The organism is Flavobacterium sp. N2550, assembly GCF_025947265.1.
GTDB lineage: Bacteria > Bacteroidota > Bacteroidia > Flavobacteriales > Flavobacteriaceae > Flavobacterium > Flavobacterium endophyticum.
Window position 1 is genome coordinate 1,729,413 of sequence record NZ_CP110007.1, and the last position, 115,343, is coordinate 1,844,755.

104 protein-coding genes, 1 tRNA gene and 1 other RNA gene (2 of these 106 cut by a window edge) are annotated in these 115,343 nt (G+C 39.5%); 44 read left to right on the forward strand and 62 right to left on the reverse strand.

The genetic code is table 11. The features are described 5' to 3' along the window. The 7 genes from arr to OLM56_RS07595 form a co-directional block, all read right to left on the reverse strand. Nucleotides 1-76, reverse strand: partial view of an NAD(+)--rifampin ADP-ribosyltransferase gene (gene arr, locus OLM56_RS07565; RefSeq protein ID WP_264528869.1) — the beginning only. Its footprint begins 335 nt before the window's first position; the window shows 76 of its 411 coding nt (coding positions 1-76); the start codon lies at nucleotides 74-76; its stop codon lies off the left edge, out of view. Between the two features lie 62 nt (nucleotides 77-138). Continuing rightward, nucleotides 139-1,179, reverse strand: a complete 1,041-nt coding sequence (locus OLM56_RS07570) for a tetratricopeptide repeat protein (RefSeq protein ID WP_264528870.1) — start codon at nucleotides 1,177-1,179, stop codon at nucleotides 139-141. Nucleotides 1,180-1,276: 97 nt separating this feature from the next. Beyond that, the gene (locus OLM56_RS07575) at nucleotides 1,277-1,576 is read right to left on the reverse strand and encodes a hypothetical protein (RefSeq protein ID WP_264528871.1); all 300 of its coding nucleotides are present in this window, start codon (nucleotides 1,574-1,576) and stop codon (nucleotides 1,277-1,279) included. After that, on the reverse strand, nucleotides 1,573-2,310 hold the full coding sequence (locus OLM56_RS07580) for a DoxX family protein (RefSeq protein ID WP_264528872.1): 738 nt from the start codon (nucleotides 2,308-2,310) through the stop codon (nucleotides 1,573-1,575). The genes OLM56_RS07575 and OLM56_RS07580 overlap by 4 nt, the downstream gene beginning before the upstream one ends. A gap of 11 nt (nucleotides 2,311-2,321) precedes the next feature. After that, nucleotides 2,322-2,651 (reverse strand): potassium transporter KefB, encoded by a 330-nt coding sequence (locus tag OLM56_RS07585; RefSeq protein WP_264528873.1) that lies wholly within the window; start codon nucleotides 2,649-2,651, stop codon nucleotides 2,322-2,324. Nucleotides 2,652-2,799: 148 nt separating this feature from the next. Continuing rightward, nucleotides 2,800-3,354, reverse strand: a complete 555-nt coding sequence (locus OLM56_RS07590) for a YdeI/OmpD-associated family protein (RefSeq protein WP_264528874.1) — start codon at nucleotides 3,352-3,354, stop codon at nucleotides 2,800-2,802. Between the two features lie 19 nt (nucleotides 3,355-3,373). Further along, nucleotides 3,374-3,736: a winged helix-turn-helix transcriptional regulator gene (locus OLM56_RS07595; protein ID WP_264528875.1), complete on the reverse strand. Its 363-nt coding sequence runs from the start codon at nucleotides 3,734-3,736 to the stop codon at nucleotides 3,374-3,376. A gap of 97 nt (nucleotides 3,737-3,833) precedes the next feature. Between OLM56_RS07595 and OLM56_RS07600 the strand changes: the two genes are divergently transcribed. Beyond that, nucleotides 3,834-4,364 carry an NAD(P)H-dependent oxidoreductase gene (locus tag OLM56_RS07600; RefSeq protein ID WP_264528876.1) on the forward strand — a complete coding sequence of 177 codons (531 nt, stop codon included), beginning with the start codon at nucleotides 3,834-3,836 and terminating at the stop codon, nucleotides 4,362-4,364. Nucleotides 4,365-4,367: 3 nt separating this feature from the next. Here OLM56_RS07600 and OLM56_RS07605 read toward each other — a convergent pair whose 3' ends face one another. From OLM56_RS07605 to OLM56_RS07655, 11 genes are all read right to left on the reverse strand, one after another. Continuing rightward, the gene (locus OLM56_RS07605) at nucleotides 4,368-4,757 is read right to left on the reverse strand and encodes a DUF1398 domain-containing protein (protein WP_264528877.1); all 390 of its coding nucleotides are present in this window, start codon (nucleotides 4,755-4,757) and stop codon (nucleotides 4,368-4,370) included. Nucleotides 4,758-4,775: 18 nt separating this feature from the next. Next, nucleotides 4,776-5,339, reverse strand: coding sequence for a DUF4256 domain-containing protein (locus OLM56_RS07610; RefSeq protein WP_121376696.1), 564 nt, complete (start codon nucleotides 5,337-5,339; stop codon nucleotides 4,776-4,778). Nucleotides 5,340-5,343: 4 nt separating this feature from the next. Continuing rightward, complete coding sequence (locus tag OLM56_RS07615) at nucleotides 5,344-5,736, reverse strand: DoxX family protein (protein WP_264528878.1); 393 nt, start codon at nucleotides 5,734-5,736, stop codon at nucleotides 5,344-5,346. 6 nt (nucleotides 5,737-5,742) lie between these two features. Then, nucleotides 5,743-6,210 carry an SRPBCC family protein gene (locus OLM56_RS07620; RefSeq protein WP_264528879.1) on the reverse strand — a complete coding sequence of 156 codons (468 nt, stop codon included), beginning with the start codon at nucleotides 6,208-6,210 and terminating at the stop codon, nucleotides 5,743-5,745. A 4-nt stretch (nucleotides 6,211-6,214) separates the two neighbouring features. Further along, nucleotides 6,215-6,538, reverse strand: a complete 324-nt coding sequence (locus OLM56_RS07625; RefSeq protein ID WP_264528880.1) for an ArsR/SmtB family transcription factor — start codon at nucleotides 6,536-6,538, stop codon at nucleotides 6,215-6,217. Between the two features lie 455 nt (nucleotides 6,539-6,993). Continuing rightward, complete coding sequence (locus tag OLM56_RS07630; protein ID WP_121376691.1) at nucleotides 6,994-7,431, reverse strand: response regulator; 438 nt, start codon at nucleotides 7,429-7,431, stop codon at nucleotides 6,994-6,996. Nucleotides 7,432-7,692: 261 nt separating this feature from the next. Then, nucleotides 7,693-8,874 carry a hypothetical protein gene (locus tag OLM56_RS07635; protein WP_264528881.1) on the reverse strand — a complete coding sequence of 394 codons (1,182 nt, stop codon included), beginning with the start codon at nucleotides 8,872-8,874 and terminating at the stop codon, nucleotides 7,693-7,695. A 48-nt stretch (nucleotides 8,875-8,922) separates the two neighbouring features. After that, on the reverse strand, nucleotides 8,923-9,288 hold the full coding sequence (locus OLM56_RS07640) for a hypothetical protein (RefSeq protein ID WP_264528882.1): 366 nt from the start codon (nucleotides 9,286-9,288) through the stop codon (nucleotides 8,923-8,925). Between the two features lie 31 nt (nucleotides 9,289-9,319). After that, nucleotides 9,320-10,645 carry a S41 family peptidase gene (locus OLM56_RS07645; RefSeq protein ID WP_264528883.1) on the reverse strand — a complete coding sequence of 442 codons (1,326 nt, stop codon included), beginning with the start codon at nucleotides 10,643-10,645 and terminating at the stop codon, nucleotides 9,320-9,322. A gap of 136 nt (nucleotides 10,646-10,781) precedes the next feature. Then, the gene (locus tag OLM56_RS07650; RefSeq protein WP_264528884.1) at nucleotides 10,782-11,132 is read right to left on the reverse strand and encodes a hypothetical protein; all 351 of its coding nucleotides are present in this window, start codon (nucleotides 11,130-11,132) and stop codon (nucleotides 10,782-10,784) included. A 348-nt stretch (nucleotides 11,133-11,480) separates the two neighbouring features. Next, nucleotides 11,481-12,209: a hypothetical protein gene (locus tag OLM56_RS07655; protein WP_264528885.1), complete on the reverse strand. Its 729-nt coding sequence runs from the start codon at nucleotides 12,207-12,209 to the stop codon at nucleotides 11,481-11,483. Between the two features lie 318 nt (nucleotides 12,210-12,527). Here OLM56_RS07655 and OLM56_RS07660 point away from each other — a divergent pair, with 318 nt between their 5' ends. Next, a complete protein-coding gene (locus OLM56_RS07660) occupies nucleotides 12,528-13,268 on the forward strand; it encodes an NAD(P)-dependent oxidoreductase (RefSeq protein WP_264528886.1) in 741 nt (246 codons plus the stop codon). A gap of 202 nt (nucleotides 13,269-13,470) precedes the next feature. Here the strand turns inward: OLM56_RS07660 and OLM56_RS07665 are convergent, their stop codons facing one another. From OLM56_RS07665 to OLM56_RS07675, 3 genes are all read right to left on the reverse strand, one after another. Continuing rightward, a complete protein-coding gene (locus OLM56_RS07665; RefSeq protein ID WP_147406623.1) occupies nucleotides 13,471-14,112 on the reverse strand; it encodes a hypothetical protein in 642 nt (213 codons plus the stop codon). Between the two features lie 90 nt (nucleotides 14,113-14,202). Continuing rightward, the gene (locus tag OLM56_RS07670) at nucleotides 14,203-15,006 is read right to left on the reverse strand and encodes a hypothetical protein (RefSeq protein WP_264528887.1); all 804 of its coding nucleotides are present in this window, start codon (nucleotides 15,004-15,006) and stop codon (nucleotides 14,203-14,205) included. 142 nt (nucleotides 15,007-15,148) lie between these two features. Continuing rightward, the gene (locus tag OLM56_RS07675) at nucleotides 15,149-15,697 is read right to left on the reverse strand and encodes a TPM domain-containing protein (protein WP_264528888.1); all 549 of its coding nucleotides are present in this window, start codon (nucleotides 15,695-15,697) and stop codon (nucleotides 15,149-15,151) included. A gap of 199 nt (nucleotides 15,698-15,896) precedes the next feature. Here OLM56_RS07675 and idi point away from each other — a divergent pair, with 199 nt between their 5' ends. From idi to OLM56_RS07700, 5 genes are all read left to right on the forward strand, one after another. Beyond that, on the forward strand, nucleotides 15,897-16,424 hold the full coding sequence (idi, locus tag OLM56_RS07680; protein WP_121376680.1) for an isopentenyl-diphosphate Delta-isomerase: 528 nt from the start codon (nucleotides 15,897-15,899) through the stop codon (nucleotides 16,422-16,424). A 59-nt stretch (nucleotides 16,425-16,483) separates the two neighbouring features. Then, the gene (locus tag OLM56_RS07685; protein WP_121376679.1) at nucleotides 16,484-16,894 is read left to right on the forward strand and encodes a 6-carboxytetrahydropterin synthase; all 411 of its coding nucleotides are present in this window, start codon (nucleotides 16,484-16,486) and stop codon (nucleotides 16,892-16,894) included. Nucleotides 16,895-17,005: 111 nt separating this feature from the next. Continuing rightward, nucleotides 17,006-17,971, forward strand: a complete 966-nt coding sequence (locus OLM56_RS07690) for a type I phosphomannose isomerase catalytic subunit (RefSeq protein ID WP_264528889.1) — start codon at nucleotides 17,006-17,008, stop codon at nucleotides 17,969-17,971. A gap of 61 nt (nucleotides 17,972-18,032) precedes the next feature. Continuing rightward, complete coding sequence (locus tag OLM56_RS07695) at nucleotides 18,033-18,299, forward strand: hypothetical protein (RefSeq protein WP_121376677.1); 267 nt, start codon at nucleotides 18,033-18,035, stop codon at nucleotides 18,297-18,299. A 78-nt stretch (nucleotides 18,300-18,377) separates the two neighbouring features. Then, a tRNA-Thr gene (locus OLM56_RS07700) sits at nucleotides 18,378-18,451 on the forward strand. Nucleotides 18,452-18,559: 108 nt separating this feature from the next. Here OLM56_RS07700 and OLM56_RS07705 read toward each other — a convergent pair. The 10 genes from OLM56_RS07705 to OLM56_RS07750 all read right to left on the reverse strand — a co-directional run bounded on the left by OLM56_RS07705 (nucleotide 18,560) and on the right by OLM56_RS07750 (nucleotide 27,266). Further along, on the reverse strand, nucleotides 18,560-19,270 hold the full coding sequence (locus tag OLM56_RS07705) for a DUF4369 domain-containing protein (RefSeq protein ID WP_264528890.1): 711 nt from the start codon (nucleotides 19,268-19,270) through the stop codon (nucleotides 18,560-18,562). A gap of 130 nt (nucleotides 19,271-19,400) precedes the next feature. Further along, nucleotides 19,401-21,248, reverse strand: coding sequence for a peptidase M61 (locus tag OLM56_RS07710; protein WP_264528891.1), 1,848 nt, complete (start codon nucleotides 21,246-21,248; stop codon nucleotides 19,401-19,403). Nucleotides 21,249-21,323: 75 nt separating this feature from the next. Beyond that, nucleotides 21,324-22,265: an alpha/beta hydrolase family protein gene (locus OLM56_RS07715; protein WP_182494050.1), complete on the reverse strand. Its 942-nt coding sequence runs from the start codon at nucleotides 22,263-22,265 to the stop codon at nucleotides 21,324-21,326. Nucleotides 22,266-22,268: 3 nt separating this feature from the next. Then, a complete protein-coding gene (locus OLM56_RS07720; RefSeq protein ID WP_264528892.1) occupies nucleotides 22,269-22,652 on the reverse strand; it encodes a hypothetical protein in 384 nt (127 codons plus the stop codon). Nucleotides 22,653-22,859: 207 nt separating this feature from the next. Next, a complete protein-coding gene (locus OLM56_RS07725; RefSeq protein WP_121376671.1) occupies nucleotides 22,860-23,141 on the reverse strand; it encodes a DUF2089 family protein in 282 nt (93 codons plus the stop codon). A 134-nt stretch (nucleotides 23,142-23,275) separates the two neighbouring features. Further along, nucleotides 23,276-23,554, reverse strand: coding sequence for a DUF2805 domain-containing protein (locus OLM56_RS07730; RefSeq protein WP_121376670.1), 279 nt, complete (start codon nucleotides 23,552-23,554; stop codon nucleotides 23,276-23,278). Between the two features lie 102 nt (nucleotides 23,555-23,656). Further along, complete coding sequence (locus tag OLM56_RS07735) at nucleotides 23,657-24,490, reverse strand: sterol desaturase family protein (protein ID WP_264528893.1); 834 nt, start codon at nucleotides 24,488-24,490, stop codon at nucleotides 23,657-23,659. Nucleotides 24,491-24,509: 19 nt separating this feature from the next. Next, entirely contained in the window at nucleotides 24,510-25,862 is a 1,353-nt protein-coding gene (locus tag OLM56_RS07740; RefSeq protein WP_182494046.1) for a CHASE3 domain-containing protein, read from the reverse strand. Nucleotides 25,863-25,968: 106 nt separating this feature from the next. Further along, nucleotides 25,969-26,322, reverse strand: a complete 354-nt coding sequence (locus OLM56_RS07745) for a MauE/DoxX family redox-associated membrane protein (protein ID WP_182494045.1) — start codon at nucleotides 26,320-26,322, stop codon at nucleotides 25,969-25,971. A gap of 44 nt (nucleotides 26,323-26,366) precedes the next feature. Next, the gene (locus OLM56_RS07750; protein ID WP_264528894.1) at nucleotides 26,367-27,266 is read right to left on the reverse strand and encodes an EamA family transporter; all 900 of its coding nucleotides are present in this window, start codon (nucleotides 27,264-27,266) and stop codon (nucleotides 26,367-26,369) included. A gap of 139 nt (nucleotides 27,267-27,405) precedes the next feature. Between OLM56_RS07750 and OLM56_RS07755 the strand changes: the two genes are divergently transcribed. Further along, nucleotides 27,406-28,017 (forward strand): murein L,D-transpeptidase catalytic domain family protein, encoded by a 612-nt coding sequence (locus OLM56_RS07755; RefSeq protein WP_264528895.1) that lies wholly within the window; start codon nucleotides 27,406-27,408, stop codon nucleotides 28,015-28,017. A 345-nt stretch (nucleotides 28,018-28,362) separates the two neighbouring features. Then, nucleotides 28,363-30,036 carry a T9SS type A sorting domain-containing protein gene (locus tag OLM56_RS07760; protein ID WP_264528896.1) on the forward strand — a complete coding sequence of 558 codons (1,674 nt, stop codon included), beginning with the start codon at nucleotides 28,363-28,365 and terminating at the stop codon, nucleotides 30,034-30,036. A gap of 123 nt (nucleotides 30,037-30,159) precedes the next feature. Here the strand turns inward: OLM56_RS07760 and htpG are convergent, their stop codons facing one another. Then, nucleotides 30,160-32,046 (reverse strand): molecular chaperone HtpG, encoded by a 1,887-nt coding sequence (htpG, locus tag OLM56_RS07765; protein WP_264528897.1) that lies wholly within the window; start codon nucleotides 32,044-32,046, stop codon nucleotides 30,160-30,162. Nucleotides 32,047-32,230: 184 nt separating this feature from the next. Between htpG and OLM56_RS07770 the strand changes: the two genes are divergently transcribed. The 5 genes from OLM56_RS07770 to OLM56_RS07790 all read left to right on the forward strand — a co-directional run bounded on the left by OLM56_RS07770 (nucleotide 32,231) and on the right by OLM56_RS07790 (nucleotide 40,783). Continuing rightward, on the forward strand, nucleotides 32,231-32,707 hold the full coding sequence (locus OLM56_RS07770; protein ID WP_121376663.1) for a lipocalin family protein: 477 nt from the start codon (nucleotides 32,231-32,233) through the stop codon (nucleotides 32,705-32,707). Between the two features lie 19 nt (nucleotides 32,708-32,726). Continuing rightward, complete coding sequence (locus OLM56_RS07775) at nucleotides 32,727-33,422, forward strand: OmpA family protein (protein ID WP_121376662.1); 696 nt, start codon at nucleotides 32,727-32,729, stop codon at nucleotides 33,420-33,422. 177 nt (nucleotides 33,423-33,599) lie between these two features. Next, complete coding sequence (locus tag OLM56_RS07780) at nucleotides 33,600-34,268, forward strand: TetR family transcriptional regulator C-terminal domain-containing protein (protein WP_264528898.1); 669 nt, start codon at nucleotides 33,600-33,602, stop codon at nucleotides 34,266-34,268. 4 nt (nucleotides 34,269-34,272) lie between these two features. Then, nucleotides 34,273-35,586 carry an ABC1 kinase family protein gene (locus OLM56_RS07785; protein WP_264528899.1) on the forward strand — a complete coding sequence of 438 codons (1,314 nt, stop codon included), beginning with the start codon at nucleotides 34,273-34,275 and terminating at the stop codon, nucleotides 35,584-35,586. 328 nt (nucleotides 35,587-35,914) lie between these two features. Further along, complete coding sequence (locus OLM56_RS07790) at nucleotides 35,915-40,783, forward strand: GEVED domain-containing protein (RefSeq protein WP_264528900.1); 4,869 nt, start codon at nucleotides 35,915-35,917, stop codon at nucleotides 40,781-40,783. 72 nt (nucleotides 40,784-40,855) lie between these two features. Here OLM56_RS07790 and OLM56_RS07795 read toward each other — a convergent pair whose 3' ends face one another. Continuing rightward, on the reverse strand, nucleotides 40,856-41,473 hold the full coding sequence (locus OLM56_RS07795; RefSeq protein WP_182494038.1) for a porin family protein: 618 nt from the start codon (nucleotides 41,471-41,473) through the stop codon (nucleotides 40,856-40,858). A 214-nt stretch (nucleotides 41,474-41,687) separates the two neighbouring features. After that, nucleotides 41,688-42,317, reverse strand: a complete 630-nt coding sequence (locus OLM56_RS07800) for a porin family protein (RefSeq protein ID WP_264528901.1) — start codon at nucleotides 42,315-42,317, stop codon at nucleotides 41,688-41,690. Nucleotides 42,318-42,392: 75 nt separating this feature from the next. Here OLM56_RS07800 and xerD point away from each other — a divergent pair, with 75 nt between their 5' ends. The 3 genes from xerD (at nucleotide 42,393) to OLM56_RS07815 (ending at nucleotide 45,287) form a co-directional block, all read left to right on the forward strand. Continuing rightward, nucleotides 42,393-43,292, forward strand: a complete 900-nt coding sequence (gene xerD / locus OLM56_RS07805) for a site-specific tyrosine recombinase XerD (protein WP_264528902.1) — start codon at nucleotides 42,393-42,395, stop codon at nucleotides 43,290-43,292. A gap of 86 nt (nucleotides 43,293-43,378) precedes the next feature. After that, a complete protein-coding gene (locus OLM56_RS07810; RefSeq protein WP_121376656.1) occupies nucleotides 43,379-44,902 on the forward strand; it encodes a PAS domain-containing protein in 1,524 nt (507 codons plus the stop codon). Continuing rightward, nucleotides 44,889-45,287, forward strand: a complete 399-nt coding sequence (locus OLM56_RS07815; protein ID WP_121376655.1) for a two-component system response regulator — start codon at nucleotides 44,889-44,891, stop codon at nucleotides 45,285-45,287. The genes OLM56_RS07810 and OLM56_RS07815 overlap by 14 nt, the downstream gene beginning before the upstream one ends. Before the next feature lie 53 nt (nucleotides 45,288-45,340). Here OLM56_RS07815 and rny read toward each other — a convergent pair whose 3' ends face one another. The 4 genes from rny to OLM56_RS07835 form a co-directional block, all read right to left on the reverse strand. Further along, nucleotides 45,341-46,906 carry a ribonuclease Y gene (gene rny, locus OLM56_RS07820; RefSeq protein WP_121376654.1) on the reverse strand — a complete coding sequence of 522 codons (1,566 nt, stop codon included), beginning with the start codon at nucleotides 46,904-46,906 and terminating at the stop codon, nucleotides 45,341-45,343. A gap of 49 nt (nucleotides 46,907-46,955) precedes the next feature. Continuing rightward, nucleotides 46,956-47,061: non-coding RNA, 6S RNA (gene ssrS / locus OLM56_RS07825), on the reverse strand. Nucleotides 47,062-47,116: 55 nt separating this feature from the next. After that, nucleotides 47,117-47,410, reverse strand: coding sequence for a cell division protein ZapA (locus tag OLM56_RS07830; RefSeq protein ID WP_121376653.1), 294 nt, complete (start codon nucleotides 47,408-47,410; stop codon nucleotides 47,117-47,119). 5 nt (nucleotides 47,411-47,415) lie between these two features. Beyond that, complete coding sequence (locus OLM56_RS07835) at nucleotides 47,416-47,706, reverse strand: hypothetical protein (protein WP_264528903.1); 291 nt, start codon at nucleotides 47,704-47,706, stop codon at nucleotides 47,416-47,418. 185 nt (nucleotides 47,707-47,891) lie between these two features. Between OLM56_RS07835 and OLM56_RS07840 the strand changes: the two genes are divergently transcribed. Genes OLM56_RS07840 through OLM56_RS07850 form a run of 3 tightly spaced genes read left to right on the forward strand, consistent with a single transcriptional unit; the run spans nucleotide 47,892 to nucleotide 52,852 of the window. After that, nucleotides 47,892-49,589: a M23 family metallopeptidase gene (locus OLM56_RS07840; protein WP_264528904.1), complete on the forward strand. Its 1,698-nt coding sequence runs from the start codon at nucleotides 47,892-47,894 to the stop codon at nucleotides 49,587-49,589. A gap of 11 nt (nucleotides 49,590-49,600) precedes the next feature. Then, complete coding sequence (locus OLM56_RS07845; protein WP_264528905.1) at nucleotides 49,601-52,066, forward strand: TonB-dependent receptor; 2,466 nt, start codon at nucleotides 49,601-49,603, stop codon at nucleotides 52,064-52,066. Between the two features lie 54 nt (nucleotides 52,067-52,120). Next, nucleotides 52,121-52,852 carry an EF-hand domain-containing protein gene (locus OLM56_RS07850; protein WP_264528906.1) on the forward strand — a complete coding sequence of 244 codons (732 nt, stop codon included), beginning with the start codon at nucleotides 52,121-52,123 and terminating at the stop codon, nucleotides 52,850-52,852. Between the two features lie 42 nt (nucleotides 52,853-52,894). Here the strand turns inward: OLM56_RS07850 and OLM56_RS07855 are convergent, their stop codons facing one another. Genes OLM56_RS07855 through OLM56_RS07875 form a run of 5 tightly spaced genes read right to left on the reverse strand, consistent with a single transcriptional unit; the run spans nucleotide 52,895 to nucleotide 58,718 of the window. After that, entirely contained in the window at nucleotides 52,895-53,596 is a 702-nt protein-coding gene (locus OLM56_RS07855) for a hypothetical protein (RefSeq protein WP_121376649.1), read from the reverse strand. A gap of 13 nt (nucleotides 53,597-53,609) precedes the next feature. Continuing rightward, entirely contained in the window at nucleotides 53,610-55,439 is a 1,830-nt protein-coding gene (locus OLM56_RS07860) for an ABC transporter ATP-binding protein (RefSeq protein WP_264528907.1), read from the reverse strand. Nucleotides 55,440-55,454: 15 nt separating this feature from the next. Further along, entirely contained in the window at nucleotides 55,455-57,182 is a 1,728-nt protein-coding gene (locus OLM56_RS07865) for a phospho-sugar mutase (RefSeq protein WP_264528908.1), read from the reverse strand. Between the two features lie 33 nt (nucleotides 57,183-57,215). Continuing rightward, complete coding sequence (locus tag OLM56_RS07870; protein ID WP_182494031.1) at nucleotides 57,216-58,172, reverse strand: glycosyltransferase family 2 protein; 957 nt, start codon at nucleotides 58,170-58,172, stop codon at nucleotides 57,216-57,218. Nucleotides 58,173-58,175: 3 nt separating this feature from the next. Next, on the reverse strand, nucleotides 58,176-58,718 hold the full coding sequence (locus tag OLM56_RS07875; RefSeq protein WP_121376645.1) for a DUF4199 domain-containing protein: 543 nt from the start codon (nucleotides 58,716-58,718) through the stop codon (nucleotides 58,176-58,178). A 243-nt stretch (nucleotides 58,719-58,961) separates the two neighbouring features. Between OLM56_RS07875 and OLM56_RS07880 the strand changes: the two genes are divergently transcribed. From OLM56_RS07880 to OLM56_RS07910, 7 genes are all read left to right on the forward strand, one after another. Continuing rightward, nucleotides 58,962-59,213 (forward strand): type B 50S ribosomal protein L31, encoded by a 252-nt coding sequence (locus OLM56_RS07880; protein ID WP_121376644.1) that lies wholly within the window; start codon nucleotides 58,962-58,964, stop codon nucleotides 59,211-59,213. A 231-nt stretch (nucleotides 59,214-59,444) separates the two neighbouring features. Beyond that, a complete protein-coding gene (locus OLM56_RS07885) occupies nucleotides 59,445-60,620 on the forward strand; it encodes a GlmU family protein (protein WP_182494030.1) in 1,176 nt (391 codons plus the stop codon). Between the two features lie 152 nt (nucleotides 60,621-60,772). Then, nucleotides 60,773-62,365 carry a helix-turn-helix domain-containing protein gene (locus OLM56_RS07890; protein WP_264528909.1) on the forward strand — a complete coding sequence of 531 codons (1,593 nt, stop codon included), beginning with the start codon at nucleotides 60,773-60,775 and terminating at the stop codon, nucleotides 62,363-62,365. After that, nucleotides 62,358-63,509, forward strand: coding sequence for a tetratricopeptide repeat protein (locus OLM56_RS07895; protein WP_121376641.1), 1,152 nt, complete (start codon nucleotides 62,358-62,360; stop codon nucleotides 63,507-63,509). The genes OLM56_RS07890 and OLM56_RS07895 overlap by 8 nt, the downstream gene beginning before the upstream one ends. 161 nt (nucleotides 63,510-63,670) lie before the next feature. Continuing rightward, nucleotides 63,671-71,563: a choice-of-anchor J domain-containing protein gene (locus OLM56_RS07900; protein ID WP_264528910.1), complete on the forward strand. Its 7,893-nt coding sequence runs from the start codon at nucleotides 63,671-63,673 to the stop codon at nucleotides 71,561-71,563. Between the two features lie 77 nt (nucleotides 71,564-71,640). Next, the gene (locus tag OLM56_RS07905; RefSeq protein WP_264528911.1) at nucleotides 71,641-72,576 is read left to right on the forward strand and encodes a type IX secretion system membrane protein PorP/SprF; all 936 of its coding nucleotides are present in this window, start codon (nucleotides 71,641-71,643) and stop codon (nucleotides 72,574-72,576) included. 17 nt (nucleotides 72,577-72,593) lie between these two features. Further along, the gene (locus OLM56_RS07910; RefSeq protein WP_264528912.1) at nucleotides 72,594-74,465 is read left to right on the forward strand and encodes an OmpA family protein; all 1,872 of its coding nucleotides are present in this window, start codon (nucleotides 72,594-72,596) and stop codon (nucleotides 74,463-74,465) included. Nucleotides 74,466-75,029: 564 nt separating this feature from the next. Here OLM56_RS07910 and OLM56_RS07915 read toward each other — a convergent pair. Next, complete coding sequence (locus OLM56_RS07915) at nucleotides 75,030-75,164, reverse strand: hypothetical protein (RefSeq protein WP_264528913.1); 135 nt, start codon at nucleotides 75,162-75,164, stop codon at nucleotides 75,030-75,032. A 400-nt stretch (nucleotides 75,165-75,564) separates the two neighbouring features. Between OLM56_RS07915 and OLM56_RS07920 the strand changes: the two genes are divergently transcribed. Then, entirely contained in the window at nucleotides 75,565-80,538 is a 4,974-nt protein-coding gene (locus tag OLM56_RS07920; RefSeq protein ID WP_264528914.1) for a T9SS type B sorting domain-containing protein, read from the forward strand. A gap of 96 nt (nucleotides 80,539-80,634) precedes the next feature. Here OLM56_RS07920 and OLM56_RS07925 read toward each other — a convergent pair whose 3' ends face one another. The 5 genes from OLM56_RS07925 to OLM56_RS07945 all read right to left on the reverse strand — a co-directional run bounded on the left by OLM56_RS07925 (nucleotide 80,635) and on the right by OLM56_RS07945 (nucleotide 85,291). Further along, nucleotides 80,635-81,108 carry a PepSY-like domain-containing protein gene (locus OLM56_RS07925; RefSeq protein ID WP_264528915.1) on the reverse strand — a complete coding sequence of 158 codons (474 nt, stop codon included), beginning with the start codon at nucleotides 81,106-81,108 and terminating at the stop codon, nucleotides 80,635-80,637. 21 nt (nucleotides 81,109-81,129) lie between these two features. Further along, nucleotides 81,130-81,567, reverse strand: coding sequence for a PepSY-like domain-containing protein (locus OLM56_RS07930; protein WP_264528916.1), 438 nt, complete (start codon nucleotides 81,565-81,567; stop codon nucleotides 81,130-81,132). 74 nt (nucleotides 81,568-81,641) lie between these two features. After that, entirely contained in the window at nucleotides 81,642-82,913 is a 1,272-nt protein-coding gene (locus OLM56_RS07935) for a sensor histidine kinase (RefSeq protein ID WP_264528917.1), read from the reverse strand. Further along, nucleotides 82,913-83,584 carry a response regulator transcription factor gene (locus OLM56_RS07940; protein WP_264528918.1) on the reverse strand — a complete coding sequence of 224 codons (672 nt, stop codon included), beginning with the start codon at nucleotides 83,582-83,584 and terminating at the stop codon, nucleotides 82,913-82,915. The genes OLM56_RS07935 and OLM56_RS07940 overlap by 1 nt, the downstream gene beginning before the upstream one ends. 87 nt (nucleotides 83,585-83,671) lie before the next feature. Then, on the reverse strand, nucleotides 83,672-85,291 hold the full coding sequence (locus tag OLM56_RS07945; protein WP_264528919.1) for an ABC transporter substrate-binding protein: 1,620 nt from the start codon (nucleotides 85,289-85,291) through the stop codon (nucleotides 83,672-83,674). A gap of 95 nt (nucleotides 85,292-85,386) precedes the next feature. On the opposite strand from OLM56_RS07945, the gene mtaB reads away from it, so the two are divergent. After that, nucleotides 85,387-86,715 carry a tRNA (N(6)-L-threonylcarbamoyladenosine(37)-C(2))-methylthiotransferase MtaB gene (mtaB, locus tag OLM56_RS07950; protein WP_264529002.1) on the forward strand — a complete coding sequence of 443 codons (1,329 nt, stop codon included), beginning with the start codon at nucleotides 85,387-85,389 and terminating at the stop codon, nucleotides 86,713-86,715. Between the two features lie 7 nt (nucleotides 86,716-86,722). Here mtaB and OLM56_RS07955 read toward each other — a convergent pair whose 3' ends face one another. Both OLM56_RS07955 and OLM56_RS07960 read right to left on the reverse strand, forming a co-directional pair. Next, the gene (locus OLM56_RS07955) at nucleotides 86,723-87,061 is read right to left on the reverse strand and encodes a hypothetical protein (RefSeq protein ID WP_121377561.1); all 339 of its coding nucleotides are present in this window, start codon (nucleotides 87,059-87,061) and stop codon (nucleotides 86,723-86,725) included. Nucleotides 87,062-87,144: 83 nt separating this feature from the next. Then, nucleotides 87,145-87,429 carry a GNAT family N-acetyltransferase gene (locus OLM56_RS07960; RefSeq protein WP_121377560.1) on the reverse strand — a complete coding sequence of 95 codons (285 nt, stop codon included), beginning with the start codon at nucleotides 87,427-87,429 and terminating at the stop codon, nucleotides 87,145-87,147. Between the two features lie 202 nt (nucleotides 87,430-87,631). On the opposite strand from OLM56_RS07960, the gene OLM56_RS07965 reads away from it, so the two are divergent. Both OLM56_RS07965 and OLM56_RS07970 read left to right on the forward strand, forming a co-directional pair. After that, complete coding sequence (locus OLM56_RS07965; RefSeq protein WP_182494527.1) at nucleotides 87,632-88,294, forward strand: alpha/beta hydrolase; 663 nt, start codon at nucleotides 87,632-87,634, stop codon at nucleotides 88,292-88,294. 52 nt (nucleotides 88,295-88,346) lie between these two features. Next, on the forward strand, nucleotides 88,347-89,240 hold the full coding sequence (locus OLM56_RS07970; protein WP_264528920.1) for a lytic transglycosylase domain-containing protein: 894 nt from the start codon (nucleotides 88,347-88,349) through the stop codon (nucleotides 89,238-89,240). Between the two features lie 30 nt (nucleotides 89,241-89,270). On the opposite strand, the gene OLM56_RS07975 is transcribed toward OLM56_RS07970, so the two are convergent. Both OLM56_RS07975 and OLM56_RS07980 read right to left on the reverse strand, forming a co-directional pair. After that, entirely contained in the window at nucleotides 89,271-89,966 is a 696-nt protein-coding gene (locus OLM56_RS07975; protein WP_264528921.1) for a TlpA family protein disulfide reductase, read from the reverse strand. 159 nt (nucleotides 89,967-90,125) lie between these two features. Next, nucleotides 90,126-90,641 carry a DUF2892 domain-containing protein gene (locus OLM56_RS07980; protein ID WP_121377556.1) on the reverse strand — a complete coding sequence of 172 codons (516 nt, stop codon included), beginning with the start codon at nucleotides 90,639-90,641 and terminating at the stop codon, nucleotides 90,126-90,128. Between the two features lie 168 nt (nucleotides 90,642-90,809). Here OLM56_RS07980 and rpmH point away from each other — a divergent pair, with 168 nt between their 5' ends. Together rpmH and carB are read left to right on the forward strand one after the other, a co-directional pair. Next, on the forward strand, nucleotides 90,810-90,971 hold the full coding sequence (gene rpmH / locus OLM56_RS07985; RefSeq protein WP_008464848.1) for a 50S ribosomal protein L34: 162 nt from the start codon (nucleotides 90,810-90,812) through the stop codon (nucleotides 90,969-90,971). Between the two features lie 170 nt (nucleotides 90,972-91,141). Then, a complete protein-coding gene (carB, locus tag OLM56_RS07990) occupies nucleotides 91,142-93,994 on the forward strand; it encodes a carbamoyl-phosphate synthase large subunit (protein WP_121377555.1) in 2,853 nt (950 codons plus the stop codon). A 36-nt stretch (nucleotides 93,995-94,030) separates the two neighbouring features. Here the strand turns inward: carB and OLM56_RS07995 are convergent, their stop codons facing one another. Continuing rightward, a complete protein-coding gene (locus OLM56_RS07995; protein ID WP_264528922.1) occupies nucleotides 94,031-96,373 on the reverse strand; it encodes a TonB-dependent receptor domain-containing protein in 2,343 nt (780 codons plus the stop codon). A gap of 217 nt (nucleotides 96,374-96,590) precedes the next feature. Between OLM56_RS07995 and OLM56_RS08000 the strand changes: the two genes are divergently transcribed. Both OLM56_RS08000 and OLM56_RS08005 read left to right on the forward strand, forming a co-directional pair. Then, nucleotides 96,591-97,670: a sensor histidine kinase gene (locus OLM56_RS08000; RefSeq protein ID WP_264528923.1), complete on the forward strand. Its 1,080-nt coding sequence runs from the start codon at nucleotides 96,591-96,593 to the stop codon at nucleotides 97,668-97,670. Then, nucleotides 97,667-98,383 carry a LytR/AlgR family response regulator transcription factor gene (locus OLM56_RS08005; protein WP_264528924.1) on the forward strand — a complete coding sequence of 239 codons (717 nt, stop codon included), beginning with the start codon at nucleotides 97,667-97,669 and terminating at the stop codon, nucleotides 98,381-98,383. The genes OLM56_RS08000 and OLM56_RS08005 overlap by 4 nt, the downstream gene beginning before the upstream one ends. A 39-nt stretch (nucleotides 98,384-98,422) precedes the next feature. On the opposite strand, the gene yiaA is transcribed toward OLM56_RS08005, so the two are convergent. Continuing rightward, nucleotides 98,423-98,821, reverse strand: a complete 399-nt coding sequence (yiaA, locus tag OLM56_RS08010) for an inner membrane protein YiaA (RefSeq protein ID WP_121377553.1) — start codon at nucleotides 98,819-98,821, stop codon at nucleotides 98,423-98,425. Between the two features lie 319 nt (nucleotides 98,822-99,140). On the opposite strand from yiaA, the gene OLM56_RS08015 reads away from it, so the two are divergent. Next, the gene (locus OLM56_RS08015) at nucleotides 99,141-99,662 is read left to right on the forward strand and encodes an ankyrin repeat domain-containing protein (protein ID WP_264528925.1); all 522 of its coding nucleotides are present in this window, start codon (nucleotides 99,141-99,143) and stop codon (nucleotides 99,660-99,662) included. Nucleotide 99,663: 1 nt separating this feature from the next. Next, nucleotides 99,664-100,422: a T9SS type A sorting domain-containing protein gene (locus tag OLM56_RS08020; protein ID WP_264528926.1), complete on the forward strand. Its 759-nt coding sequence runs from the start codon at nucleotides 99,664-99,666 to the stop codon at nucleotides 100,420-100,422. A gap of 72 nt (nucleotides 100,423-100,494) precedes the next feature. Here OLM56_RS08020 and OLM56_RS08025 read toward each other — a convergent pair whose 3' ends face one another. The 6 genes from OLM56_RS08025 to rmuC all read right to left on the reverse strand — a co-directional run bounded on the left by OLM56_RS08025 (nucleotide 100,495) and on the right by rmuC (nucleotide 109,092). Next, entirely contained in the window at nucleotides 100,495-102,525 is a 2,031-nt protein-coding gene (locus OLM56_RS08025; RefSeq protein WP_264528927.1) for an FG-GAP-like repeat-containing protein, read from the reverse strand. A gap of 15 nt (nucleotides 102,526-102,540) precedes the next feature. Continuing rightward, entirely contained in the window at nucleotides 102,541-103,635 is a 1,095-nt protein-coding gene (locus tag OLM56_RS08030; RefSeq protein ID WP_264528928.1) for a hypothetical protein, read from the reverse strand. Between the two features lie 210 nt (nucleotides 103,636-103,845). Beyond that, entirely contained in the window at nucleotides 103,846-105,888 is a 2,043-nt protein-coding gene (locus OLM56_RS08035; RefSeq protein WP_264528929.1) for an FG-GAP-like repeat-containing protein, read from the reverse strand. Nucleotides 105,889-105,936: 48 nt separating this feature from the next. Beyond that, nucleotides 105,937-107,043, reverse strand: a complete 1,107-nt coding sequence (locus OLM56_RS08040; protein WP_121377569.1) for a hypothetical protein — start codon at nucleotides 107,041-107,043, stop codon at nucleotides 105,937-105,939. A 115-nt stretch (nucleotides 107,044-107,158) separates the two neighbouring features. Next, nucleotides 107,159-107,704, reverse strand: coding sequence for an acyl-CoA thioesterase (locus OLM56_RS08045; RefSeq protein WP_121377548.1), 546 nt, complete (start codon nucleotides 107,702-107,704; stop codon nucleotides 107,159-107,161). Between the two features lie 23 nt (nucleotides 107,705-107,727). Further along, entirely contained in the window at nucleotides 107,728-109,092 is a 1,365-nt protein-coding gene (gene rmuC / locus OLM56_RS08050) for a DNA recombination protein RmuC (protein ID WP_264528930.1), read from the reverse strand. 236 nt (nucleotides 109,093-109,328) lie between these two features. Between rmuC and OLM56_RS08055 the strand changes: the two genes are divergently transcribed. The 4 genes from OLM56_RS08055 to OLM56_RS08070 all read left to right on the forward strand — a co-directional run bounded on the left by OLM56_RS08055 (nucleotide 109,329) and on the right by OLM56_RS08070 (nucleotide 112,673). Beyond that, nucleotides 109,329-110,930, forward strand: a complete 1,602-nt coding sequence (locus OLM56_RS08055; RefSeq protein ID WP_264528931.1) for a T9SS type A sorting domain-containing protein — start codon at nucleotides 109,329-109,331, stop codon at nucleotides 110,928-110,930. A gap of 194 nt (nucleotides 110,931-111,124) precedes the next feature. Then, entirely contained in the window at nucleotides 111,125-111,541 is a 417-nt protein-coding gene (locus OLM56_RS08060; protein WP_264528932.1) for a hypothetical protein, read from the forward strand. A 67-nt stretch (nucleotides 111,542-111,608) separates the two neighbouring features. Further along, nucleotides 111,609-112,046, forward strand: a complete 438-nt coding sequence (locus tag OLM56_RS08065; protein ID WP_264528933.1) for a DUF6526 family protein — start codon at nucleotides 111,609-111,611, stop codon at nucleotides 112,044-112,046. A gap of 87 nt (nucleotides 112,047-112,133) precedes the next feature. Further along, nucleotides 112,134-112,673: a YceI family protein gene (locus OLM56_RS08070; protein WP_121377543.1), complete on the forward strand. Its 540-nt coding sequence runs from the start codon at nucleotides 112,134-112,136 to the stop codon at nucleotides 112,671-112,673. A 24-nt stretch (nucleotides 112,674-112,697) separates the two neighbouring features. Here OLM56_RS08070 and OLM56_RS08075 read toward each other — a convergent pair whose 3' ends face one another. Beyond that, nucleotides 112,698-113,039 (reverse strand): hypothetical protein, encoded by a 342-nt coding sequence (locus tag OLM56_RS08075; RefSeq protein ID WP_264528934.1) that lies wholly within the window; start codon nucleotides 113,037-113,039, stop codon nucleotides 112,698-112,700. A 123-nt stretch (nucleotides 113,040-113,162) separates the two neighbouring features. Here OLM56_RS08075 and OLM56_RS08080 point away from each other — a divergent pair, with 123 nt between their 5' ends. The 3 genes in view from OLM56_RS08080 to OLM56_RS08090 are tightly spaced (at most 39 nt apart) and all read left to right on the forward strand, a layout consistent with a single transcriptional unit that may run on beyond the window. Further along, nucleotides 113,163-113,732, forward strand: a complete 570-nt coding sequence (locus OLM56_RS08080; RefSeq protein WP_264528935.1) for a pseudouridine synthase — start codon at nucleotides 113,163-113,165, stop codon at nucleotides 113,730-113,732. 21 nt (nucleotides 113,733-113,753) lie between these two features. Next, entirely contained in the window at nucleotides 113,754-114,203 is a 450-nt protein-coding gene (locus OLM56_RS08085; RefSeq protein ID WP_264528936.1) for a tRNA (cytidine(34)-2'-O)-methyltransferase, read from the forward strand. Between the two features lie 39 nt (nucleotides 114,204-114,242). Beyond that, on the forward strand, nucleotides 114,243-115,343 hold the 5' portion of the coding sequence (locus OLM56_RS08090; RefSeq protein WP_264528937.1) for a class I SAM-dependent methyltransferase. 507 nt of this gene lie beyond the right edge of the window; only the first 1,101 of its 1,608 coding nucleotides appear in the window; the start codon lies at nucleotides 114,243-114,245; the stop codon falls past the right edge of the window.

The following is a 115,343-nucleotide window of genomic DNA, read 5'->3' on the forward strand; positions in this document are numbered from 1 at the left end:
GCTGGATGAGGTCTCCTTGTTTTAGGTCTGCTTTTGTGCCGTGGTAGTATTGGATAGTTTCTTTTGAGTGTGCCATGGTAGTTTTAGTAGGTTGTCAATTTTTATTATAAAGCTTCTTTTAAATTGTTTTTTTATAGTTTATTTCCACTTATAATTATTGGACCAATCATAGAATTGTTGAATTTTAATCGTTTCATTTTTATGGAACTTAATCACATCACTATCTTGTGACGGCAGAAAAACTATGTATGCAAAAGGCTCGATTAGTTTTTCCTTTTTCATTTCTATAAAATAAGGCACAAGGAATTCCCAATAATATCCTTTGTTTTCTTTTTTTAATTCGTCTAAAGCTTCGCATAGGGTTCCAAACTTTTCTATAAATTTTTGGCATTCTGTCTTGTCTTTGTTTTTGCTATCGTAATCTAATGCGGCAGCCATTGATAATATCAAGTCTGCGGACGAAAAATCATTATCTGTTTTTTTGCCGTTTTCATTTATAGAATTAGGATTAATAACTAAAGAGATAGAATTGTCTTCTTTTTGAGAAACGCCTTGCGACATAAGGCTGATGATCATTTCGTAATTTCCTTTTGCTCTAGACGATTTATTTTCTAAAGCTAAAAATCTGCTAAAAGATAAAATTGAAGGAATGCGGTTGCTGTCTTTATTTAAAACTCCCAACGCATTAAATGAACTTGAATGGTTAGGATTCGATTTTGTAGCGTTTTGAAAAGAAATGAGTGCCTTGTCAATTTGCTGCGCATTTACTAAAGTGATGCCTTTGTTGTAGTGAAGCTGATAATAGTCTGGATATTTCGCCAAACCTTCGTCGTATATTTTTAAAGAATTTTTAACCTGATCAAGATGATCTAAAGCGTTTGCATAAGAGACATAAACATTTTTTAAATCGTCTTTTGGGTGTGTTTTAATGGCAAGTTTGCTGATCTCAACAGCTTCAGAATATTGTTTTGTTGCGTTTAGTGTCAAAGCCTTTTCGGACAATGCAAGAAAATTGTTTTTATCTAGTCGCAAGGCATCTTCATACATTAAAAGGGCTTCGTTGTATTTTCCTTGGTCGTGCAAAGATACGCCTTCATTGACTTTCTTGTCAGCTTCTTCCTTGTTTTGTGAATATGACAGAATAGGCAGTAAGATCAAAAGTTTTACTATGTTTTTCATTCTATTTGTTTTATGGAAAGTTCTGCATAGAACAGAACCTTTTTAACTGTTTGAAATCAAATATAGGAATTATTTTAGCATAGCCTAAAACTCTTTATCAGCAATCTCCAAGAACACGGTCGTGAACAATTACAAATGTCATCCATAACGCGATCAGGATTAACAACACATTAATAATTGTAAATATTGTATAATAGTTTCGCTGAAAATCATTGGATCTGGCGCTTATTCTTGTAGCGTATAACCTAGAGGAAATTGTAATCAAAGCCATAACTATCAAGACGGCAAGCCCCGGATAAAAGCTGGACATTGCCGCACCAATAAGGCCGAGCAGCAAGGCAACAAAAGTTACTGCTATGGATAAGGCTGTGACCCTAGTAAATAGTTTCGTTTTCATTTTGATTGTGATTTAAGATTATTATTTCTTTTTGCTTTTTTGTATGCTTCCAAACATTTTTCAATCGGCCTGCCTTGTACATGAATGCAATTGCAGAAGTCGATGCAGGCTTGGGGATTGTCATTGTCTTTGCATTGTATTTCGCAATCGGGAATGGTATTGTGAGGCTGGATTTCGAACAGGTTAGTGATGATAAGTACTAGGATAAAAACAGCCGCCGCCGAACTGGCAAAGAAAGCCATAGGAAATTTAGTGCTCCGGGTTTGCTGCCGTAGAAAGGCATCATGGGGCGAACGATTAAAAGGGAGTATAAATTTGAGCTTGTCATAATCCCAAAAAAGGAGATAGGTGTTGGCCAGCACCATTAACGGAGAGGAGAGGAGCGAGCCTTCAAAACGTACGGCCAACGAAAGGATACAGATGTTTAGGATGATTGGGAAATAAAGCACAGCTCCAAGCGTAGCCGTACGGGGAATCAGCAGCAGTATAGCGGCTGTAACCTGCACGATGCCTATAAAGGTGTAATAATAGCTGGTTTCATGCAGGGCTTCTAGATAATGTCCCATGGGATGGTTGACAGACAGTGAAGTAAAGCGTTCTCCTGCAATCTTGACAAAGCCCGAAGGCAAAAAGCCTGCCGCCAAGGCAATGCGACAAAAGACGGTGAAATAACGCAACCATCTATTGCTTTTTGCCTGCAGATGTGCCTGTTCGAATCGGGAAAGCAAGTTCATGGTTTGAGGTATTAATCCCAATGAGTACCGTTAAGTCCTAAAACGGTGCCGATCCATAAGATAACGATAAAGGCAATCGCGCCGATTAAGAAAGCTGCTATTCGTGTCCAAGCTTTCTGGCCGCCGATGAATTGCTGGATGTAATGGAATAATCCGCCGCCAAAAGCACCTGCCAGAGGCACCATTATAAGAGGCTTGATTCTCCAGTATTTTCCCCATTCTGGTTTCGATTCGCCAGCATTTAACAGAAAGAAAACAATCAAGGCTGTGGCAATTCCTGCGCCAATCAATAGTCTTCTTCGTAAGGCCGTAGGGTCTGAATGTGATGTTGCATTATTCATAATAGTAAAGATTTAAAATTAATGATTTAAAGTACTTTGTAATTCAAAGTAAATACATATTTTAGAACTGTGCAATAAATAATTAAAAAAAAATTAGAGGGAATGCTAAAAGCAGCTGCTAAAGCCTGATAAGCAGTGGAAGTTATTGTTATATTCTTTTTTGCTGCTCGCTTTGGTGTATTGTCTTTTCTAGCCGCGACAGTCTGGTTTTTTCCTGCTTGGCATCCATGATCCAATGGATTGTTAGCTTTTTATAGGAGGGAGCTTGTCTATTAAAAAAATCCCAGGCTGCCGTATTCTTTCTAAATTGATTTTCATATTCGGCATCAAGAAGTACAGGCTCGTTTTCATAGGAGTAGATCTTGGATCGGCTTTCTATCCTTTGGGTGAAAGCGCTTTGCCCTGCTTCGGTCATCAGTCCGGCTTTGGTCAATGCTTCCATCTTTTTTATGTTGATGGCGCTCCAGTTGCTTGTCTTTTTTCGCGGCGTAAAGCGGATGGAATAGCTGTCTTTGTCGATGGACCTGCGTACGCCGTCTATCCATCCAAAGCAAAGCGCTTGGTCTACAGATTCTGACCAGGTCATGGAGGGCTTGCCGCTGCCTAGCTTATAGAAACCGACAAGGAGTTCTGTTTCTTTGGTATGGTTTTTTTCGAGCCATTTTCTAAATTCGGCCTGTGTTGCAAAAAAGGTCGCTGCCATTGGATTTGTTTGATTGGTGTTAGGATTTCATCAGCTGCTTGTGCTTTCTTCCCCAATCTTCAAGATTCTTGATGATGGTACTAAGCTGGTAGCCGATAGGGGTTAGCTCGTATTCGACCCTAGGAGGAACTTCTGCAAAAACGGTGCGCATCACTATTTTGTTTTCTTCTAATTTGCGCAATTGCAGCGTCAGCATTCGTTCTGTAATAGCGGGCAGGCATTTTTTTAGTTCTCCAAACCGCAGCTTGCCGTTAATCAGGTAGCAGCATATCGCCAATGTCCATTGTCCGCCGATGATGCCTGAAGCGTAAACCTCAAGGCATTCTTCTGCCAATAGCTTTTTGTTTTCGAAATTAGTCGATGTTTCCTTGATTTTAGTCATTACTTCCCTTTTTGATAGTATCCTACAATGGGTTGCTAATATACAAAATTGACCATGGCGGCGTACTTTTGTCTACGTTTTGTAAATAAATAATAGCATGAAAACACTAGTCATCATCATACATCCGAACCTGCAAGAATCGGTTATCAATAAAAGATGGATAGAAGAATTAGAAAAATACCCAGATCGTTATTTTGTCCATCGTCTGTATGAGGCTTATCCCGATGAAAAGATTGATGTGGCGAAAGAACAGCAGTTACTGGAATCGTATGACAAGATCGTATTCCAGTTTCCTTTTTATTGGTTCAACTGTCCGCCCTTGTTTAAAAAATGGCTCGATGAGGTGCTCACGTATGGCTGGGCCTACGGAAGCCAAAGCGGCTATAAGTTGGGCGGAAAGAAAATAGCACTAGCACTCTCAGTAGGAATTGACGAAGAAGAATACAGAGCCGACGGCAAATACAAATATACCTTGCGCGAGCTGACGGCTCCTTTTGAACTGACTTTTGATTATATCAGGGCAGACTATCGTTACTTTTTTGCGTATTACGGCATCGAACTGAATGCTTCACCTGAATGGATTGAAAAGAGCATACCTGAATATATGGGCTTTTTAGAAGCGCTGTAAAATTTACTGCGGTATCTGTTCTACTAATACTTCATTGCCTGCCTTGTCATAATACGTGCACGTCATTTTTTCCATGTCAACGGCCCATTTCTCGATGCCGCATGCCGCACTTACCGCTATAAAAGTGAGATAATCGCTCTGTCCTTGCTGGTGTGCTTTCAGGTCGGTTTTGAACTGTTCGAGATTGCAGTGGTCGGCAATGGGCACTATGTTATATTTAGTATCGGTCGCTGTTTTATAATCGGCAGTTCCATGATATTCAGTATGACCATCGGCTACAAAGGTTTTGTAATAGGTTACGCCCAATGCCTTGATTTCTTTGATGTAGGCCGGAAAGTCGGCACCTGATTTTACTTTGCTGTGTGCTTGTTGGATTTGTGCTATGGTAAACATCTTTTTTGGTTTTTAGTTTTAGACTCTCAGCGACCCTCTAAATCCCCTAGCCGCATAATAGGATTCTGCGCCATTGTGATAGAGAAATACAGTACCGTAGCGGTAATCGCAAAAGAGTGCGCCGCCCAGCTTTCGGATAGGAGCAGGAGTCGCTATCCAGCTTGAAGTCTTTGTGTCGAGCGGACCGAACTGCTGCAGTTCGCGGTATTGTTCTTCCGTCAGGATGTCGATACCCATAGCATCGGCCATTGCAACAGCGCTGTCTTTTGGCTTGTGCTCTTTTCTTGAGGCCAAGGCTTCGGGATCAAAGCAGACGCTTCTGCGGCCTTTAGGACTTTCTGGCGCGCAGTCGTAAAAGATATATTCGCCTGTTTTTGCGTCATGGCCTACAACATCGGGTTCGCCGCCGGTCTCTTCCATTTCGTCTAGCGACCATAGCTTTTCGGGATGTGCTTCTAGCCTTGCCTGTATATCGTCCCATTTGAGGCCTTTATGGCGGTGGCTATTTTTTTCAAAACGGGCTTTCAGTATGCCAAGCAATGTCTGGCTGTGTTCTGCCGAGAGTTTCTTTTTGCTGTCCATATCGTTATTGGTTGTTAGGTTTGACGAAATTTACTGTTCTATTGGCCGGCCTAAAATACCACGATACCATGGTTAATACCAGCAATAATAGGGGAGGGAATAGTTCTTTCACGGCATCGCCCGAAGCAATGTGCGAATAGATGGCTCCCGTCATGGCAAAGAAGAAGCCTGCATAGGCCCATTCTTTTAGCAACGTAAATTTAGGAATAAGTATCGTGATAACTCCTAAAAATTTCCATACCGCCAGCAAGGTCAGAAAATATAAGGGATAGCCCAGATGGGCCATCATGTCGGCTTCTTCTTTTACGTGCAGTATCTGTACGATTCCGGTCGACACCATTCCCAACGCCAGCCAGAGTGTCGAAATCCAATAAACAATTTTGTTTCTTTTTTCCATAGTGTGTTATTTTAAGCGGTCTGCAATTTCTTGAAGTCGGTTATGCGCCATATTGATGCCCTGCGCAAAAGGCAGCTGCAGTACTTGGTTCCTAAAAGCAACCGATTTGTATACAATGTGCATGGTGAGCTTGCTGGTAGTGTCCGTCAGCTTTTCAAATTCCAAGTACTCCAGCTGTACCGGAAAAGGCGTGTTTTCCATCTCAAAAGTACGGGTAATTCTTTGGTTCGGAAGGAACTCATGGATGGTGCCATTAGCGCTAAACAGTATATTGCCCTCTTTGTCTGAGGTTTCAAACTGATAGCCGCCATGCTTTTTGTTTTCGAGCTTTACTACTTTCGTGCCCATCCACTGTGCTACAATTTCAGGATCTTCATACGCCTTGAAAAGCAATTCCAAAGGCAGGTCAAATTCTCTGGTAATCAGCAGTTCCTGCTTATCCTCTTCTGCGTTGATTTTTGTCTTTCGTTCCATAAACTTATTTTTTTGATTGGTACTTTTTCATGATGCTTTCGAGCGTGTTGAATCTGTCGTCCCACATTTTTTGGAACGGCTCGATAAAGTCGGCTATTTCTTTCAGCTTGTTCGGATTTAGGTGGTAATACATTTCTCTGCCGTTCTGTTCCTGCTTGAGCAGTTCGCATTCGGTAAGTATCTGCAAATGCTTTGAAACCGTCGGCCTTGCGGTATCAAAGTTAGAAGCTATGGCGCCAGCGGTCATCGATTGCGATGATACCAATAGAAGGATGGCTCTTCTTGTAGGGTCGGCTATGGCCTGGAAAACGTCTCGTCTTAAATTCATTATGAAGTTATTTGACTACAAATATATATGAAGTCATTTGACTACACAATACTTTATGCAAAAAAATATCCAATAAGAAGACATCTGAGAGCTCATTAGGGCTCTCAGCTGTTGTTTTTAAAGGCTTTTACTAAATTAAGAAAGCAGTATTTTATGTAAATTTCAGATTCGGTAGATTGGTTTCCATTTTGTTATTACGAAAAACCGTAATAGCTGTAAACTATAGTTGGAATCTTATAACTATAGGGCATGAAATAGGATTACCTTTCCGAAAAAAGTAACGAGAAGTATTTATGATACCTAATGATGACCCAATAGAAGAAAAGAAGGAAAAGCCCAATTATAAGATTTTTTACTTTGTCTTTGCAATAATCATAGTGACAGCTTGCAGTATATATTACATTGAGCAGGAAAGAGAAAAAGCACTAAAAGAGGCCGTGTCTAACTAAAAGAAATCAGATAGCAAATACAAAAGTATCCTTATCTAATTCAGATGTATGGTACTGCCAGTTCATCTTCATTACTTTTGTAAGCATATCTTTTAAGACTCGGTAATTGGTCGGCTTTGTAATATAGATATTGGCTCCAGCAACGAGCGTTTCTTCGATATCTTTTTCAGAAGACGAAGTAGAATAGATGACTACAGAAAGCAATTTGTAACGTTCATTTTTTCGTATCTCCCTTAATGTTTCAAGACCGCCCATAATCGGCATATTTAAGTCAAGAAAAATAATATCAGGAACATCTTCTATGGCATTCAAATAATCGATGGCTTCTAGACCGTTCTTGAATGTCATCAAGACGTTATCTGAATTTAGTTCATTAAATGCATCTTGGAAAGTTTCCCTGTCGTCCTTGTCGTCATCGACTAGACAAATCCTTAGATTTTTCATAGGCAGTTGTTTTTAAGTCGCCTATGAAATAGAAAGAGAAATGTTGAAAAAACTTCAACTAAAGCAAAGGTGAATAGCAAATATACGAAAAAAAAGTGTCACTTTTTCATAATGTCCTCAGAATCGGAAAACTGGAGCTTGAGGCTTTCGAGCTTTTCATCATCCATATGGCCGTAATGGTCATGTGATATCAGCAGATAATCAATCTCTGGTATGTCCGCAGCCGTATGATGTTACTTTCTTTATACGCCTTTAGAGACTCTATTCATAGTAATATCGAATTAACCTTGTCAAAGTGCCATTTCTAAATGCCTTATGTTCTGTCAGGAGCTCCTTTTCATTATAATAAAATTCTGTTACGAGAGTCACGTTTCTAAAAAGAGTTTTTTTTCTGATTAATTTGTTTTGATCATATACAAAAGAGTTTTCGGTACAGTCTTCGGAAGTGTCAGAAAAAGTACATTCTTTAATGAGCGTATCATTATTGTCAAAATAAGAAATTGTTTTTTGATTGAAGCCATGGCTTTCAGGACTATTGATTTTTGTAACGATTTTGCCTGTGCTTGAATATTGGAAGGTAGTAGTCGATTCCAAATGAGGGCTACCCATATACCAGCCTGTTGAGTCAATTTGTTTGACCAGTTGCTGCAGGTCGTTGTAAAAGTAATTATGCTTTGTATGTATTTTATTTTTGTCGGTATAAGTCACCCATTCTGTTAGTTTTTTGTCTAAGTTGTATTTCCATTCTGAATTCAGGTATTTTTCTTGGCAATAACTACAAACGGTATTTTTTGAAATTATTTTTGGACTAAAACCATCAGTGCTGAAATATCTTGTACTATCGACCGTATGATACCATTTTATTTTTTGGTTGTCAGAATTGTAGAAATAGTCATCAATTTTAGGACGTTCAATGGAGTATAGAAGTAATAGGGTATCTTTAGAACTGATGGTATACATACGGTTAATTCCGCTGTAAGTACTTTTGATTTCCCTTTTTAAGCTATCATATGCATATTCTGTTACATGTGTGATTATATCATAGAATACCTCTTCCTTACGTCTTTTTTTTCTGTCAAAAGGCCTAGGCGTTGAGGTTTCTTTAATTACTTGTCCGTCATTATCATAGTAGGTCTCAAAATCATACCAGCCCATGAATAATGAACCATGTGATTGATGATACCACGTGTAATTTAATCCGAAAAGTTTGTTTTTAGAGATATCGAACTGTTTTCGATGCAACAGAAGGCTGTCTTTTTTTATCTTGCCCTTTCGACTGATAGTATAGGAATAGGCCACTGTCTTGGTAATATTGTTATCAATAAAGAACTGCCTCGGCGCTACATAAACCTCATCAGTTCTAAAATTATGAATAGCATAGTTTCCTTGGCTAAAAACCAAGTTTGCCGTTAGGAGTAAAAGGATTGTCTTGAAAGTTTTCATATTATCACATGGCATAGCTGATTACTGCTAATGATGTAAGTGAAAGTTTTATCCCTGCAAAACAGCAATTCTTTCAACTTTATTATTTTTAAAATATACGATAAGTGATCCTGTATTAATTCCTCTATGGCTATATCCTAGAGAATACATACATGAATTTTTTATAGAAGAGCTATCGTCTGGTTTTCCGAGCAGATTAATAATTTCCTTTTCAGACATTCCAATTAAGTCGTAATTGTTTCGCAAGCTATTCATCATGTCCCAACGTAAGCTTAAATTTTCTTCTGAATTGAGATTTGAGTTTTTCCATTTATCAGAATCAAATTTTTCATGACTAATCTTTCCTCTTATGAAAAAACTGCAAATAAATAGAACTACGATTATACTCATTGCTGTCTTAAGGCTATTCTTCATTACTTCTTTAAATTTATTTCAAAATAATGGCTTATTCTTTTCTATTTTCAGTCACATGACCATCTTTCCATAGCATCTTTAAACTAGAATAGATATTCTTTTCATCTTTTACGAATTGAATTTGAACATTCTCATCAAGCACATAGGTGTCATCAAAAATAGGAATTAGTTTGAATACATTGCTGCCGCCCCGTCCTGAATTTTCACATACGAATTGGTCGTTTTCAATATAGAACTTTAATCCGCCAACATAGGTACCTACATATTTGTTATAGGAAGCCGCGCTTAAATTTGGCGGATTTTGCTCGGCTATCAGCATATTCATTGCCCATTGGATTTTCATTTTGTCTTTTTCGCTTTTTGCCTGCGACAACAAATCTTGATAAATGACCTCTTGTGCCTTTTCTAAAGCCTTTGACGCTTCAACGGGTATATCTGGTGTTACGCCAGTCCCTTCCCAGTCCTTAAAAGTTGCCGTTGAGATTGGCCGAGCAAAAGGTATTCTTGCAATAAAGCCGCCACCCAGATCAAAAGTACCCGTCATGTGCGAACCTCCGCCCGTATTCTCACCAACAATGACTGCCCTTTTTAAGCTTTGCATGGAAGCTGAAAAAGCTTCTGCAGCAGAGAAAGTATTCTTGCTTGTCAGTATATAAACAGGCATCAGCAAGGTCAGCCCATTTGTGGCTGATGGGTCTGAAAATACGGAAATCGTATTTTTTTCGAAAGTATTTACGTTATCATATAAATGGGTTCTTTCTTTAAAAAAGTAGCTTTCCAGTCGATTAGCTGTATTCCCGCCACCATTGTAGCGCAAGTCAATTATTAATGCTTTTGTGCCTGATAAAAAAGTCAGTGCCGCGTTTAGGATAGGCTTTGCCTCATTCACACTGCCTGTAAACCCATTAAAAAGAAAATATCCGATGTTGCCCGGAAGAACCTCCACTTTCTGCAAATTGAAATTGTTATCTCTTTCAGCAGCTAAAAATTCTTCCATAGCCTTTGTTCTCTCTTCATGACTCATCTTATTTGGAGCCAACATGCCGGGTTCAAAATTGACGTGAAAATGTGAGTCATAATGGATACTCCTGATATCGTTTTCTAACTGACTCGCCAATTTTGCAGGATCTGTATTATTCTTATAAACTCCTTTTGCTAGTTGACTGCTTAAGTGGTTGCTTATTAAAAGAGCTTTGTCAGGGAATATGTAATAGCTGTTTAAAGATTTCTTAAGAGAATCTACCAAGCTGGCAATTTGATGACGGGTTACTCCCTTATTTAATTTTTTTTGAGCATGTCCAAAATGGATAGAGCATAACATAAAAAGAGGCAGTACCAGGAAGTGAAATCGTTTCATAGGAGTTAGTGGTTGAAGGTGGAATTTTACCAAAGATAGTAAAACAGCTACGCTATTTGGTTCTCCTATTGTATATTACTATTGTATAAGATGTTCTGTTTTAAGTTTTTAAACTCTGCTTTTAAAGTTTGTTCAATTATGTCAAAATTTTCTCGATTTCTTTTTCATCAAGTAATTCTAATTCATAAAAAAAGCAAGCTCCATTTCCGCCTTGTGGACTTCTATAGCCAATAACAATTCCTCGACTTGTTGATTCAGCTTGAATCAAGACAATTAATTCCTTATCTCCATTTTCTGAATCTATTAAATAGGCTAATCTAGGAAGTCCAATCTCAAAAGGGGTATGCTCGAAATCTACATCTTTAATGCAAAATACCGCTGTCCCGTTCTTTGCATCAGATTCATTTGCAATTTTACCAGAAAAGCTAGGAATGTTTTTCCAAGATCTTATATCAAAAGCGGGCCAGTTATCTTTTTCGGCAGTCATAAATTAGTACTATTTATTTGTTTTTCAGAAATTCGATTTCATTGCAATTATTGCACCAATAAAAAATGATTTCAGTATCCATTAAGTAACTAGAAGCCTTTTTTAAACAATCGGGACAATCTCTGATCTTTTGTTCATCTTCATAAGCAACATATCTGCAATTAAAACAATGCCATATCGTTAAACCTGAAGCCTCGTCATCATCCATGTACCATGTAAAAGAATCTTGCTTGCATTTTGGACAAATCTGAGTTGCCATAATTATAATGTTTTCGAAGCTAAATTAATTCAAAAATATAATTTTATTTCTTCATTAAGACGGGATTTACTAGGAGTTTGATTATTCTCTTAAATCCCGCAAAACAAAATTCTACACGGATTCAATAGGTCGCTATTGCTATACTTCTTCCCCATAAATTGATTTTCTTCATAATACAGCAGTTTTGCCGCGACTACTACAAAATAACCTTCGGGCAGTGCGGGACTGGTCCAAACCGTTTCGCATTGGACAGCAGCATCAAGAGGTATAGGCAACGTGAAAAAAGCATCCGTGATAGGAGAGCTTGCTTCAAATTTTGTAGCGCAGGCATATACGACCAGTTCCGCATGCGGCACCCCTTCTGTAAACCGTATCTGGCTTTTGGGCCCCAGTTCGGGAATAGTGACTTGCACCTGCCGCTGAGAATCCATAACGACTGTAATTTCTGGCAGGAAATACTTCTTAAAAGGCGAATGAATATTAAACTCAAATCCCTCCAAAGCCTTCATGTCAGCAGTAAAGGGAGTGCGCTGTCCTTTGGACAGGTGGGTGTTTTCGAGCAGGGCATTATAAAAAGCACCAGTCAGCCGACGGTACATATAGCTGTCGGTATGTCCGGCCAAAAAAGAATGCAATCCGATGCGAAGGTGTTTAGCCCAACGGCTGCAATGGCTAAATTCTGAAGCGCTCGCCACAGTCGCTCGGGTCTGGCGTATTTCGCCTGGATGGGACTGAATGATTTGTTTTCCGTTGAGATTTCTAAAAACCAGATTGCCGGTAGCGCCGCTGATGAAGTTTTTATTGCGTATATGTGCCATAGCGTAAAGTGTTTAACATTAGTAGTATAAACGTAATATTGCTCGACTTATTTTGTAGTTTTCTTCGGGATATGTTTATAATCATAGTATAGTAAATCTATAATGACTCTATAAAAAAGCAGTTTTTTATGGAGTCACTATGGACTCATTATGGACTTACTATGGACTCACCCTAAACAAAACTACACTTTAAGCACCTCGAAACTGTCTTTCTGTTTTTAGAATATCTTTTTTACGGTTTTCCGTTTTGAGAAATGATTGGGTGCAGTTATTTTAGCGAGGGTAAAAAGCCGTAACAAGAATATAACTTTTCAAAATATGATAACAGCAGTAGTGGGAGCAAGTGGTGCAACAGGAAAGTTATTGGTAGTGCAATTACTGGAAGCAGGGCAAAAAGTAAAAGTAATTGTCCGCTCTTCAAGTCTTATTCCAGAGCAATGGGAGAGCCATGAACGTATTACGGTTATCAGGGTAAATGCTATTACTGCTATCAGCGTTGATGAGATGGCAGCATACCTTAAAGACTGCCAATCGGTAGCTTCTTGTCTAGGACATAATCCGAACCTTAAAGGAATATATGGAAAGCCAAGACGGCTGGTTCAGGAAACAATCCGATTGTTTTGCGAGGCCGCTATTATGAACGCGCCAGAAAAACCGATTCGGCTGGTGTTGATGAATACGGCAGGAAATAGCAACAGGGATTTGGACGAGCGGGTTTCTTTTAGGCAGAAAATCGTGATAGGCTTGTTTCGACTGTTACTGCCTCCGCATCGTGATAATGAAAGAGCAGCTGATTACTTGAGAAAGAAAATAGGCCCAAACCATCCCTTTGTCGAATGGGTAGCTGTGCGTCCAGATAGCTTGATTGACGAGAAGTCTGTGACAACCTATTCGCTACATCCTTCGCCTACGAGAAGCGCCCTGTTTGACCCGGGTTATACCAGCCGCAGCAACGTAGCACACTTTATGTGTAGATTGTTGCGAAATGATGCGGTTTGGAATAAATGGAAAGGGAAGATGCCGGTGCTTTATAACGACAATACAACTGAAGCAAGGTAAATAGCATTCTCTCTAAAACAGCAGGTAAAAGATTTACTTTGACTAGACTGTAGGGACTGTAGGCTGTTTTTCGGATGGAGGTGGGCCGAAGGCAAGAGTATTTCGTCAAGCGAGATCAATCTGGCTTTTAGAAAGACTATTTTAGTAAATGATTCTTCGTCAATTTAAACTATTTTTATGTAGCTATTGTGGTTGTAGCAGGCTAATTCTTGTTTCGATTTTTTTCCAGTTTTATCAGCCTTGATAGCAAGAAAAGAAAAAGTATACTGCCTACTATCTTTAATAAGGCGCTGGAGTAGCTAAAAGGTTTGCTGATTTGTTGTAGTTCTGATGAAGTGTTGATTCTTATGGATTTGAAAAACTTCTCTTTTTTATCTATACTATAGGAGCCTACCTTTGAATAAATGAAAACATAAGTAATACCTTCTATATATAAAATTAAACTTTCTCCTACTTCTTGTTCTGAGTCTTTCCCCTTAAATCTTAGTTTGTAAGCGATATGCTTATCGACACTTATCTGTGTAGAATCTTTTAAAAATAAGCCTTTTTTGGCCATGCTTTTAAGCTGTTCAGCGATTACCTGTTGGTATATATTTTTTAATTCGGCAATATCTTTTGGAAGCTTACGATCTGGCACCCCATTCGATAATGCTCCAACACGCATGGCGACATATGAATCTTCTTTAGAGTTAAAAAAATACGCCTTAGCTATAGCGTTTTTCTCTTTATGCTCATAAGTCTCTGTTTTTCCAGAAAAGCTAACTGATACATTTTCGTCAAGTTTTGTTTGACTGAAAATCAATGTTGGGAATAAATAAGCACAGAGAATTAAAATTTTATTCATATAGGTTTTTTACTTTGGTAGTTTCATTGCTTTTTATGACAGTCAATTAATATTCCTTCATAAGATAATTCTAATGGGCTCTTTAGCTCTTTAATCGTAAAACTCTTTGAGGATAAAATCTTGCTTGTTTAATTTCTTTAATTCCTTGATCAGGTAATAGCGGTGCAAGAAGCCTGTGAGCACTACTATTTTTTTGCCAGGATGCTGTTGGGCAATAGTATAGATATTCTGGGCCATAGTTTTGTTTCTGAGGTCCCAAAAACCAGACATCTTCTTAAAGCCGTCTTTATAGCTTATCTTTTCGCCGTTGGGTTTGGTGACAAAACGTTTTGAAAATTCGGGCCTGCTGTCGGTTATCTTCAAGAGCTCGTGGTATTGAGATTCTTGTCTTTTTTCGGCAATACGATCTGTCGACGGGTTGTTGAATTTTTCGGGCGCTCCTTCGGCAATCTTCATGAGTTCTTGTGTGAGCGCATTAAAGTCTTCGTATATTTTTGCCTCTTTTGGAGTTAATTGCTTTGCCTTATAAAGACTGTCGATTAATTTGACTGTCAAATTATCTGTCGGTACCATGCCTTGGTCTTTGCGGTATTGGTTTCTTCCTTCAAATTCAAAAGGGAGCCTCATGGTGTTGGGACGTTTTTTTGAATAGAGATTGCTGGCTATGACCTCGTTTTCATTAAGATTTTTGCCTTGAGCATAGTCTTCCATTCCTTTTTTGTCGACTTCGTGCAGGATGATGTCGGGTCCTATTTTGTCTAGCATGCCCAATAGTATTTTAGGATGGTAGTTGGGAACGCTGTCATGTATGTTGCCGATGACATAGATTTCGGTCTTTTGGGCAGAGCAGATTGTTGTTAAGGCAATAAGGAGAATGGAGAAAAATCGTTTCATAGTATTTTAAAAAAGGGGTAGTCGAAATTAAGAAGGAATAAGCTTTAGCGCAGGATTCGTTTGGGTTTATTGTTAGGACAAAGATACAAGAAGTCTTACCTGCTGATATATGTCCTTTACTAATTAACTTTTTTTGTTGACGTTACATTTTGCTTTTTAGAACTCGTATTATTTTTTTTAACCCTACTAAAGTTCCATTAAAATAGCTGCCCTTTTTGAATTCGGGTATGAAATAATTATCGACAATCAATTGCGTTTCCTCATCTGTTAAGATTCTTTCGATTCCATTTCCGTTTTGAATCCTCATTTTTCTATAGCCGTCAGAAATTGCGATTAAGATTCCATTATCTTTATAGCGTTTTCCAACACCCCAAGTTTTGGCAATATGGAGAGACAAATCTTCAAATTTCTCGCGAGAAACTTTTAGAGTATCAATAGTGACGATTGCAATTTCGAAAGAGGTTTCTTTTTCAAAATTGTCGATGATAGTATTAAGTTCGGCTTTTTGATCGTCAGTATATAGTTTTTCATAATCAGTCACCCACTTTTTATCATTAAGAGGGTTGTTCCAAAACATTTCCCTGTAGAGTTCAATGTTCTTTGTCTTTAGGGAATCATTATCTGCAGTCTCAACTTGTGACCAAGTAGCTGTGGATAGTAGAAAGACAGCTATGCAGAGAACTTTATTCATGTTGATTTGATTAAGCATTATTCATAATTCTTTTTTTGTTTAAAGAACATTCTACGAAGTCCAAAATTGGAGTAATGAAATCGGTTATAATTTATTAAAATCAAATATAGGCATTTTTAGTACAGGTAAAATTCCTACGGTCGACATTGATTTCTGCAAGCCATTTCTTTTTTGTATTTTTGACAAGCTATAAAAAGTTATGACAGAAGAGAAAGTAATATTAGTCAACGAACAAGACGAGCCCATCGGATTGATGCCGAAATTGGAGGCGCACGAGAAAGCGCAGCTCCACAGAGCCTTTTCAATATTCATACTGAATTCAAAAAACGAAGTGATGCTGCAGCAGCGCGCTTCGCAGAAATACCATTCACCGCTGTTATGGACGAACACCTGTTGCAGCCACCAGCGCGAAGGCGAGACGAATATACAGGCAGGAAATCGCCGCCTTTTTGAAGAGATGGGATTTTCGACCGAGTTGAAAGAGCTGTTTCATTTTATCTACAAGGCTCCGTTTGACAATGGACTGACGGAACACGAGCTGGATCACGTCATGATCGGCTACTTTGACGGGGAACCTGAGATAAATCCAGAAGAAGTAGAAAGCTGGAAATGGATGGACATCGATGCGATCAAGGAAGACATGCAGCAGCATCCGGATAGCTATACCGTCTGGTTCAAGATTATTTTTGACGAATTCTATCATTTTCTTGAAGACCATAAGCTATAAATTTCCGATTTAGATCTTGGATTATACAATACACATCTTAAATCTCAAATCATAATTAAATGAGAGTAACTGTCAGCAGAAAAGCCCATTTTAACGCCGCGCACCGCCTGTATCGAAAAGATTGGTCGGACGAGAAGAACAATTCGGTTTTCGGAAAATGCAACAACCCGAATTTCCACGGGCACAATTATGAATTGGTAGCCAGCGTGACGGGAAGCATCAATCCGGATACGGGCTATGTGATTGATATTAAGGATTTGGCGGATATCATCCTTGAAGAGGTAGAAAAGCCTTTCGACCATAAGAACCTAAACCTAGATGTTCCTGAGTTTTTTGAGCTGAATCCTACAGCCGAAAATATTGCGGTCGTAATCTGGAATAAGATACGCAAGAGGCTTGGTGCCGACATGGATCTTGAGATCGTGTTGTATGAGACGCCTCGAAATTTCGTCAGCTATAAAGGCGAGTAATCTGCTTTATAACGAGAGCAGACTAGACACATTGAAAATCATATAAGCTATTAGCAAAATAGTATTACAATCAGAAGTGAGAATTTCTGTAATTTGTTTCCAAAAAATAGTATGAGTCTACAACTATATCCACTGGTATTCGAGCCAATACTCAAAGAGCGTATCTGGGGAGGTACCAAGCTGAAAGCCATCTTCAACAAGCCCATAACATCCGAGATAACCGGCGAGAGCTGGGAATTGTCTACGGTGCAGGGCGATGTGAGCCGGATTTCTGAAGGTGTGTATCAAGGAAAATTACTTTCGGAGTTGCTTTCTCAATTTCCGGCAGAAATATTGGGAACTAAAATATATGAGAAGTTCGGTACAGAGTTTCCTTTGCTGTTCAAATTTATTGATGCGAAGGAAGACCTGTCGATTCAAGTACATCCGAATGACGAATTGGCTAAAAAACGCCATAATTCTTTCGGAAAGACAGAAATGTGGTATGTGATGCAGGCTGATGAAGGAGCAAGAATTGTGGTAGGCTTTAAAGAAAAGTCAAGCCGAGAAGATTATTTAAAAAATCTAGAAAGCAAGACATTGTTATCGATATTAAAGGAGATTCCTGTAAAAAAAGGAGATGTCTTTTTCTTGGAAACAGGCACGATCCATGCTATAGGCGCAGGAATTGTTCTTGCCGAAATCCAGCAGACATCGGATATCACTTATAGGGTCTATGACTGGGACAGGGTAGATGCAGAAGGCAAATCGAGAGAACTGCATATTGACTTGGCGCTGGATGCGATTCATTATGATACGGCCGATGCCAAAAGAGAGTATGCGCAGGAAGAGAACAAGAGCAATCCCGCGGTGAGCTGTCCTTATTTTACTACGAACTACTTGCCTTTAAGCGGGAAGGTAAACGTAAGCAATTCTGAGGATTCCTTTAGAGTATATATGTGCATGGAAGGAGAATTTCAGCTGGATTATGAAGGAAAGGCATGGAATTATAAAAAGGGAGATACTATCTTGGTTCCGGCAGTCTTAAAAGATTTTACACTGCAAGGAAAGGCCGTGCTTTTAGAAATTTATATTTAATTGCCTCAAATAGAAAGATTATGCTTAATTTTGCAATCGCAAATTAAAATTTAAAATAAAAATGGCAAACGTTAAGAATTTAAAGAAAGACATCAACTACGTTTTAGGAGATATTATTGAAGCAGTATACATTTGGGAAATGTCTACAACAGGAAAACCGACTGAAGCTTCTGAGGCTTTAATTGATGAAGCAATCGTTACTTTTGATTCTTTGATCGCAAAAGTAAATGCAAAAAATGTAGAAAATAAAAAAGCACATTTCAAGCAAATCCATACAGAATTAGAACAAGCTGCTAATCAATTGGTTGCTAAAATCAACGCTTTGTAGTCGAAAAAAGATAAAAAAAAGTGCAGATTTTTTTTGGAAAATTAAAATTCAGAACTATATTTGCACCCGTATTGAGATGCCGGTGTAGCTCAGTTGGCTAGAGCAGCTGATTTGTAATCAGCAGGTCGTGGGTTCGAGTCCCTCTATCGGCTCAATAAAAAAACCATCTGTTAATTCAGATGGTTTTTTGCTTTTAAGAATTTTCCGAATTATAAAATGGATAAAAAAAACGTCTTGAATTTTCAAGACGTTTTTTTGTTTTATTCTCCGATCTTTTTTCTGTCGGCTATATATTTCGTAAGCATCTTTCCATATTTGGATTGGGCTACTTTTGGAGTCATCGATTTGTTGATCGTATCCAAGTATTTGATGTTGGCGTCATAAATGTCAGCCAAAGCAATATAAGGAGCGACTTCATGGTCTTTGTTGTTTAGCGCAAAGTTGATGGCAAACAGGTATTTCTTTTTGATGTTCTCGTCGTTTTTCTTTTCGATGTCTGCAGGGGCTTCGCGATTGAACTGCAAGGCACGCAGCTTTTGCTCGGTTAACGCGAGCTGGTTGCTCGTAAAGCGGCTCATGATCTTTTTGTAATCTTCAAATAGTTTTTGGTTTTTAGAACCGGTTATCTTGGCGTTCGCAAAGAAAGAGGCCAATGTAGTGTTTATGGTCATATTACCAGGCTCGGCAAAAAACATCAGGTTGTTGTCGATACTGTTGGTTTCTCCGCGGTCTAGAAAAAGATAGAGCATTTCTGGCGAGTCGATCTGCAGGTGGCTTTCAAAATTGGAATTCCCTTTGATGTTAATCGTGTCGACCGGAACTAAGGTGCTGTCGCCCATCTTTTGGATATAAAGCGTTCCTTGTGTGAGTCCTTCTACATTGCCTTTGATGTGGAGATTTCCTGTTGCTTTTTTCTCTTCCTTACAAGAGATGATGGCTAATGCTGCTAAAGCAAACACTATTTTTTTCATAATTGGTCTGGGTGTTTTCTTGTGGACGGCCTTTCTGGCGGTTTCCAAAATTTCTAATTCGCGGCAAAATAATAAAAAAATCCCCAATCTAGATTTTAAATTGGGGATTAGTTTTCTGACAGAGGCTAAATTATCCTTTTAGCCAAGCCTCTCTAAGTTTTGCCTTGCTGGCGTCGGTAGCCTGAAAGCCTTCAATTTCGTCATGCGGAAGCTTTACGGTTCCTTTTAGCAGCATTTCTTTGCCGCCGCGCTTTATCTTTACTGTAATCGGGTCGTTTTCTTTCCACGCGATACTGCCAATAATCATGTCGTATATGTTATCGAGATTGTATTTGGTACCGTTGATTTCGCTTATGATATCGTTGGGCTTGATGCCTAGGCTTTTGTAGAAATCAAGATTCTCGGCACCTGGAAGGACATAGATTTCTTTGGTCTGCGGATTTATCGAGAAATTTGGCTCCTGTCCTTTGAGGAATACATTGCCGGCAACTTGGGTCATTGCTTTGGTAACGCCCATTTTGGCAAAATAAACATCGTACGGAATCGGTGTCGGTCCCGCTACATAGGTATCGAGGAACTTTCTTACTTCAGGAGAAGTCAGCGATTCGATCTTGTCGAAAAGTTCGGTGTCGTCAAATGCTTTTTGAGTTCCGTATTCGTTAGAAAGCTTCTGCATCAGGTCAAGAATGCCTCTTTGTCCGTTGCTGTCTTGGCGGATCTGTATGTCAAGGCACATGGCAATCAGCGCACCTTTTTCATAGACGTTCTGGTACTGGTCTTTGTAAGGCTTTTGCAATACTGACGAGCTCATCTTGGTAAATGGCATCGTATCGTCCATAGTAGAAGCATTGGCAATCTTGGTAGCCATCCTTTGGTAAAATTCGTCTTCTGTAATCAAGCCTTGGTTGACTTGGAACAGGTTGGCAAAATATTCGGTAACGCCTTCATACATCCACAAATGTTCTGACATTTTAGGATTGTTGTAATCGAAAAACTGTATTTCTTTAGAGTGTATCGTTAGTGGAGTCACGATATGGAAGAATTCGTGCGAAACAACATCTTTCAATTGTTCTGCCAATTGTTCTTTCGGCATGGCTTCTGGCATTACCACAGTCGTAGCGGTAGGATGCTCGAGCGCTCCAAAACCTTGGGCGTCTTTTCGTGACGTATCTGACAGGTAGATCAGCACGCTGTATTTTTTAGTAGAATTGAATTTTCCTAAGAAATTTTTCTGGGCCGTCATCATGATCTTCATTTCCGGCGTGATGCTTTCGGCTGTAAACACGCCATTTGGAGAATAAACAGCAATCAGAATTTCCATACCGTTTACGGTAAACGTAGTGTAGTCTGGTTTGGAATACATGATTGGGTTCTCTACCAGCTCGGAGTATCTGGAAACCGTGAATACATCGTTAGTGTCCGCAGCATCCTTGTCGGTCATCGATGTGGCTCCCCATAAGGTTGCTGGATGCGCAATGCTTACTTGGTAAGGCGTTTCTACAAATTCTTTGAAATAGCCGACGAAACCGTGGGTGTTCAGCATGATATTTTTTCCTGCCTCGATGTTGGTTCCGGCTGGCGAAAAGATATCGTGTGTTCCTTCAATATCATAGGTGTCGTTTACCCAATAGGTCAATTTGGCCAGCTTTTTGGCATCGTTGATCGTCCATGAGTTGTCGTCTACTTTGGCTACAACCAAGGTATTGCCTTTGGCATCGTAGGCTTTTACGTTTTCTAGGAACTTCCCATAATCATCTTCAGAATAGGTTCCTGGGATTATTTTCGGAAGATGGTAGGTTATTTTTTCAGATTTAATCGCTGGCGGCGTGACCGTGACCATTACTTTATCGTCTTTGATATTGGTAAGGTCGATCTGTACCTGGACTTCATTTTTTGCAGTATTGGAAACTACATTTTCAGATGGCTTGCAGCTCCATAGCAATGCGGCAACGGCCAGTGAATAAACTATTTTTCTCATTATCTTTTATTTTGTCCTAGATAAGTGCCTTGAGCTTGTCTTTTGTTACAGCTTTAGGTTTTATTTAAGAAAGAATTACACTTTTTTGAGAAAGATAGTAATTTTTTCAATAAGTTCGGGCATCACCGGAAGGTCTGGATTGGTATAGCTTTGCATGTTTTCCGTCTCGTCGCCCTTGATTTCTTTAAAGATATGGTTCATGTTTTCGATTAGTACCAGTTCTGATTTAGGATTGGCTTTGTGCAACAGCTCGGCATCTTGAACCGAAACTTGAATGTCTTTGGTTCCGTTGATAATCAGAATCGGAATAGCAAGTTTTTTGATTTCTTCTTGCGGATTGTGTTTTAGCCAAGAAATCATATAAGGCTGTACGCTTTTTCTGAAAAGGCCTGCCAGCATTGGATTTTTAGATTCAAAGGTTTCTCCTTTTTTGAGCAGCTCAAGGCTTTTGGCGGTTTCTTCTTTTAGCATAGGAGCCCTCTTTCCGATCTGTTCTACCAAAACCTCGTCAATAGGTCTTCCGGCGCCTGCCAGCGAAATAAAAGCATCGGTGTTGGCTGTGGCTGCATTCATCCCGATTAGAGAGCCTTCGCTATGGCCGGCAATGATAATCTTCCTAAACTGTTTTTTGGCCTTGAAATAGGAAACGATATCCTTTACGTCTTGAATCAGGATATCAAAATTGGATTTGGACTCGTCAAGGTTTCCTGACTTTATTTCAGCAATCACTCTTTTGTCAAAACTGTAAACGGCGTATTCTTTTTTGGCCAATCCTTCGGCTAAAAATTTCAAAGAATTGCTTGAAGCTCCAGGCTGGTTTCCGTCTCTGTCTGTCGGACCAGAACCTGCAATCAGGATGATAAGGTCTGTTTTTTTGGATGCCTTTTCCGGTTTGTATAAAGTTCCGTTAAGCATAGTACTGACAGCGATTTCTTCTGTTGTGAATTTGCTTTCTTGAGAAAAAGCAGCAATGGCCGAGAATAGGGCAAAGCTAAATGCAAGTATTTTTTTGATCATGATCTAATAGTTTAAAAGTGAGATGGCAATTCCAGAAATGATTTCTGCCGCAAGAATCGACAGTGCAAAATATACTTTATGCAGGCTTGTCTTGCTGTTGGCCGCAATCTTAAAGCCGTTGTAGAGCAGGATAACAAACCAGATGATGCAGATAATAGCAAGCAGCGAAAATAAGGTGAGCATTAAAACGCTTGAAGGTGCTATGTCTATATCAGTCGGCATATTTTTTAGGTCTATTTTTTCAAGCAGGCTTTCTGTGATGTCGGAAATAAAGTTGTTGAAGTTTGTAAGCGTCAATAGGTAAAAAGGCACACGAGCAATGAGCACCGGATTCAAGATGTCGATAAAACGGGTCTTTTTGTTGATTAGCTTTCCGGTAAGAAACAAGACCGATGCTAGGCAGGCAATATTGATCAGGTTGTCTAGAAAAGGCTGTAATAAGGTTACGGTTCCGGTAAAATGGAGATCGATAACACCGTCGTATCTTCCATTGAAAAGATAGGCGAGATAGCTTCCGGCAGCTGTCAGTGCTAATCCAAAGAGAAGGAGTTTTGTTTCGGAAGTGTTTTCAAAAGGATTGAGTAGTAGTTTTTTTCATGGGTTTTCAGATTTAAGTTTTTTTATCTTTTCAATAATATCGTCTAGCTTGTTCCTGACAGTGGGGTAGCTATTGCCCATCTGTACAGCCATTTCTTTAAGGCTACCGCTGGTCAGGAAAAATTGGAGGATAAAGTTTTGTTCTTCTTCCGAAAGCTGGAGATAGAAGGGGAGCGAGTAGTGGCCCGAAACGGTAGTCTGGCAATTCTCACACTTGAGCTGGGAGACCGAAAGAGAATCGCTGCAGCTCGGGCAATGAATGGGAAGCTTTGGTGTCATAAACTAAAATTAATTAATATAAATATTAACTTTATTAATGCAAAATTAAATAAAATTAATTTTAGTTTCAAATTATTTTGCGATAAGGCAAAAAAAAATATTCCGAAAAGGAATATTTTTAAGGGTAATATATGTTAATCAAATTTATTCTTGATGTAGTATTTGCCATCTAAATCATCGTCAAAATCATCAATTTTGGGCGGTTTTGGTTTTGGTTTGCTGGCCATTGCTTTCTTCTTCCACAGCTCGAATTTATCTGCGGTAAGTTTCTTTTTCATAATTTCGATTACCTCTTTTTCGGCTAATCCTAACTCTTTTTTAATAATCTCAAAAGGATTTCTTTCTTCTAAAGCCAATGTAACAAGCTTTTCATTTTCCTCCCAAGTCAGCTCAATGTTTTTGCCTTTCTTCATTACATGAAAATTAATTCAGATAAAATAGTTGTATACGTTTTTTAATTGTTAATCAATATTAAGAAAAAAAATAATTACTTTTTCAAGCAGGCATAAATTTTTTTATTTGGGATTGTTTTGAGGCGACCTGTGTTTTTGGAATGGGATTTTGATCAAATTAGAAAGACGGTTGTTTTCGGATGGCTGCATGTGCGTATCGACGCCATAGATGATGTCTTCTTTCGGAAGGGAGGTGAAAGTGCCGAAAAGCCTGTCCCAGATAGAAAAGATATTGCCGTAATTTGAATCGGTATAAGGTAGCATATAGTGGTGGTGTACCTTATGCATGTTTGGCGAAACGATAATGTAGCTGATGTATTTGTCTAATTTTTCAGGCATCGAAACATTGGCATGATTGAATTGCGAAAAGACGACAGACAGGGATTGGTATAAAAAAGCAAGCCACATCGGAGCACCTGCAACCAAGACAGCCAAAGCGGTAAATATAAAGCGGATAAAGCTTTCGCCGGGATGGTGCCTGTTGGCGGTAGTAGTATCGACCCAGGTATCTGTGTGGTGGATGAGATGGAAATGCCACAGCCATCGGGTCTTGTGCTGTACTAAATGGGCAAGGTAGGCACCGATAAGGTCTAGCAGCAGAAGGCCGATCAGCGTATAGAGCCAAAGCGGCAGTTCTGGTAGCCATTGCAAGACACCAAAATCATTCCTTATGGCCCATTCTGAAGAAAGCAATAATATAAAAGCCAGGATGAAGTTCACGACAATCGTGGTCAGCGTGAAGAAGATATTGATTCCTGCGTGGTTCCATTTTTTATAATCGAACCGAAACAAGGGAAATGCGTTTTCGATCATCCAAAAGATAGCAATACCTCCAACGAGAATAAGACCTCGGTGCAGTGAAGGAATAGTTGAAAAATAACTTACGATATCATTCATAGGCTGCAGTATTTAGTTTTTAAGTACCAAACATAACGGTAAACGTGGTGCCGATATTGACTTCGCTGGCTACTGAGATTTTTCCTTTCATGCTTTCTATCTGTGTTTTCGTCATGAAAAGCCCTATGCCTTTGGCTTCGGGATGGTTATGGAAAATCTGGTGCATGCCAAAAACTTTGTGGCCGTTCTTGGCTAAGTCAATTCCGAGTCCGTTATCGATGACATAAAGATAAACAATATTATTTTTTCTTTCAGAACGGATCGTAATTTCGGGAGTCCTGTCCTCAGCCCTGTACTTGATCGCATTGCTGATCAGGTTGTGGAAGATACTTTCTAGGTAGATTCTGGAATACGCAATTTCTTGAACTTCTTTGAAATCGGCCTTAATGATCGCGCCGGATTTCAGGATTTCGCCCTGAAGCGATTCGGTAATCTTGGAGAAAATTTCTTGGAATGCCAATAGTTCTTTTTCGACAATCTTATTTTTTTTGATATGGAGCACTTCCATCAATTGGTTTAGGGAATCGTTCAGGTTTTGCGCTACTTTCTTGAGCATGTCGAAAATCATCCGGTATTCTTCAACCGGACTGTTTTCTTCGATGGTAGCGATCAGGGCAGTAATGTTAGAGGCAGGCGATCTTAGGTTGTGCGAAGTGATGTTGGCAAAATCATTCAACTGTTGGTTCTGTATCGTAAGTTCGTCCATCAGGTTTTCTTGGATAATCTTATCCAGAAGAAGCCTTTGCGTAGTCTGGCGGATTTTTATGTAGGCAAAAATCAAGATGATAAAAGTGATGCCGGTAAACAAAAAGAAATTATTGTTTCGGGCCTTTACATTTTCTTCTGTCTGGCTTAGATTTTCAGTCAATATCAAAACCGCTTGATTTTGATAATCGCGTATGGACTTTCGGATTGAATCCATGACCTCCTTTCCACGGCCTTTTTTTACGATTTCAGCGGCCTTTTCCATTCCAGATTCTTTTCGGGCCTGGATGACCATTGCGCTGATCTTTTTCTTGGAATCGATCAGCTTTTCAAGCGTATCGAGCTTTTTGATCTGTAGTTCATCAGTTTCGTTCATGGAACGTAGCGAATCAATCCAAATTTCAAGATTTTTATGTCCGTGATTGTAAACTTCCAGATAATTCTCATCACCCGTAATGGTATAGCCGCGTGTTCCTGTTTCGATATCGATCGTGCTAGAAAGTACTTTTTCTAATACGCTGTTGATGTTGCTGGTATGGTTTACAATAATTCTGTTTTGCTTTACAGATTGAGATCGGTTGTGGATGGAGTAGGCCAACATTGCAAAGCAAACGACAATAACGAGGAACGTTATGTCAATAGTGGTTTTTAGAGATAGTCTTCTCATTTTAAACGGTTTGTGGTATTTTTTTTAATTGGGGTGGCACGGTAAAATGCCACTGCAAAATAATGGAATTATTTTGTTGTATACGTTTAAAAAAGCACGAAGGTTTCTAAATATATAAATAGGCCCAATAGATCAGCAGGAATTGTAATGGGATACGTAGTATCAAAACCCATTTTGGCAATCCGAAACTAGCCTTTTTGTCTTGTAGCATATGGATGTGGGCGGGAAGGAAGACAATAAGCAAAAAGATGATGCCGCAAGCTCCGTACGTGGAATAATCAGGCAGGCATAAAAGCAGTCCGAAGCATATTTCTGCCAGTCCGCTCAAGATATTTAGCAGTTTTGGGTTTGGAAAATAGGGAGGGATTATCCTTACATACATTTTCGGGTTTCTGAAATGATTCAGTCCTGCCAAAATATATAGAAAGGCCATCAGGTATAAATGCCAAGGTAAATCCATAAAAGCGTTTTTACGAATTTAGGCAATTTCTGGCTTCAAAAGCATTAAATTTCTTTCTTCTTGAATTTGAAGTTCATGATGACGATTGCCAGAATAATAAGGATGATGCCAATCCATTGCATCAATACGACTTCTTCATTGAGCAGGAAGAAGGCCATAAGCACAGAAACCGGGAGTTCCAGCGACGACACGATACTTCCCAATCCGATTCCGGTAAGCGGAAAACCAGCATTCAAAAGCATGGGAGGAATTATGGTGCCAAATAGGGAAAGGACGATTCCCCATTTTAAGAATATGTTGACATCGAAAGGTGTATTTTGTGTAATCAGTGCAAAAGTGAGTACGATGATACCGCCTCCCAAAAGCATGTATAAGCTTCTTTGGGCCGAAGATATTCCTAAGGCTACTCGGTTGGCTGTAAACATAGTGGTCGTGAAAGAGGCCGCAGCCATTAATCCCCACGCAATACCGCGCCAGTCTAGGGTAGCTTCGGTGTTGATAAGATTGGTAGCCAACGCAGTACCCGCTAATACGATAATTACTGCTATTATTTTTGTTGTCGAAGGTAGCTTTTTTTCGAGAAACATTTCAAGCAAAACGCCCATCCAGACCGTCTGCATAAGCAATACGATTCCGATTGAAACGGGAATGTAGCGAACGGCAAGGTAATAGAAGATGCTGGTCAGTCCTGTAGAGGTACCGGCAATCATCAGGTGGGTGATATTTTTGCGTGTCGCTTTGATAACGACATTGTCTTTTCTTGATTTTTGGAAAGCGTTTATGATAAGAATTCCGATAATCCCGAACAAAAACTGCGACGAAGTAACCTCGGCAGTCGTATAGCCTTGGTCGTAAGCCATTTTTACAAAAGTTGCCAGCATTCCGTAGCTTGTAGCGCCTAGGCCTACAAGAAAAACTCCTTTCAATACTTTATTTCCAAACATTCTTTCAATTTTTAAAAGCGGGCAAAGATAAAGCATAGTTTTTTTGCTAAAAGTTTTTTTGCGATTAAAAGATACTATTTTAACAGGATTTTAGTTAATAGATAATAATGTACTTTCAACTTAAAAGCCCCCATTTTGTATGATTCACAAAATTCTCTTGTTTGTCGCCTTGCAATTCATAAGCTGTGATAAATCTTCGGTAGCGGCTTCGGAGGAAATCGTCAAGAAGCGAGATTATGCTGCGTTTCATAAAGAGGCTAGGGAATTCTGCAAGGATAAAAAATTCAATGAAGGTTATTATTTTCTGATCGACTTGAGCATTCATTCTGGCAAGAACCGATTTTTTGTTTATGATTTCAAGACCAACCAAATCAGCAATGAGAATCTCGTCACGCACGGCAGCTGCGATGTCAAAGAAGATAACGATACTAAATGGGAAAAGGCAAAATTCAGTAATAAAGACGATAGCCATTGCTCTTCAAAGGGCAAATATAAAATCGGCAAAAGGGATTCTAGTACTTGGGGAATCAAAATTAAATATTGGCTGCATGGATTGGAAGAAACCAACAAAAATGCGGTAGATAGGGTGGTAGTGCTGCATTCTTGGAGCGCTGTTTCAGATAAAGAAATTTACCCAAAGTATGCTCCCTTAAGCTGGGGCTGCCCGGCAGTTTCGGATGATTTTATGAGGGTTTTGGATAAAAAGCTGCAGCAAGCCGACAAGCCCGTCCTGCTTTGGATTATTGAATGAATCACTTCTGGTTTGTTCATCTTATTTTGAATTAAAACCAAGCTAAAAAGAAAAATCACAAACCTATTTTTTATAAGTTTTATATTGAAAATGAAACAATTATAGTGGCTTCCTAGGCTACTGTCGTGTTTTTTTGTAGTAATTTAATTTTAGATGACATATTGCTTTGTTTTGACTGTAATTTTAACTTTTTTGTGATTATAATTCTTATTATAGGTTTTTGAATAAAATGTAGTTTTTTTTGATAAATAAAAGAATTAGTTTCGAGTAAATTAACTAAAAAGATGATAATTATAAGTCTTTATGGTTGATTTTTAATTCTTTCTTCAACCTAAACTTCTTTTTATGAAAAAAACTTTACTATGTCTTTCTTCCCTCTTTTTGACCCTATTTTCTCAAGCACAAGAATTTGTTGCCTTTCAGGTAAATTCAGGGTTTAATGCAGATGTTATAGCAAACGGAATAGGCTTATCCACATCCTCAACGACTATTGCGGTAGATAATGCAAATTTTGCCTTTATTACCACAGATTTTCAAGCAACTGCTGCAGGTACTCCTTTGGCAACGGCTTTGCCAGTCAATGGTTTGATAAACAGTACGGCAACTGCAGGCTTGCAATTTCAGATGGCTTCCTATTCGGCTAATAATGTGTTGCGAATTCCGACACAAAATGAAAGTGGTACTCTTGTTTTTGCAAATCCGCTTAGAGGATCGCGACTATTTTTACTCTTGACTTCTGGCAGTGGTACGGCGACAATTTCTGGAACGATTAACTTTTCGGACAATACAACCCAAGCATTGAGTCCTTCCACTGTTCCGGATTGGTTTAATTCATCTGCATTGCCTGTAGCAATTTCGGGTATCGGGAGAGTAAATTTGGCCAATGACGTTGTTGAAAGTCCCTCTGGAAATCCAAGACTCTATCAGATGGAAGTAGCCATCTTGCCTGCAAACCAGTCGAAGCAGATTTCTGGAATTACGATTACTAAAACTTCAATTGAAGAGGGTGTTCTCAACTTATTTGGCGCCAGTGCCGAAATACTGCCAACATGCCCATCTCCGACAGGATTATCAGCTGTAACTACAGCATCGGGAGCGACAGTTTCGTGGACGGCTCCTCCATCTGTGCCAAGCAATGGATATGACTATTATTATTCATTGACAGCTACTGCTCCAAATAACGATACGGAACCTACAGGCAATGTGGCGTCTACTCAAACAAGCGTGACGCTTAACGATTTAACCATAGGACAGCTGTATTATTTTTGGGTGAGATCCAATTGTGGTGCAACAGACAAAGGAGTGTGGAGGCCTACTAGTTTTACGACAGGACAGCTCACTACAACCCATACTGCTGGGGATATTCTTACGGATAAAACAACCAGCACAACCATTACTGTTTCCTCAAATACTGCCTGCCCTGGTGTAATGACTGTGAATGTTCCTGCTGGTTATCAAATTGCCTCTGTAGCGACTTCTTATTCTATGCAGACAGCTGCGGATGGATTTATGTCAGAACAGCGTTCCATCTTAGTGTGCAATACGACTGGTTTGAAAGAAGCTGCCATAACAAGTGGTGCGGGAGATACTTCAGGGACCTATCAATACAACCGTTCTAATCTTACTATTGCAAACGGAGCGACTGGTGCGGTACAATTTGAACTGAGAGCCTGGAGAACATATGGCACGACAGGCTGTAACGGAATATACAATCGCGTAGCGAACAATACGTGGAAGGTAACAATAACCTATCAGGCGGTTGTTTTAGGGACGGATGAAAAAGACGCCATCAAATTTAAAGCCTATCCGAATCCAGTGAGCGATATCTTGACGGTTTCTGGGGAGACTGTTATTTCTGAAATAATGGTTTATAATTATTTGGGACAGAAAGTAATGCAGCAAGTCGGAGATAGTAAGTCGGTTGACGTAAATACTTCTCAGCTTTCAGCGGGTAGCTATCTGGTAAAAGCAAGAGATACTGATGGAAATCAAAACACTTTAAAAATTGTAAAAAAATAGTTAGTTAAGTTTCTTTAAAAAGGGCGTTCAGTTGGTTGGACGCCTTTTTTAATGTGCTAATGTAAGCAATAAAAAAACCTGCAATTTTACTTGCAGGTTTGCTTTTTATAAGTAATCTAAAAACTATTTGATCAGTTCGAAACTTCTCTTTACAAAAGCGGTCAGCTCTTCGCCTTTTAATAGGTTTTGAGATAGTTTTGCCAAATCTAGAGCTTGTTTCACTAAAGCTTCTTGGTGCGACTTGTCAGTAGAATTTAAAATGTTGGAGGCTAATTCGTGATTGGTATTCACCACCAAATTGTACATTTCTGGCATATTCCCCATTCCGAACATGCCGCCACCTCCGGTTTGGCTCATTTCTTTCATACGGCGCAGAAATTCTGGCTGCGTGATTACGAATGGTGCCGACTGGCTGTCTAATGCTTCCAATTGAACTGAGTATTTCTTATCTGAAATAACACTTTCCAATTCGGTTTTCAATTTTTCTTTTTCTTCCTCAGAAAGCTTAGAAATCGTTTCTTCGTCTTTTTTAATTAAGTTGTTGATATGATCCGAATCTACACGTGTGAATGTCAGCTTTTCGTTGTCAGCTTCCAGCTTTTGGATCAAATGCGAGATAATCGGCGAGTCTAAAAGCAGTACTTCATAGCCTTTGGCTTTGGCCTCGGCAATATAGCTGTGCTGCGCGTCTTTGTTAGAAGCATAAAGAATCACAAGATTTCCGTTTTTATCGGTCTGGGCATCTTTTGTCTTTTCTTTTAGTTCGTCAAGCGTGAAATACTTATCATCTACCGTAGGATATAAGGCAAATGCGCCAGCTTTTTCATAGAATTTAGGCTCAGAAAGCATTCCGTACTCCAATACGATTTTGATGTCGTTCCACTTTTGTTCAAAATCTTCACGGTTTTCAGTGAATAGCGATTTTAGCTTGTCGGCTACTTTTCTAGTGATGTAATTGGAAATCTTTTTCACTGCGCCGTCAGCCTGAAGGTACGAACGCGAAACATTGAGCGGAATGTCTGGCGAATCGATAACGCCTTTCAGCATCGTCAAGAATTCAGGAACGATTCCTTCTACATTATCCGTTACATAGACTTGATTTTGGTACAGCTGGATTTTATCTTTCTGAATCTGCAGATCGCCTGTCATTTTTGGGAAATACAGAATTCCTGTCAGGTTGAAAGGGTAATCTACATTTAGATGGATGTTGAAAAGCGGCTCTTCGAATTGCATCGGATACAATTCTCTATAGAAATTTTTATAATCGTCTTCCGTAAGATCGGTTGGCTGTTTTGTCCAAGCCGGATTCGGATTGTTGATGATGTTGTCTACCTCAATAGTTTCGGCTGTATAGTCTTCTGGAGCATCTTCTGGTTTTGGAAGCGTTTCTGTCCTGGTGCCAAATTTGATTGGAACGGGCATGAATTTATTGTATTTCTGCAACAAGCCTGAAATTTTCCCTTCTTCTAAGAACTCTAGAGAATCTTCGGCAATATGAAGGATGATTTCTGTTCCGCGAGAAGTTTTGTCAGCAGGTTCAAGCGTGAACTCTGGACTTCCGTCGCATGTCCAATGCGCGGCAGGCTCGTCTTTAAAAGATTTGGTAATGATTTCGACTTTTTCTGCCACCATAAATGCAGAATAGAATCCAAGACCGAAATGTCCGATGATTCCTGAATCTTTGGCAGAATCTTTATATTTTTCAAGAAATTCTTCAGCACCGGAGAAAGCTACTTGGTTGATGTACTTTTCAACTTCTTCCGCTGTCATTCCCAAACCTTGGTCGATGATATGGATTTTCTTTCCTTCTTTGTCGATTTTTACTTCGATAATCGGATTTCCATATTCAACTTTCGCTTCGCCGATGTTTGCCAGATGTTTAAGTTTCAAGGTAGCATCGGTAGCGTTCGATACTAGTTCGCGCAAGAAAATCTCATGATCACTATAAAGAAACTTTTTGATAAGCGGGAAAATGTTTTCTACCGAAACATTAATTTTTCCTGTTGTCATAAACTATTGATATTAATATTGTTAATTATTTTCGAGATTTTTATTTTCAAATAGAATACCAAATAGTATTGGAATGACAAATTGGCTGAATTGTTAATTTTAAGATAATAAAATTGAAATTTTAACATTTCAAAATCATTCCATTGTATATTTGTAGTGTAATAAACTTTAAAAATACCAATCTATGAAAAAATTAATCTTATTAGGAGTATTTGCCGTGCTATTTGCATCCTGCAAAACTTCATCGATAACAAACACCAAGACGGATAGGTCTTCGCAAGTTGCGATAAAAGGAAATTGGGTTATTAGCTCTGTCAACTATCCGGGCTCAGAATACATTAAGGTAAATTCATTCCAGCTTGCAGATTCTCAATGTTTTGTAGGAAGTACTTGGAAATTTATCTCTAATAATAATAAAGGAGAAATGGCATTGACCAAAACGGGATGTCCAGCATTCAGTTCGCCAATCACATGGTTCGTTAACAAAGACGGACAATTTGTTCTTAAGGTTCTTGACGCTGGCGAAAAAGCAAAAAAAGTCAGAGACGGTTATGTATTGGCAGTCGCTAACCAGACTGAAAGTTCATTCCAATTGATTGACAAGATTGATGTAGGAGGAAAATTGACAGATGTCGTATATCAATTTACAAAAGTAAACTAACCCAAAAACAATAATCGATATGAAAAGAATTGCAATATATTCATTGGCATGCCTATTTGCTGTAGGTACATTTTTTACGAGCTGTGAGTCTGTAAAAAACACAAATAATACCCAAAAAGGCGCTGGAATCGGTGCTGTGGCAGGTGCCGTAATTGGTGGTGTCTTAGGGAACAATTTAGGTAAAGGCGGGAATACGGCTCTTGGAGCTGTTCTTGGAGGCGTTGTCGGTGGAACTGTCGGTGGCGTTATCGGAAACAAAATGGACAAACAGGCAAGAGAAATTGATAATGCCCTGCCAGGTGCTGAGGTAGAAAGAGTAGGTGAAGGAATCAAATTGACATTGAATGAAAATGCTGTGCGTTTTGATACGAACAAATCTACTTTGACAGCAACTGCAAAAGCTAATTTGGATAAATTGGTATCTGTGTTTAACTCATACCCTGACACGAATATCCAGATTTATGGTTATACAGACAGTACTGGTCCAGCGGATTACAATTTGAAATTGTCTGGAGAAAGAGCAGCTTCTGTAAAAAATTATTTAACAAGCAAAGGAATCTCGGCTTCAAGATTTAATACTACAGGTCTTGGAATTGCTGATCCGATTGCGACAAACGATACTCCTGAAGGAAGATCACAAAACCGTCGTGTGGAATTTGCCATCACGGCAAACCAAAAAATGGTACAAGATGCCCAAAATGAGGTGAAAAACTAAATTTTGAAATCATAAATTTTAAAAGGCTGTCTGAAAAGGCGGCCTTTTTTATGCCTGAATCTATTTGGTTGTGAAATGAATAGTTCAATTTTTTTGAAAGATATTTAACAGATGTTTATATGTTTCAGAAATAATTGAAACGTATCTTTACTGTACAATCTAAAAGATAAAAGAATCATGGCAACAGCAAAGAATCCAAAGTCAAAAAAGCAGCTTATTGATGACGATCAATTGATCGGACTCTATATGAATGCGGTTCTGGAAAAGAACGAGGCTCCAAAAAATGTACACATTTTTTGCAAAGAGCACACGATAGAAGAAGCAGATTTTTATTCCTTCTTTAATTCGCTAGATGCTGTAAAGGAAGCTATCTGGGTCAAGTTTTTTGATAACGCTATCGGTATGTTGCAAAAGGATTCCAATTACGCAAGCTATGAAAACAGGAATAAACTGCTATCGCTTTATTTTACGCTATTCGAAATCCTGACGCTGAACAGGAGTTATATCTTTTATGCGTTGAAAGACAACAAAGAAGGCCTCCGCAATTTAAAACAGCTGGCATCGCTTCGAAACCATTTTAAAGATTATATCGTAGATATATTAAAGTCAGGTGAAACCGAAAAAGACAGCAAGGTGAAAAAAATCACAAGGCCGGTTTTTTCTGAAGGTGCTTGGCTTCAGTTCTTATTTATTTTGAAGTTTTGGCTGGAAGATACATCAAAAGGATTTGAAAAGACCGATATCATGATTGAAAAAGCGGTAAAAGCAACTTTTGACATATTGGATACGACGCCGCTAGAAAGCCTGTTTGATTTGGGAAAATTTATCTGGAAAGAAAGAGCATAAGAATATGAAAACATTAGACAAGATACCTGTAAATAAGATCGAAAGGGCCGGACAGCTGGTAAAAACCGGATTCAAAGTTGGCGGTAATTATATCGCTTATTATGGCGAAAAAATCGTAAATCCTTCCCTGACGAAAGAAAAGCTGAATGAAAATAATGCAGAAGATATTTATGACGGCTTGAAAAACTTGAAAGGAAGTGCCTTGAAAGTAGCGCAGATGCTGAGTATGGATAAAAATATCATGCCAAGAGCTTACGTGGAAAAATTTTCATTGGCACAATTTTCTGTACCGCCATTGTCAGCTCCGTTGGTACGAAAAACGTTCAAGAAATATCTGGGCATATTTCCCGAAGAATTGTATGATTCGTTTACGCCAGATTCAGTAAATGCTGCAAGTATTGGCCAGGTGCATAAGGCTGCAAAAGACGGCAAAAAGCTGGCTGTAAAAATCCAGTACCCGGGCGTAGCGGATAGCATCAGTTCTGATTTGGCAATCGTAAAACCATTTGCTATCAAGATGTTTAATCTGCAAGGCAAGGATTCTGAACGCTATTTTAAAGAAGTAGAACACAAGTTGCTAGAAGAGACCGATTATGAATTGGAACTGCGACAAGGCGTTGCTATTGCGGAAGCCTGTAGTGAGATTGTTAATTTGAAATTTCCGAAATACTATCCCGAACTATCTTCTAAAAAGATTATTTCGATGGATTGGATGGAAGGCGAACATTTGTCTGAATTTGCGGCTCACAATGAAGATAGAGCTAAAGGCGACAAGATCGGGCAGGCGTTATGGGATTTTTATATGTTCCAAATGCACCAATTAAAACAAGTTCACGCCGACCCGCATCCAGGAAATTTTCTGATTGATGGAGAAGGCAATCTTATTGCAATTGATTTTGGCTGTATAAAACACGTTCCCGAAGATTTTTATGTTCCTTATTTTGAACTAGCTAAGCCTGAAATTATTGATAATCCGGTGCTTTTCTTAGAGAAATTATATGAATTGGAAATCTTGCGACATGATGATACAAAAGAAGAGATAGCCTATTTCTCTCAATTGTTCCACCAATTGCTTCATCTGTTCACTAAGCCTTTTCAAAGGGAAGCTTTTGATTTTTCTGATGAAGAATTTTTTGGCGAAATGGCACAGCTCAGCGAAGAATACAGCAAAGATTCGAAGCTACGAAAAATGAATGGTAATCGAGGCTCGAAACACTTTTTGTATATCAATAGGACCTTCTTCGGATTGTATAGCTTGCTGCACGATTTGAAGGCGAGAATCGATACTGAGAATTATAAAAAATACATGAAGAATTAGTTTTTGTTTTTAATGGTTGGTTAGGTGGTAAGAGCGATTCTCCAAATTGGGAAATCGCTCTTATTTTTTTATGAAAAATGTAACTTTTTCTCTTGTAAATGTGTTTATTAGACGATTTTAATAGCGATAAGTAGGTTTAATCTTACTTGATTTCTTTATTTTCTGTCCAAAAATTAAAAAAACTTATCAACAGGAAGAGGCAAATATTGTAGTTGAACGATATGGAAATGTAGTTAATCGTAATTATTGTGAAAATGCTTTTATGGGTTTGAATTTATGTTAAAAACATTTGGTTTTATTATAAATTTCGATGTTAAACCCCTAGACTATGAAAAATAATTACAATAATTTATCAATTGATAAAATTAAAAATTACTCATGCACAAAAATTCTTCAGTTGATTTTGGTGTTGCTTGTTTTCTTTACAGCGCATAAAAGTTTTGGGCAAGGAGCAAGTTGTGCTACTGCAACAGCTATTTCGGTAAATACTGAATATAGAGCCCTTACTAATATCAATGATACTGTATTAAATGACCCTACAGCAGGCGTATGTAATGGGCAGACTCTCCAAAGTGATGGGTGGGTAAGATTCGTGGCTACAAGTTCTGAAGCGCGGATAGTCGTAACTGTTTCTAACAGAAATCTAGTCTTATATGCCTATTCGGGTACATGTGCATCGCTAACCCAAATTGGCTGTGCAAATACTACTACGGCAAATGGTGGTCAAACGGAGACATTAGGTTTAACTGCGCTGACCGTAGGAGATACCTATTTTATTAGAATTGGGAATAGTGCAACCAATGCCATGAATATTACATCTTTAGTAGTTTTAACAAACAACAACTGTAATATTGCCAATACGCTAACGATTAATACAGGAACAACGTGCTCGGTATCAACTACAGGCACCACTGTAGGAGCAACTCAAAGTATTGCGGCTATATCATGTGGAGGATTTACAGGAAATGCAGACGATGATGTATGGTATAGATTTGTAGCCACCAGTACTTCACATATTATAACTGCAACTCCTGCAGCTACTTCTGGAATAGATGACATAGTATTAGAACTGAGATCTGGAGCATGTAATGGGACAAATTTAGCATGTTCAGATAATACAACAGGAACAGGTTCTGAAACTATTACAGCTACAGGTTTGACCATTGGAGCTACTTATTATGTGAGGTTGTATAATTATGATAATGCAATCGGTCAGGGTGGTTTTACGATATGTGTTACTACTTCAACACCGCCAACAATTACAAACCTAAGTGCAACCAGCAGCTGTGTTGGAAGTTCGTTAACAATTACAGGGACAAACTTGTCCAGTGCTTCTAGTGTAACTATTGGTGGAACCGCTGCAACGATTACGAACAATACGGCAACTTCGATTACCGTTACAATAGGTACAGGAACAACAGGTAATGTAAGCGTTACCACGCCAGGAGGGACAACGACCTTCGGTACGGCATTTACAGTAAATGCTTTGCCTGCTAATCCAGGAAACCCGACGAGCAACTCTCCACAATGTACTTCTCCTGGAGTCACATTGACAAGATCAGGGACCCCTCCGGCCGGACAGACTTGGTATTGGCAGACAACAGCAACAGGGACATCTACTGCAAACAGCGGTAATACGTATACTGTAACGACTGGTGGAACGTATTATATTCGATCCCAAAATAATACTACGGGTTGCTGGAGTACAGGATCAGGAAGTCTGGCTGTTACAGTTAATAGTTTGCCAGGAACTGCATCAGGACCATCGCCAGCTAATGCCGCTACTGGTGTTTGCTTTTCAGGAACAGGAGCGACAACTTCTATAACATGGACTGCTGTGACTGGCGCTACTTCTTATGATGTTTATTTTGGCGCAGGAAGTTTACCGGCCCTTGTAACAAGCAATGTGACAACAAACAGCTATAGCACAGGCACATTAGCAGCGTCGACTACTTATTACTGGAGAATCGTGCCAAGGAATGCTTGCGGAGCTACAGCAGGATCGCCAACGGCCTGGAGTTTTACTACAAGTGCTACCATATGTTATTGTGCTTCAACATCGACCAACAACAACGAATATATTTCAAGAGTAGTTTCCGGAGGATTTACCAATACGACAACACAGTCAAATTATGCGGATTATACTGGTTTGGGGTCTATTGCTTCTGTAATGCAAGGAACAGCTACCTCGACAATTAGAGTGACAACTTCAAGCGGCCATAATAATGATGGCATCTACCTTTTTGCAGATTGGAATCAGGATGGCGACTTTGCCGATGCAGGAGAAGTCGTAGCGGGACCAACTGCCGCTGCAGGAAGTGGCACCTATAGCTTGACAATTACTGTTCCGGCCGGCGCAACTATTGGCACGACTCGATTGAGAATAAAATTGGCAAGAAATGCCAACAATAATCCGTGCCAAGCTACTTTCAACAATGGAGAAGTAGAAGATTACCTGATTACCGTAATCCCGACCTGTACGCTTACGGTTACAGCGACTTCTGGGCAACATTGCGGTCCCGGAACAGTAACTTTGACGGCTGTTGGAGGTTCGGGTACAACACAATACAGATGGTACGAATACATAAGCAGCGGTAGTCCCGTTGCAACCACAACTACAGGTTCTTTTGTGACGCCTTCATTGACAACTACAAAAACCTATTACGTGACGGCCTATAATGGAATTTGCGAAAGCCCTAGATTTCCGGTAAATGCCTTTATTTATTCTTCCCCAGCGTCTTCTGTAACTCCAGCTGCTGCGAATTTATGCGACGGCGTAATCGAGTTGGTAGCAACTGGAAGTAACTCTGGAACAACAGATACGCTTTTCTACGAAGATTTTGAAGTGTCTACATCTACGCTTATGATGCTTCAAGATTATGGATCTTCAGCAAATGGATATTGGTATATTGAAGAAAGTCCAAGTGAGTATATAAGCTATGAAACAGTAAGTTCGGGAAGCAATTTTGGAGCAATTGATTCTTTTTATGATTTATTTGGTTATTCTAATAACGCCCTGACCATGAGCGGTGCTATCAGTACGTATAATTATACTTCTTTGGCTCTTAACTTCAGGCATTACTACGAATATGTGAATGATGAGGCACCGGACCGAGCTATTATTGAAGTCAATACCGATGGAGATTTAGATGGAGTCTGGACTGCATTACAGACCTATACAAGCGATCAAGGAGCTCCGACAAATTTTTCCACAGTGAATATTGATTTGTCAGCTTATATTAATCAGCCTAATTTAAGAGTCCGGTTCAGGTATTATTCGGGTTGGAATTATGGTTGGAATATTGACGATATTCGAATCACCGGAACTTCTGTTCCTTCACCAGTAGCATGGACGCCTGTTACAGGATTATACACAGATGCAGCGCTTACGACTCCTTATACAGGAGGAAATAGTGCTAGGGTATATGCTTATCCTGATACGGCGCAAACCTATACTGCAACTGTAACAAACGGTTCTGGCTGCGATGCAACCGATACCTCCATCATTTCAGGAAATTCTAATATATGGAATGGTACTTCGTGGAGTACTGGAACCTCGCCGATAACTGGCACAGAGAAGATAATCTTTAACGGCAATTATAGCTCTACAGGAGATCTTTCGGGCTGTCTTTTACAAGTAAATAGTGGGAATGTTGTTATTAATGCTGATAATACGATTACCATTGCAAATCAGGTAAGGATAAAACCAGCGGCTACCTTTACTCTCGAGGATACCGCAAGTCTTTTACAGACAGCAGGAACGGCTAACACAAACATCGGAATCATCAAGGCAAAACGCAATACACAGCCAATGAAAAGGCTTGACTTTACGTATTGGTCATCTCCAGTTGCAGGACAGACGTTACACAATTTGTCGCCTACCACATTAGCAGACAAATATTATAGCTGGAATCCAGTGAGCCAAGCTTGGGTAACCCACATGAATGGCAATACCACAATGCTTGATGCTAAAGGGTATATCGTAAGGGCACCGCAAAGTTTTTCTACTACGGCAGCTATACCTTATATTGCGACATTCGAGGGGATTCCTAATAATGCAGACATTTCAATTCCTGTTTATGGAAATACGAGCATACTGCCAGCCGATTATAAATGGAACTTGATAGGAAATCCGTATCCATCTGCTTTAGATATAGATGAATTTTTATCGCATCCGGATAATATCGTGGCTGTCGACGGAACGATTTATTTATGGACGCATAATTCGGCACCAAGCAACGCAATTCCTGGCGACCAGACTTACAATTATACGGCTAATGATTATGCAACGTATAATCTTTCGGGTGGTGTTGCCACTTCGCCTGCGACTCCAGATCCGTTGCACCCTGAAATCAGCAATAATTTCAATACTACAACGCCGACAAAATACCTGGCTTCTGGTCAAGCCTTTTTTGTAAGAGGTCTTGGGAATGTTCCAGTCAGATTTATAAACGACATGCGCGTTCAAGACGAAAATAATCAGTTCTTTAGAAACCCGAATCCTCATGGCAATACCACTCATTCAGGAATCGAAAAGAACAGGTTTTGGCTAAACATACGAAATAACCAAGGCGCTTTTAATCAAACATTGATCGGATATATCGAAGGTGCTACGAATGGTTTGGATAGAGGTTTTGATGGCAATTTGTTTGGAGGCAATTATGTTTCTATTTATTCGCTGAACAATGCCCAAAAGCTAGCCATACAAGGACGTGCACTGCCATTTGATGAAGCTGATAGTGTAGATCTGGGCATCAAGGCTACTATTGCAGGAACCTTCACAATTAGCCTTGACATGTTGGACGGATTATTTGTAACTCAAGATATCTATCTAAAAGACAATCTTCTGAATGTTATCCATGATTTAAAATCGGGTCCTTACAGTTTCACATCTAACATAGGAACGTTCGATAGCAGGTTCAAGATTGTGTATGAGAATGACGCACTTGGGGTTCCAGAATTTAATGCAGAAAGCATTATTATCTATAAAAAAGACAAAAGTGTTGTGGTAAATGCTGGATTAGCCATAATTGAGGAAGTCAAAGTTTTTGATATTCAAGGAAGGCTATTATTTGATGGCCAGAAAATCAATGCTAAGGAAACCATCATCAAAAGCTTGCCTCCGACAGAACAGGTACTTATTGTTCAGGTAGTCACTGCTGAAGGAGCAAAAGTTGCCAAGAAAATAATTTATTAGACTTGAAACTAATTAAAAAAGAAAGCCTTTGGAATTTCCAAAGGCTTTGTCTTTTATAGCTTTTTGATTGTATTAGAACTTATATCCAATACCGATTTGAAAAACAGAGTTTTTTACGTCTGTATCTTCCACAATTTCGGTTACGCCATAAATGTATCTTCCGGTTGCGAAAAGTCCCATGTCGGTTTGAAAAGTAATACCGCCGGCAATTCCGAAATCAAAGTCTTTGGCTTCATTTAAATCTAAATCGCCACCGTCGTCATTTGCATCAGAATCGATTTCTTCGTTTACCTTAAAGCTAAACTGTGGTCCGACCTCAAAACTTAAACCTCTCGTAGCATAAATTTTCGCTAACACAGGCACATTAATATAATCAAGTTGGTATTCTACTTTTCCATCGCCGCCTATAAGCCCTCCGTCAATATCAGACTTGAAACCTTGTCCAGAATATAATGCTTCCACCTGAAGCGAAAGAATATCTGCCAATGGTAATTCTCCAACAAGACCTACGTGGAAACTTGTTCTAGAGTCTGGACTGTCAAAATCATCTCCAGTAACGGTGGCAAAGTTTACACCACCTTTTACGCCCAAGCTAGGTTGTCTGCTCGTCGTGTTGTCTGCTTCTTGCGCGTTTGCTGTCATAGCCGTCAATAAAATTGAGCCTGCTGTGATTAATTTTAATAGCTTCATAATCTTCTTTTTTTAATTAAGGTTTGTAAGTCAAATTTAGATTTAAGAATGGTCTTAAAATTCTAAATATTTCATAATTCACAAAAAATTAACTATTTTAAGTATAAAAGTTTATTATTTATGGTTATTATGTAATATTTTTTTGTTTAAATATAAACTTTTGATTGTTTTTTGAATCTCATACTATCTAAACTTGGCCGAGAAATGGGAAATGTTAAAATTTATATCCCAATCCGAATTGTATAACGGAGTTTTTAGCATCAGAATCTTTGATAACTTCATTAAAACTGTGATTGTACCTTCCATTAATGAACAAACCTCCGTCAAATTGAAAAGTCAGGCCTGCTGCCAATCCCATATCGAAATCATTTACTTCATCCAAATCATTTCCTTCATCGTCGTCGCCAGCATCCAAATCAATTTTCTCATTAATCTTGAATCCGAACTGAGGACCAGCTTCAACACTAAATCCTTTTACGATGTACAGTTTTGCCAATACCGGAACATTGATATAATCCAATTGGTATTCCGCAGTATAATCGCTTCCTAAAAAAGAATAATTCCTTTCAAAACCCTGTCTTGAATAAATAACTTCGGGCTGAATCGAAAAGGAATCATCTATCAGCGGAATTTCAGCCGTAGCACCTACATAAAAACTCGTCCTTGCATCAGGACCTTCATCAAAGTCACCTTTTGTAATCGTGGCGTAATTCAGACCGCCTTTTACTCCAAATCCAGCTTTATTAAATGAGCCATCAGATTGGGCCTGTACTTTGTGAGTCGAAAAAGATAGCATTCCGGCAATCAAAAGCACATTTGTCGAAATAATTTTTAATAGCTTCATAATTAGATTATTTTTGTTAGTAGACAAATAAGTACATTTATTATGCCAGCATAGTAATTCGGCAACATTCGGCAAATGGCAAACTGGGAGACATACATTAAAAATTTCCAATCTTTTTTGAAGATTGAGCGCGGCTTATCAAAAAATACGATTGACAATTATACGTTTGATATAGAAAAGATTGTTTTTTATCTTTCTGTAAATCAGATAAATGTAAGTCCTGTTGCTATTTCTGAAGAAGTGATACAGCAATTTATTTACGATATTTCGAAAACGGTAAATCCTCGTTCGCAAGCAAGAATCATTTCGGGATTGAGAAGTTTTTTCAGCTACATGATTTTTGAAGATTATAGAAACGATAATCCGATGGAACTTGTAGAAATCCCCAAAATAGGCAGAAAACTCCCCGATACATTGTCAACGGATGAGATTGACAAGATCATTGGCGCGATAGACTTGTCTTCCAACGAAGGCGAAAGAAACCGGGCCATGTTGGAAACGCTGTACGGCTGCGGATTGCGGGTTTCGGAATTAGTGTCTCTCAAAATCTCGGACCTGTTTTTTGAAGAAGGTTTTATAAAAGTAAAAGGGAAAGGCGACAAACAGCGTTTTGTCCCAATCGGAAATCTTACGCAGAAGTATATCGATATGTATAAGACTTCGATACGATCGCATCTTTCCATTCAAAAAGGTCATGAAGACACGCTGTTTCTCAACCGACGAGGAAAACAGTTAACAAGGGCTATGATTTTTACGATAATCAAAGACTTGGCGGTAAAAATCAATCTTAAAAAAACAATCAGCCCGCATACATTTCGGCATTCTTTTGCTACCCATCTTTTAGAAAATGGGGCAGACCTTCGGTCAATCCAATTGATGCTTGGACATGAATCGATTACAACTACAGAAATTTATGTACACCTCGACAGAAGGCATCTTACCCAAGTTATGAATGCATTTCATCCAAGAAAATAACCGTTAAACGATTTTGTGTTTTTCCTATATGGATTTGACATTTTGGTATATACTTTTGTGCCACCTAACCAATATGTTAACCTTTAATGCCATTCGAGAATTACGTAAATTCAGATGAATCTTACACTTCGAATCAATTTTATGAAAAGCTTCTGAAAGAAATTCCAGATCTGATTTTTCAGTTTAAAATTGAAAAGGATAATACTTACAGTATGCCATTTGTAAGCCACTCCGCTATGGAGATTTACGGGTTCGAAAAAGATTATCTTGAGCATGATGCCGGAGTCGTGATAACAGATCGCATTCTTAAGGAAGACGTAAAAGGATTTTTAAAATCAGTCCTAAAATCAAGGGATACCTTAACAAGATGGAACCATGAATATAGGGTTCTGCTTCCGAAAAAAGGAATCCGCTGGCTGAAAGGCTCGGCAAAACCAGAAGCTTTAGAAGATGGGAGTGTCGTATTTTATGGACGTATTGCCGATGTTACGGCAAACAAAGAACAAGAATTACGACTGATCTTATCTGAAAAACGCTTTGAATTTGCGCTAGAAGCTTCTATGGGCGGTGTTTGGGATTGGAATCTTCAAAACAATACGGTTTTCTATTCTGAACAGTCGATGAAAATTCTTGATCTTGATGAAGAAGAAGGAATCAATTCGTTTGAAAACTGTACCTCAAAAGTGCATCCTGACGATAGGAAAGAATATCTTTCGGATATCGACATGCATTTAAAAGGAGTGACCGCAGTTTATGAAAATCTGCATAGGGTACAAGGACGAAAAGGAACATATAAGTGGATACTCGACCGCGGTAAGGTAATTGAACGCGACAAAGCCGGGAAGCCGTTAAGGATTATCGGAACACATACCGATATTTCTTCTCAAAAAGAAAGAGAAGATGAGTTGAAAAAAACGCTTGATATCGTAAGCGAACAGAATAGCAGGTTATTGAATTTCGCTCATATCGTTTCGCACAATTTGCGTTCGCATGCTGGGAATTTTACGATGCTTCTTGATCTAGTTGACGATATTCAGGATACTCAAGAACGTGAAGAAACGCTGTTACACCTGAGAACAATTTCGAATGAATTGACGCAGACAATAGAACATCTGAACGAATTGGTCAGCATACACACAGAAATAAAGATTGCTCGAGAAAACCTGAATCTGAATGAGTTTTTTCAGAGAACGCTGAATGTTCTGAGCGAAAAGATAAATAAGCATAATGTAAAAATCATAAGCCTGATTCCGGATGACGTGTATATAAATTATAACCCGGCTTATTTGGAAAGTATTCTTTTGAATTTTACGACAAATGCGATCAAATATTCCCATCCTGACAGACAGTTGGAAATCACCTATCAGCTGACGTATGAAAAAGGGAAAAAAGTCCTGACGATTTCAGATAATGGACTCGGGATAGATTTGGATAAATATAGGAATTCGCTTTTTGGGATGTATAAGACGTTTCATCAGCATCCGGATTCTAGAGGAATTGGCCTTTTTATAACAAAAAATCAGGTCGAAGCCATGGGTGGAAAAATTGAAGTTACAAGCAAAGTGGGGGAAGGAACTGCATTTAAAATATATTTTAATGAAAAAGTTTAATGATGTTTTCGTGGTTGATGATGATAAAATCTACCATTTTATATTAAAAAATTTATTGAAAAAGAATAATATAGAGGTCAATTCACGATTTTTTGAAAATGGGCAGGAAGCAATTGAAGGCCTGAAAGAAAATTCCAAAAACGGGACTACGTTACCAGACCTGATTCTTTTGGATATCAATATGCCAGTAATGGACGGATGGCAGTTTCTGGAAGAATTCCAAAAGATCAAAGGATCGCTGAATAAGGAAACCGTAATTTATATGGTAAGCTCTTCTAATAGCCCTTTCGATTTGAATAAGGCCAAAGATTTTCCTAACGAAGTAAAAGACTATTTCCTGAAGCCTGTCTGTCTTGAAGACATCTGTAGGATATTCCTAAACTAAAAAAAGCTCCTCATTTATTTGAGGAGCTTTTTTTTTTAGATGTATTCTGTAAATTATTTCGCAATATTTACAGCTCTTGTTTCCCTGATAACTGTGATTTTTACTTGTCCAGGGTAGGTCATTTCAGTCTGTATTTTCTGTGAGATTTCGAAAGAAAGGTTTGCGGCGTTATCATCAGAAACTTTTTCGCTTTCTACGATAACACGCAATTCTCTACCTGCTTGGATCGCATAGGCGCTTTTCACTCCTTGGAAACCATAAGCAATATCTTCAAGATCTTTTAATCGTTGGATGTATGAGTCTAAAACCTGTCTTCTGGCTCCAGGTCTCGCTCCAGAAATAGCATCACAAACTTGGATGATCGGAGAAAGCAATGATTTCATTTCAATCTCGTCGTGATGCGCTCCAATTGCATTGCATACTTCTTCTTTCTCGCCATATTTTTCAGCCCATTGCATACCTAACAATGCGTGTGGAAGATCACTTTCCGTATCAGGCACTTTTCCTATATCGTGTAATAATCCGGCTCTTTTTGCCAGTTTAACATTCAGTCCTAATTCAGCAGCCATGATTCCACAAAGCTTAGAAACTTCACGGGAGTGTTGTAATAAGTTTTGTCCGTAAGAAGAACGGTATTTCATTCGTCCTACCACTTTAATCAATTCTGGGTGTAATCCGTGGATTCCTAAATCGATAACCGTACGCTTACCAACTTCGATAATCTCGTCATCAATTTGTTTAGCGGTTTTGGCTACTACTTCTTCGATTCTAGCAGGGTGAATACGTCCGTCAGTTACCAATTTATGTAATGCCAAACGAGCAATCTCTCTGCGGACAGGGTCAAAGCAAGAAAGGATAATGGCTTCTGGAGTATCATCAACGATGATTTCAACCCCTGTTGCTGCTTCCAAAGCTCGGATATTTCTACCTTCACGGCCGATGATTCGTCCTTTTACGTCATCCGATTCGATGTTGAATACAGAAACGCAGTTTTCGACAGCTTCTTCTGTACCGACTCTTTGAATTGTATTGATGATGATTTTCTTCGCTTCTTGTTGTGCCGTAAGCTTGGCTTCTTCAAGCGTTTCTTGGATGTGCGACATAGCGCTGCTTTTTGCTTCAGCTTTCAAGCTTTCAACCAATTGGTTTTTCGCTTCTTCGGCAGACAATCCAGAGATAACTTCAAGCTGTTCTACTTGGCTTTTGTGTAATCTGTCTACTTCGGCTTGCTTTTTTTCTAGCGATTCGATTCTGTTAGAGTAATCGTTGATTTTTGCTTCAAGATCATCGGTCGCCTTTTTGGTTTTTGCCAGTTCATTCGATACTTGAGATTCTTTATCTCTTGTTCTTTTTTCTGCTTCTGCTATTTTTTTGTCTCTAGCCAAGATCACTTGTTCGTGCTCTGACTTAAGTTCGATGAATTTCTCCTTTGCTTGCAGGATTTTGTGCTGCTTGTTGGTTTCGGCTTCTGCTTTGGCATCTTTTAAAATCGATGCGGCCTCTTTTTTGGCGTTTTTTATCAGGTTAGAAACGTTGCTCCTTTCCATCACTTTTGCAATAGCAAAACCTGCCGCGATGCCTACGATTCCTGAAATAATTATAATTAATGTACTGTCCATGTTTGTTGAAATTTATATATAAAAAAAGCCTACATTAGATTGCTTGTATAAACTCGTTAAGACAAGTTTTGAGCTAACTCGCTGTTCAAGGATCTGCTCAAGGCAGCTTGCTTTAGTAACGATGATTTGCTCATTTTAATTTGTTAGTGTTGAGTTTACCAAATATGAACTAATGTAGGCAGTATTTTAGTCTATGTTAAAGAACGTTTTTTATTTATCTAGATAGCTTGCTAATAAATCATTAATCTTTTTCAGTCTTTCGTTGGCCTCAACATTATCTGTCGAAGAATCGATTTGTTTCTGCTCTAATTGCGATGCAAATTGCAAGGCGCACATTGCCAAAACATCCTGTTTGTCACGAACCGCATAATTCTCTTCGAATTGCTTAATCATTAAATCAATCTTTTTGGAAGCGCTTCGCAACCCTTCTTCTTGTGACATGTCTACTGTTAAGGGGTAGACTCTGTCTGCGATTGATATTTTAATTTTAAGCTTTTCGTCCATAATTACTAATCTGAAAGCTGTGCTATACAGTAATCAATTTCACGGATTAATGAATTTATCTTAAGCTTTGTATCTCTTTTATTTTCTTCACTGCCTAATAATGAATTGGCTATTCTGAGTGTGTCATGCTGTGATTTCAACGTTTCGATCTCTTTCGACTGTTTCTGCATCACTATTGCGGCCTGATTCAATTCTTGCTGCAGTTCGCGTGATGTTTTTTCCAAACCCTCAATTTTTGTGATGAGTTTTTCAAGCCTGCTTTCAAGAGTATCAATGATTTGCGCAATTTCACTCATTGGAGTCAATATTCATTACATAATTTACAAAGTTACTATTCCTATTTAAATATTGCAATATTTTTCCTTAAATTATCTTTTTAATCGAACCTTTTGTTGTAATAATTTGTAAAATAAGGAGTTATAATTTCGGAAAATTCTATATTTTCTTCACTCTTTTTTTTATATTAGCAAAAACCTTTACTATGCGATTTAGCCTAATTTTTTTATTATTTACCCTCACGGTTTTTGGACAAAACGACTATCCAAAAGATTATTTTCGTTCTCCCTTGGATATCCCACTTTATTTATCTGGAACATTTGGAGAATTGAGAGGAAATCATTTCCATACCGGACTTGATTTCAAGACGCAGCAAAAAGAAGGATTGAATGTCTATGCGGCGGCTGACGGTTACGTATCCCGAATAAAAATTTCTACATGGGGCTACGGAAAAGCTATTTATATTACACATCCCAACGGCTATACTACTGTTTATGGGCATCTTCAAAAGGCTTCCCCTGCAATCGAGGCGTATATCAAAAAAGCCCAATACGCTCAAAAAGCATTTGAAGTCGAAATGTTTCCTACAGAAAATGAACTTGTGGTTAAAAAGGGAGATATTATCGCATTATCCGGAAATTCTGGCGGATCGGGCGGACCGCATTTGCATTTTGAATTTCGTGATTCAAAAACAGAAAAAATAATTAATCCAATGTTTTTTGGATTCGATATACAAATAAAAGATACCAGGCCTCCTGTAATTAATAATCTTGTGGTGTATCCTATCGGCGACAGTTCTAGCGTAAACCAGATGCAGCGGCCGATGGAAGTCAATCTTTCGCTACAGAAAGACGGCAGCTACATCGCCGAAAAAATTGTTGCCAACGGAAAAATAGGATTCGGTGTCAATACTTACGATCTTTTTGACAACAGCTATAATAAAAATGGCGTGTTTAAAGTGCAAGGATTGTGTAACGGAAAACCTTTTTTCGGTTACCAATTTGATTCTTTTGCTTTTGATGAAGGACGTTACATCAATGCGCTGATTGACTATTCTAGATTCAAGAGGACCGGTCAAAGGGTGCAAAAGCTTTTTATGGTCGAGCCGTATCTTTTGAGTATCATAACGTCTAACAATACTTATGGGATGGTTGAAGTGCTTCCTAATCTTTATCAGAATTTTCAAGTTGAAGTTTCTGATTTTAATAAAAACAAGAGCATTATCAACATTCCAATTCAATATTCATCCTTGCCGATAACAGTTCCGAAGGAAGAAAAGCGCTCCGGCTTTTTTCTAAAAGCACGAAAAGACAATAGTTATGCAAAAGACAATGTTACTGTTTTTGTTCCGGCCGGGACTTTTTATGAAGATTTCTACCTTGATTTTGATGTAAAAGACACGGTGCTGTATCTCCATAATGAAACTGTTCCTGTGCATAATAATATCACCATAACTTTTGAAGATGCAGTTTCTTCCGAGGCTGACAAAGCAAAAATGTTTATTGCTTCCAAGGAAGGAAAGCGTCTTGGCTATAATAAGACCTATCGAAAAGGAAATATTTTTACGACGTATACTAAAGATTTAGGTGAATTCGTTTTAGCAAGGGATACGATTGCGCCGAAAATCAGCAATCCGAATTTTGTAGAAGGTAAATGGATCAGCAAGCAGCAATTCCTAGAAATTTATATTTCGGATAACATGTCCGGAATAGCAGAATATAACGGATATCTGAACGGAAAATGGATTTTGTTGGAATACGATTACAAAACTAAAAAGCTTTCGTATAATTTTGAGGACAATATCGCCGATGAAGGGCGAAATGATTTAAAAATAGTTGTTTCTGATAATATGGGAAATTCTACTACCTTTGAGTCGCATTTTTTTAGAAGTCAACAACAATAAAAGAGTATAATTTGAAAACAAAGAATAATTTATTTGCAGTCCTTTTTTTCTTTATAGGCTTTGCCGCATTCGCACAGACCGCTAGAATTAAAGGTGTTATTTTAGATGAAAACAACCAGCCAGTCGAAGATGTAGATGTCAGCTATAAAAATACCTCGACGACTTCTAACGAAAATGGATTTTACATACTGACCGTTCCGGCCAACCAAAAAATAACAATTGTTTTTTCGCATTTAGCAAATAAAAGTTCCTCTTTGGATATTGAGTTGAAGCCTAACGAAGATTTTGAATTCAATCCTGTCTTAAGCAAAAAGGTTGAGATGATCGGTACTGTCGAAATTTATAACAACCGAAAAAGAGTAGAAGGAATTACCAATATTGCTCCTCGAGACATAAAATTGATTCCTGGTGCCAACGCAGGTGTTGAGAATCTTTTGAAAACCTTGCCGGGTGTAAATTCCAATAGCGAATTAAGTACGCAATATGCTGTCCGAGGCGGGAATTATGATGAAAATTTAGTGTATGTAAACGAAATTGAAGTCTACCGTCCTTTTTTGATTCGTTCGGGCCAGCAAGAAGGATTGAGTTTTACCAATACCGACATGATTCAGAACGTAGATTTTTCTGCCGGAGGATTTCAGGCCAAGTATGGTGATAAACTGTCGTCTGTATTGGATATTACCTACAGAAGACCTAAAAGCTTTGGTGCTTCTCTAGAAGCTAGTTTTCTAGGAGGAAGCCTGATGGTCGAAACCGCTTCAAAAAATCAAAAATGGGCCGCGATTATAGGAGTGCGTTACCGAGATAACAGTCTTTTCGTAAACAGTCAGGAAACAGAGACCAATTTCAGGCCTACGTTTGCAGATGTACAGACGTATGTGACCTATAATCCGAATAACAAATGGGAATGGAGCTTTCTTGGAAATATTTCCCAAAACAAATACAACTACGAGCCTTTGACAAGACAGACCAATTTCGGAACGATTGATGATCCGAAAGCATTGTTGGTATTTTATCAAGGACAAGAAAAAGATCAATACGATACTTATTTCGGGGCTTTAAAAACAACTTTTAAGGCAAGCGAAGATTTCACATTGAAGTTTATTGCTTCCGCCTATCATACCCAAGAACAAGAATATTTCGATATCAAAGCCGATTATAGCTTTGGCGAATTGGACACCAATATTGGCTCTGGAAATTTAGGAGACATCGTCTACACACAAGAAATCGGTTCCCAGCTAAACCATGCCAGAAATGATCTGGATGCGTTGATCGTAAATGCCGAAGTAAAGGGTTTCCATAACATCAACGAAAATAAGATAGAGTGGGGCTTCAAATATACCCGTGAGGATATTCGCGATAGGATTGTGGAGTGGGAAGTCATCGACTCTGCAGGATTTTCATTAAATCCGCCGATTATTGATTTGCCAATTCGCGATCAGCCGTACAATCCGTATACTGGACCATTAGTGCCGTATCAAAATGTAAGAGCCTTAAATTATACAAAAATCGACAGGCTTTCTGGATATGTACAATGGAGCAAGAAAAGCATGCTTGGAAGCCATGATGTTTGGTATAACTTCGGCGTAAGAGCCCACAATTGGCAAGTTTCTGGAGATGATATAGACGGAAAAAATCAGACGACTTTCAGCCCAAGAGCCCAATTTGCCATAAAACCTGATTGGGAAAGCGATATGGTCTTCCGCCTGTCGGGAGGTTTGTACCACCAGCCGCCATTCTATAGAGAACTCCGTGGTGCTGACGGTTTGGTAAATCCAGATGTGAAAGCACAGCAATCGATACATGTCGTCTTGAGCAATGATTACAGTTTCAAGATGTGGGAAAGACCATTTAAGCTGGTCACGGAAGCTTATTATAAATCAATGTCAGATGTCAATACTTATACGCTTGATAACGTACGAATCCGATACAGCGCTAATAACGATGCCAAGGCCTATGCGACAGGTTTTGATGCGCGCTTGAACGGAGAATTTGTTCCTGGCACCGAATCTTGGTTCAGTTTCGGATACATGAAAACAGAAGAAAATATAAACGACCGCGGTTACATAGCAAGACCAACAGACCAAAGATTGAAGTTCGGCATCTTGTTCCAAGATTATGTGAAAAACATTCCTAACCTGAAATTATATCTGAACCTTGTGTACAATACTGGCCTGCCAGGCGGCTCTCCGTCGTATGCTGATCCGTATGTATACCAAAGCCGTTTGCGTGATTACCGCAGGGCAGATGTAGGTTTTTCCTATGTTTTTACAGAGAAAAACGAAACAAGACCTGACGGACATTGGCTGAAGAAATTCAAAGATTTGTCTTTGGGATTGGAGATATTCAACTTATTCAATAACCAAAATGCAATAACAAATACTTGGGTTAGAGATGTTTATACGAAGGTACAGTACGGAATTCCGAATTATATGACCACAAGGGTTTTCAATATTAAGCTGACGGCAAGATTATAAATTGAAATTCTGAAGTTTTATCTTTATATTTGAATGACTATTTAAGCTTAAGAAATGAGAAAATTTCCAATATATATACTAGCAGTAGCAATAGCTTGTTTGGCTAGCTGCGAAGAAAAGAAGGAAACTCCGAAGGTGATTTATGATACGAAGCCTGAAAAAGTTACTGCAAAAGCAGATTCTTCACAGATAAAAATTGCTGATCTTCCGATTCATATGGAAGGCACCAAATATCTGATTCATGCCATTGGTGATGTTCGTATCTATGATGGAAACACAAAGACCTACGGTACGAGCAAGACCAATTCTGTAAGCTACGCGATTTCAAATTACAACCGTTTTGAACTCACGGGGTATTTTGAAAACCTGAAATTCCAGCATATTGATTCTACAGCCTTGAAACCGCTTACGGATAAGAAAATACAAATGCAGACGGTGACTTTCCTAAATACGATTTCAGATAAGACCAAAAAGCAGATTTTGGTTTACTCTTTGGTCGATATGGACACGAATAAAGACGGAAAATTAGATGCAAACGATATCAAATGCCTTTACATCAGCGAGTTTAACGGAAAGCATTTCCACAAACTTTCAGAAGATTACCAAGAATTGATTGATTGGAATATTGTTGAAGCCCAAAATAGGCTGTATTACAGGACTATCGAAGACATTAACAAAAATGGAGCTTTTGATAAAGACGATTTAGTGCATTATTATTATGTAGAATTGCTTTCTCCTGATTGGAAAACTGAAAAATATGATCCGATTGGAAACAACGGAGCCTAAAAAAAATCCCCAAGCTAAGTGATTGGGGATTTTTTTTTATTCTTAAATCAAGATATCGCTTTCTAAATCTGATTTCTCGATTGTAAAGTCGAAGCCAAGCTGTCCTACGAGCTGAATTACGAGGTTTTTATACCAGTTCTCTGATTTCGGGTGTATATATATCTTTTCAATTAGTTTGTTGATATCCACGTCTATTTTGACGCCTTCGTTGATGGTCAGGTTATGAGAAGAAAGATTTGAGATGATTCGAACTTCTCTCTCGTACTGAAAACTTTTGCGCTTGAAAAGAAAAGGGAAAAAATCATCATCGAAAGGAATGTATTCTTTTTTATAATCGATATAATTTACTTCACCAATGTGCTGTTCGTAGTGCTTCTCCAAATGCAACGATTCCTGTATTCTCTTGATTGTAGATTGTATGGCTAGTCCTTCGCTGTTTTGGGTAAAAATCTGCCACATGGCAAAAGACTCATATTCATTAATATGCCAGCTGCTGATGACTACATTTTTTCTCTGGGTTTTGTATACGTCTAGAAATTCAGGATTGTTTTCAGAAATTTTCCGGATTTCCTCGAACGTAGGCTCGCTGAAAGTACCTTCATACTGATCCTCAAATTTATCAGAACGTGACATAAAAAGTTTTTTGGACAACAACAGGTCCAGGAACTTAGATAAATCCAAATATTTCCAAACGACTGTGTCGCTATTTTCCGGAAGGCTTATGTTTGGATTATTCTGATACATAATTTAGGGTTTGTTATTCAAAGGACTGCATCATTACCAATTTTTTGTACACTCCGTTTTTGGCTAGCAGTTCGTCGTGGGTTCCTTGTTCTACAATTTCACCTTTCTGCATGACGACAATCTTGTCCGCTTTTTGGATGGTGGATAACCTGTGTGCGATTACGATTGAAGTCCTGTTCTGCATCATGTTTTCCAATGCAACTTGAACCAATCTTTCGCTTTCGGTATCTAGAGCTGATGTGGCTTCATCCAAAATCATGATCGGAGGGTTTTTCAAGACCGCTCTAGCAATGCTCAATCGCTGCTTTTGTCCGCCTGATAATTTGTTTCCGCTGTCGCCCACATTTGTATTGATTCCTAGAGGCAAATCTTTTACGAATTCATAAGCATTGGCGATTTTCAACGCGTCAATTATTTCTTCGTCAGTTGCGTCTTGTTTGCCTAATTTGATATTGTTTTTTATAGAATCGTTGAATAAGATAGAATCTTGTGTGACCAGTCCCATCAGGTCTCGCAAAGATTTCATAGTGATGTCTTTTATATTTACGCCGTCAATTTTTAAAATTCCTTCCTGGACATCATAGAAACGAGTAAGCAAATTGGCAATGGTACTTTTTCCGCTTCCCGATTGTCCAACTAAAGCGACGGTCTGTCCTTTTTTGACATCTAACGAGAAGTTCTTGAGGACATTTTCTTTTTCGTACCTAAAATTAATGTTATCGATATGAATGTTGTTCTCGAAAGTATTTTTCTCAATAGCATCAAGTTTATCTGTGATTGCATTTTTTTCTTCCATTAATGTAAAAACACGTTCAGCTGCAGCGAGTCCTGTTTTTACTTGGTAAGAGGCTTTTGAAATTGCTTTTGCCGGAGTTAAAATCGTATATGCCAGAGCAATATAAGCAATGAATGTTGTTGGTGACAAAGATTTGTCTACAATAACTAATTGTGCGCCATACCATAATAGAACGGCAATGGTTAGAATCCCTAAAAATTCGCTTAAAGGTGAAGCCAGATTATTTTTGTTTCCAATGCTATTTGATAAACGTAATAATCGTTTTAAAGACAAATTAAATTTTGATATAAAAACATTTTCAGAATTAAAGCCTTTAACTACTTTCAAACCGCTTAATGTTTCGTCTAAGATTGATATTTGTAGTCCGTTTTCTTCTTGAGCTCTTGTTGATTTAGTTTTTAAATTTTTTCCGACTCTAGAAATGATAAAGCCAGAAATTGGAATAAATAAAAATACAAACAATGTAAGTTTAGCACTTATAAAAAACATGGCTGCAATTGAGAATACAATCGTTAACGGCTCTCTAACTACAAGCTCCAAAACTTGAAAAAATGCATTTTTAACCTCGTTAACATCGCCCAGCATTCTCGACATGACATCTCCTTTTCTTTTTTCTGAATAATAAGAAATAGGAAGATTGATAATTACAAGGTATAATTTTTCCCGTAAATCATTTAAAACGCCATTCCTAAGCCGAGTTATGTGATAGGATGCTAAATAGTTTGTGAAATTTTTTAAAAATGCAGTTACGATGATAATAGAAATTACAAAAATCATGGCGTATTCAAAGCCGCTATTTTCTGTAAATTGGGTAACTTTATAATTTAGATAATTTTCGGAAAATGATTTTAAATTTTCAATTCCTGTATATTCAGGTTTTGTGAAAACTTTTTCGTTAAGCCCAAACAATACATTTAATGTTGGAATCATTGAAACCATTAAGATTGTTGAGAAAAAAGCATAAAAAACGTTGTAGACAATATTTAAAACAATGTCTTTTTTATACCGAAAAGCAAAAGGGATTAACTTTCTTAAATTTGCATCCATTAATTTATTGGTGAATTATTGCAGATGCATTTCTGCAATGATATTTTTTATTTTTTGATCTAGATTTTTTTCTACTTTCTTGGCATCTTCGACAGATTCTAGTGGTTCGTTTACGCTGAAATAGAATTTTATTTTAGGTTCTGTACCGCTTGGACGAGCGCATATTTTTGTGCCGTCTTCCAGATAATAAATCAAGACGTTGGATTTTGGAATTTCCAATGTTTCTGTCTCTCCAGAAAATAAGTTCTTTGCGGTTGAATTCTCGTAGTCTTCAACCATCAACACTCTTTGTCCGTTGATTTCTTTCAAAGGATTTCGACGCAGCTGTAGCATCATAGTTTGGATTTCTGCAGCGCCTTCAATTCCTTTTTTGGTTATTGAAATTAGATATTCCTTATAAAACCCAAAATCTACATATAAATTCAAAAGCTCTTTATAAAGTGAGCTTCCATTGGCCTTTGCTTGAGCAGCAATTTCGCAGACCAATAAGGTTGCGGCTACGGCATCTTTATCACGAACAGCATCGCCAACCATAAATCCAAAACTTTCTTCGCCACCGCCGATAAATTTCAGCTCTGGAAAATCCTTGATCATTTTGGCAATCCATTTAAATCCGGTCAGGCCGATTTTGCATTCTACATCATAAGCTGTGGCCAATTCCATCATCATTGGCGTAGAAACAATAGTCGATCCGATAAATTCTTTTCCAGTAATCTTACCTGCTTTTTGCCATTGCTCCAATAAAAATGCAGTCATCAAGACCATTGTCTGGTTTCCATTTAGTAAAATCATCTTGCCGTCATTGTCTCTGACAGCTACGCCAAGACGGTCAGAATCAGGGTCTGTCCCTACAACAATATCTGCATTTAATTTTTCTGCCAACGCCAACGCCATAGTTAAGGCTTCCGGTTCTTCTGGATTTGGAGATTTTACGGTAGGGAAGTTCCCATCAGGCACAGCCTGTTCTGGAACAATATTGACATTAGTATAGCCGGCTTTTGACAAAACTTCAGGAATTGATTTTATAGAAGTTCCGTGAAGTGAAGTATAGACTATGTTTAGATTTTTCTTGGCCTCAGAAGGAGTGTTGAAACTTGCGTTTTCAATGGTTGACTTTACAAAAGCTTCGTCTATTTTTTTGTCGATATACTCGATTAGGTTTTCATTCGCCTTAAAATTGATCTGGTCATATCCTAAAGCTTCAATGATTTGTATGATTTCAGCATCTTGCGGCGGAACTAATTGGCCTCCGTCTTGCCAATAGACCTTGTATCCGTTGTATTCAGGTGGATTGTGCGAAGCAGTCAGGACAATTCCTGCATGGCATTTCAGGTATTTTAGTGCAAATGACAATTCTGGAGTAGGACGCATTTCAGAAAACAAATACACTTTGATTCCATTCGCAGAAAAAACATCAGCGACTACTTTTGCAAGCGTATCGCTGTTGTGGCGGCAATCGTAAGCAATAGCCACTTTTAACTGCTCATTTGGGAATACCTTTTTCATGTAATTAGAAATTCCCTGCGTGTTTTTGCCAAGCGTATATTTGTTGATACGGTTGGTCCCGACGCCCATGATTCCTCTCATGCCGCCAGTTCCAAATTCAAGGTTTTTATAGAAACTTTCTTCTAATTCTTTTGGAGAAGAAGTCATCATTTCTGTGATTTCCTTATGTGTTTTTTCGTCAAATACAGGCGAAAGCCAGATGTTTACTTTGTCTAATATATTTTTTTCGATGTGCATTCGGGATTTAAAATTTAAAATTCAACTTTAAATTTAAAGATTTATTTCTTTAGAAACCTTATAACGTTCCTCGTTATTTTTGGTTCTTAGTATTATTTCTCCTAAAAAGCCGGCTAAGAACAGCTGTGTTCCGATAATCATGGTAGTCAAAGCGATATAAAACCAAGGATTATCCGTAATTAATATGGTAGATTGTTTGTCATAAAGCCTGTAAAGCTTCATGAAACCGATATATCCGGCTGATAAAAAGCCAATCAAGAACATTACGACGCCCCATGCTCCAAACAAGTGCATCGGTCTTTTTCCGAATCGGGAAAGAAACCAGATCGTGATCAGATCTAAGAAACCGTTGATGAAGCGCTCCATGCCAAATTTCGTGGAACCGTATTTTCGAGCCTGGTGTACTACGACTTTTTCGCCGATTTTTGCAAATCCGGCATTTTTTGCCAAAACGGGGATGTAGCGATGCATCTCACCAGAAACTTCAATGTTTTTGACAACCACTTTTTTATAAGCTTTCAATCCGCAGTTAAAATCATTCAGTGCTACGCCAGAGGTTTTTCGGGCGGCCCAATTGAATAATTTTGAAGGAAGGTTCTTAGAAACGACAGAATCGAAACGTTTTTTCTTCCAGCCAGAAACCAAATCGTATTTTTGGTCGATAATCATCGAGTATAACTCAGGAATCTCGTCCGGACTGTCCTGTAAGTCAGCGTCCATCGTAATGATGACATCGCCTTGTGCTTTTGCAAAACCGGCATGCAAAGCCTGGGATTTTCCGTAATTCCGCAAAAAACGGATTCCTTTTATGTTTTGGTTTTCTTTTGACAGTTCCTCAATAATTGGCCATGAATTATCGGTACTGCCATCATCAATAAAAATGACTTCGTAGGAGAAATTGTTAGCGGTCATGACCTTTTCGATCCACTGCTGTAATTCTTTTAAAGATTCTTCTTCGTTGAGAAGAGGGATAATAATGGATAGATTCATTTATTAGTAACCTTGCGGCTTGTCATTTTTTAGAATTGCACTAATTATAAGTGAATAAATTAAGCCAAGAAAAGCATACATGGCTACTGTAAAAGGGGCAACAATATACGGTTTAGTGAATTTTTCCATCATTGAAATCGACATGTCTAGTTGCTCTTGAGTCATGTTAGGATTTTTTTCAACCATCACTTCTCTTGTTTTTTCTAAGATTTCTTGTCCGTATTCTGGGAATATCAGAAAAAAGATAATCATAAATACTGCTGATAGTAAACCTGCTATTGTAGTTACTGAAACTCCTGCTTTTAATCCTTGACCAAAAGAAAGGAAGCCGTTATTGATGTTCTTTTTGAAATTATTTATTGCTAAACTTATAAATAAAATAGGCAGGACCAAATAATTCAATAGGTTGATTATTAATCCCAGAGCTTGATTTTTTATTAGATCTAGTCCCATTACATAAGGAATCACAAATTCTAAAATTATAATTACTCCAAAAAATAATCCATATTGAACTGCCGATTTAGCAGGAGATGTAATTTCGCTCATTTTTTCTCTATTTAAGAATTAATCTACAAATATAAGAAATCCGCATTTACACTACGCTAAAAATCAATTCATAATACTAGAAAAAAAAGAGAAGGAAAGATTTGTTTATTGAAAAATAATTGTAAATTTGCAGACTCAAAATAATAAAAGTTTAAAAATTAAAAAGTTATAAGGAGTTTATACCTTTTCAACATGAAAAGCTTCAAGACGAATTATAATTAAATCGAATAAAAATCAAATAAGATGAAAAAAGGAATTCACCCAGAGAATTACAGATTAGTTGCTTTTAAAGACATGTCTAACGAAGATGTTTTTATCACTAAATCTACAGCTGAAACAAAAGAAACAATCATTCACGAAGGAGTTGAATATCCGGTTGTAAAAATGGAGATATCAAGAACATCTCACCCTTTCTACACAGGTAAGTCTAAATTGATTGATACTGCAGGACGTATCGACAAATTCAAAACGAAATACGCTAAACACGCAAAATAATTTTTGCTTGTTTCAAAATAAGAAAAAGCCTTCCATATCGGGAGGCTTTTTTATTTGCAATTTATTCTTTTTACTTTGTAACTTTGGGGAGTTAAGGTTCTAAGAGACTAAGATTTTAAGGAGCAAAGTTCCTAAGGACTTGAGTTCCTAAATCTGAAATCTGAAATCTGAAATCCAAAATCACAGATTTAAAATTATCAACTAATAACTATCAACTATAAACTAAACAAGATGAACTACATACTTTTTGACGGAACCGTTCGAAACGCCTTATTGCCTTTTACATTTACCCGCCCTGTAGCCGATATTCGTGTAGGGATTCTGACCATTCGTGAAAAGTGGGAAAAATACCTTGGCTATACGACCACCAGCCTGACGGAAGAATACTTGATGGAAAAATTCCCGATGGTAGAAATGGAGGAAAACATCATGATCAATGCCTCTTTTCTTCCTAATGAAGTTTTGGCCGAAATGGTAAAGTCGTTAGAGAAAAATCAAGCTATTTTTAAAGGAGAAGAAGTAATTGCTTTTTTTTCCGAAGACAGCCAAGAAGAAGTTGATTTTGATAATTACGAAATAATAGAATACAACGATGATTGTCTTACAATCGAGCATACTTGGGATATTTTCAAGAAAAATGATACCGCAATCCGTGAGGATTTTGAACTGCTGACAGAAGATAGGGTTTCACAGCCTATCCCGAAAAGCGTCAATGTAATTTCGCCAGAAAACATCTTTATTGAAGAAGGAGCCAAGCTGGAATTTGTCACTCTAAATGCTTCTACAGGACCGATCTACATCGGAAAGAACTCTGAAATCATGGAAGGTTCTGTAATCAGAGGACCGTTTGCCTTGTGTGAAGGAGCTCAGGTAAAACTGGCTTCTAAGGTATATGGAGCTACAACTGTAGGACCGTTTTCAAGAATTGGTGGAGAAGTCAGCAACTCGGTTCTTTTTGCATATTCTAACAAAGGACATGATGGATTCTTAGGGAATTCTGTCTTGGGCGAATGGTGCAATATAGGAGCTGATAGTAACAACTCCAATCTCAAGAATAATTATGAGGAAGTGAAATTGTGGAGCTACGAAACAGAAGGTTTTGCAAGAACCGGCTTGCAGTTTTGTGGACTGATGATGGGCGACCATAGCAAATGCGGAATTAATACCATGTTTAATACAGGGACAGTTGTAGGCGTGAGCGCTAATATTTTCGGCAGTGGATTTCCAAGGAACTTTGTGCCGAGTTTTTCTTGGGGCGGAGCTTCAGGATTTACGACCTATATTACCAAAAAGGCCTTTGAGACCGCCAAAATAGTGATGTCCAGACGGAATGTAGAGTTTGATGAAAAAGAGGCTAAGATTTTGGAGCATGTTTTTGAAGAAACTAAAAAATGGAGAAAAGACTAAAAAAAAGCCGCTAAATACTGTTTAGCGGCTTTTTTTAAATAATTTCACAAGGGATTTGTGATTATGCTTCTATATTTCCCAAAATAAGAGAAAAGAGGATATATTTGTAAAAAGTGTTTTTTTACGGAAAACCTCAATTTAGAATAGGCTAAATGAAAATCTGTCGCCACTATATCTGTTTACTGCTTGCCACGGCAATTTGCTTATGGGGAAATAGTGCCTATAGTCAATCTTCGGCTCAAAATGAAGCTCTACTGGATAAAGCGTATGAGTTGGTGAATTGGAGTCCGGACGAAGCTTTAAAAATTGGCGAATACCTGCTCAGGAATGCACAATCCGATGCTCAAAAAACAAAATTTTATCTGCTGATGGCCGAAAGCTATTGGGCAAAAGGCGATTATAACAATTCAGTCATTAACGCATTTGAAGCAGGAAAATACTCGGATAATGCAGGAAAAGATGAAACGATCAAAATATTACTCTTCAAAGCACAGTTATTAAAAACGTTGTATCTTGACAATCAGGCAAAAAAATGTCTTGAAGAAGCTTCCAGAATTATCCCCAATTTAAAATCAAAAGAAGACAAAGGTTTTTTTGAAGCCAAGATATTGATCTGCAATTCTGGGATGTATCTTGACAGGCAGAGCTACCAAAAAGCACTCGAGCAGCTACACAAAGTCGGGAGCAAATACAAATCCATTTTAGAAAAAGACAGTTCCTTGCAACAAGACTTTACTATTGCAAAAGGAAAAGCGTATGTCGGTCTGGCCGAATTAGATTCTGCATCGTATTATCTAAAAAGAGCGCAACAATTGCCAAACAAAGTAGCAAATCCTAATCTTCTAAATGCAATAACAATACTCAATGAACTGAGTCTTGTCTATTTTCAAGAAAAGCAGCACGCAAGAGCTATCGATACGTTGATGCAATCTATGAAAATGGCAAAAAAACTGCGTAATGATGCCCTTCTCAAAGTAATAGACAGGCAGCTGAGCATCAATTATTTGGCGCTGAATGATAAAGAAAATCATCAGTTAACGGATAATGAATTCCTGAAACTGCATAGCTATGTAGAGAATACTGAGCAAGAAGCTGTCAACTCCGCTTATAATTTAATCAGTCAAGAACAGGAAGCCGAATTTCAAAAAGCAAAGAATCGACATGCAGATTATTTTTATGTAGCTATAGGTCTCTTCATTTTTGTTTTGATTGCTGGGTTTTTACTTTGGCTGAAGGGCAACATCAAGAAAAAACGTTTAAAAGAAATTATCAGCTATCTAGAAATAAGCACGAATAATACGGTCAAGCTGCATCCGGAGAAGAAAGAAACGAACAAAAAAATTGCCATTCCAGTGGAGACCGAACAGATTATACTGGCAAAATTAAAACGTTTCGAGAATTCCGTCAGATACACCAATAAAGAAATGTCGCTCGCTGTCTTGGCAGGGCAATTTGATACGAATACCAAATATTTGTCGGAGATAATCAACAAGCATTACCAAGACAATTTCAATACGTATATCAACAAACTGCGTATCAATTTTATTATCGAAAAGCTGAAAGAAGACCCAAATTACATGCACTATAAAATCAGCTATTTAGCTGAAAAGAGCGGTTTTTCATCCCATAGCAGCTTTGCTACGGTATTTAAATCGATCACAGGAATAGCGCCAGGAACTTTTATCGAGCTTTTAAAAGAAGAAACAGAAGCCAAAAAACAAGAAAAAATAAATAGCCATGCATAACCGCTACTCTTTTTTTACCTTTCTTGTAAGCATGGTTACGCTATGCTGTACTACAGTTGTGGCGCAGACCAAGAACATAGACAGCATCGTCAAGGCCAGTACTTTGGAAATCTATGAAAATCCTGATAAAGCTCTGTTGGTCGGTAAATCGATTATAGCCAATTCTAAAGACGATGTCAAGACGAAGATAAAAGGGCTGATGTTGGTTGCCGATGCTTATTCTTCAAAAAGAGACTATCAGAAATCATTAGAATATGTAATTCAGGCAAACCATCTGTCCGGCCAGATCGACGACCCGATCTTGAAAATTAAGATTGTCAATAAAATGGCAATCCAATACCAGCAGCTGATGATTTATGATGAGGCCATACAATACCTGAATGAAGCGGAAAAGCTGTGTCTGGCTTATCCAGTTAAAGATTCGGTGCGGCTCCATCTCGGAAGGAATTACATCGTGAGAGGATTTATTTATAAAGAAAAATTGAATTGCGATATTGCCATTAATTTTTTTAATAAAGGGATAGCGGAACTTGCTAATGTGAAGAATTCTATAGTAAATGCCAATTTAAGCATCGCCAATTATAACAAAGGAAACTGCTATATTCTGCTATCTGACAATGAAGCCGCGAAGAAAAGCTTTTTAGAAGCTATTGTAATCGCAAAAGGCATAAAAGCTAAAAGCCTTCAGGCCTTCGCTCAAAAAGGCTTGGCAGAAGTCTATACTTTAGAAGGTAGGTATAGAGATGCCATAAAAGAACTCGAAGAAGCACACAAAATATCACATGACGTCGGAGATTTAGTCCTGAACAGAGGAATCTATAATGGTCTTGTAGAAAATTATCTGGCGGTTAATGATTGGGAAAACTACAAGATATTTCATGCTCGTTATTTAGAGACACAATTAAAGGTCAAAGAATCAGAACGAAAATCCATTAATAATCTAATTACTGAAGGATATAAAACTCAAAATAAAAATCTTAAAACAGAAATTTATAAATACAATTATTATATCCTAACAACTTTAATAGTAATAATATTAGTTGTTATATTTTTCATTATATTACTTAGAAAAAACAAAAAAAATATATTAAAATTAAACAAAACTATTGAAAATCTTCAAAACTCAAGAGTAAAATCTGTTTAGGCGAATCATTTGAATTTTTATAGTTAATGATTTGATTTATAATGTTTTAAATTTTTTTTTAGCCTTTCAAATTTCGGTAAATAGCAAAGACATTTTTCAAAATACGTTAGTAAGAGTCCCTATTTTTATGACGAAACACTAACTGAAAAATGTAATGACTTATGAGAAAAGAATTACTATTTACCTCGATAATATGTCAGCTTCTATTGCTGATTAATCCTTATCGATTCTATTCCAAAATTCAGAATTGGCTAATACATAATAGTATTAGAAAAAGAACCGTTATCCCCTTGCTTTTATTCTTTATGTCGATGGGCAGCTATGCTCAAATGGCTACAGAGACATTTGAAAGCGGCATGCCTATTCCGCCATGGCAATCTTTTAGGGTCAACGGCACATTAAATTGGGGCATTACCTCAGATAGCTATCAAGGAACGAAAGCCGCTTTTATAGACCCAAGCTCAGAAAATATCGGAGCTGGTACTACGGCGCAATATTTTTTAGCGACTCCACCTGTTCCAATTCCTGAACATGGAGAGATACGTTTTTTTACAAAACAATCGAGCGCCGCAAATAACGGGGCAATCTATCAGATCAGGTTATCCACGGCGTCTCAAAATGATCCCGCTGGATATTCGGTAGTATTAAAATCATGGACAGAAGTGGATCTTAATGTTGGTTCGCAGACTGCCTATGAAGAAAAAATAGTCGAAATCCCTTCAGATGTTCCTGTCGGGCTGCCAGTATACATTGCATTTGTAGTCATAAATACGCAAACAGGAGCAACACCTAGTGGTGATGCCTGGTTTATAGATAACGTTAGGGTAATTGAATCATGTCTAAAAGTAAACCAGACCGATTTTTCAGCAAGCAATATCACGTCAAATAGCGCAAACCTGTCATGGACGCATCCGACGGCTACCGATTTTGAAATCCAAGTCGTGTTACAAGGAACTACTCCTGCAGCTACTGGCGTAAGCGTTTCGAATTCTTATTCGCCGCCTTCTCTTGCTGCTGATACTTCGTATGATGTCTATATCAAGGCTGTTTGTGATGCCAACACAGCAAGCTCATGGGCCGGACCTTTTACTTTCAGGACAAAAATATTAGGATTGTCTTGCAGTACGCCGATAGTGATTCCTTTTACTACGACACCTTATACGCTTTCAAGCAATCTAAATCTCTTTGCAGATAATCCGACAAGTTATACTACTCAAGGTACAGGCTGCTTGTCGCCTTCAACAACAGGAAACTTCCTTAATGGATCAAAAGCTTTCTTTTCGTATACACCGACTCAGAATGGTTTGGTCAATATAAAACAACTTACGCTTCCGTATTCGCAAGGATCAGGATGTTTTGGAAATGCAATTACAGGAGTATTTGTCTATGAAGATTGTGCCGATGTAGGTGTAAGCTGTATCGCAGGATTGAATACTACCGAAACAAATGTTCCCAAATATATTTCTAATTTATATGTAGAGGCTGGGCATACGTATATTATCGTGATATCGACAACATTCGATTCAGATGCAAGTGTGTGCTTCACTTTCGAATTGAGTTTTGCTACCTGTGCACCACCTGCTACATTTACGCTTGAAGACCTGACAACAGATAGTGTTTCGGTATCCTGGGATAATGTAGGTAATTTGGCAAACTCATGGGAGTATGTGGTACGAGCCGCAGGAGCAGGTATTCCAACTGGTTCGGGAATGTCGACGAATAGCAATATTGACAATCTGATAAATAGCGGGTTAGCTGCAGGAACATCGTATGATTTGTACGTCCGTTCTGTGTGCGGTGGAGTTCCGAGCAATTGGAGTAATCCGTATCGATTTGCTACTCAATGTTTGTTCAATACTCCGTATGTTGAACCATTTACTGGAGCTAGAGCAGCTAGCCCAGTGCCATGTTGGATTCCTTTAGATGTCAATAATGATGGTAGTAAGTGGACAGGATCGTTCGATAATATTAGGCTAAGAGCAGGAGACAGACAAGGAGAAAACAATGATATGATGATTTCTCCTATCATTAACCTTGGCACAACTCCTAAAAGACTTAAGTTTAAATATTCAACTTCAGGTGGGGCGGTACGCTTTTCTGTGGTTTTATCTACTTCAGGAATAGCGCAAGGAGATTTTACCACGGTATTATTGCCTTCGCAAATAATCGATACGGATAACGATCAGCTGGAAAAAATCATCAATATACCAGAATCGATAACAGGAAATATAAATTTTGCATTTTATGTTCATCCAGAAATAGGAGAAACGGCATATAACTTTTTTATAGATGATGTTGTAGTAGAAGATAAGCCTGAATGCTCGGATCCTATCCTTCTAGTAGCAGAAAATATTACTACAACTACAGCTGATCTTTCATGGACTGCTGGCGATGCAGAAACACAATGGCAGATCGTAGTACAGCTAAAAGACACAGGCATACCAACTGGAACAGGAGAACTTATCGATGATCCTGAATATACAGCCGAAGATCTTACCCACGCAACACAATATGAATATTACGTAAGAGCGTATTGTTCATCAACACAGCAAAGCAATTGGGCCGGGCCATTTTATTTCACTACAGTATGCGGTGTTTTTGATACGCCTTTTTACGAGAGCTTTGATATTACAGATGCAAACGCGCACAGATCATGCTGGAGTTTTGCTGATGCTAATTCAGACGGTACTACTTGGCGTTTAGACAATACAGTAGCCGCAATTCAAGGCAGGGGCTTTCCTTTTCCTACGGCATCCTATGATGACTGGCTTATCTCTCCAGCGATCAATGTTGTAGGTACAAAAGCGTTAAAGTTCAAATACAGAGCAGCTTTGAGTCCTTTCTTCCCAAATCCGAGATATGGAGTAGAAGTCTTGATGTCTACTACAAACACAGATCCAGCGAGCTTTACAGTTGTCATGCCGCTGATGGAATTTACAAATACCGATTTTATCGAAAAATCTCTTTATATCAATGCCAACGGTCCTGTATACATCGCTTTCAGGGTACCGCCATCGTTCTCCATAGCAGGAGGTACCTCAGTAATGCATATTGATGATGTAAAAGTGGAAGATGCTCCGGCATGTCCAGCTCCATCAGAACTTAAAGCCATTAATATTACACAAAATGCAGCTGTTTTAACTTGGACTCCTGGTTATGAAGAAACTCAGTGGCAGGTTGTGGTACAAGCCGCTGGTTTGGGTATTCCAACAGTGAACGGAGACCTGACAAATACCAATACTGCATATGCCACAGATCCATTACAGCCTAATACACAATATGAATATTACGTAAGAGCGTATTGCAGTACCACTGAACAAAGCGAATGGGTTGGCCCTTTTGTATTTACGACTTTATGTACAGCCTTTACCACGCCATTTACAGAAACATTCAACCCAGGTTCTCCATCAGAAGAATGCTGGAGAGTAGTCAACGGCAATGCCGATACTTTTGAATGGAACCTTAACATGACGCTAAATCCTTACGAAGGCGAGCATGCAGCAGTAATGTTTACAGGCTCTAATGGTAATAACAACGATTGGCTTATTTCGCCTACGATAACAGTGAGAGCTGGCCAGCGCTTGCGCTATTACTATAGAGTTCTTGGATCAGATTTTCAAGAAGACCTTGCAGTAAGGCTGTCAACTACTGGAATTGAGCCTGCTCAGTTTACAACAGTATTATACGAAGTAGATTATGAAGATGTTCCGCCGCTTAACAATCCAGAATGGAAGGAAAAAGTAATAAACCTTCCGGCTGGTGTTACAGGCAATATAAATATTGCATGGCATATTCCTCAAAAAGATCCTAATCCATGGGGTTATAGAGGGCAGATGCTGGTATTAGACAAAGTGGTTATCGAAGATATACCATCATGTCCAGCACCTAACAATCTTGCGGTTAGCGATATTATCGATACCGAAGCTAAGATTTCATGGGATTCTAACGGTACGGAAACATCCTGGGATGTATATGTTCAGCCAGAAGAATTGCCAGCTCCTGTTGGCGACGGAGATGCACAATATTTGCACAATACATCTTCAAACCCTTATACGGCGACAGGCCTTACGCCAGCCATAAGATATGAGTACTATGTAAGATCAGTATGTAGTGCTACTGAAAAAAGCGAATGGATTGGACCATTTGAATTTAACACAAGATGCAGTTTCGAGAATCTCTGCGAATATACAATCACTTTAAGCGGTGCCGGTTCATCAGGTGTTGGTGGAGGAATTGACGTAATGCAAAACGGAGTGAAACTCCAAACGCTCGAATTCCCAACCGGCCCATGGAACGAAACTCCTGCTCCTGTAGATTTTACGGTATTCTTATGTACTGGAGTTGAATTTTCATTGTTCTGGGATTCAGTTGGTACTGCTCCTGGCCAATACCCTGGTGCTTTAGTTGAAGTAAAAGATTCAGAAGGAAATACAATCTGGACAGGTGACTTAGGAACTATAACACCAAGAAGCACCATATATAGAGGTTTGGCAATTTGCGGAGTCATTACCTGTCCGCAACCAACAAACCTTGCAGTAAGCCAAACAGGCGTACTTTCTTGGACAGCTGGCGGTACAGAAACACAATGGGAAGTAGGCATACAGCCACTCAATAATGGTACGCTGCCACAATCTGGAACAGTAGTTACCACGACTTCTTATACACCACTGGCCTCTGATTTCGCCAATTTGACAGCTGGTACGTACGAATTTTTTGTAAGAGCTGTCTGCGGTACTAATAACACTAGTTACTGGTCAGGACCTAAGAAATTTGTAAGAAACGACGATGCTTCAAGAGCAATCACTATACCTGTAAATGCAACTGCAGCTTGCGGACAATCGGTTACTAAAGCCAGCTTTATCGGTGCAACGGTTTCTGCCGAGCCAATGAGCTGTAGCGGTGTCAATAGAGGAGATGTCTGGTTTGAGTTTGTGGCTACTTCAAAAGTACATGTACTAGAACTAAGTAACTTCTCAGCAAAAAACCGTTATCAATCGGGTAATAACGCAGATGAGGTGTCGCCAAAAATTACGTTGACATTATACAAAGTTGGAGGTACAGGTTTAGAAGAAATGGTTTGTACTTACAATAATGTAATCGTGATGGCTTACAGTACCGAACTGGAAGTAGGAGCAACTTACAAAGTAAGAGCAACGTTAAACGATATAGCGCCTAATGCTTGCACATTTGATGTTTGTATCACAACGCCACAGGATCTTTGCGCAATGGACATTGTCAATGGAGGTTTTGAGAGACCAGAAGCCGATTTCGGATTGGGTAATTTCTACTCCCAAAATATGGTACCGGCTTGGAGAAGCAATTTCACAGAAGAAGATACAGAACTCTATACTGACTTTTTCTTCGGAAATGCACTAGGAATAGACGGTTATATGCCTTACGAAGGCGGTCAGGTCATCCAAGTGCTTGGACCTGACTCCGATGAACCTACTGATCCTTCGGATCTTGTAAACGTCAAAGGAACGTTCCAAGATCTTGACAGTTCAGAGATTACGCAATTTAAATATAGTTATGCCCATTCTGCAAGAGGTAGCAACAGCTCTTTACAATTGCTTGCAGGTCCGCCTTCAGGTCCGTTTGTATTGGTTGAAGACCATTTAGGTACGCTTTCATGGAATTTTTATGAAGGAACCTATGATGTTCCTGCGGGCCAAGAAGTAACGCGATTTGTTTTCAGGTCAAAAGATAATGCGATCGGAAATATTTTAGATGCCGTTAGTATTGTTGCAAACACCGATATAGAAACAGAATCTGTTACGCTTGCCTGCCACGAAACTTCTACATTATTAGAGGCACAAGGCGTTGGTTCATGGTCTGCAGCTGAAAACAATCCTGCACAAGCAATTATCGAAAGCCCGAACAATAAGTCAACGACAATTTCAGGATTTAATACGCCAGGAACCTATACATTCTATTGGAAAACAAGATATTGCGATAAAAGCATAACAGTTACTTATAATGGATTTAGCGACGTACCAACAGTCGTAAGTCCAGTTGAGTATTGCCTAAACGCTGTTTCTCAGCCATTGACTGCTACGCCGACTGAAAACTATACATTAAAATGGTATACAGAGGAAGTAGGCGGAACAGGTACTTTAACGGCCCCTACGCCAGAAACAGATGCTGTTGGAACAACGACCTATTATGTGAGCAATGTTGATACTAACGGTTGCGAAGGTCCTAGAGTTGCAATTAATGTAACGGTAAGCGAAAGAACGGCTGCTGAAGTCGGATTCTTATATGATGATACAAGCTATTGTATTCTTGGAGCCAATCCGATTATTACTTTGAATCCAGGTTTTACAACAGGAGGAACTTTCGGCGCTACGCCAGAGGGATTAAGTATCAATACGACAACAGGAGAAATAAACCTGAGCGCAAGTACATCAGGAACGTACAGTGTTAAATACGCTATCGGAATGATAGGCTGTACAGATGCTGGAGAAAATACAGTTTCTGTTACGATTGAACCAGCTATAGCTCCTGTAATTGATTTTACATACCAAACACCAGTATGTTTGAACAATGCAAATCTTTTGCCTGCATTGGGTACAGGTTTTACTGCAGGAGGTACATTCGGATCGGAAACACTTTCTGTAAACCCGCTGACAGGAGAAATCGATATGGCAACAGCAACAGCTGGAAACCATACTATAACTTATAACTTGAATTCAGATACCGCTACGTGTACAGATGCAGGAAACAGTAGTTTCCAAGTACAAATAGACCAGAATACAGTGCCAGTGACAAACTTCACCTATCAAGCTTCGTATTGCAAAGCCGAAGCGAATCCACTGCCAACCTTGGCTCAGGATTTCTATGTAGGAGGTGTTTTTGAGGCTACTGGAAGCTTGGTTATAAATACCACTACCGGAGAGATTGATTTGGCAAATAGCCCAGCAGGAGAGTATAGCATCACATACAATGTTACTCCATCAGGCTGTAATACAGGCGGAAGCCATACACAAAGCATTACGATAAATGCTTTAGTGGCGCCGCAAGTAACATTCAGCTATGATAATGCTTGTATCAATTCAACAGCAAATCCGTTGCCGATATTGCCAACAGGATTCAGTACAGGAGGTACATTTGCTTCGACTACAATTACGGTAAACCCAACAACTGGTGAGATCAGCCTTGCTGGAGCTACAGAAGGAACACATCAGATTGTATATACGTTAGCTCAGAATACGGCAACTTGTACAGAAGAAGGAGAATTCACAGCAACTATTGTATTAACGAGCGGAATCACTCCAGTGACAGGCTTTACATACAACGAAACCTATTGCTCTAGTAATAATAATGATTTGCCAGAACTGGCGCCAGGATTTACAGCAGGAGGTAGTTTTAGAGCCCCATCAGGATTAGTAATCAATGCAGTTACAGGAGAAATTTCGATTTCACAAAGTACGCCTGGAATCTATCAGATCACGTATGAAATAGCATCAAATACAGCTACTTGTAATCTTGGCGGCAGCAGTAATTTTACGATTACGATTACCGAAAATATCCAAGCCGAAGTAACTAAAGAATGCGTAGATCAAGTATTGTGGCTTACTGCAGTGCCTGTAAACGGTTCTTTCAATCCAGATACGGCAAGTTATACATGGAAAGATGGTAACGGACTTACAGTAGGTGGAAATTCAGACAGATTTAACGTAAACGAATATATCGAACAGCATCCAAATGCAACGATGCCGATGGAATTTACAGTAGCTGTAACATCGGGTTCTTGCTCAAATACAGCTAGTCTTACGGTTGATGGTACTTCATGCAAGCTGATACCAAAAGGAATCTCTCCTAATAACGACACCTTCAACGACAGTTTTGACTTGAGCGGAATGGGAGTGAGACATATCAGCATCTTCAATAGATATGGTAAAGAAGTCTACAAGTTTAAAGGAAACTATACCAACGAATGGCATGGCCAAAGCAGTGATGGAAAAGAACTGCCAGACGCCACCTATTTCTATAGCATCTCAAAACAAGATGGAACTACCGTAACAGGATGGGTTTATATCAATAGAGAATATTAATAATCATAAAAAGTAATGACAGTGCTGCCTGTCTGAAGATGGGTAGCCTGTTATATCAAAGAAAAATATAGAGAAACATGAAAAAAATATATTTTACATTAGCCTTTGCGTTTATGATTATGATAGACGCCCAGGCACAGCAGGATCCTCATTACACGCAGTACATGTATAACATGAACGTAATGAATCCAGCCTATGCAGGTTCTAAAGAAAATCTCGCCATCGGATTGCTATACCGCGCCCAGTGGGTAGATATCGAAGGAGCACCAAAAACAGGAACCTTATCCGTTCACAGTCCTGTCGGAAGAAACGTAGGATTAGGCCTTTCCGCAATTACGGACAAGATCGGTCCTGTAGAAGAAAATAACGTTTATGCAGACTTCTCCTATACGTTAAACTTAGGAGGCGAGCACCGTCTTGCTTTAGGAATAAAAGCTGGAGCTACATTCCATAAAGTTGGATTATTCAGTGATATCGGCAACGGTCATGTGCCAGATATAAATGACCCTGCCTTTAGGGAAAATTCAAGCAATACCTTTCTAAATTTAGGAACAGGTTTCTTTTATTATACCCAGAAATACTATCTTGCACTTTCGGTACCGAACATGTTGAAAAGCAAGCACCTGGATGTAAAAGACGATGGCAGAGAATATGAATTTGGTTCAGAAACACAGCATTATTTCCTGACGGGAGGTTATGTGTTTGATTTATCAGAAAACACAAAATTCAAACCGTCATTCATGCTGAAATCTGCTTTTGAAGCACCGACATCCCTTGATGTTTCTGCAAACATGATGTTCTATGACCGTTTTGAAATCGGAGCGACCTATCGTCTGGACGATTCATTTGGAGGGATGGTCAATTATGCCATAACGCCGAATATACGAATCGGATATGCTTATGACCACATCATTTCAGACTTGAAGGTAACGACTCAAGCATCGCATGAGATAATGCTATTGTTTGATTTGAATTTCCCGAAAAAAGTATCCGTTTCACCAAGATATTTCTAACCTAAAAGAGCATAAAAATGAAAAAAATATACATTGCCGCAGGTTTGTTTTTAACTCTTATGTCGAGCTATGGGCAGAATAAAAGTTCCGAAAAAGCAGACAATCTATACGACAGCTATCAATATGTAGCCGCGATAGAAGAATATCTGAAGCTGGCCGAAAGCAAGAAAGCAGACAGCCATGTCTACAAACAGCTTGCCGACAGCTACTATAACGTTTTTAATATGGAAGAAGCCTCAAAATGGTATGCCAAGGCAGTCGCGACAAACCAAGACGCAGAAACCTATTATCGTTTTGCGCAGGCGCTGAAATCACAAGGCAAATACCAAGAAGCCAACAAGCAAATGGACAAATTTGCAAGCCTGCTTCCAAACGACCAAAGAGCAAAAGACCATAAAGCAAACCCAAATTATATTCCAAGCCTAGCCAGCAAGGACAAGTTATTCGATATAAGCGAGACGACTATCAACAGCAAAGACCAAAGCGATTTTGGAGCTGTACTCTCAAGCGATAATATTTTATACTTTGTCAGTACCCGCAATAATTCGAACAAGACAGACAAATGGGTCAAGCAGCCGTATCTAGATATTTTTCAGTCCATTCGAAATGTCGATGGCACGCTATCAGAGCCGAAAACGGTAAACGAACTGAATACCAGTTTTCATGATGGGCCTGTAACTGTAAGTGCTGACGGAAACACAATCTTCTTTGCAAGAGATGGTCTGAATGACGGAAATTTCGACAAAGACAGAAAAAATAATGTAAAAATCGGGCAACAGGGAATATACAAAGCAACAAAAGTTGACGGAAAATGGACCAACATTCAAGCCCTGCCATTCAACAGCAAAAATTACTCTGTAACGCACCCGAGCTTGAGCCAAGACGGAAAGACACTCTATTTTACATCTAATATGCCAGGAGGACACGGCGATTCAGATATATGGAAAGTAACTGTCGACGGAAATAATTACGGCAAGCCGCAAAATTTAGGTTCGAATGTGAATACAGCTGGAAAAGAAGGTTTCCCTTTTATCAGCGACAATACGGTGCTTTATTTCGCTTCAAGCGGAAAACAAGGCTTTGGTGGATTGGATGTTTTTAAAGCTGATATCGCTAAAAACGAAGAAGCCGTCAACGTCGGAAAACCGGTCAACAGTGAAAAAGATGATTTTTCATTCAGCTTTAATACCAATAAAAATGAAGGCTATTTTTCATCCAACAGAAACGGTGTAGATAATATTATCAAAGCAGTTCCAGTCTGCAGGGTAGAAGCCATAGCTGTAGTGAAGGATCGTAAGACGGGCCAATTGCTGCCTGATGCCAGCGTTGCTATTTTGGACAACAAGCGTAATATAATTGCGACCAAGCAGAGCAATTCCAAAGGAGAAGCTTCCTTTGATGTCGAATGCGATACCGACTATGTTTTCCAAGTTTCCAAAAAAGACTATGAGCCGGGAACTTATACGATAGCCAAAGCTAAAGGAGGAAAAGCAACTGTTGAAGCAACTCTAGAGCCAGTAGAAGTCATCATTACCGACAAAGAAGTATTGCTAAAGAACATCTATTTTGAATTTAACAAGAGCAATATCACCCAACAGGGAGCCAATGAGCTAGACAAGCTGGTTACGGTAATGAACAAATATCCATCGATGGTTATTTTTGTGAAATCCCATACAGACAATAAAGGTAGCGTTGCTTATAATCTGAAGCTTTCAGACCAGAGAGCACAAGCTACTGTCCAGTATCTGGTTTCTAAAGGAATCGCCAAGGAACGCCTTTCAGGAAAAGGCTTTGGCAGTTCAGAGCCAAAAATCGACTGTAAGGCCGATTGTTCTGATGAACAGAATGCACAAAACAGACGTTCTGAATTTATGATTATCAAAAAGTAAGGCAAAACAGTCTTAAAAAGAAATACAAATTCTCTGGCAGCTAATCTTTTGAAATACAAAGATTAGCTGTTGGGTTTTTCAAAAATTGCACCATTTAAAGATGAAAAAGTTTCTGATTATAGGTCTTTTAGTAATTTTCAGCAATTACGTCAGTGCCCAAGAACCGAACGATTGCGTCAATGCTATTACAGTATGCGGTAACGGCAATTTTACGTCAAATGCAGAAGGAATAGGCAACACTCAAGAAGTGTCTGGCTGTGGCGGTCTCGAACATAACTCGATTTGGCTTAAAATTAATATTGTCCAGTCGGGAACTTTAGGGTTTAACTTAAAACCTTTGGATACTAATATTAATGTGGACTATGATTTCTGGGTCTTCGGTCCAAATAGACCCTGCTCCAATCTAGGCAGTCCCATCCGATGCGCGACAACAAATCCCGGAGAGGCCGGATTGACAAGTAACCATACCGGAATGTATGGAAGCACAACAGCTACTCATGCAGGTCCCGGAGCTAGCGGAAATGGTTATGTGCGATGGCTGAATGTAGTAGCAGGACAATCCTATTATATTGCGATTGACAGGCCGGAAGGCGATGGTGGCTTTGAATTAGAATGGATCGGTTCGGCTATGTTAAATGGAGGCGCCTTTCCAACGCCACCGCAAGCCAATGCGATTGGAGAAAGAAGAACCTGCAGCATTACGCCTAATGTAGGGATTTTTGACCTCAATACGTACAGAGACCTTATTAACCCAGACAGGACAAACAATACAATTACTTTTCACACAACATTAGCAAATGCTATTGATAAAATATTGCCTTTGCCAGACATTATTAGCAATACTTCTAATCCGCAACAGATTTTTGCGAGAGTGACAAATAATGCTTCCCAATGCTACAGTATTACCGATTTTAGCCTAAGAGTTTATCCCGTTCCGAATGCGACCATAACAGCATCTCCCTCTTCCGCTTGCCTCGGACAAGAAGTAACGTTTACGATTAATGGAATACCAAATGCGATCATAGATTATAGAATAAATGCAGGGACTGTACAATCAGTAACCCTAGATGCAAGCGGTACCTATATTTTTTCAGGTCCCTTGACAGCAACGACTACTTATACATTGGTAGAAGGAAGGATAGTTGGCTCGGATAATACTGTTATCTGCTCACAGTCGCTTTCAGATGGGGCCACTGTTACAGAAAACGTAATAACCGCCCAGATCACGACTTCGGACACACCGATATGCGAGGGGGTGGGCATGACGGTAGACGTCCAGGGGACCCCTGGCGCCATCGTGACATACACCAACCCTTCAGGGACGCAGCAGACGCTCACCCTTGACGCTGCGGGAGCAGGCACGATAGCCATCGCCGCCTCTTTGGCTCCGGGCACCTATACCTACACGCTGGTAAAGGCCTCGACGGCCAGCACGCCTCCGTGCGAGCAGAACGTCTCGGACTCAGTGACGATCACCGTCGTGCCGCTTCCGACTGCAACGATAACGCGTATCGACGCCCAGGTATGCCTCGGCAGCCAGTCACGCATCAGGATCAACGGTCAACCTCTGGCGCACGTCGACTACACGCTCAACGGCACACCGCAGCCGCAGATCCAGATAGACGCTACTGGCGAGTACATCCTTCTTGAGACGCTTCCCGCAGCCGGTACCTACGACTATGAACTGGTGCGTGTGACTTCCGATGCGGCGCCTTTCTGCACGCAACCTCTTTCAGAAACGATAACCGTAACTGTCATAGCAGCCCCTAGTGCGACTATCTCGACTGCGTCTCCTGTCATCTGCGAAGGCGGCAGCGCTACGGTCGACTTCTCGGGAACCCTTGATGCGGATGTTGCCTATACGGTAAACGGCGGTGCTCCCCAGACGATAAGGCTGTCTACGCCCAGCGCTGCGGACCCGGCCATCGGGGAGGCCTCCATCACCCAGGTGCTTTCGGCCGACACCAGGTATGCCCTTGTGAGCGTCGCCACTACGGGTGCGGTCCCATGCTCGGCAGCCCTCACTGGCTTCATAGACATCACCGTGACCCCGCTTCCTACGGGCACCATCGCGGCTACAGACGCGACGGTATGCGAGGGCACGGGCACGACCATCATATTCACGGGGCCTGCCGGAGGCACTGTAACCTATGCCATAGGCGCGGGGGCCGGCACTACGGCGACCCTTGATGCGGCAGGCACATATTCATTGCCTACAGGAAACCTTTCGGCAGGGCAGACCTACAGGCTGCTCGGGGTAAGCACGGGCGGAGCGGTGCCATGCTCGCGCACGCTGAACCTCCAGGCGACGGTATCGGTGAAGGCGCTGCCTACGGCCGTCATCACCGGCCCTGCGAACGTCTGCTCTAACAGGACGGCAGAGCTCGAGATCACGGGAACCCCTGGCGCTACGGTGAGCTTCACCTGGAACGCCGGAGCCGATACGGACACGGTGCTCCTTGACGGTGCGGGCTATGCCCTGTACACGACCCAGGCAATCACCGCGACGACGACCTTCAGCCTGGCCAGCGCCGTTTCCGGCGGAACCCCGTCCTGCACGGCAGCCCTTGCAGGAAGCGTCACGATCACCCCGATCGCAGCGCCCGTAATATTCAACCCGACGCCGCTCGAGGTGTGCGACGACAATACTGACGGCATCGCGGTGTTCGACCTTACGGACAAGGACCTGGAGATCACGGGCGGCCCTTCCACGCTGATAGTCACCTACCACGAGACGGAGCAGAACGCGATCGACAACGCCTTCCCTAAGCAGGGCTTCCCGTACTCGAACCTTGTGGACGCCTCTCCGGAGCAGGCGCCGTATATCATGTGGGTGAGGGTAGAAGAGCCTGGCGGAAGCCAGTGCCCGTCCTTCACGCAGCTTCGCCTGATCGTGAACCGCACGCCGCAGCCGACAGCCCCTGGCCCTATCGAGATCTGCGACGACGCCACGGCAGACGGCCTTGCGACCTTCCCTGACATAGGGATCAGGGAGCCTGACATGATCCTTGGTCTGAACCCTCTGGACACCTATACCTTTGCATACTATATCAACGAGGCCGACGCGAAGGCAGACATTCCTGCGAACCCGCCTATCGGCAGCGTCTTCAACTTCAACAATACGACGCCCTACTCCCAGATCATCTGGGTAAGGGTATCGACGCCTGAGGGATGCTTCAAGGCAGTCCCGCTGGAACTGAAAGTAAACCCGAACCCGGTAATCCCGGGACCTGGGCTGGTTCCAGAATATTCTGTATGCGACGATCCTAGCCAGGACGGATACGAGACCTTCGACCTTGAGGGCTACAAGCCGCGCATATCGGCCGCTCCGGGACTGGACATCCAGTACTATTTCGACGACGCGGCCCTGGCAGCAGGAACCCCGCTTCCGCTGTCCTACCAGAACCAGGTCATGACCGTTCAGACGATCATCGTCGGGGTGACCAACACGGCTACGGGCTGCTTCTCCAGGACGACCCTCACGTTGAGGGTGCAGCCGCTGCCGCTGATCAACATCCCGGCACAGATCCCTACGGCCTGCGATCCTGACGGGAACGCTACCGAGCAGTTCGACCTCGATGCGCTCATCCCTGAGATCACGGGCGGAGCACCCTACATAGTGACCTTCCACGAGACGGAGCAGAACGCGGAAGACGGCGTATTCCCATATACGAGCCCTTACAGCAACCTTGCTTCCGGAATCATCTGGATCCGCGCCACCGACCCGTCTACGGGATGCTACTCCGTAGCCCCGCTGCAGCTGATCGTGAATCCGGTCCCTGTGGTGCCGGCACAGATCGACGACCTTGTGGTGTGCGACACGAATGCCGACGGCACGACCAGGGTGGACCTTCAGGCCCATGCGGAGCAGGACCTTCTGGACGCGCAGCTTCCGGGGAACTATACCGTACGCTTCTATACCCTTGAGGCAGATGCGGAGGCAGGCCTCGGCGGAGCCATCGCTACCCCGGCAAGCTATCCGGCTACCAACGGCCAGACTATCTGGGTAAGGGTGACCAATACCGACACGGGATGCTACAACGTGGGAAGCTTCACGGTCGTGATCAACCCTGCGCTGTCCTTCGCCCCTGTAGAATACTCGCTCTGCGACGACGCGCTTCCGAATGACGGGTTTACCGTATTCGACCTGACCTCGCAGAACGGCAACCTTACGGGCGGCCTTCCGGGCTACTCCGTTGCCTTCTATACCCTTGCAGGGACGCTGATCGATCCGGCAGACGCCTATACGAACCAGAGCCCAGGGGCGCAGACCCTGAACGTGGTGATCACCAACGACGCCACTACCTGCGTGAGCAGGACGACCCTGACGATCCGCGTGGAGCCGCTTCCTAACCCTAGGACGGATCCTCAGGATATCGAGTCGTGCGACAACGGGACGCCTGGAGACGGGATCTCCGAAGGCATAGACCTGACGGTAAACGAAGGCTACATAAGAAACAATGCGAATCCTGCCAGCGTGGCATTCTACTATTACACGGACGAAGCCACGGCCATAGCAGACGGAAACCAGGGAACCACGTATCCTAACGCCATCCCTGACCCGACCGACTATGACGGCCCTGCAGGAACGATATACGTGCTGATGACCACCAACGCGAACAACCCTTCGGCAAGAAAATGCTACCAGGTAGTAAGGTTCGAGCTGATCGTTAACCCGCTGCCTGCCCTTGGCGACAACGGCGATATCGACGACTTCGTTGCCTGCGTGGGCGGATCGACCAACACCTTCGTGCTGAGCAGCCACAATATAGAGGTGATAGCCGACGGCCTTGACGTTGCCGACTATACCTTCACGTACTACCATACGCAGCCGGAAGCGGAAGCGGCAGTTCCGGGAACGGAGCTTCCTGACAGCTATCCTAACGCGACCAATCCCGAGACCGTATGGGTAAACGTTAGGAACAATACGACAGGCTGCTACAGCGTGGGCACCTTCGACCTTATCGTCGACGAGCCTGCAGTAGCCAACCCTGTTACGGATCCTGCGCTGATCACCAAGTGCGATACGGACGGCACCAACGACGGGCTTGCCGACTTCGACCTGACGGCCTTCGACGCGACGGTGCTGGGCACCCAGCCGGCAGGAGACTTTACGGTACACTATTATGACGACAGGGCAGAGGCGGAAGCCGACGGGGACCTGGGCATCACGTCCACGAACCCTAACGCGCTGACCGGCCTGAACCCGTACCATACGGCCACGGTGACCATCTATGCCCTTGTGATCAACAGGACGTCCACGACGGGCTGCCCTGCGATAGTGGCGATCCCGCTTACGGTGAACAGGCTGCCAGAGGTGACCCTTGAGGGAGGATTCTACTGCGTGGATCCGGTGACGCTGGACCCGCTGAATACCTTCACGCTCACTGCCGTTACGGACAATGGGGCGAATCCTGCGGACTACACCTACGTGTGGACCAGAGACGGCGGCGTGCTGCCCGATACGGGAAGCACCCTTGTGGTGGACGAGCAGGGAAGCTATACGGTGACTGCCACGAACATCGCCACGGGCTGCGTATCGGAGCCGTCTGACGCTGCGATCGTCACGGCGACCTCTGCGGCGATCATCACGGACGTTACGGTGACCAACGCCTTCACGGACAACGCGACCATCACGGTAGTGGTAGACCCGACGAGCCTTGGCGACTACGAGTACAAGCTTGACGAGGGCCCATGGCAGCAGGGGAACGTGTTCGCGCCGGTTTCTGCTGGCGACCACATCGTGTACGTGAGGGACAGGAACGACGGCGGATGCCAGGATTCCCAGCCGGTGCCGGTATCGGTGATCGACTACCCGAACTACTTCACGCCTAATGCGGACGGGTACAACGACACGTGGAACATCATCGGCCTTGCGGGCCAGCCAGAGGCGTCGATCTACATCTTCGACCGCTACGGCAAGCTCGTGAAGCAGATCAGCCCTGCGGGCTCTGGATGGGACGGGACGATGAACGGCCGCCCGCTTCCTTCGACCGACTACTGGTTCAAGGTCCTGTACCAGGAGAACGGGACGGGCAAGGAGTTCAAGGCGCACTTCTCGCTAAAGAGATAAAAGATAATTTTTGTTTAGGTTTATTTTGATTGATAAAAGGAGCTTCTGTAATAACGGAAGCTCCTTTTTGATTTTAATGAAGAAAGGATGGGCAGATTAAGAATCAACCCTTATAAATTCTCCTTGGGCGTTAAATACCAAATCTAGGCCACTGGAAAGCTCGATGTCGTAGCCGGTTGCTTCAATTTCGATAGTGTTTATAGTCTGCCCTGCATAATTTGCAGCAACATACGAAGTGATAGATGCTGGAATAATGGCAACAGGAACAGCTTGAGTATTTCCGTCAACATCTGTCCAATTTCCATTTGCGTCAAAGTCAATTTCGAAACCATTGGAAAGATAAACGTCATAGATGGAGCCGTCATCATCGGCAACAGAATTTTGTTTTACCAAAGTATACGTTGCTTCAGGAAAATGCGTCGTTATAAAGTTTCGAGCATTTTCAGGAAGAGCACTAGATTCAATAACATTCGAGTTGTTATTTTCATTATCATCGTTGGAACAAGAAGCCAGTATCAACATGAATGATGCAAAAAATCCGGCTAGCAATACATTTTTAATAGTTTTCATATCTCTAATAATTTAAATGAATTAATTGTCTATTCTTAAGAATTTACCATTGGAATCAAATTCCAATTCTATTCCGTTACTAAGATCGACTTCATAGCCCCAATGACCTTTGTCAATTTTAGTGATTGAAACCTCCTTATAATTTGACTCTACATAAGAAGCTATTTTTGCTGGAACAGCAGTGGTTGGAATTGGAGTATGGTTTCCGTCAATTTCTTCCCAGTTGCCTTTGCTGTCAAATTCAACTTCGGTATTATTCGAAAATCGGACCTTATAGTCTGTTGAAAATGTCTCTTTGTCTTTTACGATATAGGCAGGATTTTCATTTGCGAAATGTTCCTTTAGAAAGGCTTGTGCTTTTGCAGGAAGTTCTGCTGTTGTGATCGTAGTTTTTTGTGCATGAGCCGAAAAACTGAATAGTAGACCTGCGATTAGGCTTAAACTCATTTGTGTTTTCATAACTAGTTGTTTTAAAATTCTAGACAAGATTACATTCAGAATTTGGAAACAATTAGGAATAAATGCCCAATAGGTTATTTTTTTGGAAAAATTATTTTAAACTGGTGATTTCCATTAAAAGTATATGCGATGGAAATAGAGTAGGTATTAGTAATCGATTTTACGATTGACAAGCCCAAACCAGTAGATTCATTGGTGTTTGTAAGTCTGTAAAATCGGTTGAAAATGATTTCAGGATTTAAGGACGAAGCCGTGCCAGAGTTCGAGATTATGAAATCATGCTCGTTTATTATAAATTCGACTGAACCGCCTTGATAGTTATGGATTAAAGCATTTTTAAGGAGATTGCTTGCCAATGCCGTAGCCAGTCCTTTGTTCATGTTGAATTGAAGCGACGCGGTTTCTTCAATAGTAATAGTAACTTTTTTGAAATCGGCTAAATCTGAAAAATCATCTGCTAATTGACGGATGAGTTCGTTAAAATTGATAGGCTCTTCATCTGAAAATTGTTGGTTTTCAATCTTAGACAGCATTAATAGCGATTTGTTCAAACGTACCAATCGATTCAGCGTATCTGTAATTTTACCGATCTCGATCATCTGTTCGTCAGGAAGCGTATTGTTTTCTGCGAACAGCTCTAATTTGTTGATACTGATGGCTAATGGCGTCTGCAATTCGTGCGAGGCATTTTCGATAAATTGTTTTTGGCTAGAATAGATCATTTCGTTGCGTTGCAGCATTTCTTCTACTTCTTTCGCCAAAGTCTTAAACTCGTCAATTGGAGAACTTACTGATTTTATACGAGCGCCCGTTCCTAATTTAAAGTTTTTCAGATTGGCCAGAATAGCGTGAAACGATTTCCAGATTCGCTTCAAGAGGAAATGATTTACGACCAAAATGCTTATGACCAACATGACGTATAGGCCCAAAAGAGCTAAAAGCAAGTCTTCTAAAAGTTCGTCTTCTTCAACGATAGAAGCTTTGATGATGAGCTCGTGCGGCTTTCCATTTTTGTCGTTGAATACTGTTTTCAGGGTTCGGATGGGCTCGTCGTCATCGTCATATTCCATAAATTCTGCCGCTGTAAAGAATTCGTCTTTATAGGAGTAATTTCCTTTTGGAAGCGGCTTTATCGTGAATTTATTAATTCCAAATTCAGGGGTATTGAGTAGTTTTTCATCAGCAAAAGCCTGTCTGATGATAATAATTTTTGAGTTTTTAAGATCGTCGTCAATATTGTCATAGACTTCATCCAAAATCAGTACATAAAACAAGCCCGCCCAAATTGGGATTACGGCAAGAAGCGTAATGGCCAGATAGCGTAGCGTGTAATTTTGTAGTTTCATCAGCTCATTTTATAACCAATGCCGTAAACTGCCTGAATGTCGATTTCGGCATCGGCATCTTTCAATTTTTTGCGAAGGTTTTTTATTTGCGAATATACGAAATCTAGATTGTCGGCTTGGTCGGTATGGTCGCCCCAAACGTATTCAGCCAAGGCCGTTTTGTTAATCAGCCGATTCGGATTGATGACAAAATAATACAGCAGGTCAAACTCTTTTCGGTTCAAGACCAGATTTTCATCGTTGACAGAAACGCTTCGTTGTTCTGGAGATAGTGTCAGATTTTTCCAAGTAATAAGATTGTCGCCATTGTGGCTTTTCCTGCGGATAGCGGATTTAATTCGGGCATGCAATTCTGCGAGATGAAATGGTTTGCTCAAATAATCGTCGGCACCCAAATCCAAACCTTTTACTTTGTCATCTACGGCATCTTTTGCAGAAATGATAATCACGGCTTCTTGTTTCCGCTGTTTTTTTATTTCGGCAAGCAAATCCAGACCACTACCGTTGGGAAGCATGATATCAATCAAGACACAATCATAATCATAAGAGCCAAGCTTGTCCAAGCCGGAAATAAAATCGTGTGCTGTTTCAACGATGTATTTTTCCTTTTCGAGCGATTGTTGGATGACTTCCCTAAGTCCGGCTTCGTCTTCAATGATTAAGATTTTCATGCTTTTGAAATTTTTGGATTGGCAGCCAAAATAAAATCAGATTTTGGAAACAATTGGGAATACTAGTGAAGAGCTTGGTTTTTTGAATTATACTTTGCTCTTTTTCACGCGTCGCAAATCCAGCATATTTAGCGGATTTATTCCCAACCCAGAAACATTTTTTCTAGTAAAACGAGCGACTTTGTCGTAGAATAACAGAATCACAGGGGATTCTTTCATGATCAAGGCATCCATTTTTTGATAAGTAGCAAAGCGCTTTGCATTGTCCGTTTCTAAAAAAGCCTGCTCGTATAATCGGTCAAATTCATCATTTTTAAAATGAGTATAATTGGGGCCGTTTGGAGCAAAATTTTTACTATAAAATAAGGAAAAATAATTTTCGGCATCAGGATAATCGGCAATCCAGCTGGCTCTGAAAAACGAAACTTTTCCTGTGGAAATAGCTTGTCTCAATGTGGCAGGTGGATTCACATCTATAGCAACATCTAGCCCGATTTTTTTCCATTCGCGCTGTAAATATTCTGAAATGTCCAGATAAGTAGCATTCGTACTCAATGCAATTTTTGGATTGAGATCTCCAGTTGTTTTTTTATAATCATCTACCAAAGCTTTTGCTTTTTGGATGTCATAATCATATCCGATTTTTGTAGCATCAAAACTTGGCAATCCGGCCGGAATCATTCCATTGATAGCAGGAGTTCCCATTCCATTTCTTAAATAGGTTACTAATTTCTGTCTGTCAAAACCATAATTCATGGCTTGGCGAATTCTTTTGTCAAGGACGGCCTTTTCCTTTGAATCCATGCGAAAGCCTAAATATTCGGTATTCAGATAAGGCCCGGTAATCATGTTAACGTCTTTCTTGTATTTTTCCTGAAGCTGTCCGCTTTGCGTCAGGATTTCGTCTTTGTAAGAAGGATGAAGGCCTGAAACAAAATCAATCTTTCCTTGTGCAAATTGAAGGAATCCGCTTTGCTTGTCCGGCAAAAAGGTAACAGCTACGGCTTCTAAATAAGGCAACTGATTTCCCTTTTCGTCTTTTTCAAAATACAAAGGATTTTTTCTCAAGACTAACTTTACGTTTTCTTCCCAAAGCTTGAATTGAAAAGGACCAGTTCCTATCGGGTTTGTCCTAAAATCATAACCAGACACCGCAAAGGCTTCTTTCGGAACCACAGAAGCATATTTCATAGAAAGCAATCCCAAAAAAGCAGGAAATGGTTTCTTTAAATTGATTTCAAAAACAGAATCATTTTTCGCTTTAAAATTTTCAACATTCTGCATGATCCATCCGCCAGGAGAAGCTACTTTTTCATCTAAAAGGCGATGGAAGCTGTATTCAAAATCATTTGCATTTATAGTTCGAGTGGAATCTTTTTCGTTCGAAAATACTTTGTTTTTGTGAAAAAAGACATCCTTTCTCAGCGTAAACGTATAGGTTTTTCCGTCTTCAGAAATTGCCCAAGATTTGGCTAGGTCTGGTTTTATGTTCAAGCTATCATCCAATTGAACAAGCCCGTTATAGAGCTGATTGCACATCCAGATATTCTCTTGTGATTTTGCAAAAGCCGGATCAAGGGAACTTACATTGGCATCTTGATTGAATCGAAAAACTTCATGGTCGCGATTTTCTTTCGCATCTTTTCCACAGGAAAATAAAGTTAACGATATCCAAAATATTGATATATAGTAAATTATTGATTTCATTTTGAAAAATATTGTATGTAAATTTGCAGGCTATTTGCAAAATGTAAATATAGCTAAAGATACCAATTTCCCAATTTCTCGGAGGATTTATAATGATAGAGAACAGAAAAAAAGTTGCCTTTTATACCTTGGGATGTAAGCTGAATTTTTCAGAAACATCTACGATTGCCCGTAATTTTCAAGATGAAGGTTTTGACCGTGTCGAATTTGAAGAAGTGGCTGATATTTACGTTATCAATACGTGTTCCGTAACTGAAAACGCAGACAAGCAGTTCAAGCAAGTCGTAAAAAAGGCAATGAAACTAAATGATAAGGCGTTCGTAGCGGCCGTTGGTTGTTATGCACAATTGAAGCCAGAAGAACTCGCGGCGGTTGACGGTGTGGATTTGGTTTTAGGAGCAACAGAGAAATTCAAGATTACCGATTATATAAACGATCTGTCGAAAAATGATTTCGGCGAAGTGCATTCTTGCGAGATTTCAGAAGCCGATTTTTATGTAGGCAGCTATTCTATCGGCGATAGGACGAGGGCCTTTTTGAAAGTACAAGACGGATGTGATTATAAATGTACCTATTGTACGATTCCTTTGGCAAGAGGAATTTCAAGAAGCGATACTTTGGAAAACGTATTGAAAAATGCCAAAGAAATTTCACAGCAAAATATCAAAGAAATTGTCTTGACCGGAGTGAATATTGGCGATTACGGAAAAGGAGAGTTCGGCAATAAAAGACACGAACATACTTTTTACGAATTGGTTCAGGAGTTAGACAAAGTTGAAGGTATTGAACGCTTAAGGATTTCTTCAATCGAGCCGAATTTGCTCCGCAATGAAACCATAGAATTTGTTTCAAAATCAAGAACTTTTGTGCCGCATTTCCATATTCCGTTGCAATCAGGAAGCAACGAGATCTTGAAAAAAATGAAACGCCGTTACTTAAGAGAAGTGTATACAGAGCGTGTGAATAAAATCCGTGAAGTCATGCCGCATGCGTGTATCGGTGTTGATGTTATTGTAGGATTTCCAGGTGAAACGGATGAGCATTTCTTAGAAACGTACCACTTCTTAAACAATTTGGATATTTCCTACTTGCACGTTTTCACGTATTCTGAAAGAGATAATACTGAAGCGGCTCAAATGCCAAATCCTGTTCCGGCTAATGTTCGTGCGAAAAGAAGCAAGATGTTGCGCGGACTTTCTGTCAAGAAAAGGAGAGCGTTTTATGAAAGCCAGTTAGGAACCAACAGAACTGTTTTGTTTGAAGGAGAAAACAAAGAAGGCTATATTCATGGTTTTACAGAAAATTATGTAAAAGTAAAAACGCCTTGGAATCCAGAATTGGTCAATACATTGCACGAAATCAATCTGACAAAAATTGACGAAGATGGTTCAGTGCGTATGGAATTCTTGAATGTCGAAGCTTAATTAAGCGCTAATATTTATAATGAAACTTAATCTTGGTCACTCTAAAAACAGACTGTCCGTATTTTTCGATAAATTCAAAAGAGTTTCTGCCAGTCTGCTCAAAGCTTACAATTAGGGCGGCAGAGATTTCAAAATACATCTTTTCGCCTTCCATCATCATTCTGTCGCCGGTTTTTCTATAGCCAGAACGAATGAGCGTGAATTCCGATAAATTCCATGTTGTAGAATGGTTGTCAAAACTTTCCGTAAGGCTATAAAGTCCTTCCGTAATTTCAGTCTTGCAGCCGTAATATTTCTCGATATTTTCGAAGAAGCTGAGGATTTTGAGATTATTTTCTTCCGTCATTGGATAAAAATAATAAAAAATAATATTTCAAAACATCAGAATGAAAATTTAACCTTCTGACTTTCGACTTTAAGACCTTCGGCTTAAATTCGAATTCCAGGTGGAAGCAATTCTCTGTAAATTGGATTCTTTTTGAAAAATGCCGCAATTTTCGGATGGATAGGAACTACTTTCAGCTTTCGCTCCTCTGCAATGGCCATAATATCCTTTAAAAAGTCATTTATGAATTCGTCATTTTCAAAATGGTCGGGCAGGTTGATTTTGGTGAGGAAAATTTTTTTCTCCTGAAAGGAGTATTCAACCGCAACTAATTTTCCTTCAAACTGTGTTTCAAATTGTCTTGAAAAAGTATTGTCTTTAATTTCCATAACTTAATTAATGTTTCAACGATGTAGCAATCGATAGTTGTAAAAGGCGCGATTTCTCTTTGATTTCGAAAACATTCCTGTCCTTAATTTATCGATTATTTAAAATAATGAGAAGAGCGGTTTAGAATAAAAACCATAATTTTATACAAATTTCGTAATAAAAACCTTTTGTTGCTGTTATGATAGCGTTAAAACAATTATGATGGAAAAAATTCCAGTGTATTTTATGCCAGGAATGGCGGCAAGCTCAACAATCTTTGAACGAATTCATCTTCCCGAAGATCAGTTTGAAATCTTCCTTTTAGAATGGGTACTTCCTTTGGATGGCGAAAGCCTGACGCAATATGCTGAGCGTATTTCAAAAGAAATAAAACATGAGAATCCTGTGCTGGTCGGAGTTTCATTTGGAGGTGTCCTGGTGCAAGAAATGGCCAAGTTTGTAAATCCCAGAAAGATCATTATTATTTCAAGCGTCAAAAGCAATGCTGAATTTCCAAGAAGAATGAAGATGGCCAAGTCTATCAAAGCCTATAAGTTATTTCCAACCGGACTAATGCAAAATGTAGAGACGTTTGCCAAGTTTTCATTCGGAAATGACAAGATGAACAAAAGGCTGAAACTTTATGAAAAATTTCTGTCGATGCGAGACAAGAAATATCTAGATTGGGCTTTAGAGCAAATCATTCTGTGGGATAGGACAGAGCCGGATAGTAAAGTGGTTCATATCCATGGAGATGCAGACGAAGTTTTTCCTCCAAAATACATCAAGAATTTTATTCCCGTGAAAGACGGAACGCACATCATGATTATTAATAAATTCAGATGGCTAAATGAACATCTGCCAAAAATTATCCTAGATAATTAAAAATTGGTAAAATGTTTGTAGGTTTACAAAATACACTCAAAGAAAAAAGAACATGAACTTGATGAAAAAAACTGGCTTGATAGCCTCAGTTGTCTTGGTAAGCGGAATTTTAATTCATGCCGTTTCCAATGAAAAAATAGGAGAGAAGGCTCCTGTAGCGAAAGGATATTTTTTTCCAACAGAAATTGATTTTGCTGGTGAAAAAACGCCTTTGCATATTGCTGACGTGAAAGAGCGTTTGGACAGAGAATTGTTGGTCAATGCGAATCTGGATGCTTCTACTTTGCTGATTATAAAAAGAGCCAATCGCTCTTTTCCGATAATTGAACCGATTTTAAAGAAAAACGGCGTCCCAGATGATTTTAAATATTTGGCTGTTGCCGAAAGTGCCTTGATGAATGCGACTTCTTCTGCCGGTGCAAAAGGGTTTTGGCAATTTATGCCCGATACGGCAAAAGAAAGAGGCATGGAGGTAAATGATGGTGTCGATGAAAGATACCACCTAGAAAAATCAACGGAGGCGGCCTGCAAATACTTGCTAGATGCGTATAGAAAATTCGGAAGCTGGACACTAGCTGCTGCTTCGTATAATGGTGGTTTTGGCGGCGTAAACAAGCAGATTACCATTCAAGGAGTCACAAATTATTACGATTTATTGCTAACAGATGAAACAGCGCGTTATGTCTTTAGAATTTTAGCCTTGAAACAGATCATGAAAAATCCAGTCGAATATGGATTTAATGTAGCGCCAGCTGAATTGTACCCTAACATTCCAACTAGAAAGGTAGAAATCGATAGTTCCATAACAGATTTGGCTGCTTTTGCAAAAGCACAAGGCATTAATTACAAGATTTTGAAAATCCACAATCCATGGCTTCGCGATAGAAAATTAACGAATCCGGCCAAGAAGAAATACATAATAGAAATTCCGACTGAAGGATATTAATCAAAAAGCGTTGCACCTGCAGCGCTTTTTTTAGTTTGTGGCAAGTCTTTCTTTTGATATGTTCTTATTGATTAAGATGGTGCTAAGCCCGTCTCGAAATGCATTATAATTTTGGGTATACGCCTTCATGTAGGCAACACTTGGACTTGAATTTCCTCCGCCTCTCTTGATATCTACGATTTTTAAATGCTCGTCTAGATAAAAACAAGTAGGAAATCCCAACGTATGCTTGATGGAAGAAATGGCAGGCGCATCGTTTTTATAAGTCTCATGTGCAAAACACACGGTAATATGGCTGTTGAATTTTTTAGCCACTTTTTTGACATTGTGTTTTTTGTCCCAGAACAAAACAACAAACTTTACGTCGTTGCTATATTTTTGTGCCAACTTGTTCAATGCAGGAATTTCTCCTTTGCTAGGAACGCACCACGAAGCATACGTAAGAAGGAAAATAGGTTTTTTGGATGATTCTAGATTTAGCTTGCCGCCTTGTATTTTTTTAAAAGAATAATTGTCAAATTTTGTTCCGACAAGCTGTCCTTTTACTAAGGAATCGAATAAGAACTTTCCTCTTTTGAAATCTTTATTTTTATAGGCCAGATTGCTTTCAGAGCTGTATTTCTTGAAGTTTATTTTGATTGCATCAGAAAAAAATAAGTCATGCTCTTGGCTGAAAAGGAAGAGGGGGAATAGTAAAAGTGCTATTTTAACTAATAAATCTTTCATGTATTAGTTAATTTGTTAAGTAAATTTACTATAATTTATTAAAATAATATGACAACTTATATTTTAATCTATAAACTTGCCGAATTCACCGATAAACGAATAAAAAAAGCCGTCTTAGGAATTTCCAAGACGGCTTTAAATATTTTGTATGCAGAAAGCTTATATTTTTTTCATCTGCTCTTTCATCATTTTTATCTGATCCTTAAGCATGTTCTGTTTGTCAAGTCTTTTGGCTTCGTTTAATAAATTCGTAGCTTCAATTTTTCGTCTTCTCGACATCGCAACTCCTGCAAGATTTAATTTAGCAACAGCCAAATCCATATCCATAGACAATCCTAATTCGATCGCTTTTTTGAAATACTTCTCAGCTTGCATTAAATTAGTTTGGGAAAGCATCAGTCCATGAAGGTAGTTGTAGTAACCCTGCTGTTTTCTGACCAAAGCGGTTTCTGGGTTCTTGATATAAGCCAGCCATTTTTGTGCTCCAGCAAAATCTTGCTTCCTTAATTTTAAGAATGCCAAAAGGATGAATTCGTTTTTGAAATAAAGCAGAATGAAGACTAGCGATAAAAGGATAAGAAAAATTCCATTTCCTATATTATTTTCTGTAAATTGCCAAATGCCAGTAGCAATTATTAATCCGGCTAAGATGAGTTTGATATTTCTGTGAAACATAATTTTTACATATTTGAGTCGCAAAGGTAATAAAATCAATTAAAAATATTTTTATAAAACCACTTGCCAGAAAAAAAAGTCTTCGTATATTTGCACTCGGTTTTGGAACAGCATTGATTTCGAACCTATAAAAAGATATTTAATTAAGATTTTTAAAGATACAAAGCAATGAGCAAAAGAACGTTTCAACCATCGAAGAGAAAAAGAAGAAATAAGCACGGTTTTATGGACAGAATGGCTTCTGCCAATGGAAGAAAAGTGCTTGCTCGTAGAAGAGCTAAAGGAAGACATAAACTTACTGTTTCTTCTGAACCAAGACACAAAAAATAATGTTTTAGATAAACATCAATAAAGGCGTTACTTAATGTTAGTATCGCCTTTTTTTATACCTTGTCGCTAAATTAAATAGGCTCAGGGTCATAGATACGAGGTTTGAGGTTGCCTTTTATCTTGAATTCAAAACCCTGCATCCAGAATTAACTACAACAACACACAACAAAATGCCGAAAGACAATTCAATTAAATCAGTTTTAATCATCGGTTCAGGTCCAATTGTTATCGGACAAGCCTGCGAATTTGATTATGCTGGCTCGCAATCTGCACGATCTATCAGAGAAGAAGGAATTGAAGTTATCCTGATCAATTCCAATCCAGCCACAATCATGACCGACCCGTCAATGGCTGACCACATTTACTTAAAGCCACTGACGACAAAGTCGATTATCGAAATCCTTAAAGAACATCCTCAGATTGATGCCGTCTTGCCAACAATGGGCGGACAGACAGCTTTAAACTTATGTCTTGAAGCGGATGAAAAAGGAATCTGGGCTGATTTTGGCGTACGATTGATCGGAGTAGATATCAACGCCATTAATATTACCGAAGACAGAGAGCAGTTCAAACAGCTTTTAGAAAGAATCGAAATACCGACAGCGCCTGCAAAAACAGCTACATCTTTCTTGCAAGGAAAAGAAATCGCGCAAGAATTTGGGTTTCCATTGGTAATTCGTCCGTCGTTTACATTGGGCGGAACTGGAGCGGCTTTTGTTCATACGAAGGAAGAATTCGATGAAAAACTGACTTACGGATTAGAAATGTCCCCAATTCATGAAGTTTTGATTGATAAAGCTTTGTTGGGTTGGAAAGAATACGAATTAGAATTGTTGAGAGATAAAAACGATAACGTCGTGATTATCTGCTCTATTGAAAATATGGATCCAATGGGAATCCACACAGGAGATTCTATTACGGTAGCTCCAGCGATGACTTTATCTGACGCGACTTTCCAAAAAATGCGCGATATGGCCATCAAAATGATGCGAAGTATCGGAAACTTTGCTGGCGGCTGTAACGTACAGTTTGCAGTTTCTCCAGATGAAAAAGAAGATATTGTAGCGATTGAGATCAATCCGCGTGTATCTCGTTCTTCAGCTTTGGCTTCAAAAGCAACAGGCTATCCGATTGCGAAAATCGCTTCGAAATTAGCTTTAGGTTATAACTTGGATGAATTGCAGAACCAAATTACAAAATCAACTTCAGCATTATTCGAGCCGACTTTAGACTACGTTATCGTAAAAATTCCACGTTGGAACTTCGATAAATTTGAAGGCGCAGACAGAACGCTAGGGCTTCAGATGAAATCTGTTGGAGAAGTGATGGGAATCGGACGTTCGTTCCAAGAAGCGCTTCACAAAGCGACACAATCTCTTGAGATTAAAAGAAACGGTCTTGGTGCTGACGGAAAAGGTTATACCAATTACGAGCAAATCATCGAGAAATTGACGTATGCAAGTTGGGACCGAGTTTTCGTGATTTATGATGCGATTCAGATGGGAATTCCATTGAGCAGGATTCACGAAATCACTAAGATTGACATGTGGTTCCTGAAACAATATGAAGAATTGTATACGCTCGAAAAAGAAATCTCCAACTTTAAGATAGACACGCTTCCAAAAGAATTATTGCTAGAAGCGAAGCAGAAAGGTTTTGCAGACAGGCAGATTGCCCACATGATGGGATGTTTGGAAAGCCAGGTGCATAAATTGCGCGAAGACATGAATATTAATCGCGTTTATAAATTGGTAGATACTTGTGCAGCAGAATTTACCGCTAAAACACCGTATTACTATTCTACTTTTGAGGCAGAAATTGAAACTGCCGACGGTAAAAAATACGTCCACAACGAAAGTATTGTAACCGATAAAAAGAAAATAGTTGTCCTAGGTTCAGGTCCAAATCGAATCGGACAAGGAATCGAATTCGATTATTCGTGTGTGCATGGCGTATTGGCAGCGAAAGAATGCGGTTATGAAACCATTATGATCAACTGTAATCCGGAAACGGTTTCTACAGATTTTGATACGGCTGATAAATTATACTTCGAACCAGTATTTTGGGAGCATATTTACGACATCATCCAACATGAAAAACCAGAAGGAGTCATTGTACAATTAGGAGGACAGACGGCTTTAAAATTAGCTGAAAAACTTTCTAAATACGGAATCAAAATCATCGGAACCAGTTTTGATGCTTTGGATTTGGCGGAAGACAGAGGACGTTTTTCTGAACTTTTGACAGAACTAAAAATTCCTTTCCCACAGTTCGGTATTGCAGAAACAGCTGACGAAGCTGCGGCTTTAGCAGACAAATTAGATTTTCCTTTGCTGGTTCGTCCATCGTATGTTCTTGGCGGACAAGGGATGAAAATCGTCATCAATAAAAAAGAATTAGAAGAGCACGTAATTGATTTATTGCGAAGCATTCCAGGAAACAAATTGTTGCTGGATCATTATTTAGATGGCGCAATCGAGGCGGAAGCCGATGCTATCTGCGATGGCGAAAATGTGTACATCATCGGAATCATGGAACATATCGAGCCTTGCGGCGTGCACTCTGGAGATTCGAATGCGACATTGCCGCCGTTCAATTTAGGTGAATTTGTAATGCAGCAGATTAAAGACCATACCAAGAAAATCGCTTTGGCCTTAAGAACTGTTGGACTAATCAACATACAGTTTGCGATCAAAGACGATATGGTATATATCATTGAGGCCAATCCTAGAGCTTCGAGAACCGTTCCGTTTATCGCTAAAGCGTATGGCGAGCCATATGTGAACTATGCAACGAAAGTAATGCTCGGACATAACAAAGTGACTGACTTTAATTTTAATCCGCAGCTAAAAGGGTTTGCCATCAAGCAGCCGGTATTCTCTTTCAGCAAATTCGCAGGCGTAAACAAAGCTTTAGGCCCGGAAATGAAATCTACAGGAGAAAGCATTTTGTTTATTGATGATTTGAAAGACGATCAATTCTACGAATTGTACTCCAGAAGAAAAATGTACTTAAGTAAATAATAAAAAATCCCGATTGTAAAATCGGGATTTTTTTTGCTATTCTGGTAAACGATCTCTGTCGCTCTTTTTTCGATTCAGTCGATACGTAAATGTGGCATATACTCTAGGACCAACGCTTCTAAAATTATAATCCAAAGTATAGTCATTCCCTCTTACAAGCCCTTTTGAAATTCGAGAGTCAAAAATATTATCCGCCTTTAAGGTGATCGTTGCTCTTTCGTTCCAAATGTCTTTCCCCATTCCCAAATCAAACCAATATTGCGATTTGGAATTGTATTGGCCGCTGCTGGTAGCTCCTAAATAATTCAAATTAGTTTGAAAGTTCCATGTTGAGAATTTTATCCGCGTACTTTGTTTTGAAGTGAAATTTTTGTCAGAAACATTAAATATTCCTTTTTGCTCAAAGGTGTAGTAGTTCATCTCGCCATTAAGAGTCAGCCATTTTAGCGGAGAATATGAAATACTAATTTCTGCACCAATTCGACTTTCTGTTCCAGAATTTATGGCTTGTTCTACTAAAAAGCCATCAGGATTTGTGATGCGAATGTCTTCAAAAATGTTTCTTGAAAATTGATGGTACAAACTCGGATTGATAATGAATTTTCTCCATTTTATTAAAGTCCCGAGTTCATAAGAATTGGTATATACTGGATCTAAATCAGGATTTCCAATTCGGATATTTCTTCTGTCTGCAATACCTCCAAACGGATTGAGCTGCCAAAACTCAGGACGGCTGATGCGTCGGCTGTAGCTTAATTGTACGTTGAAAATGTCGTTAAATTCATAAGTAAAATGAGCCGTTGGAAAGAAATCGGTATACTTTTTATCGATGTTGAATTGATTGATTCTGTCATTGCTTCCGGTGTTTGAATCTTCAATTCGGAGGCCTAACAAATAGTTGAGCTTTTTTATGCTGCTTCCGTATTGAACATAAGCACCTATAATTCTTTCATCATAATGCAATAAGTTGTTCAGGCTGTCAATGGCCACGTTATTGTCGTAAGCTTGATAATCGCTGTTGATTCTTCGAATTTCGCCTTTTATTCCGAATTCAATTTTAGATTTTTCATTAAACGGCAGGCTGTAGTCCGATTGAAACAAAAAATCTTTACTGCTTTCAATATTTCTACTTTTTAAGGCTCTGAAGGGTAATGAAACTGGAAAGATTTCTTGCTCAACGATGGACTCATTTTCATCATCATTCCAAAAGTCATATTGCAGGTTGATTGTGAATTTTTGACCTTCTTTAGCAAATGTTTTGATGTAATTCAATTCAATCTGATTGGCAGTTTGAGGTTCCTTATAAGCTTCCTTGGCATTGGCAATGCGTTCAGGATTGCGGTTTTCATCTAAATAGTTGAAAGCATAATCAACCGTGCTTCTGCTGGTATTGTTTCTGTAAAAATAACTCAACGTAATCATGTTTTTGTCATTAAAATAATAATCACCGCCAAAATATGTGGTAAATGTTCTATTTGTTCTATCCCTATCAACGGTTCCATTTAAATACGAATCGATAGCATTATCATTGTAAATGGTTCTTGAGCTAGATTCCTTACCGAGGAAATTGATATATCGGTACCTTAAATCAGAAAAAATATTGATTTTTTTATTTTTATAATTCACGTTATAGCCCAAAGCATAGTTATCTGGAATTCCAGCGGTAGCTTGAACGGAGCTTCCAAATCCTTTGCTTTTATTTTTCTTTAAAATGATATTAATAATGCCAGCAGTTCCTTCTGAATCGTATTTAGAAGATGGGTTGGTAATCACTTCTACCTTTTCTATATTCTCTGCCGGAATTTGCTCGAGCCCATTATTGGCAGTTAAAACAGAAGGTTTTCCGTTTATCAAGATTCGAACGCCTGTGTTGCCTCGCAAGCTAACCGCACCATTGTAATTAACGCTTACCGACGGTACATTGTTTAAAATATCGATTGCATTTCCACCTTTTGAAACTAGGTCGCTGCCTACATTAAAGACCTTTTTGTCTAATTTATGCTCTATTGTTGTTTTTTCGGTTTGGATTTCTACAGTTTCAAGCTGAGTTGGGATCTCGTCCAATAAAAATGTTTGTAAGACTTGATCATTTTGCAAGTCGAAATTTTCAAGTGTACTGCTTTCTAAACCAATAAACTCCGCTTTGATATTATATTTTCCGGGAGTTATTTTAAGGCTAAAATTTCCTTTGTTATCAGTTATTGATCCAGCTATTGTTTTGCCGTTCAAGCTATTTATAAAAGTAACGGTTGCAAATTCTATTGCAGTAGCCGTCTTTTTTTCGATTACTTTTCCGCTGATAGTTATCGACTTCTGAATTTCCTGTGAATAAATGGTCGTAAAGGAAAGGAAGATTGCTATAAATACTATTTTTTTCATCATGCTTTTGTTTAAGATTACAAGGCAAAGATTGGATGTTTTGTAATGCAGAATAAAGGCATAAGATAGAAACAGGTTTTTTATAGTCAAACAGCCTATTTTAGGCCTTAAAATGGTCTTTAGGTTCAAAAAAAGAGTATTCAGGAGTTAAAATTGCGTTTTTGTCGACTGTGATTGAATTTAAAAAGTTCTTGATTATCTTTAATTTTTTTTAGCTATGGATTATCTTAAGAAAATATCAGAATATGTCCGGAATAATAGGTTAGCACAGCATCTAGTATTCTGGATGGTTATAGTAGTAACCTACATTCCTGCCGGTTTGCTAGATGAGAATAATGATCCGCTATGGGTAATTTTGTTATTCAATTTTTGCGTCCATATTCCGCAAATGCTGGCGTCTTATTTTCTTGCCTATTACCTGCTTCCTAAGTTTATATTGAAAAAAAGGTATTTTTTGTCCCTAATTTTATTTTTCCTGACCTGCTATATCTTTTCTGCCCTTGCCAGGATTTTGACGATTCATGTAGGTGAAGAATTGGTTAGGACGCCGCCTTTTGAACAAGAGTCGGTTTATGAAATTTTGACGGATCTCCATTCGCTCGTGGTGAAATATTTCCCTTCGGTGTATACGGTTTCCTTTCAGTTTTTATTTGTAAAATATTTTTTCAATAACGAGCAGAAGAAAAGCGAAGCAACACAATTAGAACAAAAAAAAGTAGAATCTGAGTTAAAGATGTTGAAAGCACAATTAAATCCGCATTTTCTGTTCAATACGCTTAATAATATTTATTCGCTCTCATTGGATAATTCGCCTAAGACAGCCAGTGCAATTGGAAAATTATCTGATATTCTGGACCACGTCTTGTATAAATGCAATAACCAATTCGTTTCCTTGTCAAGCGAAATAGAACTGATGAAGAATTATATCGAATTGGAAAAATTGAGATACGACAATCGATTAGAGATTACCTTTGATACCGATCTTGAAAATGACATGCAAATTCCGCCATTATTACTTTTGTCATTAGTAGAAAATGCCTTCAAGCACGGTGCAGGAGAAGATAGCGGTTCTCCAAAAATCTGGATTTCCATCATTCAGACAAAAGAAGTTTTTACCTTTAAAATTTCAAATACAGTTTCAAGCGATTATGTAAGCAAGGATGAACATAGGATAGGATTGACTAACATAAAGAAACAGTTGGATCTGATATATTCGGATAATTATTCATTGGATATAAAACAAGCTGTAAATTCGTTTTCAGTAGTTTTACAAATCAATCAAAACGACAGCTTATGAAAATTAAATGCCTGGTAGTTGATGATGAACCGCTAGCGATTCGATTAATAGAAAAGCATATTGCCAAAATAGACAACTTAGAAGTTGTGGCAACTTGCAATACAGCATTAAAAGCATTTGAGATATTGAATTTGCAAAAAATCGATTTGATGTTTATTGATATAAAAATGCCAAATATTACGGGTATAGAATTTTTAAAAAATCTAAAAAACCCGCCCAAAACAATACTGACTACTGCTTATCGAGATTATGCAATTGAAGGCTATGATTTGGGTGTTGTCGATTACCTCCTAAAGCCGATTACTTTTGAACGTTTCTTAAAAGCTGTTGACAAATTTTTAAGTGAAACTGCCAAAAGCGAAGTAAAAAGTAAAGAATTTGTTCCGGATGATTTTATTTTGGTTAAATCAGGAATCAAAAATTATAAAATCAATATGAACGATATCGTCTATATCGAAAGCCTTAAAGATTATATAAAAATCAATATGATAGGCGATAAAAATATCACTTCAAAATATAAAATAGGAGATATCCAACAAGAATTAAATGAGGATAATTTTTTGCGAATTCACCGATCCTTTATTATAAATACTTCCAAAATTACAGCTTTTACAATGAACGAAATCGAAGTTAGCAATATTGAAATTCCAATTGGAGCTAGTTATAAAGAAGATGTTTTATTGTATTTAAAGACATTGAAGAATTCAAAATAAAAAAGCCCCAACTTGGAGCTTTTTTATTCGTTGTATTTTTTAGTTCTGTCTGCTTGCAGCTTGATTGTCACGCGTATTTTTCTGAACAGCAATACCTCCAAATAAGGCCAATAAGTAGCCAAAGGCATAAAAGCCTTTTTCGCTTGGCAAAATAGTGGCATTCCACAATCCTACGACTAGCAAGACGATTGATAATATCGTGGCAAACCAGCAGATTCCATAATAAATATCAGTTACGGGAAGGCCTTCCATTCTATCTCTAACACTTTTCTGTAATGATACTACTGCAAATATTCCGAACATCAGCACTGTGAAATAGTAGCCTTTTTCATTAAGTTCCATCTCGGCTCTCCATAATCCGATAAAATAACCGATCATTCCCGCAGCAAGCGCAATCCAAGATGCTGCAACAAAGGCAGGTGAAGTTTTTTGACTCATAGTTTTCAGTTTAAGTTTTTTTTCAGAATTTGCTTATGTCCAAATATAACAAAGTTTTTTATTTTGGGCATTTTCTTACGACAGAATCCTAGAATTATCATTTTTAGAAAACTAGAGAAAAGAGAAAGGTAAAAGAAGGCTTGCTGTATAAATTTAAATAATTAACTTAATATCATTATATTATAAAAATAAATAGATAAATTTGTGATGATATGTCGGTTAATTTACGAATTGAAGTTTTTTATTTTTACGGATAGAAACATACGATTATTGAGTGGACTATCGTGATTTATGGTTCAAAATTGCTGAAACTTTGCCTATGAAAAAAACTACTCTTTTTATCTTTCTGCTCTTCCTTTCTCTAAATGCTTTTTCGCAAAAAGATATTTTTAATGTCGCTAGAACAGGTACGGTAGATGAAGTAAAAGCATTAATGAAAGCTAATCCTGGGTGTATTAATGAACTTTCTTCAGAAGGCTATTCTCCGCTAATATTAGCCTGCTATAGAGGAAATACGGAAGTTGCCCAATTTTTAATGCAGCAGGTAAAAGACATAAACACGGCGAGCGGTATGGGAACGGCACTGATGGCCGCCACCGTAAAAGGCAATGTTGAAATAGTAAAAAAACTATTGGAAAATAAAGCCGATCCTAATATTCCCGATTCTAATGGCACTACGGCCTTGATCTATGCCGCAATATTTAAAAAGTATGAAATTGCTGATTTTCTTATAAAAGCTAAGGCTGATCCTGCGGTCAAAGACAACAGAGGCAATTCGGCAATTGATTATGCCGTACTTGCAAATGATGATAAATTAATACAAATCTTAAAAACCAATTGATATGAAAAAAATTACGCTTACTTTTTTTGCTATAGTCCTGATGAGCTTCGGCTTGTCTGCACAGACGTATAGTACGGGAACTGTAACCTTCATGACGGGATTTACTGCAAAGATTGATGTCACCAGCACTCTGGTTACTTTGAATCTTGTTGGACCATCTACAGACTGGCTTAGTGTGTCTTTTAATGCTACATCTATGGATGATAATGGTAGCGATGTCGTAATTTTTGACGGGACAAACATGACCGACAGGACCTTTAACGGAACGGGAGTAACTCCTCCTCTAGATTCTAATCAAAATTGGACAGTAACTTCTAATACAATTAACGCAGGTGTAAGGACAGTGGTTGCGACACGAGCTCGTGATACAGGCGATTCAAACGATTATACTTTTACCGCCGCTGCTCAGCCTCTTAATTTAGTTTGGGCGCATAGACCGGGAAGCTTGGCCATCGGTTATCATGGATCGGGTAATTGCGGTGCTACTGTGGCTGCTTTTACTCTTGGGACAGAGGATTTTGCAGTTGAATCGTTTAAGATTTATCCAAATCCTGCAAAAAGCTTTGCGACACTAGAGTTACCTCAATCTATTGCTGTAGGAGAAGTTAAGATTTATGACAATTTGGGCAGGGTCGTGAAAGCGATGTCGGTTTCTGATTCCCATACAGAAATCAATACTTCTGATTGGACTACAGGCGCCTATATGGTAGTTTTAAGAACTGAATATGGAAATGCCACGAAAACATTAGTGGTTGAATAACTTCAAAAGAGCAATTCTCTAAAAAAAAATCCCGAATAACTTTCAGGATTTTTTGTAGTATAAAAACAAGCTTTATTTTTTGACAAACTTCTGAGAGAACTTTTCGCCATTGCTGTTTTGCAATACCATCATGTAATTTCCTGCAGACAGTGATTGGATGTCAATCTGGTTTTCTTGTATTTTTACATCTGAAACCATTCTGCCTTGGTAATCATAGATTTTTACGCTGGCAATTTCAGGCTGCATGTCAGTAAGCTGGATTCGGATGTAATCGGAAGCTGGGTTAGGATAAAGTATAAACTGATTGCTATTTGTTTCAGAGATTCCTAAAGTCGAGCCTTCTACAACAAGCAGTTTTGAATTTATAGCTGGATTTAGGATTTCTTCGACCAAGCCAGAAGGCCATTTTATTACCAGTCTCGTAATTTCTGTAGCAGTTCCGATTCCGAAATGTGTATTTAATGAGTTGGCAAATTCAAAGCCTTCGCCGCTTCTCACGTCTCTGATCTGTCTGCCCCAAGCTCCATATATCTCTACTCTTGCCCCAATACCATTTCTGGTGCTTTGGATACCTTGAAGGTTCAGTATAATCCAATTGTTGTCGTTTCCGTTATTGTAATAGACCGTGTTTTCGACCTGAACATCTAAGAAGCCGTCATTGTTCAAATCTCCGATAGGTCCGTTTTGAGGTGCTCCGCCTGATTTTGTAAAAGTCCAATCTCCATTATTGATCATGATAATACCGCCTGGTCCAAAGACATCAATGAATCCATCATTGTTAAAATCACGAGCAATATATTCTCTTCCAGTATTAGTATAGGATTCAAATCCTGAACCGGCACTTACATTCGTAAAGGTGCCATCACCATTATTACGCATCAATTTTTGAGTCGTTCCTCCGGCATTTGAACCAATTAAAGCGTCCATGTCGCCATCATTGTCAAAATCACCAAAAGCACTTGACCAAGATTGATCAGGGTCAGCCATTCCTGCTGCTACAGATACATTGGTAAAAGTGCCGTTTCCGTTATTTCTGTGTAATTCGTCAATATTGGCACCTGTATTACCACCACGGCATTTTGCGATAAAAAGATCTTGGTCGCCATCATTATCATAATCGACAAAAATAGAACCGTAATTTCCGCCACTTGGGAAATCGCCCATACCCCCTTGATGGAAGATAAGGTTTCCGTTTCCGTCATTAAGATAATACACATTAGGATTTACGTCATGGCATACAAAAGCATCAAGATGCCCGTCGTTATTGAGGTCTACAAAGTTGGAACGCTGACTGAAAATGGATTGAGGTCCCGAGATAGGCGTATAACCCGTACCTGTGCTGTTGGCTTTCATAAAAGTCACGCCGCTGCCAGACCCAAACAATAGATCGGTATAGCCGTTTTTGTCATAGTCGGCCGCAGTGACACTCCATGACGGCATATAAGTGGCTTGCGGTGTAGTTATCGTAGCTGGAGTAAATCCGCCACCGCTAGCATTTTGATATAAAATGTTGAGGCTAGTATTGCTTATGCCTACAATGTCATCCAAATAATCACCATTCATGTCCACTACGCAATTTTTATAGGAACCACCCAGCGCTATAGTCTGCGGCGTAAATCCGACAATTTGACCAGGTACTTCAGGCTGTTCTGGAGTATAAGGACCTTCGGCAAGAACAAAATTGAAGCCTGTGCTTCGCCATTTGTTGTCGAAAACTATAAAATAGGTAGTACCAGCAACAGCGTTGAAAGTAAATGCTGATAAAAATCCGTTTCCTAAGTTTCCGCTGTCATCATCACCGCCTGCGCAAGTTAATGCACCGCAAGCACCTCTGTAGATGTGGAAACGCGTGTCTCCTCCAATGTTGGCTATAAGGTCAGTTGTTACAGTCACCGAGGTATTTATTGAAGGTGAGTATTTATACCATTCGCTGTTTGCTGCCGTACCGCTTCCGGCACAAATGCCATACGTATTGGCATTTCCGTTAATTGCATCAATGGTATGCGTGCCTGCTGTAATTTCCAAGGCAGTTTGGCAATTGTCTTGTGCCTCGGCCAAAAAAGCCGTCAGGCATAGCATAATTAGGGGTAGTCTTTTTTTCATATTGTTGTTTGTTTATTAGTTACATCTCATATCTAAGGTAGTTATCCATTCGTCTATCATTTCGACGGCTTCTTCATGAACAATCGATCTTCCCAGCAGCGGCATTCTTGTAGATTCATTTACAGACGTGATTCTAAAATGCATCACGGATCTTTCAGGACTGCCCGGTGCTACAATGTGGGAGAGTCCGCTTCCTACAATGTCAACCGGTGTCATGCAGACGCCTAGATTTGTAAGGTCGGTTGTCTCGCTGAAAGCAAAACGCATCGGCCTGTAAGAACAATGGCTGTCTTGTTGATGACAGTGGGCGCAGTTTATATCGATATAAGACCGCACTCTTTTTTCCAAGGGTTGCGACTCGTCATTCCATCGTACTGTCGATACTATATTTCTTGGGAAGTTATTGTCTAAGTAGCCAACTTCTGCCCATTTTTCTAATTGATTTTTGCTTCCGGAAGCGTAGTTTATAGCAAAATTTAAGTTTTGAGGTTTTAAGCCAATCGGGATAGGCTTGTCGTTTGATTTGTGGCAGGTCAAGCATTCGCCTCCTGAAGAAGATGGAATACGGTAGTTCGTGTTTTTAAGTGTTCCTTCCTCCAGCCAAGTGATATCTGTGAAACTGCCATTAGGATCAAGGGTAGCTTCGGTTTGATCTGCATTCCATACATAATTGGCAAAAATCCACCCTTCTTCTTTGCGTATCATGATTCGGGTTTCTATAATGCGTGTTGTATTGCCAGGCTGAATATTGTCGTAATAAAATGTTTTTATAAGCGCAGTGCCTACAGGAAAAATTAAGGTTTTTCCATCGCCGTCATATACCGCTTTTTTATTTTTTGGTATCCAAACAAATCTTTTTTTATGGGCATAATCTGTGAAAAGCTGACTTGCAGGTTCGTAAGGAAGTACGTCAAGAGACGGAACTTGATTTTTCATTGTGCCATCGAAAAATTTATAATCGGATAGCTTGGCGTACGGAACGGATGCCAAATCAACCACGACTGGCGAAGTAGGTTCTACTGGGATATAATCATTATCGGATCCACATGAAAAAATGATAAATAAAAGAATAAATAACAGTGATTTATTTAAAAAATAGTTTTGTTTCATAGATGTGTTTCAAAAAATTAGGAATAAAGATAATAAATATAAAATAAAATTATGAAGAAAATATTGTTATGGTAAAAAAGTTATAGTACTGATACTAAATTGTTTAATTGTGTTTTGTGTAATGCTTGATAACGCTAAGGTTGGGAGGATTTTCTGCAAAAAAAATCCCGAATGAAACCATTCGGGATTTTTTATTATTGTGAGAGAGTACTACTTCTTGATGAATTTCTGAGCGTATTTTTCTCCTTTTGTATCATGCAGGATGATTACATAGGTTCCTGCAGGAAGTGATTGAACATTAATTTTGCTGTTTAAGACTTTTGCGTCAGAAATCATTCTTCCTGTCAAATCATAGATTTTTGCTCCATCTATTTCAGCTTGCAATTCATTGAGCTGAATGTTTAGGAAGTCAGCTGTAGGGTTTGGATACAATGTGAATTGTTTTGTGTTATTTTCTGCAACTCCAAGTGTTGCTCCTTCTCTTACATGTAATGTCTGGCCTGTTGAAGGGTTTAAGACTGTATCCACAATTCCAGATGGCCATCTGATAATTACTTTTTCTATTGAAGATGCTTGGCCGATGCCAAAATGTACATTCAGAGAGCTCATGTTTTGGAAACCAGTTCCGCTTTGTACGTCTCGGATTTGTTTGCCCCATGGACCGTAAAGTTCCACTCTTGCCCCGATTCCGTTTCTGTTGCTTTGTACGCCTTCAAAACTGATTTTTATCCACTTATTGCTGTTTCCATTGTTAAACAATACATTAGTTCCATTTTGGATATCCAAGAAGCCATCGTTGTTTAAATCTCCAACGGGTCTGTCAACTGGAGATAATAGGTATTGGTTTGGATTTGGCGTAAAATGGAAATTACCATCGCCAAACATAATATTGTTTCCTGAGCCCAAAACATCTAAAAATCCATCATTATCAAAATCATGAGCTACATATTCTCTTCCAGTGCTAAAAATAAGATCAAATCCTGAACCTACGGTAACGCTGGTAAACGTGCCATCGCCATTGTTTCTCATTACATTTGTATTACCGTCAGAGGTTGCATTTACGCCTAAGATGATATCCATCCATCCATCATTGTTGAAGTCTCCAACTGCTGACGACCAGCTTTGTTCTGGTGCTGCCAAATTTGCTGTTGCTGCTACATTGGTAAATGTTCCGTTGCCATTGTTTCTGTACATTTCATCAATGTTTCCGCCTACACCAGAGCCTCCTTGACCGCATTTTGACATATGCATGTCGATATCGCCATCGTTATCATAATCAAACCAGTTTGAGGCATAATTTCCTCCAGTCGGGAAAATTCCCAGACCGCCTTGAGTTTGATTTCCAATATTGCCCAAGCCATCGTTAAAATAATATCGATTTGGAGAGTTATCATCACATACAAAAGCATCTAATTTGCCATCGTTATTGATGTCTACAAAATTGGTACGTTGTGTCAAGTAACTTTCGGGTTTTCTAAAGGTACTATATGCCGAACCGTCTGTATTGGCTTTTAAAAACACGACTCCGCTGCCTGAGCCATAGATCAGGTCATTGTATCCGTTGTTGTCATAATCGCCTGCTGCGATGCTCCAGGTTGGTTGAACTGATGTATTTGCTATAGTGAATGTCGTAGTCGTAAATGTACCACCAACTTGTTGATAGCTAATAGCTAATTGTGTATTGTTGATTGCTGAAACAATGTCGTCTAAGTAGTCGCCATTCATATCTACGATACAATTGTTATGTTGTCCAGCTATTCCCGCAACCGGACGCGATGTGAATGACAATCGGTCTACACCTGGAGAGGCTGTTTGCGTAAAAGAGAAATCAAAGCCATTGCTACTGTATTTGTTATCAAACGCAATGATGTAGGTTGTGCCTGCAGTAGCCGCAAAGCTAAGTTGTGAAGCTTGGCTGCCATCATAATCATCGTTAGAACCTATACATACTAAATTGGTGCAAGATCCGCTATATACAATTACTCTGGTATCAGTATTAGGATTCTGAGGCAAAAGTGTAGATACGGTCACATTGATATTTTGTGTGGCAGTATATTTATACCATTTGCCTTTTGTACCGGGACCATTATTAAGTCCGCACAAGTTGCTCGGCGCAGTTCCGTTTTCAGCAGCATACGAAGGAGCTGTGTTGATGGAGTTAAGCGTAATATTTAATGCAGTATCGCAATTGCTTTGGGCCATTGCGATTGAAAAGCAAAAAAATAGGCTAAAGAAAAATAAAGTTTTTTTCATAATGACTATAGTTTTTAGTTGGTTGTTGTTAAGCTGTTTTTATTGGATTTAGTTGCAAGTTTGCGTTAATGAGCTAATCCATTGCTCTACTAGCGCTATTCCTTCATCGTGAGTAATCGTTCTTCCTAATAGCGGCATTCTTTCGCTTTCGTCATTAGTTCGCAATCGATAATGCAGTATCGATTTGCTGAAATTGGACGGCAAGACAATTTTTTGCAACGTAGGGCTTACGATCTCATCGGCGTCAATACAAATACCTAGGTTGGTCGGATTTGAAGTTTCGCTGAAAGCAAAACGTATGGCGCGATAATCACAGCGTCCTTGGTCTTGATGGCAATGCGCACAGTTAGCATCCAAGTAAGAACGCATTCTTAAATCTAAAGACTGTGAGGTGTCGTTGTAATTAACTGTTGTGGCAATAGTAGAAGGATAGCTTTCCAGATAGCCCTGTTCTAACAATTTCTGCAATTGGTTCTTGTTTCCTTCTCTATACGCATAATTGATATTTAAATTCTGAGGTTTGACACCGATCGGAGTCGCAATCTCATTTATCTTGTGGCAGGCCAGACATTCTGATTCTGATGGAATTCGATACTCGGCTGTAATTACCTCGTCGTTTGGTTTTTTGAAAGTAATTGTTTTGGTGCTGCCATTTATAAAGTCATCGTTTACGATCAGGTTCGCTTCTGTCTGTTCGTCATTCCACACATATTCGTAAAATTTCCATCCATCGGCTTTGCGAATCATCAATCGGGTTTCGATCATCTTTGTCGTGTTTCCTGGCTGTATCGTAGAATAATAGAACGTTTTTATTAGAACAGTTCCTACCGGAAAGTTTAAAATCTTTCCGTCGGCAGTATAAGTCGCTTTTACATTTTCAGGCATCCATATGAATCGCTTCTTTTTGGCGTAATCGGTAAAAAGCTGACTTGCTGGCTCGTAAGGAATTACATTTAAAGAAGGTATGTGCTCTTTCATATCGCCTTCAAAAAATTTGTAATCAGATAATTTGGCGTAAGGAACCGCTGCCAAATCAACTGTAACTGGAGAAACGGGTTCTGGTACGGGAACATAGTCGTTGTCGGACCCGCATGATAAAATGGTAAAGAAAAGTAGTAATAGTAATGATTTCTTTAAAAAATAGTTGTGTTTCATAAGATTTACCATCAAAAAATTAGGAATAAATATGGCAAATATATAATAAAACTAAAAAGAAAATGATTTTATAACAAAAAAGTTAGAGGGCTATTACTAAATTGTTTAGTTGTGTTTATAAATGGATTCGGATGTCCATGTTTTTGATGTCCTGCAAGGCTTCAGTTGAGGTATGGTCAAATAAATGTTCTTGTTCTTTATGCTCTTTTTTCGCCTTAATTCGTCTCATAGCATCGCAAAAACGACGTACTTCCTCGACAGTAGTCAATGTTAATCTTGGAACGGAAACATTTTTGCCTGAATCGTCTTTCGCAACCATCGTAAAGTAGGAGGAATTGCAATGCTTTACTTTTTGAGTCTGTATGTTTTCAGCTGTGACGCGAATGCCAATTACCATAGAACTGTTGCCGACGTAATTTACAGATGCTTTTAGCGTAACCAATTCTCCAATCTCGATCGGATTTAGGAAATCGACCGTATCAACCGAAGCCGTGACGCAATACGAGCCCGAAAATTTAGAAGCGCAGGCAAAGGCAATCTGGTCCATCAAAGACAGAATGTAGCCTCCGTGGATTTTGCCGCTAAAATTGGAATGCGACGGCAGCATCAGTTCAGAAATGGTGATTCGGGAAGATTTTGGTGTTTTATACGTTTTGTCCATACAGTTTTGGGTTGGGTTCTTTATTAGTTTTCAGAATCGTCTGTCTCGGCTCTTTTCAGGATATTCTCTGGCAATGATTTTTTAGCTTTGGCGCCCATTTTTTTCAGCCTTTCTACGCTGTTTATCAGATTGCCTTTTCCGTCAAAAAGCTTGTTCATGGCACCTTGATATTCTACTTTGGCTTCATCCATCTTTTTGCCTATTTTGACAAGATCGGTTACAAAACCTTCAAATTTATCATAGAGGGCTCCGGCTTGCCTTGCAATCTCAAAAGCATTTTCCTGCTGTTTTTGATTGGCCCACATGCTGTCAATAGTTCGGAGCGTAGCCAACAAGGTAGAAGGAGTGACGATTACGATATTCTTTTCAAAGGCTTTGTTGTAAAGTGTAGTATCCTCGTTTAGCGCAATGGCAAAGGCAGGCTCCATTGGGATAAAAAGCAAGACGAAATCAGGACTCTCGATTTGATAAAGGTCGTGATAGTTTTTGGCGCCAAGCTGCTCGACATGCCTTCTGATTGAATTCAAGTGTTCTTTTAAGAAGGTTGTTTTTAAGACTTCATCTTCTTCGTTGATGTATTTTTCATACGAGACTAAGGATACTTTAGAATCCACTACCATTTTTTTGCCGTCGGGTAAATTGATGACCACGTCTGGGAAAACCCTTGTGCCGTCTTCGGTCACAAAACTCTGCTGCACTTCGTATTCGCGGCCTTTTTCCAAGCCAGATTTTTCAAGCACTCTTTCCAAGATCAATTCGCCCCAGTTTCCTTGCATCTTGCTGTCGCCTTTCAACGCTTTGGTCAGGTTGAGCGTTTCTCGGCTCATCTGCTCGTTCATTTCACGGAGGCCTAGAATCTGCTGTCTTAGTGCGGCATGATAGTCGATACTTTCTTTGTGCGTATCTTCTACCTTTTTCTCAAAAAGCTGGATTTTGTCTTGTAGCGGAGAAAGTATGTTTTTCATATTCTCTCTATTCTGCTCGGTAAATTTGGTAGATTTCTCTTCTAATATCTTATTGGCAAGGTTTTCAAATTCTTTGGTGAATTTTTCTTGCAGCTGTTCTACTTCTTGCTTTTGTTCTTTGTTGCGTTCCCAAAGATTTTCGAAATCAACTTCTTTTTTTGAAAGCTGTATGGCCAAAGATTCTTTTTCTGTTCTGAGGCCTTCTCTTTCCAAGGCAATCTGCTGCAATTGATTCTCTGAGCTAATGCGGTCCTGCTGTTGCTGTAATTTTAATTGTTCTATCTGAGAAAGCAGTCCGTTGATTCGTTCTTCAAGGCCTGCTTTTTCTGATTTTGCGTTGGCAGAAAAAAGCAACTTTCCAATAAAAATTCCTATGGCTAAGGCAATTATAAAAGCGATAATGGTGATGATAGTGTCGTTCATTTTAATGTTTTTGTAGAAAGTAAAAGTAAGAATAAATTATAGGTTTTTATTACCGTTATTTTTCAATGAATATTTCTATGAATGTTAAAATTTGGTATTTTAGACCGTGTTTTCGTAAGAGAATTTTTATTTTAATCTTAAAAGTCATACTTTAGTGAATGTATAACGATGCAAATAATTTTAATACTAGAATTATTATCCTCTGGTTTATAGCTATTTGCATGAAAATAATTTTCATGAAAAAAACTACTTTATTTTCGGCTTTGCAACAAAGCCTTGGAGGAGCTAGATCCTTATTTTTCGGAACTTTTTTATTGGCCTCAGCTGCAGCTCAGGCACAATCGTATTGTACGCCTGGAACTGGAGATTGTTCTGAAGGTGATGAAATTGTGAATGTTACTTTTGCAGGAATTAATAATAATTCTGGTTGTGGAACAGCAGGCTATAGCGATTTTACGGGCGGCACGGCTGCTAGTGTTATTGTAGGACAGTCTTACGATCTCTCTGTAACAATTCCTGCCCATTTTGGAATACAGCAAGTAGGAGTTTGGTTCGACTACAATGATGATGGTGCTTTTGATGCCTCAGAATTTACAAACTTAGGGACTTCGCCAGCAGCGGGTTCTGTGGTAACAGCTTCTATCGCAATTCCAGTTACGGCTACGGTAGGAAATATTCGAATGAGGGTTAAGGCCCAATATTCTCAAGCGATTGTTGCAACAAGTTCTTGTGCAGCACCTTATATTGGCTATGGAGAATACGAAGATTATTCAGTAGATGTCATTGCTGCAACGGCATGTACGGGTACTCCAGCAGTGGGAACGGCAACATCTACGCAAGCTTCCGTTTGTAATCAGACTTCTTTTGTCTTGGGCGCTTCTGGTGTGATTCCGGCAGCAGGGTTCTCTTACCAATGGCAGTCTTCTCCAACCGGAACAGACCAATGGACTAATTTAGGAGCCTCACAAGTTTCTTTGAATTATAGCATGACAGGCCAGTCGCAAGCTACTTTTTACAGAGTTATCATAACTTGTTCAGGAAGCGGCCAAAGCGCTACTTCTGCAGCAGTTTCTGTTGGGCAAAATGCGGTAGATACTTGCTATTGTTTAAATGCAATTAATTTCAATTGTGGCGATGGTGACGTAATTACGAATGTTACTATTGGCACATTGAACAATACTACAACTTGTGGAAATGCAACTACAGGATACACCAATTATAGTGGCTCTGTTGCGCCTCCTGTATTTAATGTAGGGGCAACCATCCCAGTTTCTGTTTCTGTAGGGCCATCTGGAGACGGTTGGTTAGATGAATCGGTTGGCGTTTGGGTCGATTATAATAAGAACGGAGCTTTTGAGTCGACAGAGTATACTTATATAGGTACTGGCTTAAATCAAGCAGTTACTGGTAGTATAACAATTCCAGCAACAGCTTTGACGGGTACTACAAGAATGCGTGTTGTTGTTGCGGCATCATTGGCAACTTCTTTTGGACACCAATTTGCTTGCGGACCAGTAGTAGCTAACAACAACTTTGGTGAAATGGAAGATTATGTAGTCACTATTGATCCTCCATTAGCGACACCAGGATTTGAAAATGCTTCAGTGTCTGTCTATCCTAACCCAACGAACGGTCTTGTGAACATACAGTTTGCAGAGATGACAGCTGTTGATGCAATCAATGTGTTTTCTATTTCAGGACAATTGGTGTACTCAAAACAATTTAGCGGTTCGTCTGATGCATATACGATTGACCTTGCAAAGGCTGCAACGGGAGTTTATATCATGAAGCTAGAAAGCCAAAACGGTACAATGATTAAACGATTAGTCAAAAACTAACAGAGACTTTTTAAAAAATAGAAACCGCCTTAGGGCGGTTTTTTTGTAGTATGAACTTTATACAATTTATTATTTTAGGAATGTTCTTTAATTTATAGATGTATTTCGAGGGTTATTTTGGCATTTAATCGATTTTTTAATGTTTTTTTAAGAAATATTCTTACTATTGTAGGTTCCCCCTAAGTTCTTACACAATGAAACCACCAAAATTAACTTTAGACAAAGTTACAGATTCTACTATTAAATATGAATTTGTAGCTAATGTAGCCTCGCGCCTTTTAAAGATCCTTTTCAGGTCCGACAGAAGCATAAGGCTAATTTATTCCAACTATTCCAATAAGCATTTTTTTGGAGACAAATTTGTAATCTTAGATTATAGATTCCGAAATGCATTATGGTATAAGATAGGAGATTCGATAACCGAAAAAAGACATTTTCTGCTTGAGAAGCCCGAAGCTTCAAAGAAAATTCTTCTTACCGTACATGGACTTTTTAGAAAGAAAATGTACCTATTGGATTTTTCAGAAGCAGAATATGTTGACAGCAGCACCTTCTGCATAGAAGTAAAAAAATCCGACTTTCAGGATATAAACAATCCGATTATGGGTTAGAATAGCCCGAGAAGGCGCTGTCTATTCAAACTTATTGAGTATTTTTATAGGAAATAACCAATATCCTATGAAAAAGCAAGACTATAAAAACCATATACGTTTCTATACACCGCACCATTTTGTCTTTTATCCCCTGTTGCTAATCCTGCTCGGGGTAAGTGTCTATTTTATTTTTGGCAGAGAAAAAGAAAGCTTACTCTGGGTCTTTATCAGTGTTCTCCTGCTTCTCTTTTTTGGACTGGCTTTCATGCTTCGCCAACATTATGCCTTGCTGTTGCAGGACAGAATCATACGACTCGAATTACGATATCGTTATTTTGCTCTCACTAACGAAAGGCTAGAACTGCTGGAAGACAGGTTTTCCGATAGCCAATTGTTTGCCTTACGGTTTGCGCCAGACGAAGAGCTGCCCGTCTTAGTAAAAAAAGCGCTGGATGAAAATCTTTCTGGAAACCAAATCAAAAAAAGCATCCAAAACTGGAAGCCCGACCATCACAGGGTTTAAACTTTAACAAACAATTCACGGTTTGTTTTTATAAAATGAAAATCGCTATGCGTAAATTTATACATAGCCATTTTTAAACGAACCATTATGAATTTCACTACGCATTGGATTATCGATCCTGACCACTCGAATATAGATTTTAAAATCAGGCACTTGCTGATTTCGCATATTTCAGGCACCTTCAAGATTTTTAACGGAAAAATGACGACGAAAAATGATGATTTCGAGACCGCGCAGATTTCCCTTTCGATAGATGTCTACAGCTTTGATACCAACAATATCGAAAGAGACGAGCACATCAAGTCGAATGCTTTTTTGGATGCTGACCAATTTCCAGAAATTCATTTTACTTCTTCAGAGCTCAAAAAAATAGAAGGCGACCACTACAAATTAAGTGGCAATATAACCGTCAAATCAGTGACCAGAGAAATTGTCTTAGATGCCGTTTTTGGCGGACAGGCAAAAGATGGCTTTGGAAAAATGAAAGCAGGTTTTGAAATAAGCGGAAAACTCAACCGTAGTGATTTCGGAATTGTAGCCGAAGACGTAACCGAAACCGGCCATCTCATCATAGGCGAAGAAATAAAAATCCACGCCAATATTGAATTTGACAAAGAAGAAGACTAGAACAAGCAGGGTTTTTAAGCCCTGCTATTTCATGTTTCCACGATTCTTTTTATTTTCAGGATGCGAGGTAGGATAGCGATTCGGGTCGATATCTGAATTTTTATCCCTATTCTCAGGTTTCTTCTTGTTTTTTAGAGGCGCTCCGCTAGTTTCAGTAGGAGTTACATTACTCTCTACAGAACGCGCGCGTTTCACGACATGCACATTACCCGCAGTATCTTTTTCGATTTCCGTCTTAAGCTTTCCTTTTGACGGATCATATTCGTCGGGAAGGTTTTTGCCGCTGAAGCCTTCATTGATTTCACCCTTTGCTTTTTCCTGTTCTCCGTTCCATTTTTTATTTCCTAAGTCTTTTGCTGCTGCCATGGTAGTTGTTTTTAAATTGCCTAATCAATTTACAGCTATATAAAAACAAAAGCTACATCTTTAACATTGCTTTAATTTGCCGGATTTCCAAATGTTAGTGGTAAATTTGCCGAAAATTCAGCCATGTCCGCCCACAAGCATTTTTTGATTCACAAACCTTACGGCTATCTTAGCCAGTTTGTGTATGAACTCAAGCGAAAAAAGAAGCTTTTGGGAGAACTCCATGATTTTCCAGAAGGCACGATGGCTATCGGAAGGCTTGATGAAGATTCCGAAGGTTTGCTGCTTCTAACGACAGACGGACAGATGAGCGAATTGGTCCGAAGCAAAAAAGTAACCAAAGAATATTATGCCCAAGTAGACGGAGTAATAACCGAAGACGCCATCGAAAAGCTAAAAAATGGTGTCGAGATTGGCTTTGACGGAATAAAATACATAACGAATCCCTGCGAGGCATTTAAGATTGGTGATCCAGGGTTTGCACCTCGTTCTAAGAAAATACGCGACGAAAGGCACGGACCTACCAGCTGGGTATCGATCACCTTAAATGAAGGCAAGTTCCGCCAAGTCCGAAAAATGACCTCGGCCGTAGGATTTCCGACGCTGCGGCTCGTGCGGGTGCGGGTTGGGAATGTCTATCTCGGCGAAATGCAATCGGGAGAAGTAAAAGAAGTCAGCGAGTTTTCGCTCTAACAACAGTTAAATTTAAGAAAGATGCTAAATATTGTTCTTGTAGAACCAGAAATACCTAACAACACCGGAAATATTGGCCGCCTCTGCGTCGGTACCGAAAGCCGCCTTCATCTGATCCATCCTTTCGGATTCCAGATTACAGATAAAAACCTGAAGCGTTCCGGCCTTGACTACTGGGTGCATTTGGATTGGAAAGAATACCAGTCGGTCGAAGAATGGATAGCGCAAATACCGGATACTTCAAGAGTATTCCTATTCAGTTCTCATAGCACGAAATCGTATCTTTCTGAAACTTTTCAAGAGGGCGACTGGCTGGTTTTTGGCAAAGAATCGGTTGGACTAAGCCAAGAGGTCTTGGATAAGTTTGAGAACCATTTAACCATTCTGATTTCACCATTGGTCAGGAGCTACAATCTTGCCAATTCGGTAGCCTTTGCCATAGGCGAAGCAAAAAGGCAGCTTTCCATCTAAAAAAATAGTATATTTGAGAATAGCTTTTCTCAAACATCTATGATTGATAAATCCCACCTTCGCAGTTCTATTTTCAGGCATCTCGACGGCCTGGCAGTTGCTCCAGTAGCCATTGCCTTAAGAAATAAAGGAGTCCTTGAACATATAGTAAAAAACGGAGAGGCCGACTTGGCCGATCTGTCTGCCCGATTTAAGGCAAACGAAGGTTATCTAAATGTAGGACTTCGCGTGCTCTGTTCGCAGGGCTTTTTAGACTATCATATTGATACAGCAACGGATACCATCAAATTCACTACCAATGAAAAGACTGCGATAGCATTTTCACTGTTTCATTTGTATCAAGATGTTGTCGATCTGCTGCAATTCTCGACGCAATTTCATCCTAGGATTTTTGAAGAAGCTCCGTTTGAAAGATTGGATGCTATCTTCGAAAAATTCAAGGTCAATTACGGAATCGAATTCTCTGACGATGCTTTGACGCATGAAATCCAGAAACAGATACTAAAGCATATTGAAGGCTACCTGATAGGACCTACCATCGTACGGCTGGCCATGAACGGCATGTTTCACAAATACTTTATGGAAACGTCTTTCCGTCCGGAAGAATTCCATAAGACACCTGATAAATTCAAGAAAATATTAGACTTTTTTGTACATCTGGGCTGGTTTCTGGAAAAGAACGGCAACTACCAGTTTACAGAAACAGGCTTGTTTTTTGCCAAAAGAGCCAGTGCCTACGGTGTGACGGTTTCGTATTTGCCGACCTTTGCCAAGATTGAAGAATTGATTTTCGGCGACCCGAACGTGTTACGTATGGTGGCCGACGGCGAGAACGAAATTCATGTCGACAGAGAGATGAATGTTTGGGGAAGCGGCGGCGCGCACGATACTTATTTTAAGGTAGTGGACGAAATCATCGTGCACTTGTTCAACCGTCCGATCGAAGAACAGCCGAAAGGAATCCTAGACATGGGCTGTGGCAACGGCGCCTTCTTGCAGCATATTTTTGAAGTCATAGACCGGCAAACCCTTAGAGGGAAAATGCTTGACGAATACCCGCTGTTCTTAGTAGGGGCCGATTATAACCAAGCCGCTCTAAAAGTGACACGGGCAAACCTGATCAAGGCAGATATCTGGGCA

Excerpts from the sequence above, each read along its gene's own strand:
- OLM56_RS07570 (WP_264528870.1), bottom strand. The coding sequence starts at position 1,179 with ATGAAAAACATAGTAAAACTTTTGATCTTACTGCCTATTCTGTCATAT.
- OLM56_RS07575 (WP_264528871.1), bottom strand. The coding sequence starts at position 1,576 with ATGAAAACGAAACTATTTACTAGGGTCACAGCCTTATCCATAGCAGTA.
- OLM56_RS07580 (WP_264528872.1), bottom strand. The coding sequence starts at position 2,310 with ATGAACTTGCTTTCCCGATTCGAACAGGCACATCTGCAGGCAAAAAGC.
- OLM56_RS07585 (WP_264528873.1), bottom strand. The coding sequence starts at position 2,651 with ATGAATAATGCAACATCACATTCAGACCCTACGGCCTTACGAAGAAGA.
- OLM56_RS07590 (WP_264528874.1), bottom strand. The coding sequence starts at position 3,354 with ATGGCAGCGACCTTTTTTGCAACACAGGCCGAATTTAGAAAATGGCTC.
- OLM56_RS07595 (WP_264528875.1), bottom strand. The coding sequence starts at position 3,736 with ATGACTAAAATCAAGGAAACATCGACTAATTTCGAAAACAAAAAGCTA.
- OLM56_RS07600 (WP_264528876.1), top strand. The coding sequence starts at position 3,834 with ATGAAAACACTAGTCATCATCATACATCCGAACCTGCAAGAATCGGTT.
- OLM56_RS07605 (WP_264528877.1), bottom strand. The coding sequence starts at position 4,757 with ATGTTTACCATAGCACAAATCCAACAAGCACACAGCAAAGTAAAATCA.
- OLM56_RS07610 (WP_121376696.1), bottom strand. The coding sequence starts at position 5,339 with ATGGACAGCAAAAAGAAACTCTCGGCAGAACACAGCCAGACATTGCTT.
- OLM56_RS07615 (WP_264528878.1), bottom strand. The coding sequence starts at position 5,736 with ATGGAAAAAAGAAACAAAATTGTTTATTGGATTTCGACACTCTGGCTG.
- OLM56_RS07620 (WP_264528879.1), bottom strand. The coding sequence starts at position 6,210 with ATGGAACGAAAGACAAAAATCAACGCAGAAGAGGATAAGCAGGAACTG.
- OLM56_RS07625 (WP_264528880.1), bottom strand. The coding sequence starts at position 6,538 with ATGAATTTAAGACGAGACGTTTTCCAGGCCATAGCCGACCCTACAAGA.
- OLM56_RS07630 (WP_121376691.1), bottom strand. The coding sequence starts at position 7,431 with ATGAAAAATCTAAGGATTTGTCTAGTCGATGACGACAAGGACGACAGG.
- OLM56_RS07635 (WP_264528881.1), bottom strand. The coding sequence starts at position 8,874 with ATGAAAACTTTCAAGACAATCCTTTTACTCCTAACGGCAAACTTGGTT.
- OLM56_RS07640 (WP_264528882.1), bottom strand. The coding sequence starts at position 9,288 with ATGAAGAATAGCCTTAAGACAGCAATGAGTATAATCGTAGTTCTATTT.
- OLM56_RS07645 (WP_264528883.1), bottom strand. The coding sequence starts at position 10,645 with ATGAAACGATTTCACTTCCTGGTACTGCCTCTTTTTATGTTATGCTCT.
- OLM56_RS07650 (WP_264528884.1), bottom strand. The coding sequence starts at position 11,132 with ATGACTGCCGAAAAAGATAACTGGCCCGCTTTTGATATAAGATCTTGG.
- OLM56_RS07655 (WP_264528885.1), bottom strand. The coding sequence starts at position 12,209 with ATGGCACATATACGCAATAAAAACTTCATCAGCGGCGCTACCGGCAAT.
- OLM56_RS07660 (WP_264528886.1), top strand. The coding sequence starts at position 12,528 with ATGATAACAGCAGTAGTGGGAGCAAGTGGTGCAACAGGAAAGTTATTG.
- OLM56_RS07665 (WP_147406623.1), bottom strand. The coding sequence starts at position 14,112 with ATGAATAAAATTTTAATTCTCTGTGCTTATTTATTCCCAACATTGATT.
- OLM56_RS07670 (WP_264528887.1), bottom strand. The coding sequence starts at position 15,006 with ATGAAACGATTTTTCTCCATTCTCCTTATTGCCTTAACAACAATCTGC.
- OLM56_RS07675 (WP_264528888.1), bottom strand. The coding sequence starts at position 15,697 with ATGAATAAAGTTCTCTGCATAGCTGTCTTTCTACTATCCACAGCTACT.
- idi (WP_121376680.1), top strand. The coding sequence starts at position 15,897 with ATGACAGAAGAGAAAGTAATATTAGTCAACGAACAAGACGAGCCCATC.
- OLM56_RS07685 (WP_121376679.1), top strand. The coding sequence starts at position 16,484 with ATGAGAGTAACTGTCAGCAGAAAAGCCCATTTTAACGCCGCGCACCGC.
- OLM56_RS07690 (WP_264528889.1), top strand. The coding sequence starts at position 17,006 with ATGAGTCTACAACTATATCCACTGGTATTCGAGCCAATACTCAAAGAG.
- OLM56_RS07695 (WP_121376677.1), top strand. The coding sequence starts at position 18,033 with ATGGCAAACGTTAAGAATTTAAAGAAAGACATCAACTACGTTTTAGGA.
- OLM56_RS07705 (WP_264528890.1), bottom strand. The coding sequence starts at position 19,270 with ATGAAAAAAATAGTGTTTGCTTTAGCAGCATTAGCCATCATCTCTTGT.
- OLM56_RS07710 (WP_264528891.1), bottom strand. The coding sequence starts at position 21,248 with ATGAGAAAAATAGTTTATTCACTGGCCGTTGCCGCATTGCTATGGAGC.
- OLM56_RS07715 (WP_182494050.1), bottom strand. The coding sequence starts at position 22,265 with ATGATCAAAAAAATACTTGCATTTAGCTTTGCCCTATTCTCGGCCATT.
- OLM56_RS07725 (WP_121376671.1), bottom strand. The coding sequence starts at position 23,141 with ATGACACCAAAGCTTCCCATTCATTGCCCGAGCTGCAGCGATTCTCTT.
- OLM56_RS07730 (WP_121376670.1), bottom strand. The coding sequence starts at position 23,554 with ATGAAGAAAGGCAAAAACATTGAGCTGACTTGGGAGGAAAATGAAAAG.
- OLM56_RS07735 (WP_264528893.1), bottom strand. The coding sequence starts at position 24,490 with ATGAATGATATCGTAAGTTATTTTTCAACTATTCCTTCACTGCACCGA.
- OLM56_RS07740 (WP_182494046.1), bottom strand. The coding sequence starts at position 25,862 with ATGAGAAGACTATCTCTAAAAACCACTATTGACATAACGTTCCTCGTT.
- OLM56_RS07745 (WP_182494045.1), bottom strand. The coding sequence starts at position 26,322 with ATGGATTTACCTTGGCATTTATACCTGATGGCCTTTCTATATATTTTG.
- OLM56_RS07750 (WP_264528894.1), bottom strand. The coding sequence starts at position 27,266 with ATGTTTGGAAATAAAGTATTGAAAGGAGTTTTTCTTGTAGGCCTAGGC.
- OLM56_RS07755 (WP_264528895.1), top strand. The coding sequence starts at position 27,406 with ATGATTCACAAAATTCTCTTGTTTGTCGCCTTGCAATTCATAAGCTGT.
- OLM56_RS07760 (WP_264528896.1), top strand. The coding sequence starts at position 28,363 with ATGAAAAAAACTTTACTATGTCTTTCTTCCCTCTTTTTGACCCTATTT.
- htpG (WP_264528897.1), bottom strand. The coding sequence starts at position 32,046 with ATGACAACAGGAAAAATTAATGTTTCGGTAGAAAACATTTTCCCGCTT.
- OLM56_RS07770 (WP_121376663.1), top strand. The coding sequence starts at position 32,231 with ATGAAAAAATTAATCTTATTAGGAGTATTTGCCGTGCTATTTGCATCC.
- OLM56_RS07775 (WP_121376662.1), top strand. The coding sequence starts at position 32,727 with ATGAAAAGAATTGCAATATATTCATTGGCATGCCTATTTGCTGTAGGT.
- OLM56_RS07780 (WP_264528898.1), top strand. The coding sequence starts at position 33,600 with ATGGCAACAGCAAAGAATCCAAAGTCAAAAAAGCAGCTTATTGATGAC.
- OLM56_RS07785 (WP_264528899.1), top strand. The coding sequence starts at position 34,273 with ATGAAAACATTAGACAAGATACCTGTAAATAAGATCGAAAGGGCCGGA.
- OLM56_RS07790 (WP_264528900.1), top strand. The coding sequence starts at position 35,915 with ATGAAAAATAATTACAATAATTTATCAATTGATAAAATTAAAAATTAC.
- OLM56_RS07795 (WP_182494038.1), bottom strand. The coding sequence starts at position 41,473 with ATGAAGCTATTAAAATTAATCACAGCAGGCTCAATTTTATTGACGGCT.
- OLM56_RS07800 (WP_264528901.1), bottom strand. The coding sequence starts at position 42,317 with ATGAAGCTATTAAAAATTATTTCGACAAATGTGCTTTTGATTGCCGGA.
- xerD (WP_264528902.1), top strand. The coding sequence starts at position 42,393 with ATGGCAAACTGGGAGACATACATTAAAAATTTCCAATCTTTTTTGAAG.
- OLM56_RS07810 (WP_121376656.1), top strand. The coding sequence starts at position 43,379 with ATGCCATTCGAGAATTACGTAAATTCAGATGAATCTTACACTTCGAAT.
- OLM56_RS07815 (WP_121376655.1), top strand. The coding sequence starts at position 44,889 with ATGAAAAAGTTTAATGATGTTTTCGTGGTTGATGATGATAAAATCTAC.
- rny (WP_121376654.1), bottom strand. The coding sequence starts at position 46,906 with ATGGACAGTACATTAATTATAATTATTTCAGGAATCGTAGGCATCGCG.
- OLM56_RS07830 (WP_121376653.1), bottom strand. The coding sequence starts at position 47,410 with ATGGACGAAAAGCTTAAAATTAAAATATCAATCGCAGACAGAGTCTAC.
- OLM56_RS07835 (WP_264528903.1), bottom strand. The coding sequence starts at position 47,706 with ATGAGTGAAATTGCGCAAATCATTGATACTCTTGAAAGCAGGCTTGAA.
- OLM56_RS07840 (WP_264528904.1), top strand. The coding sequence starts at position 47,892 with ATGCGATTTAGCCTAATTTTTTTATTATTTACCCTCACGGTTTTTGGA.
- OLM56_RS07850 (WP_264528906.1), top strand. The coding sequence starts at position 52,121 with ATGAGAAAATTTCCAATATATATACTAGCAGTAGCAATAGCTTGTTTG.
- OLM56_RS07855 (WP_121376649.1), bottom strand. The coding sequence starts at position 53,596 with ATGTATCAGAATAATCCAAACATAAGCCTTCCGGAAAATAGCGACACA.
- OLM56_RS07860 (WP_264528907.1), bottom strand. The coding sequence starts at position 55,439 with ATGGATGCAAATTTAAGAAAGTTAATCCCTTTTGCTTTTCGGTATAAA.
- OLM56_RS07865 (WP_264528908.1), bottom strand. The coding sequence starts at position 57,182 with ATGCACATCGAAAAAAATATATTAGACAAAGTAAACATCTGGCTTTCG.
- OLM56_RS07870 (WP_182494031.1), bottom strand. The coding sequence starts at position 58,172 with ATGAATCTATCCATTATTATCCCTCTTCTCAACGAAGAAGAATCTTTA.
- OLM56_RS07875 (WP_121376645.1), bottom strand. The coding sequence starts at position 58,718 with ATGAGCGAAATTACATCTCCTGCTAAATCGGCAGTTCAATATGGATTA.
- OLM56_RS07880 (WP_121376644.1), top strand. The coding sequence starts at position 58,962 with ATGAAAAAAGGAATTCACCCAGAGAATTACAGATTAGTTGCTTTTAAA.
- OLM56_RS07885 (WP_182494030.1), top strand. The coding sequence starts at position 59,445 with ATGAACTACATACTTTTTGACGGAACCGTTCGAAACGCCTTATTGCCT.
- OLM56_RS07890 (WP_264528909.1), top strand. The coding sequence starts at position 60,773 with ATGAAAATCTGTCGCCACTATATCTGTTTACTGCTTGCCACGGCAATT.
- OLM56_RS07895 (WP_121376641.1), top strand. The coding sequence starts at position 62,358 with ATGCATAACCGCTACTCTTTTTTTACCTTTCTTGTAAGCATGGTTACG.
- OLM56_RS07900 (WP_264528910.1), top strand. The coding sequence starts at position 63,671 with ATGAGAAAAGAATTACTATTTACCTCGATAATATGTCAGCTTCTATTG.
- OLM56_RS07905 (WP_264528911.1), top strand. The coding sequence starts at position 71,641 with ATGAAAAAAATATATTTTACATTAGCCTTTGCGTTTATGATTATGATA.
- OLM56_RS07910 (WP_264528912.1), top strand. The coding sequence starts at position 72,594 with ATGAAAAAAATATACATTGCCGCAGGTTTGTTTTTAACTCTTATGTCG.
- OLM56_RS07915 (WP_264528913.1), bottom strand. The coding sequence starts at position 75,164 with ATGCTGCAGGTTCTTCTTTCTCCAATCGCATTGGCTTGCGGTGGCGTT.
- OLM56_RS07925 (WP_264528915.1), bottom strand. The coding sequence starts at position 81,108 with ATGAAAACTATTAAAAATGTATTGCTAGCCGGATTTTTTGCATCATTC.
- OLM56_RS07930 (WP_264528916.1), bottom strand. The coding sequence starts at position 81,567 with ATGAAAACACAAATGAGTTTAAGCCTAATCGCAGGTCTACTATTCAGT.
- OLM56_RS07935 (WP_264528917.1), bottom strand. The coding sequence starts at position 82,913 with ATGAAACTACAAAATTACACGCTACGCTATCTGGCCATTACGCTTCTT.
- OLM56_RS07940 (WP_264528918.1), bottom strand. The coding sequence starts at position 83,584 with ATGAAAATCTTAATCATTGAAGACGAAGCCGGACTTAGGGAAGTCATC.
- OLM56_RS07945 (WP_264528919.1), bottom strand. The coding sequence starts at position 85,291 with ATGAAATCAATAATTTACTATATATCAATATTTTGGATATCGTTAACT.
- OLM56_RS07955 (WP_121377561.1), bottom strand. The coding sequence starts at position 87,061 with ATGACGGAAGAAAATAATCTCAAAATCCTCAGCTTCTTCGAAAATATC.
- OLM56_RS07960 (WP_121377560.1), bottom strand. The coding sequence starts at position 87,429 with ATGGAAATTAAAGACAATACTTTTTCAAGACAATTTGAAACACAGTTT.
- OLM56_RS07965 (WP_182494527.1), top strand. The coding sequence starts at position 87,632 with ATGGAAAAAATTCCAGTGTATTTTATGCCAGGAATGGCGGCAAGCTCA.
- OLM56_RS07970 (WP_264528920.1), top strand. The coding sequence starts at position 88,347 with ATGAACTTGATGAAAAAAACTGGCTTGATAGCCTCAGTTGTCTTGGTA.
- OLM56_RS07975 (WP_264528921.1), bottom strand. The coding sequence starts at position 89,966 with ATGAAAGATTTATTAGTTAAAATAGCACTTTTACTATTCCCCCTCTTC.
- OLM56_RS07980 (WP_121377556.1), bottom strand. The coding sequence starts at position 90,641 with ATGTTTCACAGAAATATCAAACTCATCTTAGCCGGATTAATAATTGCT.
- rpmH (WP_008464848.1), top strand. The coding sequence starts at position 90,810 with ATGAGCAAAAGAACGTTTCAACCATCGAAGAGAAAAAGAAGAAATAAG.
- carB (WP_121377555.1), top strand. The coding sequence starts at position 91,142 with ATGCCGAAAGACAATTCAATTAAATCAGTTTTAATCATCGGTTCAGGT.
- OLM56_RS07995 (WP_264528922.1), bottom strand. The coding sequence starts at position 96,373 with ATGAAAAAAATAGTATTTATAGCAATCTTCCTTTCCTTTACGACCATT.
- OLM56_RS08000 (WP_264528923.1), top strand. The coding sequence starts at position 96,591 with ATGGATTATCTTAAGAAAATATCAGAATATGTCCGGAATAATAGGTTA.
- OLM56_RS08005 (WP_264528924.1), top strand. The coding sequence starts at position 97,667 with ATGAAAATTAAATGCCTGGTAGTTGATGATGAACCGCTAGCGATTCGA.
- yiaA (WP_121377553.1), bottom strand. The coding sequence starts at position 98,821 with ATGAGTCAAAAAACTTCACCTGCCTTTGTTGCAGCATCTTGGATTGCG.
- OLM56_RS08015 (WP_264528925.1), top strand. The coding sequence starts at position 99,141 with ATGAAAAAAACTACTCTTTTTATCTTTCTGCTCTTCCTTTCTCTAAAT.
- OLM56_RS08020 (WP_264528926.1), top strand. The coding sequence starts at position 99,664 with ATGAAAAAAATTACGCTTACTTTTTTTGCTATAGTCCTGATGAGCTTC.
- OLM56_RS08025 (WP_264528927.1), bottom strand. The coding sequence starts at position 102,525 with ATGAAAAAAAGACTACCCCTAATTATGCTATGCCTGACGGCTTTTTTG.
- OLM56_RS08030 (WP_264528928.1), bottom strand. The coding sequence starts at position 103,635 with ATGAAACAAAACTATTTTTTAAATAAATCACTGTTATTTATTCTTTTA.
- OLM56_RS08035 (WP_264528929.1), bottom strand. The coding sequence starts at position 105,888 with ATGAAAAAAACTTTATTTTTCTTTAGCCTATTTTTTTGCTTTTCAATC.
- OLM56_RS08040 (WP_121377569.1), bottom strand. The coding sequence starts at position 107,043 with ATGAAACACAACTATTTTTTAAAGAAATCATTACTATTACTACTTTTC.
- OLM56_RS08045 (WP_121377548.1), bottom strand. The coding sequence starts at position 107,704 with ATGGACAAAACGTATAAAACACCAAAATCTTCCCGAATCACCATTTCT.
- rmuC (WP_264528930.1), bottom strand. The coding sequence starts at position 109,092 with ATGAACGACACTATCATCACCATTATCGCTTTTATAATTGCCTTAGCC.
- OLM56_RS08055 (WP_264528931.1), top strand. The coding sequence starts at position 109,329 with ATGAAAAAAACTACTTTATTTTCGGCTTTGCAACAAAGCCTTGGAGGA.
- OLM56_RS08060 (WP_264528932.1), top strand. The coding sequence starts at position 111,125 with ATGAAACCACCAAAATTAACTTTAGACAAAGTTACAGATTCTACTATT.
- OLM56_RS08065 (WP_264528933.1), top strand. The coding sequence starts at position 111,609 with ATGAAAAAGCAAGACTATAAAAACCATATACGTTTCTATACACCGCAC.
- OLM56_RS08070 (WP_121377543.1), top strand. The coding sequence starts at position 112,134 with ATGAATTTCACTACGCATTGGATTATCGATCCTGACCACTCGAATATA.
- OLM56_RS08075 (WP_264528934.1), bottom strand. The coding sequence starts at position 113,039 with ATGGCAGCAGCAAAAGACTTAGGAAATAAAAAATGGAACGGAGAACAG.
- OLM56_RS08080 (WP_264528935.1), top strand. The coding sequence starts at position 113,163 with ATGTCCGCCCACAAGCATTTTTTGATTCACAAACCTTACGGCTATCTT.
- OLM56_RS08085 (WP_264528936.1), top strand. The coding sequence starts at position 113,754 with ATGCTAAATATTGTTCTTGTAGAACCAGAAATACCTAACAACACCGGA.